This window comes from Flavobacterium riviphilum (assembly GCF_055231795.1).
On sequence record NZ_JBUYSY010000002.1, the window covers coordinates 1 to 115,343 of the forward strand.

103 protein-coding genes (1 of these 103 running past the window's edge) are annotated in these 115,343 nt (G+C 34.6%); 46 read left to right on the forward strand and 57 right to left on the reverse strand.

The features are described 5' to 3' along the window. Window positions 1-81: 81 nt before the first annotated feature. The 6 genes from ACZIX2_RS02690 to ACZIX2_RS02715 all read right to left on the reverse strand — a co-directional run bounded on the left by ACZIX2_RS02690 (window position 82) and on the right by ACZIX2_RS02715 (window position 6,642). Window positions 82-1,116, reverse strand: coding sequence for a M28 family metallopeptidase (locus ACZIX2_RS02690; RefSeq protein ID WP_463338954.1), 1,035 nt, complete (start codon window positions 1,114-1,116; stop codon window positions 82-84). Window positions 1,117-1,128: 12 nt separating this feature from the next. After that, window positions 1,129-1,902: a dienelactone hydrolase family protein gene (locus ACZIX2_RS02695; RefSeq protein ID WP_463338539.1), complete on the reverse strand. Its 774-nt coding sequence runs from the start codon at window positions 1,900-1,902 to the stop codon at window positions 1,129-1,131. Window positions 1,903-1,990: 88 nt separating this feature from the next. Beyond that, window positions 1,991-4,192, reverse strand: a complete 2,202-nt coding sequence (locus tag ACZIX2_RS02700; protein WP_463338540.1) for a penicillin acylase family protein — start codon at window positions 4,190-4,192, stop codon at window positions 1,991-1,993. Between the two features lies 1 nt (window position 4,193). Next, window positions 4,194-5,045, reverse strand: coding sequence for a cyanophycinase (locus tag ACZIX2_RS02705; protein WP_463338541.1), 852 nt, complete (start codon window positions 5,043-5,045; stop codon window positions 4,194-4,196). Window positions 5,046-5,084: 39 nt separating this feature from the next. Beyond that, the gene (locus ACZIX2_RS02710; RefSeq protein ID WP_463338542.1) at window positions 5,085-6,161 is read right to left on the reverse strand and encodes a cyanophycinase; all 1,077 of its coding nucleotides are present in this window, start codon (window positions 6,159-6,161) and stop codon (window positions 5,085-5,087) included. A gap of 28 nt (window positions 6,162-6,189) precedes the next feature. After that, the gene (locus ACZIX2_RS02715) at window positions 6,190-6,642 is read right to left on the reverse strand and encodes an Lrp/AsnC family transcriptional regulator (RefSeq protein WP_463338543.1); all 453 of its coding nucleotides are present in this window, start codon (window positions 6,640-6,642) and stop codon (window positions 6,190-6,192) included. Window positions 6,643-6,884: 242 nt separating this feature from the next. Here ACZIX2_RS02715 and rocD point away from each other — a divergent pair, with 242 nt between their 5' ends. Further along, the gene (rocD, locus tag ACZIX2_RS02720) at window positions 6,885-8,135 is read left to right on the forward strand and encodes an ornithine--oxo-acid transaminase (protein ID WP_463338544.1); all 1,251 of its coding nucleotides are present in this window, start codon (window positions 6,885-6,887) and stop codon (window positions 8,133-8,135) included. 2 nt (window positions 8,136-8,137) lie between these two features. After that, window positions 8,138-9,097 (forward strand): arginase, encoded by a 960-nt coding sequence (locus ACZIX2_RS02725; protein WP_463338545.1) that lies wholly within the window; start codon window positions 8,138-8,140, stop codon window positions 9,095-9,097. 215 nt (window positions 9,098-9,312) lie between these two features. Here the strand turns inward: ACZIX2_RS02725 and ACZIX2_RS02730 are convergent, their stop codons facing one another. From ACZIX2_RS02730 to glf, 4 genes are all read right to left on the reverse strand, one after another. After that, window positions 9,313-10,680, reverse strand: a complete 1,368-nt coding sequence (locus ACZIX2_RS02730) for a RagB/SusD family nutrient uptake outer membrane protein (RefSeq protein WP_463338546.1) — start codon at window positions 10,678-10,680, stop codon at window positions 9,313-9,315. A gap of 11 nt (window positions 10,681-10,691) precedes the next feature. Next, complete coding sequence (locus tag ACZIX2_RS02735) at window positions 10,692-13,631, reverse strand: SusC/RagA family TonB-linked outer membrane protein (RefSeq protein ID WP_463338547.1); 2,940 nt, start codon at window positions 13,629-13,631, stop codon at window positions 10,692-10,694. Between the two features lie 1,067 nt (window positions 13,632-14,698). Beyond that, window positions 14,699-15,463 carry a DUF4422 domain-containing protein gene (locus tag ACZIX2_RS02740; RefSeq protein ID WP_463338548.1) on the reverse strand — a complete coding sequence of 255 codons (765 nt, stop codon included), beginning with the start codon at window positions 15,461-15,463 and terminating at the stop codon, window positions 14,699-14,701. Next, window positions 15,456-16,568: a UDP-galactopyranose mutase gene (glf, locus tag ACZIX2_RS02745; RefSeq protein ID WP_463338549.1), complete on the reverse strand. Its 1,113-nt coding sequence runs from the start codon at window positions 16,566-16,568 to the stop codon at window positions 15,456-15,458. Before glf ends, ACZIX2_RS02740 begins: the two co-directional genes overlap by 8 nt. Window positions 16,569-16,621: 53 nt before the next feature. On the opposite strand from glf, the gene ACZIX2_RS02750 reads away from it, so the two are divergent. Both ACZIX2_RS02750 and ACZIX2_RS02755 read left to right on the forward strand, forming a co-directional pair. Then, window positions 16,622-17,500 (forward strand): hypothetical protein, encoded by an 879-nt coding sequence (locus ACZIX2_RS02750; RefSeq protein WP_463338550.1) that lies wholly within the window; start codon window positions 16,622-16,624, stop codon window positions 17,498-17,500. Between the two features lie 158 nt (window positions 17,501-17,658). After that, window positions 17,659-18,426: a lipopolysaccharide kinase InaA family protein gene (locus ACZIX2_RS02755; protein WP_463338551.1), complete on the forward strand. Its 768-nt coding sequence runs from the start codon at window positions 17,659-17,661 to the stop codon at window positions 18,424-18,426. Here the strand turns inward: ACZIX2_RS02755 and ACZIX2_RS02760 are convergent. Together ACZIX2_RS02760 and ACZIX2_RS02765 are read right to left on the reverse strand one after the other, a co-directional pair. Next, entirely contained in the window at window positions 18,407-19,180 is a 774-nt protein-coding gene (locus tag ACZIX2_RS02760) for a glycosyltransferase family 2 protein (RefSeq protein WP_463338552.1), read from the reverse strand. The genes ACZIX2_RS02755 and ACZIX2_RS02760 overlap by 20 nt on opposite strands. Window positions 19,181-19,192: 12 nt before the next feature. Further along, on the reverse strand, window positions 19,193-20,257 hold the full coding sequence (locus ACZIX2_RS02765; RefSeq protein WP_463338553.1) for a glycosyltransferase family 9 protein: 1,065 nt from the start codon (window positions 20,255-20,257) through the stop codon (window positions 19,193-19,195). 129 nt (window positions 20,258-20,386) lie between these two features. Between ACZIX2_RS02765 and ACZIX2_RS02770 the strand changes: the two genes are divergently transcribed. Beyond that, entirely contained in the window at window positions 20,387-21,136 is a 750-nt protein-coding gene (locus tag ACZIX2_RS02770) for a glycosyltransferase family 2 protein (protein ID WP_463338955.1), read from the forward strand. Between the two features lie 64 nt (window positions 21,137-21,200). Here ACZIX2_RS02770 and ACZIX2_RS02775 read toward each other — a convergent pair whose 3' ends face one another. Continuing rightward, window positions 21,201-22,016 (reverse strand): 2,3,4,5-tetrahydropyridine-2,6-dicarboxylate N-succinyltransferase, encoded by an 816-nt coding sequence (locus tag ACZIX2_RS02775; RefSeq protein ID WP_463338554.1) that lies wholly within the window; start codon window positions 22,014-22,016, stop codon window positions 21,201-21,203. A gap of 247 nt (window positions 22,017-22,263) precedes the next feature. Between ACZIX2_RS02775 and ACZIX2_RS02780 the strand changes: the two genes are divergently transcribed. Beyond that, window positions 22,264-22,887 (forward strand): PAS domain-containing protein, encoded by a 624-nt coding sequence (locus tag ACZIX2_RS02780; RefSeq protein WP_463338555.1) that lies wholly within the window; start codon window positions 22,264-22,266, stop codon window positions 22,885-22,887. Between the two features lie 191 nt (window positions 22,888-23,078). Next, the gene (ruvX, locus tag ACZIX2_RS02785; protein ID WP_463338556.1) at window positions 23,079-23,489 is read left to right on the forward strand and encodes a Holliday junction resolvase RuvX; all 411 of its coding nucleotides are present in this window, start codon (window positions 23,079-23,081) and stop codon (window positions 23,487-23,489) included. Between the two features lie 28 nt (window positions 23,490-23,517). Here ruvX and ACZIX2_RS02790 read toward each other — a convergent pair whose 3' ends face one another. Continuing rightward, on the reverse strand, window positions 23,518-25,755 hold the full coding sequence (locus ACZIX2_RS02790; RefSeq protein WP_463338557.1) for an FUSC family protein: 2,238 nt from the start codon (window positions 25,753-25,755) through the stop codon (window positions 23,518-23,520). A 177-nt stretch (window positions 25,756-25,932) separates the two neighbouring features. On the opposite strand from ACZIX2_RS02790, the gene def reads away from it, so the two are divergent. The 3 genes from def to mazG all read left to right on the forward strand — a co-directional run bounded on the left by def (window position 25,933) and on the right by mazG (window position 27,895). Further along, window positions 25,933-26,520 carry a peptide deformylase gene (gene def / locus ACZIX2_RS02795; RefSeq protein WP_463338558.1) on the forward strand — a complete coding sequence of 196 codons (588 nt, stop codon included), beginning with the start codon at window positions 25,933-25,935 and terminating at the stop codon, window positions 26,518-26,520. A gap of 67 nt (window positions 26,521-26,587) precedes the next feature. Continuing rightward, window positions 26,588-27,031, forward strand: coding sequence for a DUF5606 family protein (locus ACZIX2_RS02800; RefSeq protein ID WP_463338559.1), 444 nt, complete (start codon window positions 26,588-26,590; stop codon window positions 27,029-27,031). Between the two features lie 90 nt (window positions 27,032-27,121). Next, window positions 27,122-27,895: a nucleoside triphosphate pyrophosphohydrolase gene (gene mazG / locus ACZIX2_RS02805; protein ID WP_463338560.1), complete on the forward strand. Its 774-nt coding sequence runs from the start codon at window positions 27,122-27,124 to the stop codon at window positions 27,893-27,895. 12 nt (window positions 27,896-27,907) lie between these two features. Here mazG and ACZIX2_RS02810 read toward each other — a convergent pair whose 3' ends face one another. Then, window positions 27,908-28,588, reverse strand: coding sequence for a Crp/Fnr family transcriptional regulator (locus ACZIX2_RS02810; protein ID WP_463338561.1), 681 nt, complete (start codon window positions 28,586-28,588; stop codon window positions 27,908-27,910). Window positions 28,589-28,696: 108 nt separating this feature from the next. Between ACZIX2_RS02810 and ACZIX2_RS02815 the strand changes: the two genes are divergently transcribed. From ACZIX2_RS02815 to ACZIX2_RS02850, 8 genes are all read left to right on the forward strand, one after another. After that, window positions 28,697-31,078, forward strand: a complete 2,382-nt coding sequence (locus ACZIX2_RS02815; RefSeq protein WP_463338562.1) for a heavy metal translocating P-type ATPase — start codon at window positions 28,697-28,699, stop codon at window positions 31,076-31,078. Window positions 31,079-31,195: 117 nt separating this feature from the next. Then, window positions 31,196-31,378 carry a cbb3-type cytochrome oxidase assembly protein CcoS gene (gene ccoS, locus ACZIX2_RS02820; protein WP_463338563.1) on the forward strand — a complete coding sequence of 61 codons (183 nt, stop codon included), beginning with the start codon at window positions 31,196-31,198 and terminating at the stop codon, window positions 31,376-31,378. 7 nt (window positions 31,379-31,385) lie between these two features. Beyond that, window positions 31,386-33,569, forward strand: a complete 2,184-nt coding sequence (gene ccoN, locus ACZIX2_RS02825) for a cytochrome-c oxidase, cbb3-type subunit I (protein WP_463338564.1) — start codon at window positions 31,386-31,388, stop codon at window positions 33,567-33,569. A gap of 7 nt (window positions 33,570-33,576) precedes the next feature. Next, window positions 33,577-33,756 (forward strand): CcoQ/FixQ family Cbb3-type cytochrome c oxidase assembly chaperone, encoded by a 180-nt coding sequence (locus ACZIX2_RS02830; RefSeq protein ID WP_463338565.1) that lies wholly within the window; start codon window positions 33,577-33,579, stop codon window positions 33,754-33,756. A gap of 19 nt (window positions 33,757-33,775) precedes the next feature. Beyond that, a complete protein-coding gene (locus ACZIX2_RS02835; protein ID WP_463338566.1) occupies window positions 33,776-34,705 on the forward strand; it encodes a cbb3-type cytochrome c oxidase N-terminal domain-containing protein in 930 nt (309 codons plus the stop codon). A gap of 84 nt (window positions 34,706-34,789) precedes the next feature. After that, window positions 34,790-36,208: a cytochrome c oxidase accessory protein CcoG gene (ccoG, locus tag ACZIX2_RS02840; RefSeq protein WP_463338567.1), complete on the forward strand. Its 1,419-nt coding sequence runs from the start codon at window positions 34,790-34,792 to the stop codon at window positions 36,206-36,208. A 35-nt stretch (window positions 36,209-36,243) separates the two neighbouring features. Next, window positions 36,244-36,699, forward strand: coding sequence for a FixH family protein (locus ACZIX2_RS02845; RefSeq protein ID WP_463338568.1), 456 nt, complete (start codon window positions 36,244-36,246; stop codon window positions 36,697-36,699). A 16-nt stretch (window positions 36,700-36,715) separates the two neighbouring features. Then, entirely contained in the window at window positions 36,716-37,417 is a 702-nt protein-coding gene (locus tag ACZIX2_RS02850; protein WP_463338569.1) for a sulfite exporter TauE/SafE family protein, read from the forward strand. A gap of 7 nt (window positions 37,418-37,424) precedes the next feature. Here the strand turns inward: ACZIX2_RS02850 and hemN are convergent, their stop codons facing one another. The 7 genes from hemN to ACZIX2_RS02885 form a co-directional block, all read right to left on the reverse strand. Beyond that, window positions 37,425-38,789 (reverse strand): oxygen-independent coproporphyrinogen III oxidase, encoded by a 1,365-nt coding sequence (hemN, locus tag ACZIX2_RS02855; RefSeq protein ID WP_463338570.1) that lies wholly within the window; start codon window positions 38,787-38,789, stop codon window positions 37,425-37,427. Between the two features lie 156 nt (window positions 38,790-38,945). Continuing rightward, entirely contained in the window at window positions 38,946-40,898 is a 1,953-nt protein-coding gene (locus ACZIX2_RS02860; protein ID WP_463338571.1) for a DUF349 domain-containing protein, read from the reverse strand. A 119-nt stretch (window positions 40,899-41,017) separates the two neighbouring features. Next, window positions 41,018-41,782, reverse strand: a complete 765-nt coding sequence (locus ACZIX2_RS02865; RefSeq protein WP_463338572.1) for a lipid A phosphoethanolamine transferase — start codon at window positions 41,780-41,782, stop codon at window positions 41,018-41,020. A gap of 321 nt (window positions 41,783-42,103) precedes the next feature. After that, window positions 42,104-42,853 (reverse strand): shikimate dehydrogenase family protein, encoded by a 750-nt coding sequence (locus ACZIX2_RS02870; RefSeq protein ID WP_463338573.1) that lies wholly within the window; start codon window positions 42,851-42,853, stop codon window positions 42,104-42,106. A gap of 3 nt (window positions 42,854-42,856) precedes the next feature. Next, entirely contained in the window at window positions 42,857-44,251 is a 1,395-nt protein-coding gene (locus ACZIX2_RS02875; RefSeq protein ID WP_463338574.1) for a tetratricopeptide repeat protein, read from the reverse strand. A 136-nt stretch (window positions 44,252-44,387) separates the two neighbouring features. Continuing rightward, on the reverse strand, window positions 44,388-45,581 hold the full coding sequence (locus ACZIX2_RS02880; RefSeq protein ID WP_463338575.1) for an aspartate aminotransferase family protein: 1,194 nt from the start codon (window positions 45,579-45,581) through the stop codon (window positions 44,388-44,390). 26 nt (window positions 45,582-45,607) lie between these two features. Next, window positions 45,608-47,254 (reverse strand): OstA-like protein, encoded by a 1,647-nt coding sequence (locus ACZIX2_RS02885; protein WP_463338576.1) that lies wholly within the window; start codon window positions 47,252-47,254, stop codon window positions 45,608-45,610. 283 nt (window positions 47,255-47,537) lie between these two features. On the opposite strand from ACZIX2_RS02885, the gene ACZIX2_RS02890 reads away from it, so the two are divergent. Then, window positions 47,538-49,409, forward strand: coding sequence for an alpha-amylase family glycosyl hydrolase (locus tag ACZIX2_RS02890; protein WP_463338577.1), 1,872 nt, complete (start codon window positions 47,538-47,540; stop codon window positions 49,407-49,409). A gap of 175 nt (window positions 49,410-49,584) precedes the next feature. Here ACZIX2_RS02890 and ACZIX2_RS02895 read toward each other — a convergent pair whose 3' ends face one another. From ACZIX2_RS02895 to rsfS, 7 genes are all read right to left on the reverse strand, one after another. After that, a complete protein-coding gene (locus ACZIX2_RS02895; protein WP_463338578.1) occupies window positions 49,585-50,367 on the reverse strand; it encodes a superoxide dismutase in 783 nt (260 codons plus the stop codon). Between the two features lie 3 nt (window positions 50,368-50,370). Further along, a complete protein-coding gene (locus ACZIX2_RS02900) occupies window positions 50,371-50,640 on the reverse strand; it encodes an acyl-CoA-binding protein (RefSeq protein ID WP_463338579.1) in 270 nt (89 codons plus the stop codon). A gap of 6 nt (window positions 50,641-50,646) precedes the next feature. Continuing rightward, window positions 50,647-51,300, reverse strand: coding sequence for a phosphatidylserine decarboxylase family protein (locus ACZIX2_RS02905; protein WP_463338580.1), 654 nt, complete (start codon window positions 51,298-51,300; stop codon window positions 50,647-50,649). Next, window positions 51,290-52,180 carry a phosphatidate cytidylyltransferase gene (locus ACZIX2_RS02910; protein ID WP_463338581.1) on the reverse strand — a complete coding sequence of 297 codons (891 nt, stop codon included), beginning with the start codon at window positions 52,178-52,180 and terminating at the stop codon, window positions 51,290-51,292. The genes ACZIX2_RS02905 and ACZIX2_RS02910 overlap by 11 nt, the downstream gene beginning before the upstream one ends. Window positions 52,181-52,182: 2 nt before the next feature. After that, the gene (locus ACZIX2_RS02915; RefSeq protein WP_463338582.1) at window positions 52,183-52,779 is read right to left on the reverse strand and encodes an LUD domain-containing protein; all 597 of its coding nucleotides are present in this window, start codon (window positions 52,777-52,779) and stop codon (window positions 52,183-52,185) included. Window positions 52,780-52,896: 117 nt separating this feature from the next. Then, window positions 52,897-54,819 (reverse strand): ATP-dependent zinc metalloprotease FtsH, encoded by a 1,923-nt coding sequence (gene ftsH, locus ACZIX2_RS02920; protein WP_463338583.1) that lies wholly within the window; start codon window positions 54,817-54,819, stop codon window positions 52,897-52,899. A gap of 18 nt (window positions 54,820-54,837) precedes the next feature. Beyond that, window positions 54,838-55,209 carry a ribosome silencing factor gene (rsfS, locus tag ACZIX2_RS02925; RefSeq protein WP_463338584.1) on the reverse strand — a complete coding sequence of 124 codons (372 nt, stop codon included), beginning with the start codon at window positions 55,207-55,209 and terminating at the stop codon, window positions 54,838-54,840. Between the two features lie 95 nt (window positions 55,210-55,304). Between rsfS and ACZIX2_RS02930 the strand changes: the two genes are divergently transcribed. Further along, window positions 55,305-56,033, forward strand: a complete 729-nt coding sequence (locus ACZIX2_RS02930; protein WP_463338585.1) for a biotin--[acetyl-CoA-carboxylase] ligase — start codon at window positions 55,305-55,307, stop codon at window positions 56,031-56,033. 39 nt (window positions 56,034-56,072) lie between these two features. Here ACZIX2_RS02930 and ACZIX2_RS02935 read toward each other — a convergent pair whose 3' ends face one another. After that, the gene (locus ACZIX2_RS02935) at window positions 56,073-56,465 is read right to left on the reverse strand and encodes an SRPBCC family protein (RefSeq protein WP_463338586.1); all 393 of its coding nucleotides are present in this window, start codon (window positions 56,463-56,465) and stop codon (window positions 56,073-56,075) included. A gap of 14 nt (window positions 56,466-56,479) precedes the next feature. Next, window positions 56,480-57,127, reverse strand: a complete 648-nt coding sequence (pyrE, locus tag ACZIX2_RS02940; RefSeq protein WP_463338587.1) for an orotate phosphoribosyltransferase — start codon at window positions 57,125-57,127, stop codon at window positions 56,480-56,482. A gap of 7 nt (window positions 57,128-57,134) precedes the next feature. Between pyrE and ACZIX2_RS02945 the strand changes: the two genes are divergently transcribed. After that, on the forward strand, window positions 57,135-57,734 hold the full coding sequence (locus ACZIX2_RS02945; protein ID WP_463338588.1) for an NUDIX hydrolase: 600 nt from the start codon (window positions 57,135-57,137) through the stop codon (window positions 57,732-57,734). Window positions 57,735-57,751: 17 nt separating this feature from the next. Here the strand turns inward: ACZIX2_RS02945 and ACZIX2_RS02950 are convergent, their stop codons facing one another. Continuing rightward, the gene (locus ACZIX2_RS02950) at window positions 57,752-59,479 is read right to left on the reverse strand and encodes a M14 family metallopeptidase (protein WP_463338589.1); all 1,728 of its coding nucleotides are present in this window, start codon (window positions 59,477-59,479) and stop codon (window positions 57,752-57,754) included. A gap of 112 nt (window positions 59,480-59,591) precedes the next feature. On the opposite strand from ACZIX2_RS02950, the gene ACZIX2_RS02955 reads away from it, so the two are divergent. After that, window positions 59,592-60,938: a DEAD/DEAH box helicase gene (locus ACZIX2_RS02955; RefSeq protein WP_463338590.1), complete on the forward strand. Its 1,347-nt coding sequence runs from the start codon at window positions 59,592-59,594 to the stop codon at window positions 60,936-60,938. 122 nt (window positions 60,939-61,060) lie between these two features. Here the strand turns inward: ACZIX2_RS02955 and ACZIX2_RS02960 are convergent, their stop codons facing one another. The 3 genes from ACZIX2_RS02960 to ACZIX2_RS02970 form a co-directional block, all read right to left on the reverse strand. Continuing rightward, a complete protein-coding gene (locus ACZIX2_RS02960) occupies window positions 61,061-61,639 on the reverse strand; it encodes a PhnA domain-containing protein (RefSeq protein WP_463338591.1) in 579 nt (192 codons plus the stop codon). A gap of 70 nt (window positions 61,640-61,709) precedes the next feature. Beyond that, complete coding sequence (gene coaD, locus ACZIX2_RS02965) at window positions 61,710-62,174, reverse strand: pantetheine-phosphate adenylyltransferase (RefSeq protein WP_463338592.1); 465 nt, start codon at window positions 62,172-62,174, stop codon at window positions 61,710-61,712. Between the two features lie 68 nt (window positions 62,175-62,242). Next, entirely contained in the window at window positions 62,243-63,214 is a 972-nt protein-coding gene (locus tag ACZIX2_RS02970) for a D-alanine--D-alanine ligase (protein ID WP_463338593.1), read from the reverse strand. A gap of 128 nt (window positions 63,215-63,342) precedes the next feature. Here ACZIX2_RS02970 and ACZIX2_RS02975 point away from each other — a divergent pair, with 128 nt between their 5' ends. After that, window positions 63,343-63,972 (forward strand): PASTA domain-containing protein, encoded by a 630-nt coding sequence (locus tag ACZIX2_RS02975; protein ID WP_463338594.1) that lies wholly within the window; start codon window positions 63,343-63,345, stop codon window positions 63,970-63,972. Further along, window positions 63,962-64,999, forward strand: a complete 1,038-nt coding sequence (locus ACZIX2_RS02980; RefSeq protein WP_463338595.1) for an RluA family pseudouridine synthase — start codon at window positions 63,962-63,964, stop codon at window positions 64,997-64,999. Before ACZIX2_RS02975 ends, ACZIX2_RS02980 begins: the two co-directional genes overlap by 11 nt. Before the next feature lie 53 nt (window positions 65,000-65,052). On the opposite strand, the gene ACZIX2_RS02985 is transcribed toward ACZIX2_RS02980, so the two are convergent. Both ACZIX2_RS02985 and ACZIX2_RS02990 read right to left on the reverse strand, forming a co-directional pair. Then, window positions 65,053-65,442, reverse strand: a complete 390-nt coding sequence (locus ACZIX2_RS02985) for a DUF1398 domain-containing protein (protein WP_463338596.1) — start codon at window positions 65,440-65,442, stop codon at window positions 65,053-65,055. 9 nt (window positions 65,443-65,451) lie between these two features. Further along, window positions 65,452-65,886 (reverse strand): acyl-CoA thioesterase, encoded by a 435-nt coding sequence (locus ACZIX2_RS02990; protein ID WP_463338597.1) that lies wholly within the window; start codon window positions 65,884-65,886, stop codon window positions 65,452-65,454. A gap of 232 nt (window positions 65,887-66,118) precedes the next feature. Between ACZIX2_RS02990 and ACZIX2_RS02995 the strand changes: the two genes are divergently transcribed. Further along, window positions 66,119-66,676 (forward strand): DUF4494 domain-containing protein, encoded by a 558-nt coding sequence (locus ACZIX2_RS02995; protein ID WP_463338598.1) that lies wholly within the window; start codon window positions 66,119-66,121, stop codon window positions 66,674-66,676. Window positions 66,677-66,756: 80 nt separating this feature from the next. Here the strand turns inward: ACZIX2_RS02995 and ACZIX2_RS03000 are convergent, their stop codons facing one another. The 9 genes from ACZIX2_RS03000 to ACZIX2_RS03040 form a co-directional block, all read right to left on the reverse strand. Continuing rightward, window positions 66,757-67,014 (reverse strand): DUF6952 family protein, encoded by a 258-nt coding sequence (locus tag ACZIX2_RS03000; RefSeq protein WP_159683555.1) that lies wholly within the window; start codon window positions 67,012-67,014, stop codon window positions 66,757-66,759. A 54-nt stretch (window positions 67,015-67,068) separates the two neighbouring features. Continuing rightward, window positions 67,069-67,377: a thioredoxin family protein gene (locus ACZIX2_RS03005; RefSeq protein WP_463338599.1), complete on the reverse strand. Its 309-nt coding sequence runs from the start codon at window positions 67,375-67,377 to the stop codon at window positions 67,069-67,071. Between the two features lie 103 nt (window positions 67,378-67,480). Beyond that, on the reverse strand, window positions 67,481-68,119 hold the full coding sequence (locus tag ACZIX2_RS03010) for a peroxiredoxin (protein WP_463338600.1): 639 nt from the start codon (window positions 68,117-68,119) through the stop codon (window positions 67,481-67,483). Window positions 68,120-68,514: 395 nt separating this feature from the next. After that, complete coding sequence (locus ACZIX2_RS03015) at window positions 68,515-70,110, reverse strand: glycoside hydrolase family 3 protein (protein ID WP_463338601.1); 1,596 nt, start codon at window positions 70,108-70,110, stop codon at window positions 68,515-68,517. Between the two features lie 8 nt (window positions 70,111-70,118). Next, window positions 70,119-71,396 (reverse strand): MFS transporter, encoded by a 1,278-nt coding sequence (locus ACZIX2_RS03020; protein WP_463338602.1) that lies wholly within the window; start codon window positions 71,394-71,396, stop codon window positions 70,119-70,121. Between the two features lie 33 nt (window positions 71,397-71,429). Then, complete coding sequence (locus tag ACZIX2_RS03025) at window positions 71,430-72,974, reverse strand: glycoside hydrolase family 10 protein (protein ID WP_463338603.1); 1,545 nt, start codon at window positions 72,972-72,974, stop codon at window positions 71,430-71,432. A gap of 65 nt (window positions 72,975-73,039) precedes the next feature. Then, window positions 73,040-74,248 (reverse strand): anhydro-N-acetylmuramic acid kinase, encoded by a 1,209-nt coding sequence (locus tag ACZIX2_RS03030; protein ID WP_463338604.1) that lies wholly within the window; start codon window positions 74,246-74,248, stop codon window positions 73,040-73,042. A 263-nt stretch (window positions 74,249-74,511) separates the two neighbouring features. Beyond that, window positions 74,512-75,849: an aminotransferase class III-fold pyridoxal phosphate-dependent enzyme gene (locus tag ACZIX2_RS03035; protein ID WP_463338605.1), complete on the reverse strand. Its 1,338-nt coding sequence runs from the start codon at window positions 75,847-75,849 to the stop codon at window positions 74,512-74,514. Between the two features lie 44 nt (window positions 75,850-75,893). After that, complete coding sequence (locus ACZIX2_RS03040) at window positions 75,894-77,348, reverse strand: CoA-acylating methylmalonate-semialdehyde dehydrogenase (protein ID WP_463338606.1); 1,455 nt, start codon at window positions 77,346-77,348, stop codon at window positions 75,894-75,896. A 203-nt stretch (window positions 77,349-77,551) separates the two neighbouring features. On the opposite strand from ACZIX2_RS03040, the gene ACZIX2_RS03045 reads away from it, so the two are divergent. From ACZIX2_RS03045 to ACZIX2_RS03140, 20 genes are all read left to right on the forward strand, one after another. Next, window positions 77,552-79,072 (forward strand): Na+/H+ antiporter NhaC family protein, encoded by a 1,521-nt coding sequence (locus ACZIX2_RS03045; RefSeq protein ID WP_463338607.1) that lies wholly within the window; start codon window positions 77,552-77,554, stop codon window positions 79,070-79,072. Between the two features lie 22 nt (window positions 79,073-79,094). Then, window positions 79,095-79,757 carry a GNAT family N-acetyltransferase gene (locus ACZIX2_RS03050; protein WP_463338608.1) on the forward strand — a complete coding sequence of 221 codons (663 nt, stop codon included), beginning with the start codon at window positions 79,095-79,097 and terminating at the stop codon, window positions 79,755-79,757. Window positions 79,758-79,778: 21 nt separating this feature from the next. Beyond that, window positions 79,779-81,143, forward strand: coding sequence for a 4-aminobutyrate--2-oxoglutarate transaminase (gene gabT, locus ACZIX2_RS03055; RefSeq protein WP_463338609.1), 1,365 nt, complete (start codon window positions 79,779-79,781; stop codon window positions 81,141-81,143). 238 nt (window positions 81,144-81,381) lie between these two features. After that, window positions 81,382-82,713, forward strand: coding sequence for an agmatine deiminase family protein (locus tag ACZIX2_RS03060; protein WP_463338610.1), 1,332 nt, complete (start codon window positions 81,382-81,384; stop codon window positions 82,711-82,713). Window positions 82,714-82,737: 24 nt separating this feature from the next. Then, on the forward strand, window positions 82,738-83,604 hold the full coding sequence (locus tag ACZIX2_RS03065; protein ID WP_463338611.1) for a carbon-nitrogen hydrolase: 867 nt from the start codon (window positions 82,738-82,740) through the stop codon (window positions 83,602-83,604). A gap of 16 nt (window positions 83,605-83,620) precedes the next feature. After that, window positions 83,621-85,210, forward strand: coding sequence for an amidohydrolase (locus ACZIX2_RS03070; protein ID WP_463338612.1), 1,590 nt, complete (start codon window positions 83,621-83,623; stop codon window positions 85,208-85,210). Window positions 85,211-85,288: 78 nt separating this feature from the next. Then, window positions 85,289-85,777, forward strand: a complete 489-nt coding sequence (locus ACZIX2_RS03075; protein ID WP_463338613.1) for an Lrp/AsnC family transcriptional regulator — start codon at window positions 85,289-85,291, stop codon at window positions 85,775-85,777. After that, window positions 85,770-87,068, forward strand: a complete 1,299-nt coding sequence (locus ACZIX2_RS03080; RefSeq protein ID WP_463338614.1) for an aspartate aminotransferase family protein — start codon at window positions 85,770-85,772, stop codon at window positions 87,066-87,068. Before ACZIX2_RS03075 ends, ACZIX2_RS03080 begins: the two co-directional genes overlap by 8 nt. Before the next feature lie 43 nt (window positions 87,069-87,111). Then, window positions 87,112-88,533: an aldehyde dehydrogenase family protein gene (locus ACZIX2_RS03085; protein ID WP_463338615.1), complete on the forward strand. Its 1,422-nt coding sequence runs from the start codon at window positions 87,112-87,114 to the stop codon at window positions 88,531-88,533. A 42-nt stretch (window positions 88,534-88,575) separates the two neighbouring features. Next, window positions 88,576-89,217 carry a GNAT family N-acetyltransferase gene (locus ACZIX2_RS03090; protein WP_463338616.1) on the forward strand — a complete coding sequence of 214 codons (642 nt, stop codon included), beginning with the start codon at window positions 88,576-88,578 and terminating at the stop codon, window positions 89,215-89,217. A gap of 2 nt (window positions 89,218-89,219) precedes the next feature. After that, complete coding sequence (locus tag ACZIX2_RS03095) at window positions 89,220-92,114, forward strand: aminotransferase class III-fold pyridoxal phosphate-dependent enzyme (protein WP_463338617.1); 2,895 nt, start codon at window positions 89,220-89,222, stop codon at window positions 92,112-92,114. A 56-nt stretch (window positions 92,115-92,170) separates the two neighbouring features. Next, window positions 92,171-93,265, forward strand: coding sequence for an ABC transporter substrate-binding protein (locus ACZIX2_RS03100; protein WP_463338618.1), 1,095 nt, complete (start codon window positions 92,171-92,173; stop codon window positions 93,263-93,265). A gap of 92 nt (window positions 93,266-93,357) precedes the next feature. Beyond that, window positions 93,358-94,203 carry an ABC transporter permease gene (locus tag ACZIX2_RS03105; RefSeq protein WP_463338619.1) on the forward strand — a complete coding sequence of 282 codons (846 nt, stop codon included), beginning with the start codon at window positions 93,358-93,360 and terminating at the stop codon, window positions 94,201-94,203. A gap of 2 nt (window positions 94,204-94,205) precedes the next feature. Continuing rightward, on the forward strand, window positions 94,206-94,979 hold the full coding sequence (locus tag ACZIX2_RS03110; RefSeq protein WP_463338620.1) for an ABC transporter permease: 774 nt from the start codon (window positions 94,206-94,208) through the stop codon (window positions 94,977-94,979). Window positions 94,980-95,037: 58 nt separating this feature from the next. Then, on the forward strand, window positions 95,038-96,072 hold the full coding sequence (locus ACZIX2_RS03115) for an ABC transporter ATP-binding protein (RefSeq protein ID WP_463338621.1): 1,035 nt from the start codon (window positions 95,038-95,040) through the stop codon (window positions 96,070-96,072). A 46-nt stretch (window positions 96,073-96,118) separates the two neighbouring features. Further along, window positions 96,119-97,564, forward strand: a complete 1,446-nt coding sequence (locus ACZIX2_RS03120) for an aldehyde dehydrogenase family protein (protein ID WP_463338622.1) — start codon at window positions 96,119-96,121, stop codon at window positions 97,562-97,564. A gap of 63 nt (window positions 97,565-97,627) precedes the next feature. Further along, window positions 97,628-98,980: an NAD-dependent succinate-semialdehyde dehydrogenase gene (locus ACZIX2_RS03125; protein WP_463338623.1), complete on the forward strand. Its 1,353-nt coding sequence runs from the start codon at window positions 97,628-97,630 to the stop codon at window positions 98,978-98,980. Between the two features lie 92 nt (window positions 98,981-99,072). Then, window positions 99,073-100,740, forward strand: a complete 1,668-nt coding sequence (locus ACZIX2_RS03130) for a flavin monoamine oxidase family protein (RefSeq protein ID WP_463338624.1) — start codon at window positions 99,073-99,075, stop codon at window positions 100,738-100,740. 49 nt (window positions 100,741-100,789) lie between these two features. Then, window positions 100,790-101,644: a hypothetical protein gene (locus ACZIX2_RS03135; RefSeq protein WP_463338625.1), complete on the forward strand. Its 855-nt coding sequence runs from the start codon at window positions 100,790-100,792 to the stop codon at window positions 101,642-101,644. 343 nt (window positions 101,645-101,987) lie between these two features. Further along, entirely contained in the window at window positions 101,988-103,916 is a 1,929-nt protein-coding gene (locus tag ACZIX2_RS03140; protein WP_463338626.1) for an amino acid permease, read from the forward strand. A 69-nt stretch (window positions 103,917-103,985) separates the two neighbouring features. Here ACZIX2_RS03140 and ACZIX2_RS03145 read toward each other — a convergent pair whose 3' ends face one another. From ACZIX2_RS03145 to ACZIX2_RS03160, 4 genes are all read right to left on the reverse strand, one after another. Then, window positions 103,986-105,266 carry a hypothetical protein gene (locus ACZIX2_RS03145; protein WP_463338627.1) on the reverse strand — a complete coding sequence of 427 codons (1,281 nt, stop codon included), beginning with the start codon at window positions 105,264-105,266 and terminating at the stop codon, window positions 103,986-103,988. 251 nt (window positions 105,267-105,517) lie between these two features. Continuing rightward, the gene (locus ACZIX2_RS03150; RefSeq protein WP_463338628.1) at window positions 105,518-106,081 is read right to left on the reverse strand and encodes a YceI family protein; all 564 of its coding nucleotides are present in this window, start codon (window positions 106,079-106,081) and stop codon (window positions 105,518-105,520) included. A gap of 42 nt (window positions 106,082-106,123) precedes the next feature. Next, on the reverse strand, window positions 106,124-106,756 hold the full coding sequence (locus tag ACZIX2_RS03155) for an NAD(P)H-dependent oxidoreductase (protein WP_463338629.1): 633 nt from the start codon (window positions 106,754-106,756) through the stop codon (window positions 106,124-106,126). A gap of 14 nt (window positions 106,757-106,770) precedes the next feature. Then, window positions 106,771-107,226: a MarR family winged helix-turn-helix transcriptional regulator gene (locus ACZIX2_RS03160; RefSeq protein ID WP_463338630.1), complete on the reverse strand. Its 456-nt coding sequence runs from the start codon at window positions 107,224-107,226 to the stop codon at window positions 106,771-106,773. 411 nt (window positions 107,227-107,637) lie between these two features. On the opposite strand from ACZIX2_RS03160, the gene ACZIX2_RS03165 reads away from it, so the two are divergent. Then, window positions 107,638-110,784, forward strand: a complete 3,147-nt coding sequence (locus ACZIX2_RS03165; RefSeq protein ID WP_463338631.1) for a PAS domain S-box protein — start codon at window positions 107,638-107,640, stop codon at window positions 110,782-110,784. On the opposite strand, the gene cydB is transcribed toward ACZIX2_RS03165, so the two are convergent. The 7 genes from cydB to ACZIX2_RS03200 all read right to left on the reverse strand — a co-directional run. After that, complete coding sequence (gene cydB, locus ACZIX2_RS03170; protein ID WP_463338632.1) at window positions 110,781-111,818, reverse strand: cytochrome d ubiquinol oxidase subunit II; 1,038 nt, start codon at window positions 111,816-111,818, stop codon at window positions 110,781-110,783. The genes ACZIX2_RS03165 and cydB overlap by 4 nt on opposite strands. Window positions 111,819-111,833: 15 nt before the next feature. Continuing rightward, window positions 111,834-113,174 carry a cytochrome ubiquinol oxidase subunit I gene (locus ACZIX2_RS03175; protein ID WP_463338633.1) on the reverse strand — a complete coding sequence of 447 codons (1,341 nt, stop codon included), beginning with the start codon at window positions 113,172-113,174 and terminating at the stop codon, window positions 111,834-111,836. Window positions 113,175-113,275: 101 nt separating this feature from the next. Further along, window positions 113,276-113,470, reverse strand: a complete 195-nt coding sequence (locus tag ACZIX2_RS03180; protein WP_463338634.1) for a DUF6132 family protein — start codon at window positions 113,468-113,470, stop codon at window positions 113,276-113,278. Beyond that, window positions 113,467-113,769 (reverse strand): thioredoxin, encoded by a 303-nt coding sequence (trxA, locus tag ACZIX2_RS03185; RefSeq protein WP_463338635.1) that lies wholly within the window; start codon window positions 113,767-113,769, stop codon window positions 113,467-113,469. The genes ACZIX2_RS03180 and trxA overlap by 4 nt, the downstream gene beginning before the upstream one ends. Before the next feature lie 8 nt (window positions 113,770-113,777). Then, window positions 113,778-113,966, reverse strand: coding sequence for a hypothetical protein (locus tag ACZIX2_RS03190; protein ID WP_463338636.1), 189 nt, complete (start codon window positions 113,964-113,966; stop codon window positions 113,778-113,780). 11 nt (window positions 113,967-113,977) lie between these two features. Further along, window positions 113,978-114,808 carry a methyltransferase domain-containing protein gene (locus ACZIX2_RS03195; protein ID WP_463338637.1) on the reverse strand — a complete coding sequence of 277 codons (831 nt, stop codon included), beginning with the start codon at window positions 114,806-114,808 and terminating at the stop codon, window positions 113,978-113,980. A 52-nt stretch (window positions 114,809-114,860) separates the two neighbouring features. After that, window positions 114,861-115,343 carry the 3' end of an MBL fold metallo-hydrolase gene (locus ACZIX2_RS03200; protein WP_463338638.1) on the reverse strand. The gene runs 930 nt beyond the window's last position, so the window shows 483 of its 1,413 coding nt (coding positions 931-1,413); its start codon lies beyond the right edge, outside the window — the gene reads right to left on this strand; it ends in the stop codon at window positions 114,861-114,863.

A 115,343-nucleotide genomic window follows, 5' to 3' on the forward strand; every position in this document is an offset into this window, starting at 1 on the left:
ACAGCAGCGGCATCCTTTGCTTTTTTCCTTTAAAAAAGCAAAGATACAGCGGATGGCGGGACCCAATGCTGGCGAAAAAGCCTATTTTCCCTGCTCCTTAGAATTTAGCTGTTGTGTGGGTTTGTCAACCACAATACGTTCGGGTCTGTTGGCCAATTCCCAAGCCATAGCAAAGGCCAATTGGGTTCTTTTGGTTAGGGCATCAAACTCTATTTTGCTGACTTCGTCAGTTTTTTGATGGTAATCCTCGTGCACGCCATTGAACAAGAACACGGAAGGAATCCCGTATTTGGCAAAATTATAATGGTCCGAACGCTCATAGAAGTGGTTTGGGTCATTCTTGTCGTTGTATTTAAAGTCTAAGTTCATTTGGGTGTATTTTTTATTGGCATTGACCGTGATGTCGTGCAATTGCGAGGAAAGACGGTCGGCACCAATTACATATACATAATTGTTGGTGTTGGGATGGTCATAATCACGTCGGCCAATCATGTCGATGTTGATGTCGGCCACGGTGTTTTTGAGCGGGAACAACGGGTGTTTGGAGTAATAGCGCGAGCCATGTAATCCGTGTTCTTCTCCAGTAACATGTAAAAATAAGAGGGAACGTTTAGGACCCTGTCCGTTTTTCTTAGCGATTTGGAAGGCTTGTGCAATTTCTAATAGCGCTACTGTACCGGAGCCATCGTCATCGGCACCGTTGTATATTTCGCCGTCTTGTATACCAACATGGTCATAGTGAGCCGAGATGACTATAATTTCTTCGGGTTTTTCGCTGCCTTCTATAAATGCCCAGATGTTTTCGGAATCGGGAAGTTTGTCGTAGCTAGTCGACATAAATTGTGAAGGTACTTTTTGATAGTAGTTTTGCGCCCCTTTAGGAAACGGAATTTGATTGTTTTTGTAGTGTTCGATGAGGTACAAACCTGCTTTTTTTTGTCCTTTACTTCCTGTTTCTCTACCTTCCATTTCGTCAGAGGCTACTATAGTAAGGTGTTTTTTGAAGTCTTCGGCAGTAATGCTAGACAGATATTTTTTTACAGGGTCGGGTTTTGTTTTGTTTTGCGAAGTACACGAAAATGTAATTAAGGCAGATAAAATAAGGGCTTTTTGAATCATGGATAGAAGTTATTTTTTTAAAGTTTCGTTTAAGAAAAGTTTTAGGTATTCGAAAGAGCGTTTTGCTGCTTTTTCATTGTAAGCGGCTCCTTTGGAATTGTCGTTTCCTGCGTTTGGATCGGTAAAGGAGTGCACGGCATTGGCATAATATATCATTTGCCAATCGGCTTTGGCATCGCGCATTTCTTGTTGAAAGGCAGCAATTTCATCTTTGGGCACAAAAGGATCATCGGCACCATGACAAACCAAAACTTTAGTCTGAATTGGAGTAGTAGCACGAGTTGCCTCTTTACCTAAACCGCCATGGAATGATACGACTCCTTTGATGTTCAATTGGCCTCGAGCCGCTTCTAAAGCGCCTGTTCCTCCAAAGCAAAAACCAATCACGGCAATATTATCAGGATTGGCACCCGATTGAATGAGTTGTGCCAAGGCTAGGTTGATTCTTTTCTGATACAAGTCGGTGTTCTTTTTGTAATAACCGGCATTTTTACCAGCTTCGGCATTGTCTTTTGGGTAGTTTCCTTCTCCATAAATATCGGCAATAAAGGCGTGATAGCCTAAATTGGCTAGTTCGATGGCGGTTTGTTTGGCATGGGCATCGATGCCTTTCCAAGCGGGAAGGATTAAAACACCAGGTTTTTGGCTGCTTTTTTTCTTGGGTTTAATAGCTAGGCCGTTTAGTTTTTGATTGCCATCTTGATAGGAAACGGCCTTGAGTTGAGCATAACTCGAAAGACAACAAAAGAGGGATGCAAGGAATAGTATTTTGGTGTTTTTCATGAGGTTAGTTTTTTACAGTACGTGCAATATAAATAAAAAAAATACCCTCGTAAAATTTTACGAGGGTATTTTGAACTATAGCATGGTATTATTCACCAGGGTGATAGGTTTTTTCTGCATTTTTTTGAACGTCTTCTTTGTAAAATAAAACGTCTTTGAATTGGGCGTTTTGATACCTTTTGGCTTGATCCATGAAATGCGTTGATTTAGGATCTCCCGAATTTCCTCCAGCTAATAAAGATTTCGCTTTAATTTTTGGGCCAAATTCAACGGCGCAAACAAAGCTGTTGCCGTTGTAACCATAGCGTTTTTTGCTGTTGTTTTGATACGAACTTTTAAAGGCAGGTAAACTTCCCCACAATACCGAAGCGGTACCCATGGCTAAACTTTCTTGGTTGTCGTCATACGTTAAGTCTATGTCTCCCGAAGGGCGTTGAAAACGGTTGATGTCGCCCCACGGAATTTCCCACTTGCCAAATTTGGCTTGCAATTCTTGTGTTACTTCTCGTAATTGTGGCAACATATCCTCAATGCCAGCCGTTTTGGCAAACTCGGTCATGTTTTCAACTTGGTCTTTTTCGCCTTCGTCTATGTAGACTTTTTGCAAAATAGGATTTAATTTGAATGCCCATTCATTGGCAAGCGTTGTGGCAACAGAGGTAGTGTCTGAGTAGTAATTCCAATTTTTCAACACTTGAATGGGAGCTTCCAAATCTTTGAATTTGGGTTCTTGGGCTTTGGCGTCTTTTTCAAAATTGGCAATCAAAGCAGGAAGCAACACTTCGAAAGCGGATAATTTTTGGTTGTAGCCATCTTTTATCAATTCTTCAAGAGTATACTTTTTTTCTTGGCTAAAAATACGAACGGCATTAATTCCTCTAAAATTTTCACCATCAGGGGCCATATAAGGCATATAGTTGGATTCTTTTGGGCTATTATTACCAGCAACTGAATAGGGGGTGGAGTTACAGTTTTGCAGCCATCCGTTACTTGGATTATACAAATGCACGGTTTCGGACACAGGATGTAAGCCTTTCCATTGTGTTTTAGACGTACTTCCGTCAACAACTTTTGCCCAATTGTAGTTTTTGTCGCGAATCGGAATTAAGTTGCCATGCCAATACGCAATATTCCCTTTGTTGTCGGCATACACCGTATTGTTGGACGTATTAGCTTTTAAATCCATCGTTTTTTGATACTCATCAAAGTTTTTGGATTTGGTTCTTGTCCAACTTTGAATTAGACTTTGCATGTTTCTGTTTTTGGATTGTAAACTAATCCATTTTCCGTCGCGCTTAGCCATAATCGGACCGTGAATGGTGAAGTAGGTCTTGATGGTTTTGGAGGTCATTTGTCCTTTGTCCAAATACTTTAGAACGATATTTTTTTCTTTTACGGGTAATAATTTGCCGTCGTATTCAAAGAAGCGTTTTCCTTTTTTCTCTACAATTTTTTCAGCATAGGTATCGGCTACATCTACATTAGAAGACGTATGCATCCAACCACAATTTTCGTTAAAACCTTGGTAAATGAAAAATTGCCCCCATGTTACTGCACCATAGGCGTTCAATCCCTCATTGCTACTGATGTGGATTTCGGGTCTGAAATAAAAAGTAGTGTGTGGATTAATGTACAAAAGTGCATTGCCAGTAACCGATTTGGAAGGCGCAATGGCAAAACCATTAGAACCCGTTTGCACGTTAGGGTCTCTTTGAACATAAGCTACTTTGTCGTTGTTGCCAGAGTAAAAAGCTTTTAGTTCAACTGTGGTTAAATCGGCGGTGCTAATTGCGCCAATACTACCATCGGTCCAAAGCAATGGAAACCAAGGTTCAAAGTGGGTTAATAATAAAGGTTTAACTTGTGGATTTTTATATAAATAATAGTTTATGGCATCGGCATAACTGTTCATTAGTTTTTTGAGCCATGGAGCAGCCTTTTTATATTCTTCTTTAGCTTCTTCGGCATCTATTAGTAATCGGGTTTCCAAATCATTGTACAATACATCAATGCCTTTTACTTCGGCTTGACGACCAAGTTTGTCGATGTAGTTCATTTCTACTCGTTTAAAATCGTCTTCGCATTGCGCATATAACATACCAAAAACGGCATCGGCATCGGTTTTTCCGTATACATGAGCAATACCCCAATTGTCTCTAATAATAGTGACATTTTGAGCTTGCTGCTCCATTCTTTTTAGGTCTTTTGGAGTTAGTTTTTGTGACCAAATTACAGCTATCGTGCACAAATAAAGTAGTGAGGTTACAAAATAACGGTTTTGTATATTCATTTTATTGTAGGTTAAATTGTTGTCCTTCTGTTAATACGCTCATGTTTAACGATGAAATACTAACAAGATTATTTTTAGGTGATTTTGTAATTTTTTTCGGATTTCTGACTACGATTACTTCGCTTTCGCCAACAACTTTCACTTTTTTTCCAGTAACAATTATGGCAGTGCTTTCGTCAATTCCGATACCTACATGATCTGGAAATTCTACTAAGCCTGTGAGTAAACGATTGTATCGACTTCTTTTTAAAAAATGTTGATCAATAATTACATTTTTTACTAATCCCAATCCGGAATCGGTTTCGAGGTTGTCGTATCTTATGTTGTCAAAGGTTTCGGTGTATTTGGTTTCTAGTTTTTGGTTTCCTGTTATCATATTTTGGCACATCACTGCAGCTCCTGCGCTAGTACCAGCAATAGTACTTCCATTTTGATAGGCTTTGTGAATGGCATCATAAATAGGGGTGCCGCGAACAACTCCCATAAAACGGGTTTGATCGCCTCCGCTTATGTAGATGAGTTTGGCTTTTTGAAGCGAATCGGTTAAGACTTTGTTTTGATTTGTGGATTTGTCAAAATTGAACATTAAGATAGGCTGGGAGGTGAGCTGGCTTAATTGTTTTTTGAAATAAAAATAGGCACTATCAGGCTCTTCGCTGGACATGGGAAGTACAGCGATATAATCTTTTGCCTTTAAGTCGGCTACTTTTAATAGCTGATTCATGAGTTGGTCCGAACGTTTTCCTCCGCCAATGATAAATAAGTGACCTTTTGGTGATTGTGCATAAAGTGAGGTGGCGCTACAAAAAAAGTAAGTCAATAGCGTCAAACTGATAAATTTTGAAAATGACATAAGTGTGATTTATATAGGTTAAGTTAGTATGTACAAGGATTAAGATTTTGATAAAACACCATCTATTACATAGAAGTTTTCAAAGTTTCCACCTGAAATTTCTTTCCATTGCGCTAGGTTAAAGCTTCCGTTTCCAGTAGATCCTCCTTCTATGGTATAGGATAGAATGGCTTTTTTATCGTTATTCCATGTTAGTTTTGTGTCTTTTATACAAACTTCTGGTGCTGTTGCAGAGGCCTTTAAAAAATAAGCATATCCTTTGCCGAAAACAGTAGCTAAGCCATTTTCGTTGATACAAACTGCAGTTTCTTCCATCACACCAATTCCTTTTGGTTCTATCCAATTATAGTCTTTAACCAATCTAGCCAAAAAAGTAATGTGTCGTCCTTTTCGATCTGGGTTATTGTAGTGTGTGTCAGTAATAGTATTTTTTAAATAGGGATTGTCTATAAAATCACTTCTACCTAGCGTTAAGTTATTGTTGTATGGGTTGGTTAAAGCTTCTAAAGAAGTAATAGTATTGTTTTCTGCAGTAAAAAATGCTTCACCCATAATGGCACAGCCTGCACTAGTACCCCCAACAGGAACTTTTTTTACTTTGATCAAATAATTAATAGCCTCTTCGATAGGGGTGTTTTTCCAATATCGAACGTAATTGGCTTGGTCACCACCCGCAATAAAAAGCATTTCGGCTTCTTTGATGCGTTCGGCAACTTTTGGGTTGTTGGCCAATTCGGAGTTGTTAATTAAAAGTGTTTCAACAGAATTTACTTGTCGAATTCCATTTTCTTTTACTAAGTCATACAGATATGAATTGTAACCTGTAGATCCAGAGGCCCTAATAATAACTACATCACCACCTTTGGATTTTTCTATCATCCATTTCATGGCGTTATCTACATCCGGTCCTCCGCCCATTAAAACAGTTCCTGCTGTTGTAGTAACAATTACATCAGCGGGATCGCCTATAATTCCAATCGAAGAGGGTACTGGTTGATATACAGGTGGTTGGCTTGAGGGGTCAATGGAAGGATCGCCATTACAACCAAGGAAAGACCAAAATAGGACGATTGAACATCCTAGTTGGGTGTATGATTTGGTAATAGAGGATAGCATGGTTGATTTTTTGGGTTTGGGTTTAGTGTTATAAACTTATGTTACGTTTGAACGCACAACCTAACTCGATGATGGAATCAGTTTTGGCGATACCTGGAATATTGTCTATTTTTTCGTACAATAATTTACGCATGTGTTCATGATTTTTGGCTATCATTTTAATGTATAAAGTATAAGAACCAGTGATGAAATAACACTCAGTAATTTCTGGTATTTGTTGAAGTTCTTCAATAACTCGTTTAGAGTCGGCATCTTTGTTTAGGGTAATTCCAGTAAATGCGCCCCAATCATATCCAATTCTTTTTTCATTGATAACAGGTTTGATGCCGGTTATAATACCTTGTTCAATTAATCTGTTGATACGTTGGTGAACCATTGTATTTGAAATTTTCAAACTAGTGGCGATGGCCGAAAAAGCCATACGACCATCTTTTTCTAATTCCTTAATAATATTGATATCGTACTCGTCTAATACTTCCATTTTTAGTGTTGGTTTTAAGTTAAATTCACTTTTTTTCGGTTTATAAAAATAATTATTTTTATCTCATTTCAAAATGAAAGGGTTATTTTGAGTTCAAAAATATAAAAATGACTTGATTTTACACTTTTTGAAGTAAAAATAAACTTAAATTTTCATATTAAAGTCAAAATAAATTATTTTTTATTGTTTTTTGAAAAAATAGTTTATTTTTGTGTGGTTAAAACTATATAAAGACCAAAAATATGATACAGGAATCTCAAATTATGTCCTCAAAAGCAGCAGAATTAATAGAAAAAGAAGATCAATATGGTGCCCATAATTATCATCCGCTACCTGTAGTTTTAGAACGAGGAGAAGGTGTTTATGTTTGGGATGTGGATGGAAAGCGTTATTTTGACTTTCTTTCAGCTTATTCTGCCGTAAATCAAGGCCATTGTCATCCAAAAATTGTTGGGGCTATGGTGGATCAAGCACAAAAATTGACCTTGACTTCAAGAGCTTTTTACAACGATAAATTAGGAAACTACGAAGAATACATTACCAAATATTTTGGATTTGATAAAGTACTACCTATGAATACTGGTGCCGAAGCGGTAGAAACAGCTTTGAAAATTTGTAGAAAATGGTCCTATGAAGTTAAAGGAGTAGCAGAAAATCAAGCTCAAATTATAGTGTGCGAAAATAACTTTCACGGAAGAACTACTACTATAGTTTCTTTTTCCAACGACGAAACAGCACGTAAAAGTTTTGGCCCATTTACTGAAGGATTTGTCAGAATCCCTTACGATGACATTGACGCTTTGGAGAAAGCATTGCAATCATCACCCAATATTGCTGGATTTTTGGTAGAACCTATTCAAGGAGAAGCGGGTGTTTATGTGCCTTCAGAAGGATACTTGGCCAAAGCCAAAGCGCTTTGTGAAGCACATAATGTATTGTTTATTGCTGATGAAGTGCAAACTGGAATTGCGCGTACAGGACGTTTATTAGCAGTGCATCACGAAAATGTACAACCCGATATTTTAATTTTAGGAAAAGCAATTTCAGGTGGTGTTTATCCCGTTTCTGCGGTGTTGGCAAACAATGAAATCATGAATGTAATCCAACCAGGGCAACACGGTTCTACTTTTGGTGGAAACCCAATAGCAGCAGCAGTTGCAGTAGCCGCTTTGGAAGTAGTTAAAGAAGAAAATCTTGCGGAAAATGCTGAACGTTTGGGTGCGATCTTAAGAAAAGGATTAAATGAAATTGCATCTAGAAATCCCTTAATTGCTTTAGTACGCGGAAAAGGCTTGTTGAATGCGATTGTTATTAATAGTGATGAAGAGTCGGATTTGGCTTGGAATATTTGTTTGAAATTTAGAGATAATGGTTTGTTGGCCAAACCAACACATGGGAACAAAATTCGTTTTGCCCCTCCATTAGTGATTACCGAAGCGGAAATTGCAGAATGTTTGGCTATTATTGAAAAATCTTTAAACGATTTTAAATAGAAATGATGAAGCCAATAAAGTTGATTAAAAATAGATCCGACATCGGAGCTGGAACTCGTGGGTCGGATTTAGGGGTTGATGCAATTGAAATTGCGGCTATTAACTTAGGGAGTGACTATTTCAATCAATATCCTTTTGAAGATGTTAAAACGCATAATGAATCGATCTATGACAAATGCAATAGTACCGTTGCTAAACGAATAGAGCATGTAGTCGAACAATGTGTACGAGTAAACAATGCGATTGAAAAAAACATTACTCAATATTTTCCTATAGTACTTTCAGGAGATCACTCTTCGGCTTTAGGAACGATTAGCGGGATAAAATCGGTTTTTCCTGAGCAAAATGTAGGAGTAGTTTGGATAGATGCTCATGCTGATTTGCATTCTCCTTATACTTCTCCCTCGGGAAACATTCATGGTATGCCTTTGGCTGCGGCTTTGGCAAACGATAATTTAGAGTGTAAGTCTAATGAAGTTAAAGATAATACCCTGAAGTATTGGGAAAAAATGAAGAAAATAGGGTATAAAGGCCCTAAGATTCAACCCGAGAATTTGGTGTATTTTGGTGTTCGCGATACCGAAGAAGCAGAAGATCTTCAAATGGAGCGTTTAGGAATACGCAATTATAAGGTAGATGAAATTAGGTATCGAGGACTTTCTACCTGTGTGGATGAAGCCATAGTGCAATTGTCGCATTGCGAAGTGATTTATATCTCTTTTGATGTAGATTCTATGGATTGTGACTTGGTTTCTTATGGAACGGGAACTCCGGTAGCTAAAGGTTTTGATCAATTTGAAATCATTGCAATAATTGATCAAATAATCAAGACTAAAAAAGTAGTTTGTATTGAAATTGTAGAAGTAAACCCGCTTTTGGATACCAAAGGCAATAAGATGGCCGAAACCGCTTTTCAGGTTTTAGAGGCCATTACTTCCACACTTGTATTACCTATTGAATAGGTGGTTTTAATAGTTTGTTTAGTTAGCCCAGATTTCTTTTGAAGTCTGGGTTTTTTTATGGTAGGGTGGTGGTTTTGGGAGGTAAGGTTATGGCTTGTTTGTAATAGTATTCGGTGAGTTATTCAATAATTAATTCGATGATATGCTGTATTTATACCAAAAAAAACCGCCTCGCAAATGGAGACGGTTTGATTCACTAATTAAAAAATGGAAAATTAATATCCAGGGTTTTGAGTGATTTGTTTGTTGGTATCCATTTCTCTTAATGGAATTGGGAATACTAGCAAATCAGAATTCCAAAGAATTGAAGAGGTTACTGATCCTTTGGTTCTTTTGATGTCGTGGATTCTAAAACCTTCCATTCCTAACTCTAGTTCTCTTTCTCTTAAAATTTGAGCAAGTGTAATAGAGGTAAAAGTTTTAGCAACGGCTCTAGTTCTTAATCTATTGATGTCGTTTAGAGGGGTGTCGCCAACAGTTGTTCCGGCAACAAAATTAGCTTCAGCACGAATCAAATACATTTCAGCTAATCTTATAATTCCAACATCACCAAATTCAGATTTAAATTTAGATGTAAGTCTTCTTCCGTTATCTGGATTTATGTAATTGAAATTACGTCTTTCGTCATTTACATCGTCAAATTTATTTAAATAAGTAGTTCTTATTTCTACGTCACCACCACGACCACCATTGTCTTCAGAGGCATACATATTGTTAGCTTGGTTGTCTCCTGTTTGTTTTGTAATTTGAATGGCAAATATATCTTCAATTTGATTAACATCGTGGTTAAATGCTTCTTTATATGTTGCCATCAATTTTGCTCCACTGTTAGCAATTACATCGTTTGCTGCGTCTCTAGCGGCAGGATAATTTTGCATTTGCAAATAAACTCTTGCTAATAATGCTTTTGCAGCATATTTGTTGGCATAAAATTCATTGTTTGCAGGAAGATCATTGTAAGCTTTATTTAATCCAGAAATAACAACATTGTATACTTCTTCAACTGTACTTCTTTGAGCAGAAAGATCAGTGTTGAAGTTGTAGATTGCTTTATCTCTAATGATTACTCCAAGTTGACTATTGGTTTTACCAGCCTCATATGGTTTAGCAAAAAAACGAACTAAATCAAAGTAAGCTAAAGACTTTAAGAAATTTGCTTCGGCTACCATTCTTGCTTGTTTGGCTGGATCAGAAACTTTATCAATGTTTTCAATAACAATGTTACATGAGTTGATTATTTGATAATTTCTTGCCCAAATTTGTTGAACAATACCATTGTTTACTAGCATTGTTTTATTATACATCTGTCTGAAATCAGCAAAAGTACCTCTCCAGCGTAAATCAGTTGTAGTAGTTGATCCAGTTTGACCCAATAAATCACCAGCTACTAATATTCTACCTCCGTACACATCTCCATTAGCGGCAATGGCATATGTACCTGTTAAAATATCAGAAATTCCTTTTTCAGTACTTAACGCTACGGTGTCGTCTATGCTTTGTCTTGGGTCAAGTTCTAATTCATTTTCACAACTCATTAAAAAAGCTGAGAATAATGTATATATAATTAATTTTTTGATTTTCATTTTGCGTTTTTTTAGAAATTAATGTTTACACCTAAAGCAATTGTTCTTGCTGGTGGAGCAGAATAGAATTCTTCTCCAATTCCAGTGTCATCTCTTCTAGCTTCTGGGTCATAACCAGAATAGTTTGTAAAAGTAAGTAAATTTACCCCAGTTCCATAAAAACGAACACTACTTAAACCTAAGTCTTTAACATATTTACCAGGTAACGTATATCCTATGGTTAAATTTCTTAAACGAATAAAGTCAGATTTATCAAGGAAACGGGTAGAGTGTTGTGTTCCATTTGAGCCATATAATCTAGCTTGAGGTACATCAGTAATATCACCAGGTTTTCTCCAACGTCTTAGTTGGTCAACAGTTTGGTTGTCAAAATAATCAGCTGCTACAGATTGATAAATACCAGCAGAGTTGTAAATGCTAGCACCCCATTCGCCTTGGAATGTGAAATTGATATCAAAACCATTTACATTGATGGTATTAGTAATACCCGCCATTAAAGTTGGGAAAGGATTTCCGGCTATTACTCTTTGTGCTTCACTGTAAACATTAGTCGTTGATCTGTCAATACTTCCGTCGGCATTTTTAGTGTTTTTGTAAAACAATGCATCTCCATTGGCTGGATCTACACCAGCGTATTCTACTAAGTAAAATGATGATACGTTTTCACCAACTCTGTTGATTGTAAATGTATTAATTACATCTTTGTTGTCGTTTGGTAAGGATAAAACTTTTGTGTTGTTTGTTGTTAAGTTAAAACTTGTTGACCATTTGAAGTTTTCGTTGGTGATGTTTTTTGTATTGATAACAAATTCAACCCCTTTACTTTCAATTTTTCCAATGTTTTTATTTACCGAAGTAGCACCTGAACTTAACGCAAGTGGTACACTAAATAATAAACCATCTGTTTGTTTTTTATAGTAGTCAGCTTCGATGTTGATTTTGTCAAAAATACCAATTTCTGCTCCAAAGTCAATTTGAGAAGATTTTTCCCAAGTTAAATCTGGGTTACCTGCTTGTGTAAATGAAATACCTGTTCTTAAGTTGTAAGAGTTGGCACCGAAGAGTTGTCTTGAAGCAAAGTTTCCGATCTCGGCATTTCCTAATTTACCCCAGCTTCCTTTTAATTTTAAGTACGAAATAGTTGCGTTGTCTTTTAAGAAGTCTTCTTCAGTTACAACCCATCCTGCTGATACAGCTGGGAAAGTACCGAATCTGTTGTTTGCTCCAAATCTAGAAGAACCATCTCTACGAATACTTGCTTTGATTAAGTATTTGTTTGCATATGAATAGTTTAAACGTCCAAATTGAGATAGGAAAGTGTAGTCTGTTTCGTTTCCTGAACCTCCATTAACTTCTGCACCTCCATCAACGGTTTGGAAATAATCATTAGGAAAATAAATACTAGTTACATCTTGATATCTTCTGTTGAATTTGTTAAACTCCATACCCACAACTGCATTTATATCATGCTTGTCAGCAAAAGTTTTTTCAAAAGTTAAGTAATTACTAGTAATATAGGTTTCGTTGTTTACTGAGCTAGCAAAAACTTCTCCGTCAGTTGACATAAAAGGAGTGTTTTTTCCATTCCAGTTGTCTTCCGTTTGAGACATTAAATCGTAAGAAAAATCAGTATTAGCTTTTAAGTAAGGTAATATTTTTAATTCTCCATAAACTTTACCTGTCACTCTTCGTACTAATGTTTTCCAAAAAGAATTATCTATAGCTAGTAAGTAGTTAGCGTATAATGTGTTTGGATTTGCTGTACCGTCTGCTAAACGAATAGGAGATAATGGTGATTGAGCAACAGCTTGTAAAGGAGTTGTAAATGCGTTATCATCTTGAACACGATCTATTTTCGCTCTAGAAAAGCTTAAATTCATTCCAGCAGTAAAGCGATCGGATATTTTATGAGAAACATTTGTTCTAGCTGTTATTCTTTGTAAGGCATTACTGTTGATGATACCTTTTGTATCATTATAAGCTCCTGAGAAAAAATACTTTGTGTTAGCATCTCCGCCTGATACTGCAAAATCAGCATCTGTGGTGTATCCATTTTTAAAAGCGGTATCTTGCCAATCAGAATCAACTTCTAATTTTCTCCAATCAGTACCTTGAGCTAAAAAATCAAAGGTATCTTCTGCTTCAGCTGCATCACCAGTACCATTTATAGAAGCTTCTGTAAATAGTTCAACATATTGAGCGGCGTTTAACCATTTTCTTTTATTAGTAGCTTCACTTACTCCTTGAGATAGATTGATAGAAAATGATCCTTTTCCTTCCTTCCCTTTTTTAGTTGTGATGATAACTACTCCATTAGCACCTCTTGCTCCATAAATAGCTGCTGAGGAAGCATCTTTTAAAACATCAATAGATTCAATTTCATTTGAACTTAATGTTAATAATGGGTTAGTAGGGGCGCCATTACTAGATTCGTTTGTAGTAATTAATGGTACTCCATCTAAAACATATAAAGGTTCTTTTCCAGCACTGATACTAGCTGCACCTCTCACACGTACACTTACGCCACCTTCAACCTTACCATTAGTTTGAGTAATTTGAACCCCTGCTAATTTACCTACTAAAGCATTTTGAACGTTAGAAACAGGAATTTGCTGAATGTCTTTAGCTGTCACTCTTGAAATTGCATCGGTAGATTTCTTTTTAGATTGAGTACCATACCCCACAACTACTACATTTTCCAAAAGATTAGAAGCATCTTTTAGTCTTACAGTAACTTTAGATGATGCGTTTACCTCAGTTGTAGACATACCTACAAAACTAATTACCAAAACATCTCCTTGAGAGGCTTTGATAGTAAATACCCCGGAAAAGTCAGTTTGTGTAGAGGTTTTGCTTCCTTTTACCACTACGTTGGCTCCTGGAATTGGAATTCCTGCTTGGTCTGTAACGACCCCATTAACAGTGAGTTCTTGTGCGAATGTTATTTGCATAAACATTGCAAAAAGAAAACACAATAAATGCTTACAATTAATTTTCATGTTAAAAATGATTAAGATTAGTTGCGCCAAATATCATAATATATTGTTAATTAAAAAATTAAATCTGTAATATTTTTAATAATTAACAGTAAAATTGTAAATAATTGTAATATATAAGTAAAACTCAGTATAATTTGTAATAAAATAAGGTAAAAATTGTTTTTATTTTAATGAATGTTGTGATTTTCAAGTCGAAAACGATGTATATTTACTTTTTCAATGATGTTTTTAGAATATTTTTCATTTAAAATCACTAAAATTAAGTTAAATTAATGTTTTTTGGTAAAGCTTGTAGTTTGTAGTTTATGAATTTTTTAATTTATGTATGCTTTATAAAATCACTGAGTTCTTTTTTGCGTCTGTTTATAGTATTGAATTTGAATAGGTTTTATGCTATTAGAATATAGTATAATCTTGTTGTGCTGTTTAAAGTACATTTGAATTTAACTTTGCAAAATTTAGAGATGCGATAATGAATGTGGGCAATGAATTTTTTTAACAAGTTTTAAACTTGGTATCAAACATTTTATACTAAAGGAAGAATATTGTATTTAATTTATGATTTTTTTTAAGGTAAACACCTTTTGATGTAAAAAAGCAAGTACATTAAGTAGTATATGTATGACGATTAATGTTTTGCTTATTGTATTTTAGTGAGAATCCTTTGTTTCTATTTAGCAATATTGTAAAGTATTTTAGTGGGTTGGGATACTTAACATTGAATTACTTGTTTTATTTTAGGACAACGATAAGTTTTTTATTAAAATAATCGATTGATATTCAATGTGTTATTTTAAGATGTTAAAATATTTAGTGCAATTACAATAATAGTTGTCATTTAATTGAAGACTATTATTGTAATTGCATTCTTTCATAGCATATAAAAGAATCTAATTAGTAATTTAAATTATTAATTTCATCAAGTTATGATTTTCAGATGATATAAAACAACTGTTTAATTTTTATAGCTAATTTTTTCACAAATAAGCTTTTGAAATGAAATGCCGTAATGATATTGTTTAAAGATCTGTAATCTTGTAGCTTGGTATTCCTTTAATTTTTAATTGATTATGATAGACATAAAGATTGATGAGTCTTTCAGATATAAATCCAAATACTCTTGCTTGATAAGGATCTTTAGGAATGGTTATTTTTGATTCTAGTTCGAAAAGTATTGAAAACAACCATTCATGATATTCATCAAATAATTGTTTTCGGCAAATTAACATGTTGCCCATGTGAAATTTGGTTCCTTCGTCTAAAAATAGTTTAACGCTATCAGTGTAACTTGGGTATTTGTCAATTATTATTTTTTTTGTCAATTCCCAATCCTCAGGTCTGTGATCATTACAATAATTTTGGCTTAAAGAGTCTTTTTTGAATTCATATGGCCTAACTAATATGATATCATAATTACTAAGTATAGATGTGATTTTCTTATTTACAGCATCTGATGAACTAGTAAAGGTGTTTGTTTGTTTAAATTTTGAAAGACTTATTTTTTTCTGAGCTGAAGGCTTTAAGTTGTAAAATGGATTAAAGAAATTAAAGTATCTTCTGTAATGACAAATACCCACAATTTCTGCCTCTTTATAATTTTTCCAAATCCAATAAGCTGCGGTTAATTCGCAAAAATTATTGTTTTTGTTAGAAATGTTTTTTAAAGTATTGTCTCTTAAAATGTTGTCTTCTATATTGTCTCTATTTCCAACCTGAATTGGTATAAGAATGTCATTTGCTAAAATTGGACTTTTTTCGTGTGTAACAATAAATACTTTAGTCATTATTAAGTTCTATTTTTGATTTGTGTAAAGCGGAAGCAATTACCTGATGCATGTCGTAATACCTATATTCAGCTAACCTTCCTCCGAAAATTACGTTTTTCTCTTGAAGTGAAAGTTTTTTGTATGCTTCAAAAAGAGATTGATTTTGGTAATCGTTAATTGGATAAAAAGGTTCGTCTCCAGGATTCCATTCTTGTGGATATTCTTTTGTTATTACTGTTTTAGGTTGATTTCCAAATTCGAAATGTTTATGTTCTATAATACGTGTATAATCGTAGTTGGAATCATTAAAATTTACAACAGCATTACCTTGAAAATTTTTAAGGTCTAGAGTTTCATTTTCAAAACGTAAGGATCGGTATTTTAAAACGCCCAATTGGAAATCATAGTACTCATCTATTTTTCCAGTAAACACAATTTTAGAAGCAATATTATTATAATATTCTTTCTCTTTAAAATAGTCTACATTGGTTTTACATTCAATACCTTCTAATAAACCATCAATCAATTTGTTATAACCACCAATTGGAATTCCTTGGTATTTGTCATTAAAATAATTATTATCAAAAGTAAATCTAACAGGTAATCTTTTAATAATGAAGGCAGGAAGTTCTGATGCTTTTCTGCCCCATTGTTTTTCAGTATATTCCTTGATAAAGTTTTCATAAATATCTTTACCGACCAATGATAGTGCTTGCTCTTCTAGATTTTTAGGTTCTTTTACCCCATAGGTTTCGATTTGCTCATCAATTTTTGCTTGTGCTTCAGTGGGTGTTTTAGTACCCCACAATTGATAAAAAGTATTCATATTAAAGGGTAAGTTGTATAACTTCCCTTTGCTTAAAGCTAGTGGGGCATTGATGTAATTATTAAATTCTACAAATTGATTGACATAGTCCCACAAATTTTTATCATTTGTATGAAAGATGTGAGCGCCATATTTATGGACGTTAATATCTTCAATCTTTTCACAGTAGATGTTTCCGCCTAAATGATTCCTTTTGTCAATAACTAAGCATTTTTTACCTACTTTATGTGCTTCGTGAGCAAAAACACTTCCAAAGAGACCTGCGCCTACTATTAGATAATCATATTTCTTTTTCATGGGGCAAAATTAGATATTAAATCCTAAATTGCACCACTTTTAATTTGATAAAAATGGCAGGAAAGATACAAACAGGCTACCTTGTTTCGTACGATTATGAATTATTGCAAACCTCACTTCCAACCGTATATTTTGAGTCTGATGAAGTTTTTATAGCTATAGATAAAAATAGAAAAACATGGAATGGTGGAAGTTTTAGTATTAACGATTCCTTTTTTGATTGGATCAAGGCTTTTGATGTAGATAATAAAATAGTTATTTACGAAGATGATTTTTATGTTCCCGAGTTGACAACAATGGAATGTGAAATCAGAGAAAGAAAAATGCTTGCAGAGAAAATGGGTGTCGGAAATTGGATTATTCAGGTTGATTGTGATGAGTATTTTGTTGATTTTAAAAAGTTTGTTTCAGATCTTAGAAAATATGATTCTTATTTAATTACTCCAGATAAAAATCCAATCCAAATATGTGCATATTGGGTCATGCTTTACAAGTATACTGATAACGGTATTTTGTATGTTGATAAACCTTTAAAAGCAATTTTTGCTACCAATTTTCCAAATTATAAAAATGGAAGAAGAACTAAAGAACGTCAGATCTATACCGATAATATTGTCCTACATGAATCATTGTCAAGAACAGAGGACGAGCTACGATTTAAATTAGAAAATTGGGGGCATAATATTGATGTAGACAAAGGTTTTTTGGAAAAATGGATAGCTGTTGATGAAAATAATTATAAAGAATATAAGGATTTTTACTATTTGCAAGCTAAAAAATGGAAGAGCTTAGGTTTTTTTTCAACTAAGAATATTTCTCAAATAAAAGAGATTATTGAGAATGAAAAAAGATTAAAAGTATCAAACTGGTATATACATACTAAAAATTTTAGACAATGGGTAAAATACTTGGTGAAGAAAAAGAAAAAGTAGGATATGATTGGTTGTTACTAAATTATAAAGCTATTTTTGCTTTTTTCAATTTGTAGCGTTCGTAATGAGTAAAGTAGCATTTTTTGATTGTTTTCATATAAAAAGTTACTGATTTTCAATGGATGTTAAATTAAGTATTAGCAAAGAAATTCTATTCAATGATATCAAAATTTAAATTTTCACCAGCAGTAAAATGTTCCTCAGATATTCTGACGAGTATTAAAAATTTTAGTACCTCTGGTCAGTTGTTTGGAAATGGAGATCGAAATAAAATTAAATTATTTGATTTGAATGGTAAGACGATCAATATTAAGTCATTCAAAATTCCAAATCTAATTAATAAAATAGCATATAAATTTTTTAGAAAGTCAAAAGCACGACGTTCTTATGAATATGCCACAATTCTACAAGAGAAAGGTATTGGTACTCCACAACCTTTAGCTTTTTTAGAGAATTTTAATATTTTTGGATTACGAGATAGTTATTATGTTAGTGAACATTTAGATGCAGATTTAACGTATAGAGAATTAGTTGAAATTCCAGATTATCCCGATCACGATAAAATATTGAGACAATTTACTCGATTTAGCTATGAGCTTCATCAAAAAGGAATAGAGTTTCTGGACCATTCTCCGGGAAATACATTGATTAAAAAAAGCGACAATGGAAATTATGAATTCTTTTTGGTTGATTTAAACCGAATGGAATTTCATGACTCTATGTCATTTGAAATGCGAATGAAAAACCTATGTCGTTTGACTCCTGTAAAAGAAATGGTGGCAGTGATGAGCAACGAATATTCAAAATTGTATTCAGAATCTGAAGAAAAAACTTTTGAGACATTATGGAAATACACTGCTGATTTTCAAGATAAATTTTATAGAAAAAAACGTATAAAAAAGATACTCAAATTCTGGAAAAAGTAATTCGACGTATTTCTTTGTATCTAATAAAAACACTGTAAGCATTAAGATAGCATATTGTAATCCCTTTTAGTCCATCTAAAAAACCAAGTCTAATTAAAAATTGATATAAAAAAGTATAGGTAGGATGAAAAACCATTTTAAGGTATGATGGTTTTTGTCCTTTTTTTATCTTTTCTTTAGCTTTTAGAACGCCATAGTTGAACATTTTCAACTTGTAATCTTTATAAGAAATATATGAAAAATGGATGATTTTGTGTTTTAAAGTACTAATCTTACCGTTCACAATTAGTTTTTCATGTACAATTCTATCCTCGTTGTATCTGCATTTTGATTTTTTAAAGAGTCTGAAAATTTTGTCAGTTTGCCATCCACTAAAATGTAATTTTTTATTTTTGAACATAAAAGTTCTGTAAATCAAATAGGCGTTAGCGGAGTTTTTGTCCTCTATTGTTTTGAGTATTTCAGATTTTAAACTTGGAGTCAATTTTTCATCTGCATCAATAAATAAAATCCAATCGTTTTTGGCTTGATCTAAAGCAAAATTTCTTTGAGAAGTATAATTGATGAATTCGTTTTGAATTAGCTTGACGTTGTTAAATGTGTTAATAATTTCAACTGTTTTGTCTTTACTGAAAGAATCGATTACAATAATTTCGTCTGCAAAGTCAATGTTTTCAAGTAGTGATTTAATATGGTGTTCTTCATTTAGTGTAATAATAAGAACGGATAAATTAGGCTTTTTACTAGTACTCATCTGCACTATTTTTCAATTTTTATACTCTTTAAAATAGGTTGCTAATTTTTCTAGCATAAGATCTAATGGATACTCAGCGTAATATTCAAAAGTACGATCTTTGATTTGTTGCTCTGTAAACTGTTGGTATATTTCTGGTTTAAGGTCTTTTAGGTGAATAGATACATTTTTGGCTTCATTTTCAAATAGTTGCCAAGTTTCTTTTCTTACAGAAGGGGTAAATATTGAAAAAGTGGGGATATCAAGTGCTTTTGCCATATTAACTGCACCACCTTCGTTCCCAATTAACATTTCACATTGAGAGAGAAGTGCCAAAAACTTACGTAGCTCCGTAGCGTATAACTCCAATTTTATGTGTTTTTTTGTTTCATCGCTACAATAATTATAGACTTCTAATGCTAGGTTTTTTTGAAATGGAACATAATTAAAAATTATTGTGCCTTTGGTTTTTGCAACAGTGAAATCTATAATTTTTGCCATTCCTTCAAATGGATATGTTTTATAGGTTTCACTACCTAAAATTCCAAACATGATTAATGGTTTGTCACTTTCTATTTGATAGCTTTTTATAAGTTTTTTAGCGTTATTGATTTCGGAATCTTTCAAGAAGATTTTTGGCTTTACATTTGTAATCTTTTCTGAAATAAAAGGCTTTAAAAGCATTAGTCGATTTTCAATAGCTAATCCATATTCAGATTCTACGGCATCTAGACGCTCGTAAGTGTAGTTGTAGATTGCTTTTGTGTACCATTTGCGATAAGAAACTTTGTATTTAGCACCTGAAAATAAGGTGATTAAATTGGTTTCCAACTTAGAGTAGACATCTATTACGGCATCATATTTATTTCTTCGTATTTTAAAAATAAACTTAAATAGAGAAGGAGTTGATTTTCTAATTTTGTTTGATAATGGTATAATATTGTCAATGTTTGGATTTCCTTTTAATACATCAACCGAATTTGGGTAGCACATATAATCAATTACAGCATCTGGAAATGTAGTTTTTAAATTGTTGCAGATTATTGTACTGGTTAAGACGTCTCCAATTCTTTTTTGTTGTATGACTAATATTTTCATTTGACTAGTGTTCTTTTTAATGGGCGAAATTACAAACTATTTTATAAAGTCAGCAACTGTAAAATATGATTCAGGGAAAACTAAAGTAAAAATGTTTTACTTTTGCGATTTTATAAATTTGATTTTGTGATGGAAATTAGTGGTCTGGTTATTACTTTTAATGAGGAAAAAAATATAGGGAAGTGTATTGATGCTTTATTAAAAGTTTGTAATGAAGTAATTGTTGTAGACTCTTTTAGTAACGATCGTACTGTAGAAATTGCGAAACAAAAAGGAGCAATTGTTATTCAACAAAGCTTTTTAGGAGATGGTCCTCAACGTACTCATGGTCTTCCATATTGCAAAAACGATTGGATTTTAAATTTAGATGCAGATGAGTTTCTTGATAAAGATGCTGAGCAATTTATATTAAATAAAAAATATCTGGAAGGAAATTATGATGCTTTTAGTTTTAGAGTAAAAAACTTTCTTGCAGATAAGTTGATTAACTTTTCGGGATGGTATCCAGATCATAAAGTTCGTTTCTTTAACAAAAAAACAGCTCATCCGTCTGATTCTAAAGTGCATCAAAAAATTGTAACTACAAATGAGAAAAAAGTAGCAGTACATATTTTACACTACGGATGGGATTCTTTAGATCAAATTATTGCTAAAAAAAATCAATATTCTGGTTGGCATGCACAACAATTATATGATCAGGGTAAAAGAATCAATACTTTTAAACCCGTTATAAATGGTCTGGTAGCCTTTATTCGTTGTTATTTTTTTAAGAAAGGTTTTATTAATGGCTTAGACGGATTGTCGATTGCAATGATTCAAGGTTTTTTCTCTTATATGAAATACGCCAAGCTTTTAAAACTACAAAAAAAGTATAAATAAAAAAATTCCAAATTCCTTTTGAAGTCAATTGGAATTTGGAATTTCAGTGTTTTTTGTATTGTAATTAAACCGCTACATCATATTCGCGAAGCGCGTTGTTTAATGACGTTTTTAAATCGGTAGACGGTTTACGTGTTCCAATGATTAGTGCACAAGGAACTTGGTATTCTCCTGCGGCAAATTTTTTGGTATAACTTCCAGGGATAACTACTGAACGTGCCGGTACATGCCCTTTCATTTCTATAGGCTCTTCCCCTGTCACATCGATAATTTTAGTGGAAGCAGTCAAACATACATTTGCACCAAGAACAGCTTCTTTACCAACATGTACGCCTTCTACAACAATACAACGAGAACCTATAAAAGCACCGTCTTCAATGATTACTGGAGCGGCTTGCAATGGCTCTAGAACTCCACCAATACCAACACCACCACTTAAATGAACATCTTTCCCGATTTGTGCACAGCTTCCCACTGTTGCCCAAGTGTCTACCATGGTACCTGCATCAACATAAGCACCAATGTTTACATAACTTGGCATCATAATAACTCCACTTGAAATGTAGGAACCATAACGTGCCGATGCTCCAGGAACTACGCGTACTCCTTTTTCTGCGTAATCACGTTTGAGTTCCATTTTATCATGGTACTCAAAAATACCTGCTTCCCAAGTTTCCATTTTTTGAATAGGGAAGTACATCACTACCGCTTTTTTAACCCATTCGTTAACTTGCCATTTATCTCCTACCGGTTCAGCTACTCTAAGTGTACCCGCATCAAGCAAAGCAATAACTTCTCTAATGGCGTTTGTAGTTTTTTCTTCTTGTAACAAGGCTCTGTTTTCCCAAGCCTGCTCTATTATTAGTTGTAATTCGTTCATGTGAAATATTTTTGGCAAAGATAGTTCGATTTTTTTTATTTTGGAATTAGACCCCAGTTATGTCACATTATGGGTGGCTTTTGTGAAAATTATTTGCTTTGAATTTTGTAAAAAGTAAATGATTTCTGTGTTTTTTTAATAAAATGATAAATATCATTTTTTTGATTCTTTTGGGTTTTTAGTTTTGGCCGCGCTAAAAAAAACTTAAAAAATATTTAATTTTAATATAAAAAGTAAATTTTCTATTATGAATTCTAATCAAAAAATCGAAAAACCAGAAATTATTGATAAAGAAGTAGTGTGGGATAAAACCCAGACAATTATGAGTAAAACAGATCATCGTGGGATCATTGAGTATGCAAATGAAGTATTTGTTGATGTTTGTGGTTATGAAGATTATGAACTTATGGGGCAGCCACATAGTATCGTTAGGCATCCCGATATGCCTAAAGTTCTTTTTAAATTGTTATGGGAAAATCTTAAGGAAGGAAACAATTTTCATGCTGTTGTTAAAAATTTAGCAAAATCAGGAAGGTACTATTGGGTGGTTACCGATTTTGAAGTTACTAAAAATGAAGCTGGAGAAATTGTAAATTATTTTGGAAGAAGAAGATCCGTGCCCACTTCAATTATCGCAGAACATATTGAACCTTTGTATAAAAAATTACTTCAAATTGAAAAAGTTAGTGGAGTAGAGTATAGCGAAAAGTATTTGATTGGTTTTCTAGAAGAAAAAAAATGTACGTATGTTGAGTATATCACAAATCTTTTTGCAGAGTATAATAAATCAAATGAACAAGAACAAAACTTAGTGCTAGAAAGCACTGCTGTGGCTGAGAAAAGTTTTTTTAGAAGATTCTTTTTTGGTTAATATAAACCTAATGTTTATAGTATCGATTATTCTATCGCTTTGATATACCCTGTAAATTGTTATTTTAAAAGGTGAAAGAATAGTGTTTTATGGTATTTAGAACAAGCCTTTAAGATGAGATTTAAGGTCTCAGATTTTAGGCTTTTTTATTTGTAGAATAGATTGATTAAATTTGCAAAATATATAATATTATGCCAAGAATTCTAGCCATAGATTACGGACAAAAACGTACCGGTATAGCAGTTACCGATGAATTGCAAATTATTGCTTCGGGATTAATTACAATTCCTTCTGCGAGTACCATCGATTTTTTGAAAGATTATTTTTCAAAGGAAAAAGTTGAAGCAGTAGTTATTGGGGAGCCTAAACAAATGAATGGAGAGCCTTCTCAAAGTGCTTCAATTATTAAAGGTTTTGTGACGCACTTTTCCAATCATTTTCCTGAGATGAAAGTTATTCGTGTGGATGAGCGTTTTACTTCTAAAATGGCTTTTCAAACCATGATTGATAGTGGATTGAAGAAAAAACAACGACAAAACAAAGCCCTTATTGACGAAATTTCGGCTACCATTTTACTACAAGACTATTTGAACAGAAAGTGATATTTTAGTAATTTCACCCATATAGTTTTTATACTTCTTCTTTTTTGACTAGAATTTGAGTGTTTTTAAGGATGCTCTCTGAAAGATTGATTAATCCTTCTAATTGTTCGATAATCAAATGAGCTTCTTGCATTTTTCCTTTGTCTGTTGTACTGTCCAAGGTGTTTTTTTCGGTAATTTCTCTGATTTTGATTTGCATTAAATCCGAAAAACCTTTGTTTTTATCCATAGACGAAATAGGTTGGGCTTGTTGGGTAAATTCTGGATTTAATGCAATAATTGCTTGTTCTAAATTGTTTATAACTGAAAGGGTTACAATATTGAATGCAGAAGATGCAGCTGTAGTAGTATGAGATTGAATATAGGTGCCCATAGAAGCTATTGATGAGAGTAGAGTGTGATTTAAAACGGTCAGTTTGTAAACTTGTGTTATTTGAATTTGTTTTGATTTTGGTTCTTGTTTCATACGTTGAAACGAAGCCATCAGATTTCCAATTTCGATGAAAGCATTTTTTCTAGCAATTTTGTAAACGATAGGGACAGGTCCTTTTTTATTATAATAGTTGGCAATTTCTTTGAGGTAGTTACGGTTGGCAAAAATGGCTTTCTCAATGTATTTTGGGGTGTTTATGAATTCCCAATTAGGCCAAATAAAATGATTGAATACGAAGGCTAAGCCTACTCCAACAGCTGTGTCAATTATACGATATTCGATAATATTAGTGCTGTTTGGTGTAAGTATACTGTATAAAAACACGACATACATAGTTACAAACGTGGCGCTAGTTTTATAGCTTACATTGGTAAATGACATCCCCAAGAGTAGGCATACAATAGCCATAAGGCTCAGTACTAGGTTGTCTTTTGCTACGTACAAAAAGCCAAAAGCAATGCAACCTCCAAGTACAGTGCCAAATATTCTTTGGAAAGATCGCTCCTTAGTAAGGCCATAGCCGGGTCGCATGATGACAATTATAGTCAATAAAATCCAAAACACATTTTGAAATGGTAATATAGAAGCGATAAAAAAGCCAAAGAGTAATGTTGTCGTTATTCGAATAGAATGCCTAAAAATGGAGGAGGAAAAACTTAAATTATTGATAAAAGTTGAAATAGGATAATATTGAGGGGTTAGAAATTTTTCTAAATCTTTACGGTTAATTACAATTTCTTCTTCGTTTATTTTTAAATTGAATGCGCGTTCAATCGACTTGATTTTTTTGACTTGGTTTTCACCATAATCAAGCATCGTTGTCAGCATCATGACACCTTCTTTTGCTTTTTCTGCACCTATTTTCTTTTCATAGGTTGTAATGGCATTTTCAAATTGTTTTAAATCTTCTAATAGTGAATGTTTGGAGCGATACCGCGTACTTCTGGCAATGTTCTTACTTAATTGTTTCAAGGTTTTTTTTAAATTGACAGCCAAATTGGTGTAACTCTTGATTACATATGGGTGTTCATCAAATTTTTCATGAAGCGTTTTATGGTCAAAAGCGGTAGATAGTGCCAATTCTAAAATCTCAACCAAATTGACAAATACGATTAGAAGTTTTCGGTTTTGTCCAGAATCTGATGAACTAGATTGATTGTCTATAAGTAGGTTTCGGATAGTTTCATGCAAGTGATTTATTTCAATTTGAAGGGCCAATTGCTTTTCGGTTATGCTTTGTTTGTTGGCATCAATTTTCCATAAATCAGCTCTAAGTTTTAGATATTTTGCAGTCAAATTAATACAAAATGCTAAATGTAATTCTAAAGTGCGATAGGGGGTCGAAAAATAAAAAATCAGGGAAACCAACAAATAAAATAATCCACCAGAAAAAATAAAAATGGCATACAACAAAATGTCCCATCCAGAGTGCCAATGCGAAATGGCCAAGCAAGCAGATAATAAACAAGAAAACGAAACCGCAGTGGCTCGTTGTCCATAGACAGAAATCATTGAAAAGAGAAAAATCAAAATCCCAAATAAGGGATAAAAAAACAGGTCCAATAAATGAATAAGATTGACCAGAACATTAGCTAGTGCTACCAAAAGCGCCGTGATGACAATGCCTTTGATTTTGTGTTTCAAACTGCTGGGGATATCACTTGGATACGTAAAAAAAGCTCCAAGTGCTATGGCAAAACCTATTTCAAAATGGCCAAAATAGGAAAGTAATAGAACGGGGAAAACAGTAGCTAAAGTTACTTTTAAAGCGTTTGTGAAATGGAGGCTATTGGCAAAGTTTTTGATTTTTTCTAGCATACTGAAATTTTCCATACAAAGGTAAGAATTGACGGTTTCATAATTATTAAAAGCTAGACAGAAATCGCTAACTTTTAGTTAAAATAAACTTATTCCAGTTTAAGAATTCGGCATTGTTGAATTTTTATTATTTTTGCCATCCCGTTACTCAAGGACAAACCTTTTGTGGGTTAAATTTAATGCTATCGAAAAATGATTTTACCAATTATAGGGTATGGTGATCCTGTTTTAAGAAAAGTTGGAGAAGAAGTAACTCCAGATTATCCTAATCTTAAAGAAGTAATTGCAAACATGTATGAAACAATGTACAATGCTTCAGGTGTAGGTTTGGCAGCAGAACAAGTGGGCTTGTCTTTGCGTTTGTTTGTGGTTGACACTACCCCCTTTGGTGAGGATGAGGATTTAGAAAGTTCGACTCAAAATAAGTTAAAGGGGTTTAAAAAAACGTTTATCAATGCCCGAATTATAAAAGAAGAAGGCGAAGAATGGGCGTTTAATGAAGGTTGTTTGAGTATTCCTGACGTACGTGAAGATGTATATCGAAAACCTATTGTAACATTGGAATATTGCGAAGAAGACTTTGTGATGAAAACAGAAGTTTTTGATGGTTTGATTGCAAGAGTCATTCAGCATGAATACGATCATATTGAAGGGGTTTTGTTTACAGATAGAATTTCTTCATTACGAAAAAGATTGATTCAAAAGAAACTTAAAAATATTACCGAAGGGAAAACATTTCAAGACTATCGAATGAAGTTTTTTGCTAAAAAAGGTAGGTAATTAGTTGGGGTACTTTATAGTATGCTGTGTGCAAAAAAAATGAATTACAAAAAATAAAATTAATACAATGAATTTAGAAAAAATATTAGCAATATCAGGAAAACCAGGGTTATTTGCTTTAAAAGTTCAAACACGTACTGGATTTGTGGCCGAGTCATTACTTGACGGTAAAAAAGTGACAGTGAGTTTAAAAAGCAATGTGAGTTTGTTGACTGAAATTTCTGTATACACTTACGATGCTGAAAAACCTTTAGCTGAAGTATTGGGTAATATCGCCAAAAAAGAAAATTACGGTAAAACTATCTCTCATAAAGAAGACAATGCGACACTTTTGGCTTACTTTAGAGAAGTGTTGCCTGAGTTTGATGAAGAAAGAGTGTATGCTTCTGATATTAAAAAAATATTAAATTGGTACAATATGCTACAAGAAAGAGGTTTAATTACAGCCGAATCTTCAGCAACTACCGAAGCAAAAGCTGAAGAGGTAGATGTGGAAAGCAATGCCAAATAAGCTTTTGTAGCAACAAAAAAATCAAACATGAATATATCCTGTTAAGTCTATTTCTTGACAGGATTTTTTATTTTTACATAAAACATCAGTATGAATACAAGAGCACAACAATTAGCCGCTTTCGATCGTTTGTTGACCATTATGGATGAATTACGAGAACAATGCCCGTGGGATAAGAAACAAACCATGCAATCCTTACGGCATCTGACAATAGAAGAAACCTATGAGTTGGGCGATGCCATTTTGGATAATGATTTAAATGAAGTTAAAAAAGAATTAGGTGATTTGTTGCTTCATTTGGTTTTTTATGCCAAAATTGGAAGTGAAACGCAAGATTTTGATATTGCTGATGTTTGTAATGAAATTTGTGAAAAGCTAATACATCGTCATCCTCATATTTATAGCGATGTAAAAGTAGAAGACGAGGAAGAGGTAAAACGCAATTGGGAAAAACTCAAATTAAAAGAAGGTAAAACCTCTGTTTTGGAAGGTGTGCCCAAAAGCTTGCCTGCTTTAGTAAAAGCAAGTAGGATTCAAGATAAAGTAAAAGGAGTAGGGTTTGATTGGGAGGAGCCTCATCAAGTTTGGGAAAAAGTACAAGAAGAATTACAAGAACTTCAGGAGGAAGTGGCTTTGGGGGATCTATCTAAAATGGAAGCCGAGTTTGGTGATGTGTTGTTCTCTTTGATTAATTATGCTCGTTTTCTCAAAATTAATCCCGAAGATGCATTAGAACAAACCAATAAAAAATTTATTAAACGGTTTCAATATTTAGAAAGCAAAGCCAATGAATTGGGTAAATCTCTTGCTGATATGACCTTGGCAGAAATGGATGTATTTTGGAATGAAGCCAAAAAATTATAAAGTTAATTATAATTATTCGGCAACTTTTTTTAGTTTGTTCAAATCTTTAATCGCTATTTTTTTGCCTATTAATTCAATCAAACCTGTTTTGTTGAATTCTGATAAAATTCGAATACAACTTTCTGTTGCTGTACCAATCATACCGGCCAATTCTTCTCTTGATAATTGAATTTTTAAGGTGTTGTCGGTATTTTTTCCAAATGTTTCTTGAAGGTAAATTAAGGTTTCTGCAAGACGGTTTTTTACAGTTTTTTGCGCCATTGACACCACATGCATGTCTGATTCTTTTAAATCTTCACAAACGGTTTTCATCATATTTAAAGAAAACTGATTGTTTTTGTTGAAAAAATTTAAAATTTCAGTTTTAGGGATAAAACAAACTTCCATGTCCTCAATGGCTATAGCTGTAAGATTTGCTGGTTCATCGCTCACCATAGAGCGTTGTCCTAAAAGTTCACCTGATTTTACTAGTTTAACGATTTGTTCCTTACCATTTGTACTTAACTTGGTAAGTTTACAAAAACCATCTTTTATACAATAAACGCCATTTATGGATTCTCCTTCTTCAAAAAGAGGCTCTCCTTTTTTAATGGTGTAGGAAGATTTACAACTTGCAACTTTAATTAATTCGTCTTTTGTTAATGCTTTTAAAGAACTAAATTCACGGACAATACACTGCTCACATTTGCTCATATGCAACTGAAATATTTTTTGGCAAAGTAAATGATTTTATGACAAAAATCATATTTTTAGCATGACCAATTTCTAATATTTGCGATTCTTTAACAAGTACTTTTTATTATGGCAGAGGAAAACTGTTTTCATTGTGGAATTAACATTGAAAACGAACAAGAGATACAGTATGATAGCAAATTATTCTGCTGTAATGGATGCAAAACAGTTTATGAGATTTTTAGTGCGAATGACCTTTCTTGTTACTATGATTTTGAGCAATCACCTGGAGCGACTCCATTAGATATTACTGGAAAATACGATTTTTTGGACAATGCGACTATCGTATCGAAATTGCTCGATTTTCAAGAAGAGGGTACCGAAATTGTAACACTCAGCATTCCCCATATACACTGTAGTTCTTGTATTTGGATCTTAGAAAATCTTCAAAGACTTCAATCTGGTATTCATGTTTCAAAAGTGAATTTTCCTGAAAAAACGGTACGTATAAATTATACTCCCAAGCAGGTTACACTCAAGGAGGTTGTTCACTTGTTGAGTGCAATTGGGTATGAACCTTATATCAGTTTGGAAAATTACGAAACTGGTAAGGAAAAGATAGATCGTAGTTTGACGTATAAATTAGGTGTAGCTTTTTTTAGTTTTGGAAACATCATGTTGTTGTCTTTTCCAGAGTATTTTGAAGTGCAAGAATATTGGTTAGATCAATATCGTGGTTTTTTTAGATGGTTAATTTTTGCGCTGTCACTGCCTAGTTTTTTCTATTCGGCTAGCGGCTATTATATTTCGGCCTATAAAAGCATTCGTTCAAAAATGCTCAATATCGATATTCCCATTGCCTTAGGAATAGTTGTTATGTTCATTAGAAGTACTTTTGATATTGTAATGGATTACGGCTCTGGTTTTTTTGATAGTCTTTGTGGTTTGATTTTTTTCATGTTATTAGGTAAAATGTTTCAAATCAAAACCTATAGTTTTTTGAGTTTTGAAAGGGATTTTAAATCTTATTTTCCTATTGCCATTACTAAAATAAATGCTGATTTTTCAGAAGAAAGTATCCCGGTGTATGATATTCAAAAAGGAGATCGATTGTTGATTCGCAATCAAGAATTGATTCCAGTTGATGGTATCTTAATAAGTTCAAATGCAGAGATTGATTATAGTTTTGTTACAGGTGAGGCAGTGCCAATTGTGAAAAAATCTGGAGATAAAGTCTTTGCAGGTGGTAAACAAATTGGGAAAGTGATTGAAATGGAGGTCTTGCATTCGGTTTCTCAAAGTTACTTAACTCAACTATGGAGTAACGAAGTCTTTCAAAAAGATGTAGAGCAAAAACACAAGACCATTACCGATACTATTTCGCGATATTTTACTCCGGTGTTGTTATTGATTGCATTTGCAGGTTTCGGATATTGGATTTTCTTTGATGCCAATACCGCTTTTAATGTTTTTACAGCGGTTTTAATTGTAGCGTGTCCTTGTGCATTGGCACTTACAGCTCCATTTACAACGGGTAATGTTCTTCGAATCATGGGAAAACAAAAGTTTTATCTAAAAAATGCCATTGTAATTGAGCAATTAGCCAAAGTTGACACCCTAGTTTTTGATAAGACGGGAACCATTACAACTAATAAAAAATCCAACATTGAATATCAAGGTGTGCCTTTGCAAGAGGACCAAAAAATCATGCTGAAAAGTGTGTTGAGGGCTTCAAACCATCCGTTAAGCAGAATGTTGTATGATTATTTTGTAGGAGTAAAATTAGAAAGTGTTTCGAGTTTTGAAGAAGTTCCGGGAAAAGGAATCCTTGCTACTCTTAATGGTGTGAAAATTCAAATTGGTTCAGCTTCCTTTATTGGTGTAGGTCATCAAGAGGATTTGCAACAAACGGTAGTGCACTTTGCAATTGATGAAGTGTATTATGGGAAATTTGTTTTTAACAATGAGTATCGTATAGGACTTGAAAATGTATTTCGATCGTTAGGAGAAAAATATGATATCACCATTTTGTCTGGAGATAATGAAGGTGAACAACCAGTGTTGGAAAAGATATTGCCAGACGGAGTACGTTTTGTATTCAATCAAAAGCCAGATCAAAAACTAGCTTTTATTAAGCAGTTACAAGATCAAGGTAAAAATGTATTGATGGTGGGTGATGGGTTAAACGATGCTGGAGCTTTGGCACAAAGTAATGTTGGAATTTCGATTTCGGAAAATGTCAATGTTTTTTCGCCGGCTTGCGATGCCATTTTAGACGCAAATGAATTTTATAAAATACCTTATTTCCTTCAGTTGTCTAAAGATGCAATCAAAACTATAAAAATGAGCTTTGCTTTATCGTTATTATACAATGTAGTTGGGCTTTCCTTTGCCATTACTGGAAACTTACGTCCTTTGGTGGCGGCTATTATTATGCCCTTGAGTACCATTACGATAGTGAGTTTTGTTACGGTAATGAGTAATTATTATGCGGCAAAAAAAAGTAATTAATCAGTAGAGAAATGTGAATTTTTTTGCATATTTTTAACAAAAATAGATTAAATATGACAAAAGTCATATTTTGAAAAAAACCTTACAACTATTTTTGTTCCACCTAAAACGATTGAAATGAGTGTTATTTATTTGTTAATTTCTATCAGTATATTCGTGGCAATTGGCTTTTTTGTTGCTTTTGTTATAGCAGTGAGAACAGGTCAATATGATGATGATTATACACCATCTGTACGGATGCTTTTTGATGATGAATTGACTGCTAAAAAAAAGAAAACAACTATAAAAAAAGAAAACTAAATTAATTATGGAGATGCAACAATTTTATTACGACAACAAAATTGTAAAGAAGTTCATTTACGCAACCATCCTTTTTGGAGTTGTGGGAATGCTTGTTGGCCTTATATTGGCTTTTATGTTTCTTTTTCCTAATGTGACCGATGGGATTTCATGGTTAAGTTTTGGAAGATTGAGACCTTTACACACTAACGCTGTAATTTTTGCCTTTGTAGGAAATGCCATGTTTGCGGGGGTATATTATTCCCTTCAACGTTTACTAAAAGCAAGAATGTTTAGCGATTTTTTAAGCAATCTTAATTTCTGGGGATGGCAATTAATTATTGTTGCTGCAGCTATATCCTTGCCATTAGGCTATACTTCCTCAAAAGAATATGCCGAATTAGAATGGCCAATTGATATTGCCATTGCATTGATTTGGGTGGTTTTTGGAATCAACATGATTGGTACCATGTTAAAACGAAGAGAGCGCCATTTGTATGTAGCAATCTGGTTTTATATTGCCACATTTATAACAGTAGCAGTACTTCATATTTTTAATAGTTTGGAATTGCCTATTTCGGCTATGAAAAGTTACTCGGTTTACGCAGGTGTTCAAGATGCGTTAGTGCAATGGTGGTATGGACACAATGCGGTAGCGTTTTTCTTAACTACACCGTTCTTAGGTTTGATGTACTATTTTGTGCCTAAAGTAGCTAATAGACCTGTGTACTCTTATCGTTTGTCGATTATTCACTTTTGGTCGCTGATTTTCTTATACATTTGGGCTGGCCCACACCATTTGTTGTATTCTGCACTGCCTACTTGGGCACAAAATTTAGGTGTAGTTTTCTCCGTGATGTTGATTGCTCCATCTTGGGGAGGGATGATCAATGGATTGTTAACCTTGAGAGGGGTTTGGGACAAAGTTAGAGTTGAGCCTGTTTTGAAATTCTTCGTAGTGGCAATGACAGGTTACGGTATGGCAACTTTTGAAGGACCGATGTTGTCTTTGAAAAATGTTAACGCTATTGCACACTATACCGATTGGATTATTGCACACGTTCACGTAGGTGCCTTGGCATGGAACGGATTTATGTCTTTTGGTATTATTTATTGGTTAATTCCAAGAATGTCAAAAGGTACTTTATACTCTACTAAATTGGCTAATTTCCACTTTTGGATTGGAACTTTAGGAATTATTCTTTATGCTTTGCCTATGTATGTAGCTGGGTTCTTACAAGCTTCTATGTGGAAACAATTTAACCCTGACGGAACCTTAACATATGGGAACTTCTTAGAAACAGTAACTCAAATTATACCAATGTATTGGATGAGAGCTGTGGGGGGTACTTTATACTTGGTTGGGATGTTGGTGTTGGTTTATAACATCGTTCAAACAGTTAGAAATAGTGAACCTATTGAAGATGAATTGGCAGAAGCACCAGCTTTAAAACAAATTAGTGAGAAACGTTTTAAAGGTGAGAAATACCACACTTGGTTAGAAAGAAGGCCAATTCAAATGGCTATTTTGGCAACAATCGCAATATTAATTGGAGGAATTATTCAAATTGTGCCTACCATTATGGTTAAATCGAATATTCCAACTATTGCTAGTGTAAAACCATATTCTCCATTGGAATTAGAAGGACGTGATTTATACATTCGTGAAGGATGTGTAAGCTGTCACTCTCAATCAGTTCGACCATTTAGAAGCGAAGTAGAGCGTTATGGACCTCAAGCTAAAGCGGGTGAATTTGTTTACGATCATCCATTCCTGTGGGGATCAAAACGTACAGGACCTGATTTGCAACGTGTGGGACAAAAATACAATGATAACTGGCATTTTAACCACTTCTGGAATCCACAAAGTATTTCTGCAGGTTCAATTATGCCAAGCTACAAATGGCTTTTTGATAACAAAGCTATGGATGTATCTATGTTAGAAAAGAAAATGAAAGCTATGGTGTCTTTAGGAGTGCCTTATACTGAAGAGCAAATTACAAATGGACAAAAGGAATTGAGAGCTCAAGCAATTAAAATTGAAGAAAGCTTGAAAAATGACCCAGACTTTGTGAAAAGTTACGAAGAAAGCAAAAAGAAAGCCGAAGCGAGAGGAGAAAAATTCGTTCCAATGAATGAAAGAGAAATTGTGGCTTTAATTGCATACATGCAACGTTTGGGAACCGATATCAAAGTAAAGGATACTAAATAAGAAAGTTATGTTTGAACAAATTAAACACAATATGGAAACTATAGCTGGTGTGGCTATTTATCCAGTTCTTTCGTTGTTGATTTTCTTTTTCTTCTTTGTTGGTTTAGCTTTTTGGGTGTTTTCTTATAAAAAAGAAACGATACAAGAAATAAGTAATATTCCTCTTGAAGATAATCCTATCGTATAATTTAAAGTGTAATATAAATATGAAAAAATTAATTCCAGTATATGTAAGGGTGCCTCTTATTTTCTTTGCAGTATTAGGCGCAATGGAGTATTTCATCGATTCTGGAGATCGTCCGGCTTTTATCAAATACCCAATGGTTTCCGTGTTTCTTTTTGTATTCTTGTTTTTATTAATTGCTATAGAAATTACAATTAAAGCTATTGATGCGGTTTCTTATAGTTTATTAACTCAAGAACAAAAAGACCAGCTTGAGGCTAAATCTTTAGCAGGTAATGAAAACGATTGGTATAGCGATTTAATGAAAAAACTCACAAAGTCAACTCCAATTGAAAAAGAAGGCGAATTGCTTCTAGATCATGATTATGATGGTATTCGTGAGTTAGATAATAGCTTGCCGCCTTGGTGGGTGTACTTATTTTATGCTTGTATTGCTTTTGCGGCGGTTTATTTAATTCGTTACGAAATTTTAGGTGCGCCAGATCAAGAAATGGAACTAAAGGCCGAAATTGAGAAGGCAAAAATTGAAGTGGCTGAGTATATGAAAACTGCGCCCGACTTGATGGATGAAAAATCAGTTACTTTGTTGACTGATCCAGCTGAATTAGCATTAGGAAAAGAAATTTTTACAACCAATTGTGTAGCTTGTCACCGTGCTGATGGAGGAGGACAGATAGGTCCTAACTTAACCGATGAACATTGGATTTTGGGTGGTGGAATTAAAAATATATTTCACACCATTACTAATGGTGGACGAGATGGAAAAGGGATGATTGCTTGGAAAGGTACTTTGAAACCTAAAGAGATTCAAAAAGTTGCCAGTTATATCATTTCTTTACAAGGAAGTAATCCAAAAGATGCAAAAGCTGCCGAAGGTGAGGTATGGAAAGAGGAAGCTGCTCCCAAAGAAGGGCAACCGGCATCAGGAACTGTTTCGGAAGCAACAAAATAAATATTAGATTGAAAGTGATTTTTTCTGTGTCAAAGTGTTTTGCTTTGACACAGTTGTTTTAAAACCATCCTAATTATTAAAATCATGGCTAATTTACCCGACGAATCGTTTCGTGATAGTATTGCTACCATAGACGAAAAAGGAAAAAGAAAGTTTATTTATCCGAAGAAACCTTCTGGGAAATTGTATGAGTATCGCAAGTGGGTAAGTTATTTTTTACTGACTTTACTTTTTGCGAGTCCGTTTATTACCATTAACGGAAATCAATTTCTAATGTTCAATGTATTGGAGCGACGTTTCAATATTTTTAGCTTCCCTTTTTGGCCACAAGATTTTTATCTTTTTGTCCTATTTATGATAGTAGGAGTGGTGTTTGTCATTTTATTTACGGTCATTTTTGGTAGGATATTTTGTGGATGGATTTGTCCACAAACCATTTTTCTCGAGATGGTATTTAGAAGAATTGAATACTGGATCGAAGGGGATCGTGGAGCGCAAATTCGTTTGCAAAAACAAAGTTGGGATAGCGAAAAGATTCGGAAAAAAACTTTGAAGTGGTTGTTGTTCATGATTATTTCTTTCTTGATAGCTAATGTTTTTTTGGCGTATTTAATTGGAAGTAATCAATTGTTTCAAATGATTAAAGAAGGACCAGCCAATCACGTAAGTACTTTAATTTCGTTACTAATTTTTACTGCAGTGTTTTATTTTGTCTTTGCTTGGTTTAGAGAACAAGTATGTATTATTGCTTGTCCTTACGGAAGATTACAAGGGGTGCTTTTGGACGATAAATCTATAAATGTAGCCTATGATTTTGTCCGTGGTGAAAAAGAATTGGGTAGGGCAAAATTTAATAAACAAGAAAATAGAGCTGAATCTGGTAAAGGCGATTGTATCGATTGCAAACAGTGTGTACATGTGTGTCCAACCGGAATTGATATCCGTAATGGAACTCAATTAGAATGTATTAATTGTACAGCTTGTATTGATGAGTGTGATTCGATAATGGAAAGTGTTGGATTGCCTAAAGGGCTTATTCGATACGCTTCTGAGAACGAAATAGAAAAAAAGGAACCGTTTCGTTTTACAGCCAGAATGAAAGGATATAGTGCAGTTTTATTAATCTTAGTAGGATTGCTATCGGGGTTGTTGTTTTTAAGAGCCGAAATTGAAACCACAATTTTGCGATTGCCAGGGCAATTGTTTCAGCATAAAGGCAACAATATAAGTAATGTTTATACCTATAAAATTATCAATAAATCAAACAAAGAAATTCAAAATGTACACTTTGAATTAGTTGGAATTAAAGGGACACTGAATGTAGTGGGTAAGTCGAGTTTGTCTGTGCCAAAAGGAGGAATGACTAGCGGTACTTTGTTTGTTGAAATCAATAAATATTTACTCGAAAGTGATAAAACGTCTATTCAAATTCAAGTCTTCGAAGGTGAAAAATTAATTCAAACTAAAACGACCAATTTCTTAGGTCCAAGAAGTTTTGATTAATTTTGGTTTAATTAAGTAAAAAAAAAATAATAAAAATGAAATTAAAATTCAATTGGGGTACATCTATAGTAATTGCATTTGCACTTTTTATCACCTTTATTTTGTATTTTGTGATTAAAGTACAATCCGATTCAAAATATGATAATGATTTAGTGGTTGAAGAGTATTATAAGCACGATATTCATTATCAGGATGAAATGGTAAGAGTTCAAAATGCTTTAGCATTGAAAAATAAGCCCATCATTTCTCAATTAAAAAATGAAGTGACCATCACTTTTTCAAAAGAATTTTTACCCTCAAAAATTAAAGGTACTGTTGCATTTTACAGAGCTTCTAATAAAAAGTTTGACTTCAATGTGCCTTTAGTGTTGAAGGATTCTGTATTGCGAATTGGAAAACAAAAGTTAGTTCCTGGTCATTGGGAAATCAATATGGAGTGGCAATACGAAGGAAAAGCTTTTTTGACCAAGGAAAGTCTATATATTCAATAGTTAAAGAGTTTTTATCATGCTTTATACAGCTTTTTTGTTTGGATTGTTAAGTAGTTTTCATTGTATTGGAATGTGTGGACCAATCGCTTTGGTTTTACCAGTCAATCATAGCAATGCTAGTCAAAAAGTATTGCAAATTTTAACCTATCATTTGGGAAGGTTGTTGGCGTATAGCACTATAGGGTTGCTTTTTGGGCTTCTAGGTAAAGGGTTTTTTCTTGCAGGACTACAACAAAAGATTTCCATTTTTGTAGGAATCATGATGATTTTAATTGTTATTATTCCAGAAAAAAAAGCAGCTCAATTTAATTTTTCGAAACCCATTTTTAGAGGACTTTCTTTTTTGAAACAAAAGATGGGAGCACAGTTTAAGAATAAGTCCTATCGATCAATCTTTACTATTGGAGTGCTCAATGGGTTTTTACCTTGTGGAATGGTTTACGTGGCTTTGTTTGGAGCTATGGCGATGCAAAGCCCTCAATATGGGGTGTTTTATATGTTTTTGTTTGGATTAGGAACCGTGCCAATGATGAGTATGATAGTGTATATTAATGGGATATTAACTCATGCTGTACGTAGTAAAATACAAAAGATTATCCCTATTGTGGCTATTTGTATAGGAGTCTTGTTTGTGCTAAGAGGTCTTGGATTGGGTATACCTTACATCTCTCCAAAAACAACAAGTTTATTTGTACAACAGTCTCCTAATTGTCATTAAGGGTATATTAAACTGTCAAAGAGAAAAGTGCTGTTTCAGGCGCTTTTCTTTTTAGTAACAAGTCAAAAGCCATACAGATATTGCGTATAAATGGTTTGCCTTCTTCTAAAACTGTAATTTTTTGATCATCAATAATAATTAAACCATCTTTTTGCATTTCTTTTAGTTGTAAAAGTACTTCAGGTACTTCTGTAAAATACAGCTTTTCATCATTCCAAGAGGTTTCGAAATGACACATCAAATTCAATATATGTTGTCTTATAATAAGATCTTCGTTAGTTAGGATATGACCTCTAATTATGGGTAATTCGTTGTTTTGTATGCAATCGTAATATTCTTCAATTGTTTTTACGTTTTGCGCAAAACTATACCAACTATCGCTGATAGATGATACTCCTAAACCAATCATGACTTGGGTTTTGGAGGAGCTATACCCCATAAAGTTTCGGTGTAACTTTTTCTGTGTAAACGATTGGTATAAGCTGTCTTCTTCTAAGGCAAAATGGTCCATTCCAATTTCATGATAACCGTTTTTGCTTAATAATGCTTTACCAACCTCGTACAATTCACGTTTTTCCATGTCTTTTGGGATGTCACTTTCTTTAAAACCTCTTTGTCCGTTTCCTTTTATCCACGGCACATGAGCATAACTGTAAAATGCCAAACGGTCCGGATGTAGCGATTTGGTTTTTTCGATAGTGTCAATTACATCATCTAATTTTTGAAAAGGCAAACCAAAAATGATATCATGGCCAATGGAGGTATAACCAATTTCTTTGGCCCAGAAAGTTACCTTGGCAACATTATGAAAAGATTGAATACGATGAATAGCCTGCTGTACTTTTTCTGAATAATCTTGTACCCCAAAACTAACTCTTCTGAAGCCTAAATTATAGAGTGCTTGAAGTTGTGCTTTGGTCGTGTTGTTAGGATGTCCTTCAAAACTAAACTCATATTTTTTTGCTTTTACAGCAGTTTTAAAAATACCTTTGATAAGTTTTTCTAGTTGTTCAATTGAAAAAAACGTTGGAGTTCCTCCACCTAAATGTATTTCTTTGATGATTGGTGTACTTTCTAGTATCTTACAGTAAATCGACCATTCCTTCAGTAAAGCTTCTATATAGGGAACTTCAACTGAATGGTTCTTGGTGATTCTTTTGTTGCATCCGCAGAAAGTACATAGACTTTCGCAAAAAGGCAGATGAATATAAAGGCTAATTCCTTCTTTATCATTACTTTCAACAAAGGAGCGTTTTAGTGTTTCTATCCATAAGTCTTTTGAAAAATGCATTTCATTCCAATACGGTACAGTGGGATAACTAGTGTATCTAGGTCCTGGTACGTTGTATTTTTGAATTAGATTATTTTTCATAGTAACTTAGTTTTGACTACAAAAATATCTTTAAAACGGTCTTAATAAAATGATAATTATCATAATTGTTAAAATATATGCGAATAATATAATTTTATTAAGTGAAAAAGGAAGGAATAAAAAAAACCTCAATTTGAATTGAGGTTTTTTTGACTATTATTCTATTTGCATATTGCGAAGTTGGTGTAATTTTTCTTTCCAAACTTCCAAATTTTCTTTGTGTAATGCAATGTTTTTTCGAACTTCCAAAACAATGGAGTTTTCTTTTTTGGCATTTTTAGTATTAGTAAAAAATTGGATGTTGTTCTCTAATTGGAAAATTTCATTTTGTACTTCTTCAATTTTACGCATTAAAAAGATTTTCTCATTATCTATCTTTCTAATGTCGTTACTCTCGGATAAACTTTCCATTCGATTAGAAAAACGCATCATCTCTGATTCTTTTTTGCTAAGGCTTAGCTTTTCAAAAAGGGCATCAAGGATTTTATTGAATTTTCCTTCGATATGACGTCTTGAAAATGGTACTTTACCGTAGCTTTTCCAGTTTTCAATATGCTTTTTGATGGCGTCTAAATCAGTTTTATGATCCCCAACTAATTGGAATTTTTTTAGTTCTTCTAGATAGGCTTTTTTGTTTTCAAAAGCTGTTATCTCTTCACTATTTTCAACACTGCGATGTTCTTTTAGCTTGTCAAAATAATGATTGCAGGCTTCTTTGAATTCATTCCATATCTTGTCTGAATATTTTCTAGGAACATGACCAATTTGTTTCCATTCTTCCTGAATTTGCTTCATAATTGGGGTTGTGTTGGCAAAATCCTCACTTTCTTGCAATTCTTTTGCTTTGGCAACCAAAGCCAATTTTTTATTCAAATTTTCTGTTTGGTCTTTTTTGATATCCTTGTAAAAAGAGTTTTTAAAATTATTGAAATCTCTTACTGCTGCTTTGAATGCTGCCCATGTAGCTTCATTGATGTCTGCTGGTACTTTTCCGGCTGTAAAAAAAGCATTTCGTAATTGTTCTACTTTTTCAATTTGGAGCAACCATTGTTGGTGCGAATGCACTTTTTCTGTAGCTAAAAATTCGATTTTTGCAATAATCTCTTTTTTATTAGCAAGATTTACTAGTTCTTGTTCTCTTTGTTTTTCAAAAAGTTTTTCACGTTTGTCGTGCATTTGTTTGGTGAGTTCACTGAACTGAGTCCAAATTGCTTCGCGATTTTCTCTAGAAACAGGGCCAATATCCTCTTTCCAAATGCGATGCAAGTCTTGAAGTTCTCGAAATGCTTTGTTGATATCTTCTTCTTGTAGTAACTCTTCAACTCGAGCAATTATTTTTTGTTTTGATTCGAGGTTATGTTTAAAATCGATATCTCTTGCTTCTCGATCAAGGTGCAAATAATCGTAAAAATTTTCTACATGAAAATGAAAATTATTCCAAACATGGTTGTATTTGTCCTTCGGGATAGGGCCTGCATTTTTCCATCGTTCTCTTAAATCATTAAATTGTTTTAAGGTGTCCTTGATATTAGCTTGAGGGTCAATTAAGTTTTTAAGTTCCTCAACTAGTGCTAATCGGTTTTCAAGATTGGCTTGCAAACTATTTTGTAGTGATTTAAAATGGCTGTTTTTGTTAGATTTATAAGTGTTGTAAATCTGATCAAACTTGTTTTTCAAGGGGAAGTGGTATTCAAAACTTTCATTCGGATCGGTATTTTCGGCTTGAAATTCCTCTCTTTTCTCTTCCAACATGTGGTGGTATTTGGTCAGAAATGTCTTTTTTATTTCTTCGACATGGTCCTTAATAGACATTACTTTTTCATTAGTAACTAACTTTTGTAGTTCGTTAACTAATTGGTCCATTTCCATTACTTCGTAGTCTAGCATCGGAATGGAGTGACGTTCTTTTAAGGTTTCGTCCTCGCTTTCTTCGGCGTTGCTACTTGTTATGGCATCCAAAATGGACTGATTGTCATTAGAACCTGTCATTGGTGTAGCTTCTGTAGATGCTGAATGGGTAGCTGTTTCATTAGAAACAATGGCGTTGTTTGTTTCTGAAAGGGTTCCTCCGTCTGCATCATGCAGGTTATCGTGCTTTTCTTCTAACATTTGATGAAATGTTTAAGGTTAATTTTTAGTTTGCGAAAGTTACTAAAGGATTGTCATACTGCAAAATTTTTCCTTATTTAATCGGGCTTTTTTATTAAAAATTTATTGGATTACAGGGGTTAAAACAAAATAATCATTCCTACTTCCATTCCATAGTTGTAAAATTTTTCACCACCAAAGGCGATGCTTGGGTGTAAATAAAACAAGGCGTCGGGTGTTATCTTTCGGCCATACTCTACAAATGAACTGTTTTGAAATCCATTCAACGTAATATTGTATCGAAAGGTCATATTGCCACTGATCCAATTTTTCCCAAACCTATAAGTCAATATGTTATCATAAGCTACCGTTCGAATTGCATCTCTGTTGTTTGAACCAGCAACACTGTGTTGGTATTCAATATCAGTGATAAATAAAAAATTCTTGTGATCTCCAATGAGTGTGCCGTAGTATATCGCTGGCGCTACAATCCATTTTCCTAACCCAAAACTTGGAGAATGAGCAGAAGGAATTACGACTCTTACTCTTGTAGAAATTCCGTTTCTTTCAGTCAAAAAAGGAATGAAGGAACCTGAAAAAGATACGTCTCCTAATGCTGTTGAATTTACCGAATTTGAATTGGTTGAGATTAACGGTACATCCAATCTAATATTCCAAGCTCTTGATCCCATCGGTTTTAAAATTCTCAAATTTGTCGTGTTGAAGGAACCATTATTTCTATCTAAATATTCATTGTAAAGTAATATGGTTTCTTTAAAAAAAGTAAAACGAGGTTCTGTAAAAGGATTTGGTTGATTTCTTATGTCATTCTTTTTTTGAGCTTGAATTCCAATCGAACATAATAGCATCGTTATAGTTATTAATTGGTAAAGCTTGTTTTTCATAGGAAATACTACTTAAAATTTACTGACAATATATGTTGCTCCGTATTGAATGTGTAATGCTAAATTCTCATGGATTTTGTAAAAAATCATTAAATAAAATGTTGATAGGCAAGGTTTCTATAGCTAATTTAGTTAAAAAAATAGAAAAGAAAAAGGATTAACATGCGTTACACATGATTAATCCTTTAAATTGTAAGTTTTTATTAAAAGTATCGGTAACTTCAAACGAGTATACTAGTGAAGTTTGAGATGGTTTAATTGATGAAAACTAGTCTCATTTCTGCAATTAAAGTCAATACTTATTTGAAATTAACAAATGAGTTATTTATTCCATATTTTCCAAGCTTTTTCGGCTTGTAATATCAACATTTCTAAACCATTTTTGATTGTTGCTCCTCTTTTTTTCGCTTTTTTCAAGAAAACAGTTTCAGCAGGATTGTATATTAAATCGTAGGCTATGTGTTTTTCGGTAAAAAACTCATAAGGAATATCTGGAAATTGATCCAAATTAGGGCTTGTTCCTAATGGAGTACAGTTGATTACGATGGTGTGATTTTCAAAAATGGTAGCATTGAGTAAATTGTATCGAATGGTTTTCTCTTTATTTTCTCTTGATACAAAAGTGTAGACAATTCCTAATTCATCTAAGGCATAAGCCACTGCTTTGGCAGCACCACCGGTACCTAAAATTAAGGCTTTGGTATGATGTGGTTGTAAGAGGGGTTCTAGCGATTTTTTAAAGCCATAATAGTCCGTATTGTACCCTTTTAAGTGTCCTTTTTTGGTGAATTTTATAGTATTTACAGCGCCTATATCTTTAGCTTTCTTTGATAATTTATCTAGAAACGGAAGAACAGCTTCTTTGTAAGGAATAGTGACATTTAGTCCTTTAATATCAGGATTGTTTTTGATGAGCTCAGTAAAATGATTGATATGAGGAATGTCAAAGTTTTCATATGAGTAGCCTTCAAAAACGGAATCGTTGAATTTTTCGGTAAAATGACCTTTTGAAAAAGAATAGCTAATGTTACGTCCTAATAAACCAAAACGCATCTTGAGGGAGTCAATCATTTTTTATTTGCTAAATTTAGATAAACAGTTTTCTACTACTTTTCGATCACGCAAGCCTGGAAATAAATTTTCAAACAAATTGAAGTTGGAAAAATTCAATTGTAATGCATTATTCAAGTGGATTTTAGCCTTGATTTCTTCTTGGATCATCAAATACAAACCCGCTAGTCGGTATTCGATTTCGTTTTCTTCAGGGAAAAATTCAGCCGCTTGCAATAAGGTTTGTATGGCAGTATCAAATTCGCCTAAAAATTGTAAAATATCAACCCAAAAGAGCCAAGTGTCTAATTGATAATCTCCGTATTCTACGGCTTTTCTATACCCGTATTCTGCCTCTTCAAAAAAATTCATTTGTTTGTTTATTGAAGCATAGCGTTTCCAATACAAACGATTTTGATGATCTATGGCTAAGGCTTTGTTGACAAAAAACAGCGCTTTTTGGTAATTTTTTTGACGTACATAAAAATCAGTTATTGCAATCCATCCTTTGTCTAGTAAGGGGTCTTCATGTACTGTTCTATTAAAGAATTTAAGAGCTAAAACGTTATTACCAAGTTTTTCATAGCATTTTCCAATGCGTAATAAAGCATAAGAAGTAGCGTCCTCTAATTCTATGGTTCGAGTGTAGCTTATAATAGCTTCTTCGTATTTTTTTAATCTTTCTAGCGCTTTGGCTTTTTCCATAAACGCTCCAACAAATTGTTCGTCAATTAAAGTAGCGTAATCAAAAGCGCGTATAGCATTTTCGTATTCTTTAACGCTGTAATGCAATCGGCCGATTTGATGCCAAGCTATTTCGCTATATGGATTTCTGTCAATATATTGATTTAAAAAGGTTATAGCTTCTTGGATTTGATCTAAAAATTCAAAACAATAAATTACATTATACAAGGCAGATTGGTCTTCTATGTCTTGTTCTAAACAAAGGATGAAGTTTTCCTTGGCTAGTTCGAAATTGTCCATAAAAAGGTATTCCATACCAATAAGGTTGTAAACATCTGCGAAATCGTCGGTATATTGTAATGCAATTTTAAGTTGTTCTACTGCTTTTTCGTGTTGGTCTCTCTTGGACCAAATATTGGCTCTTTGAATATAGATTTCTTCATTGGTTGGCTCAATAGCATACAACTCATGGAGCATTTTTTCGGCTACGTCCAATTTGTCTTCAAAAATTAGCATCTCCACTTGAACTAATTTTAAACCGGTTGATTTGGGATGTTGTTCAAGTGCTAATTTTAAAGCTTTTTTGGCAAGGTTAGATTTGCCCATGTCTAGGTAATGAAGTATTATTTCTTCAAATTCCTCCGAGTCAAAAAAGAATACCTTGTTGGTTTTCAACATTGACTCAAATTTGGATAATGACAAGCTATAGTCTTCTTCTTCGTTACTTAGTTGCATACTTTAATATTATTTGAATTGGGCCTAATAAAATTAGGAAATCGAATTTGCCGTCTATACCTTTTACAGATTTGTTGTGAACAAAATAATTAACAAGTGAATTGTTTGTACTGAAAAGTGATACTATTGATTATAATCAAACTTGTTTTCTGGATACAATTTCATCCATTACTTGTAATATTATCGCACAACCTTCTTTAATTTCTGCTTCAGAGATGGTTAAAGGAGGTGTGATTCTTATGGCACAACCTTCAAAAAGTAACCAAAACAAAATTAATCCACGTTCTTGGCAGGTTAGAATTACTTCATTAGTAATATCAGCATGATCTGTCATGGCTGCCAGCATTAATCCTTTTCCACGAATTTCTTTTATCAAAGGATGTACCAAAAGACGCCGAAATAGTTTTTCTTTTTCTAAAACATCACTCATTATTGAAGTCTCAGTAACTTCTTGCAAGGTGGCGAGGCTCGCTGCCGCAATGACAGGATGTCCGCCAAAGGTAGTAATATGGCCTAGTTTTGGATCATGTGTTAGTAAGTCCATCATTTCGGGCGAGGCTGTAAATGCGCCAACCGGCATACCACCGCCCATTCCTTTTCCCATAACGACAATGTCTGGTATTACATCGTAATTTTGAAAACCAAACAATTTACCGGTTCGCCCAAATCCGGGTTGAATTTCATCAACAATCATCATAGCACCCACCTCGGTACAGCGTTTTCTTACTTTTTGGAGAAAATTGTTTTCTGGTTCTATAAAACCAGCTCCACCTTGAATGGTTTCTAGAATAATTCCTGCTGTTTTGGTAGTGATTTTGTCTAGATCTTTCTCGTTGTTAAAAGTGATAAAATCAACATCTGGAATCAATGGTCGAAAAACTCTTTTGCGTTCTTCAAATCCCATCACACTCATAGAACCCATGGTGTTTCCGTGATAGGCATTGTGGCAAGAAATTAGTTGACTTCTGCCAGTTGTTCTTCGGGCCAATTTTAAAGCCCCTTCGATGGCTTCGGTTCCAGAATTTACTAAATAGGTTTTTTTTAAAGGCTCTGGTAGATGTGTTGCCAAAAGTTTACAAAAAGCAACCGATGGACTTTGAGAATACTCTCCATACACCATCACATGCGAATACTTATCCAATTGGTTTTTAATGGCATCGTTTACTCTTTTGTTTTGATGCCCCAATGTACAAGCAGATACACCGGCAACAAAATCTAAGTATTTTTTGTTGTTCGTGTCATAAATATATGACCCGATAGCATGAGAAACTTCCATACCTAAAGGGTGTGGTGATGTTTGAGCTTGGTATTTGATAAAATCTGAATTCATAATTGGTGTACTAAGTGGCTTAGTAATTATTTTTTAGCATTTCCTTTTTGCTTTTTTTTGTCGTAAAGCAAAGTTTCTTTTCTCGGTTTAATTGGAAGTTTTGCTTTGTCTTTGGCAAGCTTTGTTTGCTGTGCTATTTTTTCGTTATCTGCATTTTCTTCTGGAGGAAAAATATCATCTTTGGATTGGATTCTTTCGTCGCCACGCCAATTTAAACCTCTAAATTTCCGAGCGTTTTCAGGTAAATCTTTGTCAGGGAATAGATCTCCGTCTACATCTGTAAAAAATGTAATGGTTTCTATTTTATTATCATCAAACAGGATATTGATTTTACTGCTCTTGTTTTTGTTGATTCCAATCAGTTCATTGTCTTTGTCATTTCTCATGTAGTAAATGACTTCGGTGTTTTTGATGATATCTACATTACTTAATTTTCCATGTTTAAATTTTCCAAACAAATTTTGTCCTTTTACTTGGTTGAAACCTGTTCCTACGGTGTCTTTTGAAACAATAAACGTGTTGTTTAACACTTTTAAAGAATCAAGTTTTTCGGTTTGAGGGTTGCCAATTAAGTGCATAACATCACCCGTTATTTGATTTTCACCACTCCATAGTATAGGATTACCAATAAGTTGGGTGAGTGCTGTTTTGGTACTCGAATGGATAGAATCGCATTTGCCACTCATGTCGGATTTGAAAAAGCGAACATTATGAAACGCTCTGATAATTCGGTTGCCTTCTTTTCCAGTCAACATCAGTTTTTTTCCGTGTATGTAAACTGAATCATTTTCCACGAAATTGATTGCAACCGCTCTTTTGGTGACAAACATGGAATCTTTTTTCTTGTAAATTTCTGCGTAATGTCCTTTTACAATTCCTCGATTAATGGAATCGGTTATTTTTACATTTCGTGTGGCTGAAGCAAACTCCTTATTTCTGTCATAATAGATACTATCACCTTTTATAATCCGGTCGTCGTATTTTATATAAGATTTATTCAATAAGTGGGCAAGATTCCTTTTGGTATCATAAAAACCCTTTTCGGTATATATAAAATTGGTTTTGCTAGTGATTGTTGATGGTCCTAGGAGGTAGGAATGTCCAGAATTGCTGTAATAATCCAAATGGTTGGATTTGATAGTGTATGTTGGATTTGTAATGGTTACTGCAGTTAGAAATTGAAATTTCTTTTGTTTTACAAAGTAACGTCCCGATTTGCTTTTGAGGGTGTTTTCTTTGTTTATAATGGTCCCATTAGTGTTGTAAAAAACTTCTTGGGTATTTCTGTCAAAGTTGATGGTGTCGGTGGCCAAAGTTGCATCTGGTGAACTCATCACAGCATCTCCTGTGGCGAACGCTTTTTTTACGTTTCCACTGTATTCCGCATATTTACTGTTTAAGAAAAGAGTGTCGCCTTGTACCAGTTGAACATTTCCAAAAGCTTTAATGTAATTTTCTTTTTGAAAGTAATAGGCTTTATTACAAGTCATTATTACTCCATCATGACTCATCCTAACATTGCCACTAAGTAATGCAGCATCTGGGTTTTCTAATTGATTGACTGTAAAAAAATCAGATTGTTCAATTACTATTTTTTTAGGAGTCTGTGCCAAGAGGTGAGGAGTAATGCTAATTATCAAACAAAAACGGATAATAAATACTAGTTTCTTCAATGGGAAAAATTTTTGTCAAATTTATGAAAATCCTACATAGATTAGGATTATTCTACTTTATTTGTATTTGTTAAAATTAGTGTTAACAATTTTGTATGTCAATAGTAAAAATTACTAACAATTCTGCAAACTCATACGTTGTAGTTGTTTGTTTGAGTAGGTGATTCATGATAAAGACTTGTTAATGACATAATAAAAAAGGGTTTTTTTTGTAAATTTATCAAATTCATACACTTTCAATACTTGATTTTTATTAACTATTGGATTCGATAAATTTTTAACTATGATAAAAAAAATAACCCTAATTGTAAGTGTTTGTACACTTATATTTGTTGTCGGATGTAAATCAAAAGACATTAAAATGAATGCTGAGAAAAAAGAAGTAACTAGTCCTAGCAAAAAAGTAGTATACCAAGTATTTACTAGACTTTTTGGAAATACAAATACTACCAACAAGCCTTGGGGCACCATTGAAGAAAATGGGGTAGGTAAGTTTAATGATTTTACTGATAAGGCGTTAAGCGAAATAAAAGATTTGGGTGTAACCCATATTTGGTATACAGGTGTGCCTCATCATGCTTTAGTTAGAGATTATACAGCATACGGTATTTCTAATGACGACCCCGATGTAGTAAAAGGAAGAGCAGGTTCACCTTATGCGGTAAAAGATTATTACAATGTGAATCCCGATTTAGCTGTTAATCCGGCAAATAGACTGCAAGAATTTGAAGCGTTAATTGCTAGAACTCACAAAGCTGGTATGGCTGTAATTATTGATATTGTACCTAATCATATCGCTAGAAAATACGAAGGAAAAACCAATCCAAAAGGAGTGAAAGATTTTGGAGCTGATGACGATGTAACAGTTGAATACAAACGAGATAATAATTTTTATTACATTCCCAATACTGCATTTCAGGTTCCCGATGCGCCAAAACCTCTGAATGGAGAAGATCATCCTTTGTCTGATGGCAAATTTGATGAGTTTCCGGCAAAATGGACAGGAAATGGTTCTCGTTTGGCCAAACCTGATAAGAATGATTGGTACGAAACGGTAAAAGTAAATTATGGTATTCGTCCTGATGGAGGGAAAGATTTTCCTGAACTACCAGCTGGTTTTGATAAAAAAGATTACAAAGAGCATTTTGCATTTTGGGCTGATAAAGAAGTGCCTAATTCGTGGAAAAAGTTTAAAGATATCGCTTTGTATTGGATAGGTAAGGGAGTAGATGGCTTCCGTTATGATATGGCGGAAATGGTGCCTTATGAATTTTGGAGTTATATGAACTCGGCTATAAAAATGGCGAAACCCAATTCCTTTCTAATGGCAGAAGTATACAATCCTAAAGAATACAGAAATTATATTCATTTAGGAAAAATGGATTATTTGTATGATAAAGTAGAAACATACGATAAATTGAAAGATATTATTCAAGGGCGATCTTGGCCGGATGAACTTTCAGGAATTCAGTATAACATGATGGATATTGAGCACCATATGTTACACTTTTTGGATAATCATGACGAACAACGATTGGCAAGTCCTGAGTTTGCTAGAACCCCAGAAAGAGGTAAGCCATTAATGGTTGTTTCTACTACGTTAAGCACTTCGCCAACCATGATTTATTTTGGGCAAGAGGTTGGAGAACCAGGTAAAGAAGATGCGGGTTTTGGAACGCATTCTAGAACATCTATTTTTGATTATATCGGAGTGCCTCATCATCAGCGTTGGATGAATAATGGTAAATTCGATGGTGGTCAATTATCTTCGAGTGAAAAAGAATTACGAGATTTTTATAAAAGAATATTGAATTTTTCATTAAAAAGTTCAGCCTTAATGGGAGCTTATCAAGAAATTCAAGGGGCTAATAGAAATATTGTTCAAGGGTATGATAAAGATTTGTACACCTTTGCTCGTTGGTCGGAAACTGAAAAGTTATTGATTGTAGCTAATTTTTCTTCCGAAGTTTCTAGTGCATATGAAATGCGCATCCCAGCTGATTTGCTTCAAAAATGGAATGTAAAAGACGGAACCTATACACTTGTAGATCAATTGTATGGTCAATTTAAAACAGAATTGAAAGTGACAAATGGCGAAGGTAGAGCACAAATAAACATTGCTCCATCAGAATCATATATTTTAAAGCTTCAATAGCTATTTGTTTTCCGAGATTACAACAATGCACACCTCAAATGGCTTTTTGCTGTTTGGGGTGTTTTTTTATAGAGTAAATAGAATCTAATTGTAAGAATGGATAAACAGGATACTCTAGAAAACAAATCGCCTAATCCAGATTGGGTTAGGCGATTTGTTTTTATAGAAGATAAGGCTATTTTTTCTTAAAAGTAGCTTTGTAATTTTCGTTGACTACGTTCCAATTGATGATATCGAAAAAAGCATCAATGTAGTTTTTTCTTTTGTATTGATAGTCTAAATAATAAGCGTGTTCCCATAAATCTAAATTAAGTATAGGAGTTCCTCTATACCCTACAACAGGAACATTGGGCATGAGTGGATTGTCATGGTTTTGCGTTGTCGTAATTTGAAGTTTGCCTTCTCGGTCTACTACTAACCATATCCACCCCGATCCTACAAATTTTGAAGCTGTATTCTTAAATTGAGTGGTAAAGTTTTCAAAAGAACCAAAGTCTTGAATGATCTTACCTGAAAGTGTGTCTTTTGGTACGCCACCTCCTTTGGGTTGTATTTCTTTCCAGAAAAGGCTGTGGTTGTAATACGCTCCAGCATTATTTCGTAAGTCGGGATTGTTGATGTCAAGCTGCTTGATGACTTCTTCAATAGTTAAATTTTCTAATGGTGTGTCTTTGAGTGCTTTGTTTAAGTTATTGGTATAAGATAAATAGTGTTTGGAAAAATGCATTTCCATTGCTAATGAAGAAATTGAAGGGGCCAAAGCATCATATTTGTATGGGATAGGTTCAATTTGAAAAGAACCATCATCTGCTTTAACATCTTCAGGATTACCAATAGATATTTTTTCTTCTTTGGCAGGTAAGGGGACTTCAACTACTTCAACTAACTCCTTTTTTTGACAACTGAACAAGAATAATGAGCATAAAATTGGAGTAGCTAATACAAAATGAGTTTTCATAAATTAGCTGTTTTTTAAAATTTCATTAACTGTTTTTATGTAACATTTTTTGGCTTCTTTTTGCGATAAATGGCTAATTTGCATCCAAGCATTGGTTTTAAAAGCATCTCTTAGATCATAATTAGCTTTGGGGTTATAACTAGAAGTGCCAAAAGTAGCTTGTTTGTAATAAGCATACAACCGCAACATCACATCCTGTGGTAAAGGTTGTGACATGTTCGAAGCACGATCAAAAGCTTCTTGAAATTGTATTTCTAATTCCTCTTCGGTCATTCATTTTTAGGCTTTGGTTGCAATTATGGTTTTGTTTCCAACTGCTTTTTGGTTCAAAGTAACCTGAATAGGGGTACCCAAAGGTAAAAATAAATCAACTCTCGAACCAAATTTAATAAATCCAGCATCGGTTCCTTGAATTACTTGCATGCCTTCTTGAGCATAATTTACAATGCGTTTTGCTAAAGCTCCAGCAATTTGGCGATATAAAACTTCTCCAAACGTTTCGTTTTCGATTACTATAGTCGTACGTTCGTTTTCCTCACTTGCTTTTGGATGCCAAGCTACTAGAAATTTTCCTGGATGATATTTGCTGAATTTTACAAGCCCACTTAAACCATATCGAGTGACATGAACATTTATTGGCGACATAAAAATGGAAACTTGAATACGGTTGTCCTTAAAATATTCACCTTCGTATACTTCTTCAATAACCACAACTTTCCCGTCAACTGGGGCTAAAATGTGATTTTCGTTCAAAATTGCAGTACGTTTTGGGTTTCTAAAAAACTGCAAAATAATTAATAAGAAGACTAACATAGCAATTTGTATGCTCATTTTTATCCAATTGGTTGCAATTAAATAATCTGAAAGCAACAAAACAACAGCTGTGATAGTAGTACTTATTAAAATACTCGGGGTTCCTTCTTTATGAAACATAATTTAAAATTTGGTAAAATAAAAATATGATTGGTGCTACAAATATAGCACTATCTAATCGATCTAGAATGCCTCCGTGACCCGGCATGATGTTTCCGCTATCTTTTACACCAGCTATTCTTTTGAATTTTGATTCAATTAAATCGCCAATAGTGCCAATAATCCCAACGATTAAAGCAATTGTTACCCAAATTAAGATGGATGTTTTGCTGAATTCTGGTTTGGGTTCAATATAGAGTTTTGAAATTAAAAACCCTGCAAAACAAGCAAATGCGATACCGCCAAGAAATCCTTCGATGGTTTTTTTAGGAGAAATTTTTTCGAACAATTTGTGTTTTCCTATCGATTTTCCAACCAAATAGGCAAAAGTGTCATTGGTCCAAATCAATATGAATAACCCGATGATAATTTTGGGATTATAGTCATTGATTCCAAAAGATATTTTTGTGATGAAAACAAACGGTAATGTAATGTAACCTAATAAGTACAAATATTTCGAAGAAGTACTTATCTTATCGACTGAATCATAAAATAAAAAAATGATACACTTTAACGATATTACTAACGTTATGGCTAATAAAATTAGATCTAAAACTTGAATGTTTAGATTGAATTCTAAATCAGTATTTAAAATGTGATTGATTTGCGCTAAAGTTTGAGCTTTGTAATGACTCAATAAAGTTATTGAAGTGTAAATAATACAACTCATGAGCATAGGGAAAAATGCTTTGAATTGAATTAAACCACAAAATTCAAATGTTGTTATTAATAAAAATACTCCAAAGAGAATAAAAAAACTTTCAGTAGAATATAAGATTGAGGCAATTAATAAAAAAATATAAACTGCTCCAGATAAGGATCGTTTTAGCGTTTCATTCATTATTATAAATCCTCAAGAAGTAATAGATATAAATTTTTGGCAGCACTTCCGTATTGTGTGAAATCCTCTTCTTGTGCTTTTTCAAAATATTTAATAGTCGTAATGTTGCTTGGATATTCTTTTTGGTATTTCTTTTTAATGGCACTTAATACTTCGCTTCTTCCTGGAATAATTTGACTTGTCTTGGCAATTATTACCATGTTTACAGGAAGTTCATCAGGTTTTCTTTGTTTGATTTGGTTCGAAGAAAAGGAAATTGAACCTTCGTCAGAAATTAAATTTTCGCAACTTGCTAATAAAAACTTTGGTTTTTGAGTATTTTCAAAAATAATATTGTTTTCACTAAGCATGGGGAATAAGTGTGGTTCGAAACAAATAGCTTCACTCTCAAACCAATCATTTTCTTCTAAAATGTTTTCAAATTGCTCTTTGAGTTCACTTAATGATTCACAATACAAGAACTTACCTCCATTTCGTTTGAAATTAAAGATAAATTGTTCATCTACAGGAATGTTTTGTTCAAATAAAGGCCGACTAGAATTGTTATCTTCATCTGAATTTTCTTGACTAGAACCAAAAAGTTTTTTGAAAAGATTCATATTAAGGTGACGCTACTTTGTTTTACAGTTGAATTCGGTCAAAGATAAAAAAATCTTAATTCAAAATTAGATTTTGAATTAAGATTTTATTAAAAGGTTCTTAAGTTGAAAAAAAAACTAGGCTACAACTTCTTCAGAATTGTGATCAAATTGTCTTTTACCGAAAATATTTTCTAAATCGTCTTTAAAAATTACTTCTTTTTCAATTAGAATGTCGGCCAATTGATTGAGCTTTTCCTTGTTTTCTTCTAAGATTTTTATTGCTCTTTGGTATTGTCCTTCAATTAATTCGGATATTTCGGCATCAATAATTTTTGCGGTTTCGTCTGAGTAGGGTTTAGAAAAACTATACTCGCTTTGACCAGAAGAATCATAATACGTTACATTTCCAATTTTATCATTTAAACCGTAAATAGTAACCATTGCTCTAGCTTGTCGGGTTACTTTTTCTAAATCGCTCAAAGCACCTGTTGAAATTTTGTCAAATGTTACTTTTTCAGCAGCACGACCTCCCATAGTGGCACACATTTCGTCTAGCATTTGATCTGTTCTAACGATTTGTCTTTCTTCTGGTAAGTACCATGCAGCTCCTAAGCTTTGTCCTCGCGGAACAATGGTAACTTTTATTAGAGGTGCAGCATGTTCTAACATCCAACTTACAGTAGCGTGTCCGGCTTCGTGTATGGCAATGGCACGTTTTTCTTCTGGCGTAATGATTTTGTTTTTCTTTTCTAGACCACCAATGATACGATCGACTGCATCTAAAAAGTCTTGTCTGCCTACTGCTGTTTTGTTGTTTCTTGCTGCAATTAGTGCGGCTTCATTACAAACATTTGCAATATCTGCTCCAGAGAAACCTGGGGTTTGTTTGGCAAGGAAATCCAAGTCAAGACCTTCTTCTTTTTTAATTGGAGCCAAATGAACGGCAAAAATTTCGGCACGTTCTCTAATATCTGGTAAATCAACAAAGATTTGTCGGTCAAAACGTCCTGCACGCATTAATGCTTTGTCTAACACATCTGCACGGTTGGTTGCGGCTAAAACAATTACATTGGAGTTGGATCCAAACCCGTCCATTTCGGTTAAAAGCTGATTTAGTGTATTCTCACGTTCATCGTTTCCACCTGACATGTTGCTTTTTCCACGAGCACGTCCAACAGCATCGATCTCATCAATAAAGATAATGGCTGGTGCTTTTTCTTTGGCTTGCTTAAATAAATCTCGAACACGAGAAGCTCCAACACCTACAAACATTTCCACAAAATCAGATCCTGATAAGGAGAAAAACGGCACTTGTGCTTCGCCGGCAACAGCTTTTGCTAGTAATGTTTTACCTGTTCCTGGAGGGCCTACTAGTAAGGCTCCTTTTGGGATTTTACCTCCTAAATTGGTGTATTTTTCAGGGTTTTTCAAGAATTCAACGATTTCTTGAATTTCTTCTTTTGCTCCTTCTAAACCAGCCACATCTTTAAATGTGGTTTTGATGTCTGTTTTTTCGTCAAATAATTTTGCCTTAGATTTTCCAATGTTGAATATTTGACCGCCACCTCCTGCGCCTCCAGACATTTTACGCATGATAAAAATCCATACTCCTATTATAATGATAATTGGGAGTAAACTAATAAGAATATCAGACCAATTGTTTTTTTGAAGAAAGTTGAAATCTTTTAATTTACCTTCTTTAACTGCTTTCTCTAATTTAGTTTGAAAAATTTGATCATTTCCAATTTCTAGAGTGTAGTGTGGCCCTTTGTTGGGACGATCAAAAACATCTTTGGCTACTTTTTCATGAGTCTTTTCTTTGAGGGCAGCTGCATTCAAAAAAACTTCTGCTTCTGATTTGTTGTAAACAATAACTTTTTCAATTTGACCTTTCTCCAAATAATCATTGAATTTTGAAGAGGTTAATTGAGAAGCTTCTTGAAGGCTAGATCCACCCGTAGCAAAATTAATTAAAAGAAAAATGATTAATATCGCCGCGTAAATTAACCAGGGACTTATTTTAAAGTTATTAGAATTTGGATTGTTTTCTTTAGCCATATTATTTGTTTGGTTTTTTTAGTATTTGTTTTCTATGGTAGTTATTTTGGCATCTCCCCAAAGGCTTTCGATATTATAGTATTCTCGAATGTGTTTTTGAAATACATGAACAACAATGTTTACATAATCCATCAATACCCATTCGGCATTATCAGTTCCTTCCACATGCCAGGGTTTGTCTTTTAATTCTTTGGAAACTGTTTTTTGAATAGAATTTACAATAGCATTCACTTGCGTATTCGAAGTTCCATTGCAAATTACAAAATAGTCACAAACAGCGGTATCAATGTCTCTTAAGTCAAGAATATCAATATCATTCCCTTTTACTTCTTCAATTCCTTTTATGATGTTTGCTAGTAGCACATCATTATTAATAGTCTTTTTCGCCATGAATAAATTTTGTATAAGTTTGTAAAGTTACCATTTTTTGTGATTATTTTTGAACCTTAACATAATATTAAATTATGTTGTATAAAAAATAGTTTATGAAGTTAATCAAACTCGATGCCATAGATTCAACTAATGATTTTCTTAAAGCCATTTCTAATGATTCGAATACCCCAAATTTCACGGTTGTGACTGCTGAAGAACAAACCAAAGGGAAAGGACAAATGGGTCAAAAATGGGTTTCTGAAAAAGGTAAAAACCTTATAGCTAGTGCGTTGGTGAAGGGGTTTGTTTCGGATATTCGTTTTTTATTTCACCTAAATGTAGTGTTTTCTTTAGCTGTTGTAGAAGTTTTAGAAAACTATAAAGTTCCTGATTTATCTATCAAATGGCCAAACGACATTATGTCATACAATAAGAAAATTGGTGGAATATTGATTGAAAACAGTATTAAAAGTAATAGTACAATAGATTCTGTAGTCGGGTTAGGTTTAAACGTCAATCAACTAAATTTTGAGAATTTGCCTCGAGCCTCATCGATGGCTGTATTATGTGGGTGCGAATATGACAAAGAATTACTATTGTTTGATATAGTAGAGAAATTTAAAGAAAAAATTGTGCATTGGCAGGAAAATGCCAATGAGTTTTGGTCTGATTATACAAATTTGCTTTTCAAAAGAGGTATTCCAACTCCTTTTGTAACTCAAAACCAAAAGCCTTTTATGGGGATAATTCTTGGTGTCTCTCAAATTGGTAAATTGCTAGTGCTTTTAGAGGATGACACTACGATTGAATATGATGTAAAAGATGTTCAAATGTTATACTAAAAAAAAAGACACTTTATAGTAAGTGTCTTTTTTTGTGTATTACAATTTTGTCATGTTTGTTGCCAAGGTTTCGATGAATTTGCTGATAGGGCCTTTAATCATCATGGCCATCATTGGGTTGAATTCACCTTCGAAATCTAATTTTACTTCGCTAGAAGTGGCAGATGTTTCGTTGATATTTGCTGCTAAAGTAAAAGGAAGTTTGTCGCTTGCAGCGCCCAATATCACTTTATTGGGAGCAATTTTTTCTTTCATCTTTAATTTGATTTCAGGCATTCCTTTTAAGCCAAAAATAAAAGCATCATCTCCAATTATTTCAAATTTTGCGATTGAATCAGGCATCAATTTTTCAAAATTTTTGACGTCTGATAATAATTCATAGAGTTCTTGTGCTGATTTTGACACACTAACTTTAGGGCTTTCTAAATTCATTTTATCGGTTTAAATTATTTTGATACCCCCCAAGTAGAAGGTGAGGCATTCCATTCTCTTAATGTACTTTCTTCTTTTTCGGTGATGTATTGTTTAGCTACGGCTAGGTTGAGTAGATTTTGGTAATTACTCAAGGTGTACAAGTCTAGATTCGCTTTTTTGAAGTTTTCTTCGGCAACATCAAATCCATAAGTAAAAATGGCAGCCATACCTTTTACAACGGCACCTGCTTCTTTCAAAGCTTCATAGGCTTGTAAACTACTTCCGCCTGTACTAATCAGGTCTTCTACTATTACTACATTTTGTCCTTTTTGTAAAAAACCTTCAATTTGATTTTGTCTACCATGCTTTTTAGGCTCGGGTCTTACGTATACAAAAGGAAGTCCCATGCTTTCAGCTACAAGCATTCCAATACCAATAGCCCCCGTTGCAACACCTGCAATAACATCGGGTTTTCCAAATTGTTTTTCAATGTGTTTAGAAAATTGATCTCTCACATAATTTCTTATCACTGGAAATGAAAGAATTAGGCGATTATCACAATAAATAGGAGATTTCCAGCCAGAAGCCCATGTAAAAGGATTTCCGGGATTCAATTTAATTGCATTTATTTGCAAAAGCAATTCGGCTGTTTTTTCGGCAGTTTCTTTATTAAAAATCATAATACAAATGTATAAAGTTTTTGTAAACGACAAACCACTTTTTTTGACAAATCAGCTTTCAAAGGAAACTGATTTTGAGTTGTTTCTCTTGGAAAGTATTGATGTAGAGAGAATTATTGTTAAAATGTTTCAGAATAAAATTCAAAAGGCTTATCTGTATCATCCAGATGAGCGTGAAATAATGAAAACATTAAAATCTAAAATTCCGGTTTGCAAAGCTGGGGGAGGCTTGGTTTACAATAAAAAAGGGGAGGTTTTGTTTATTTTTAGAAATGGAAAATGGGATTTACCCAAAGGTGGTATCGAAAAAGGAGAAGATATTGAGGTGACCGCTATGCGAGAGGTGCAAGAAGAGACAGGAGTAAATAAATTGTCAATTTCTAAAAAATTGCAGAAAACGTACCATGTCTTTAAAAGGAATGGGAAATATAAATTAAAGGTTACTCATTGGTTTGAAATGCAGTCAAAGTTTGAGGGCATTCCTCAAGGACAACTAGAGGAAGGAATTGAAAAAGTAGCTTGGTTAAATCCCGAACAAATCAAAGAAGCCTTGACGAACTCGTATGAAAACATTAAATTATTGTTTGAAGAAGAAAAGCTCCTATAGAAGGAGCTTTTTTGTTGTTATAAAATCCTATAAATAGGGTAATTAAGGTGTGCTTTTTCATAATATGGCGAATGATTATATATCCAATCTAATTGTGCTTCAGGATTTTTATTGAAAGCAGCATCTTTTGTTTTCAAAGCTTCAAATTCGGATTTAAGTGTCGCGTTTTCTTTTAGTAGTTGAGCCGCAGTATCTTCAAAAACATATTCAGAATAGCCTTCTTTTTGTTGTAATAGCGTATCAAAGAAATTCCAATTGAAAAAGGAATCGACGCCCTCGGGTTCAAGGGTTTCTAATAGGTATTTTACCCCTTTTTGCTGGGTAGAGATTAAAAAATCTCCTTTTCTGAAGGCAACTTTTTCAGTCGTAGCTTTTACCGTGGTATTTCTGTGTAAATAATGCCCTTCGTAAGCATTAGCTGTGGTTTTAAAATCGGCAATGCGATAGCGTTCTACAGTAATTAGAGTGTCGTTTGCTATAGCTTTCATGTTGATTCCGTTGTGTTTTAATAAATCAACAACTGGCCAGAAGCCTTGTGGAATAACATAATACTTTGGAATTTCAATTTCTCTGACGGCTTTGAATTCTTTGATGAAAGGAACATCTTTTTTGTATGGTTTTGTTCGATCATAAAATAAACGATTGCCGGTGGTTGCATCGCTTTTTTTGTAACTTGCTTCAAAGCCTAAAAACGGGATAGTGGTTTTTTTTGTGGTATCCAATTCCCATTTGATAGCATATTTTTTGTTGGGTGCGTATTGTGCTTCATTCTCAACGCGAAGCCTTTTGATTTTTTGATAATTAGCATCCGTATAATCGATGGCTGAACGCATGTATTCATAAGTTACTTTTACTCTATCGGCATAATTTTTTAACATATGTGTTTCAACAACAAAACCTAAAGTGTTGAATAATGATGTATACCCAGTTGCATAACGTGGACTTTCAAAAAACTGACTAAATCCTTTATCGGGTGTGTCGGAAAAAGTATTGACATAGGGAGTGCTTTCTATTTTCTTTTTAAGTAAATCATCTACGATATTTGGCATCATTTCTTCGTTTAGAAAATTTCCCAAGACAGTTCCTAGTTTGTTGTGTTGGGTCATGATGTAGGTCAATTTATATTGATAATCGGCGCCATTGCTCACGTGATTGTCAATAAAAACATCAGGATTTGTCAAACGGAAAACTTCAATAAAACTTTTAGTGTTTTTGGTGTCTGATTTTATGAAATCGCGATTCAAATCATAGTTTCTGGCATTGCCTCTAAAACCATATTCTTCGGGACCGTTTTGATTAGCACGCGAACTTGAATTTCGGTTCAAGGCTCCGCCAATATTGTAAATAGGAATACATACCAAAACAGTGTTTTTGGGTGCTTTTATTTTACCTAAGGCCAAGTCACGATACAATTGCATGCTGGCATCAATACCGTCTGGTTCTCCTGCGTGAATGCCATTATTGAGTAATACAACCGCTTTATTGGTATTTATTTTTTTAAAATCAAACTCTTTTTCAGGATTGAAAATGACAATGTGTAAAGGTTTGCCGCTATCGGTTAAACCCATTTCTATGATTTTGATAGTTGCGAAATCATTGGCTAAAAGTTGGTAATATCGAATGGTTTCTTCGTAAGTAGCCGATTGGTTTCCATTTCCTTTTTCGAAAAAAGTATCGTATTTGCTGTTTTTTTGGGCCAAAATAGAAAATGAAAGTAGTAAAAGTAGGCTGGTAATAAACTTCATGTTTTTGTGTTTTGAGGAAAAATCAAATATACTTATTTCTATTTTATTTCGATTATTGCTTTGCCAACTGCTGAAAATAGGCACAGCCAACTATTTTAATTACTTTTGCAACATGAATATACCGCACAATTTTAAACCGATTCTTGATAGCTTTGGGATTTCAAACCTTAACGAAATGCAAGAAGTGTCGCATGATGCGATAATTAATGAAAACAATGTCTTGTTACTTTCGCCTACGGGATCAGGAAAAACATTGGCTTTTTTATTGCCTATTTTTGAGCTGTTGCAACCTGAAATTCTTTCGGTACAATGTTTAATCTTAGTTCCCTCACGTGAATTGGGTTTGCAAATTGAACAAGTTTGGAAAAAAATGAGCACAGGTTACAAAGTAAATGTGTGCTATGGAGGGCATTCTATTGACACCGAGATTAAAAATTTAAGTAATCCACCAGCTGTTTTAATTGGAACGCCAGGAAGAATTGCTGATCATATTGATAGAGGAACTTTTCGTTTGGACAAAATTCAGACGCTCGTTTTGGATGAATTTGATAAGTCCTTGCAACTCGGGTTTCATGAACAGATGTCTTTTGTGATAGGTAAATTGTCAAAACTTAATAAGCGTGTGTTGGTTTCGGCTACTTCTGGCATTGAGATTCCTAAATATACTCGAGTGGTCAATCCTTTGGTTTTGGATTTTATTCCAGAAGCCCAAGAGGAGAATAATCTTTCGTTACAAATGGTTATTTCTAAGGATAAAGATAAATTGATGACTTTGTTTCAATTGATTTGTTCTTTGAAATCTGAAGCCGCAATTGTTTTTTGTAACCATCGAGATGCTGCTGAGCGTATTAGTGATACCCTGAATGAAAAAGGGATTTATTCGACTTATTATCATGGTGGTATGGATCAGGAAGAACGAGAACGTGCTCTGATTCAGTTTAGAAACGGAAGTATGAGTTACTTAATCACTACCGATTTGGCTGCTCGCGGATTGGATATTCCGGAAATGAAACATGTAATTCATTATCATTTGCCTTTGAAGGAGGAAGAATTTACGCATAGAAACGGTAGAACTGCGCGTATGTTGGCTTCAGGAACCGCTTATGTCATAGTAAATGAAAGCGAAAAAAAACTAGATTATATGGATTATTCTATGCCTGTTTTAGAGTTAAGTTCAAATAGTACATTGCCAAAACCGCCCCAATTTCAAACTATTTACATTAGTGGGGGTAAAAAAAATAAACTCAATAAGATTGATATTGTTGGGTTCTTTTCTCAAAAAGGGAAGTTAGAAAAAGGTGATTTGGGATTAATTGAAGTGAAAGATTTTATCTCTTTTGCGGCTGTAAAATACAACAAAGTGAAGGATTTACTTCGCTTAGTGAAAGATGAAAAAATGAAAGGAAAGAAATTCAAAATTGAAGTAGCTAGAAAAGTAATCAAAAAAGTGGAGGAGTAGTGCTTTGTATCCAGATTTTGGAGATCATTTAAATGGTATAAAAAAAATCGTTAACACATTTAGGTTAACGATTTTTTTATTTGTGTCAATCACTGATCACGCTATAGTAAGACCACTGACGATTAAATTTTCTTTACATATTGCGTAATGATTACGATTTGTTGTCCATCTACTTTACCTTCAATGTACTCAGCATTTTCATGATCTAAGCGAATGTTTCTAACGGCGGTGCCTTGTTTGGCTACCATACTTGAGCCTTTTACTTTCAAATCTTTTATCAATACAACAGAGTCTCCGTGTTCCAAAATAACGCCATTACTGTCTCTATGGATGATTTTATTTTCATCATCTTCGCCTTCACCTGTAGCTTGAGCCCATGCTAAGGTGTCTTCGTCAAGATACATCATGTCCAATAAATCTTTTGGCCAACCAGCCGCTCTCATTCTGCTGAGCATTCTCCAAGCCACTACTTGCACTGGGATGTGCTCACTCCACATACAATCGTTTAAGCATCTCCAGTGGTTCAAATCTTCATTTCCTGGATTTTCAATTTGATCAATACAAGTAGTACATGCCAAGATGTTCTCGTCTAGACCTCCTTTTTGGGTAGGTAAAACGGTATATGTTTTTAAATTTTCTTCGGCGCCACAAAGTTCGCATTTGCCCCCGCTACGTTTGTTTAATTCTCTATCTAGACTCATTTTTCTGGTTTAAAGTTACAAAAGTACAATTTTGCAAGTAACGATAGTTTTTTTTGAGGCTTGTTATAATTTATTTATGAAGTTTTACTCTTACGGCATCTGGGACTAGCATTTCATATTCTCCGTGGTTTCGAATGACATCACGCACAATACTCGAACTAATATAAGAGGTGCGAGCTGCAGTTAATAAAAACACGGTTTCGATTTTGGAAAGTCGTCGATTGGTATGTGCAATGGCTTTTTCGAACTCAAAATCCGCAGGATTTCGTAAACCTCTAAGGATAAAACTAGCGTTGAGTTTTTGGCACAAATCAATGGTTAAGCCTTCGTAGGTGATTACAGAAATCTTGGGTTCATTTATAAAAGTCTCTTCGATGAAACGTTTTCTTTCATCGAGAGAAAACATGTATTTTTTTTCAGCATTGACCCCAATAGCAATTACAATTTCATCAAAGAGTGAGATGCCTCTTTTGATAATATCTTCATGTCCTAAAGTGATAGGGTCGAAGGATCCAGGAAATATGGCTTTTTTCATTTGTTTTAAGTTTAAAGATGCTAAGCAACTAAGTAATCTGTTGCTCTGTATCTTGGTGGCTTAGCTGCTTAATTTAGTGCCAGCTCTATAGCGTTAGAGAATAAATCTTCTAAAGAAATTCCAGCAGCATTGGCTTGTTGTGGAAGTAAACTCTCGGTGGTTAAACCCGGAATTGTGTTCATTTCTAGCATGTGTGGTTCGTCATCAACTATTATGAATTCGCTACGTGAAAATCCTTTCATTTTCAATACTTGATAGGCACGTTTGGCAATTTCGCCAACTTTTAGCGTCATTTCTTCGGAAAGACGAGCAGGGGTGATTTCTTGCGATTTGCCTTCGTATTTAGCTTCATAATCAAAGAAATCATTTTCAGAAACAATTTCAGTGATAGGTAAAACAGTAATTTTTCCTTGGTAATTGATTACACCAACAGACACTTCGGTACCATCTAAGAAACTTTCAATAATGATTTCGTTGTCTTCTTTATACGCAATTTCGATAGCGATAGGCAATTCGGCTTCGGTTTTGACTTTCGAAATCCCAAAACTAGAACCTGCTTTGTTGGGTTTTACAAAACAAGGCAATCCTACTTTGGCAACAATTTCTTTTGTGTTAATCAAGTCGCCTTTGTTAAGGTAATACGAAGCAGCCGTTTTAATGCCATAAGGTTTTAAAGTAGAGAGTAAATCTCTCTTGTTAAAAGTTAAGGCAGCTTGGTAATAATCGCATGCAGTTTGAGGAATTTGCAACAATTCAAAATAAGCTTGCATAAGTCCATCTTCTCCAGGAGAACCATGAATGGCATTGAAAACACAGTCGAATTGAATTTTTGTTCCATTGACCGTTACAGAAAAGTCGTTTTTATCGATTGGAAATTCAGTATCATTTTCATCTACGTACACCCATTTTTCTTTAAAAATATGGATGCGGTATGGGTTGTATTTGGTTTTGTCTAGCGTTTTATACACTACGTTTCCGCTGATTAAGGAGATTTTGTATTCGCTAGAATATCCACCCATGATAATGGCAATGTTTTTCATTTTAAAAGTTTAGTCGGTTAATTGGGTTTTTGTTTAATCAACAGAATCGATCAAACGGATTCAAAACAAAATTATCATTTTTTTTGAAACGAAATACCTTTATCTTTGTGCTTCTTAAAATTTAAAATATGAGTTTACGTAAGTATCTTACCAGTGGTGTGTTTTTTGGACAGCTATTTATTGCCTTGGGTATTATTGTTGCTATTGCCTACTTTTTTATGCATTGGTTAACCTATACCACAGATCATGGGCATGAAATCGCCGTTCCTAATTTAGCTAAGCTTACCGAAGATCAAGTAGAAGAAAAATTAGATGATTTGGATCTAGATTATGTGCTATTGGATAGTGTAGATTATAGAGATGATTACCCGAAATTTAGTGTGGTAGAACAAGATCCTTTGCCAGGAACTAAAGTAAAAGTAGGTAGAAAAGTATATATAAAAATTAATGCTTCAGGATTCTCATCCATTAAATTGCCCAATTTAATTGAGAAAACATATAGAGAAGCAGTGCCCACTTTAAAAGCATTAGGACTAGAACTTGGAACTGTTACCTATATTCCAAATATGGCCAAAGATATGGTTTTGGAAATGCGTTTTAAAGGCAGAAATATGAAAGCGGGCGATCGCGTTTTAAAATCATCTAAAATTGACTTGGTTTTAGGAGATGGAAAAGGGAGTTATGAAGAAGATCAACTTAATGATACCTTGCAGGTACCTGCAGTAGAAGAAACAGAAACGATTGCTGATGAACAATAATGAAGAGCCTTTAGAAATAGAAGATGAGTTGTTTGAGCATTATCGATTTGAAGTCCCCAAAGGACAAGCTTTTTTACGAATCGATAAGTATTTGATGAATTTGATTCAAAATGCTACGCGAAATAAAATTCAAAATGCGGCTAATGATGGAAATATCTTTGTAAATGATATACCTGTCAAATCCAATTACAAAGTAAAACCTTTTGATGTGATAACAGTTATGTTGTCGCATCCTCCTTATGAAAATCATATTCTTCCAGAAGATATTCCGTTGAATATCGTTTATGAAGATGATGCTTTGTTGTTAATTAATAAGGAGCCTGGGATGGTAGTACATCCTGGTCATGGCAACTACACAGGTACCATGGTGAATGCTTTGGCTCATCATTTTGATAATTTACCTATGAACAGTAGTGAGCGTCCGGGATTAGTACATCGAATAGATAAAGACACCTCGGGACTTTTGGTGGTTGCAAAAACCGAAGCCGCTATGACTCATTTGGCCAAACAATTTGAAGCCAAAACAACCGAACGCGAATATGTTGCATTGGTTTGGGGTAATGTTGTTGCTGATAGCGGAACTATAGAAGGAAATTTAGCCAGACATTTAAAAGATCGTATGCAAATGGCTGTTTTTGATGATCCCGAAATTGGAAAACCAGCTATAACTCATTATAAAGTGTTGGAGCGTTTTGGCTATGTTACTTTGATCTCTTGCCAACTTGAAACCGGACGTACTCATCAAATTAGAGCGCACATGAAACACATTGGCCATCCGTTGTTTAATGATGAACGTTATGGAGGGCATTTGATTTTAAAAGGTACAACGTTTACAAAATACAAGCAATTTATCGAAAATTGTTTTAAAGCTCTGCCGAGACAAGCTTTGCATGCTAAAACCTTAGGTTTTGTACATCCAACAACTGGTGAAATGATGCGTTTTGATACTGAAATCCCCGCTGATTTCCAGGATTGTATCGAAAGATGGCGCAATTATTGTAAAACCCATGTTACCGAAGAAGAATAAAAAAAAGGACTTGCATAGAATATGACAAGTCCTTTTTTGTATAAGAGTGTTAATTAAATTGGAATTTTCTCAATGAGTATACTATTTTGATTGGAGTCGAAATAGGTACAGGTTTTCTCAATAAGGTTTACGGCCCAACGTGCAATTCCGCATTGACTCGCTTGTTTGCAAAAAGTTAAGTAATCGCTTTGCCCTTCTTGATGTCTCCATAAGAATTCAATAAACAATTCTTTGTTGACAAAAGGGTTGATTTCAATTGGAGTGTAGGTTTCTGTAGCACTTGCTCTAAAATTGTCTACGCCAAAATATTCTACATGCCCGTCCGATACAAAAGTATCATAGCCTTGTACGCCTAATGCAATTAATTCTTGAATATAATTTGGAAAATCAGCACCAGATTTCACTTTGGCATGTGCTGCTTTAATTTGTTGTATCGTGAACATATTTTGATGTTAAAGTGAACTAAAATCAGTTGTTTTTGGAAAGGAATTTAGAGCGTTAACCACAATATCAGGCATAGGTTCAGCTAGTTTACGCAGTTTAGTATCCATCCAGGCGCCTTCAACAGTAATTACAGCGCATAATATATCCTCTCGGTAAAATTCGTGTACAATGGTGTAACGTGAAGCATCAGGTTTCATCCTAGCAATTTTGGTATGCATGACAATTGTATCTGAAAAATGGATTTCTCTTTTAAAAACACATTCTTCTCGGAATAAGACCGGTCCAATATGGGCTTTTTTCAATACCTTAAGAGATAGTCCTAGTTCTTCTAAAATTTCAACACGATGTTGTGCCCCAAAATCGTAATACACACTGTGACGCATATGAAAATTAGGATCCAAATCTGACCATCTAAAAGATAGTGTTTTTGTAATAGTTGGCATTTTGATTGAAATTAAAATTGGATGACAAATTTACAAATAAAGTTTTGTTTTATTCGAGTAGGAGAATAATCAAATAAAGTGTTTTATAAAACAATATTGAAATTGGATTTTTGTAATAAATCTTTAGAATTTGATTGAGGGGTTTTAGAGGTAAAATTGTGAATATCTATTTTAAAATTGTCTAGTTTGTTCTGCATTTAAAAGTATCTTTGGCTCCCTAAAAAAAATCAAGATGAGCACAATTTGGTACGAATGCAAAATAAAGTACAGAAAAACCGATGAAACTGGTGGACAAAAGATTACCACCGAACCTTATTTGGTAGATGCCTTATCCTACACAGAGGCTGAAAAACGAATCAATGAAGAAATGGCAGCTTACATTAGTGAAGAGTTCAAAATTACCAACATAAAAGTGGGGAACTATGCCGAGATTCATCCTTTTGAAAATGCTGATCGTTGGTTCAAAAGTAAAGTGTCTTTGTTGGCTTTTGATGAAGAAAGTGGTAAAGAGCGCAAGACCAATATGTATCTTTTAGTCCAAGCCAATGATGTAAAAGAGGCGTATGATAATACTACAATTGCTATGAAAAATACCATGGGCGAGTATACTATTCCAGCTATTTCTGAATCTCCTATTGTGGATGTTTTTCCTTATTTTAGTGGGGAAGAAGATGAAGTAGAGGCGCTAGAACGTTTTAATACTCTTAAAGCATCTACAGCACCAAAGTACGATACAGATACCTACGAAGCCGAAGCCTTAAAAGCGGAACTACTTGAAGAAATGGAATAATTTTTTCCTAATTTTATATAATCAAAAAGCCTGCAAAGACAACGTTTTTGCAGGCTTTTTGATATTGTATAAAACAGAACCTATTTATCGATTGATCCCAAGACACGTTTCATAAACGTATTCAAAGCTTCTTTCTTATCAGTGCCCGTTTTCACCATTTTATGTACTTCCAAAGCACCATACATATTCGAAATTAATTCGCCTATCACATCCAACTCTTCGTCTTTCAAAGAAGGAACTTCTGTAAGCGCTTCTAAAACTTCTATAGTTTCAATGATGTAATCTTGATCGTTTTCTTCTATAAATTGAGTCAGGTGTTTGATAACAGGTAATTTCATTGGAATAAATGTATATAGATTGGAAATAATTGTAAGTGGGAGTTACTCGTTTTCTTAAGCGATTTCTTTTACTAAATCGGCTAAAACTTCTGCTTTGTTCGTCTGTGTTTCGTTAACTAATTTTCCTCCAACAAACGTAGCAAAAGTGGGTAGGTTACTCACATTGGCTAACTTTCTAGATTCGGGTGAATTTTCGGCATCTACCAAAACAAACGTAATGTTTTCGTTTTCAGTAGCCATTTTTTTGAATTTTGGTTTCATAATTCTGCAATTACCACACCAAGAAGCCGAATATTGAACCACTACTTTTTCGTTTTGGGCTACCAAAGTCCCTAGCGTATCTTCGTTTAATTCGATTAACATAATTTAAATTTTAAAATTCAATTTTTAAAATCCCAAATTCCAATTTTTGATAGTGCTAAACGAATTACATTGGAATTTGGAATTTAAAATCTGGAACTTGTTATTAGTTTAAGCTTAAGTATTCAGCAGTACTTTTTCTGTCAGCAGTCATTGCTTCTTTACCAGCTTCCCAGTTAGCAGGACAAACTTCACCTTTTACTTGAATGTGCGTGTAAGCATCTACCAAACGTAAATATTCGTTTACGTTACGACCTAATGGCATATCGTTTACGCTTTCGTGGAAAATTTTACCTGTTTCATCAATCAAATAAGTAGCTCTGTAAGGTACATTTGATCCTTCGATGATTACTGAATCAGTTTCTTCGCTGTAGCTAGTAGATTCGATATCTAAAATACCAAGAATGTTAGCCAAGTTTCTGTTAGTATCAGCCAAGATTGGATACGTTACTCCCTCGATACCACCATTGTTTTTTGGTGTGTTCAACCAAGCAAAGTGTACTTCGTTAGTATCGCAAGAAGCACCAATTACGATTGTATTTCTTTTTTCAAATTCTGGTAAAGCGGCTTGAAAAGCGTGTAATTCTGTTGGACATACAAAAGTGAAATCTTTTGGGTACCAGAACAACAATACTTTTTTGTTGTTGTTTACTGCTTCTTCAAAAATGTTGATTTTCAAATTATCTCCCATTTCAGAGATAGCATCAACCGCAATACTTGGAAATTTTTTACCTACTAATGACATAGAATTATTATTTAAGATTTTGTTATTTTTTCTTTTGCAAAGATAAGCACAGTGTTTGGGGATCACTAAAGATTTTAATTATAATTCATTATTTGGTCATAAACTTTGATTATTGTTTATTTAAATTGTTGATTTTAACGAAAACGTTGTATTATTTTTAAAACTACTGAAAATCAAATACTTATGAAAATTATTGGGAAGACTGTGAAAATTAAGTGCCTTTCTTTTTTTAATTTTATTTAACTAAATTTTTACTATTGAAGTTCTAGGTTCTAAATTTTTATTAGAGTGTTCGATTGATTTTCTTTGAATAGTTTTGTTTGAGGAAGTTTTTATGTAAAAACCCTAAAGAGGTAAACTTTAGGGTTTTATATTTTAGGTTTATTCAAATCTTCTTATTGATAGATTATTTTAACCGGAAGGTTGCCCTCGTAGGGTAAATTTGCAGTTATTTTTTGAGCGGCTACTTCTTGAAATTCTTTTAAATCTTGATAAGCCACTACCAATGCTTTTGAATTTAGAATAGTAGGTAGTACTTGTAAAGCATATGGATTACCAAATAAATGGAAGATTACTTTTTTGCTTCCAACGCTATTTTCTAGCCATTGGATAATATGATCTTCAATTTCAAAATTCGCTAAAGGTTTTGCTTTTGGAACAAATAAAGCAATTACCAAAGTATCATACTTTTCGATTTCGGTCAATTTGTCATTGAAACTTGTATCATTTAATGCAATTGAAAACGAATCACCCTTTATATCATTTTTAAGTGCATTTAAAAAGGGATTGTCAATTGGGCGATAGATACTGATTTTCGCTACCGATTCACTCTGATTAATGAATGTTTTTATGGATTCCTTAGTGTCATTTTTGATGAGAGTGATTGCTTTTTCGGCACATTTTCGATTGAGTTGTTGTGTCGTATCCCAGTCAAAATGAGGTGCAGCATCGGAAGTAGTATCAAATAAACCAGCTTTTTGTTTGTACTTCAAAATCCTTTGATAACTAGCTTCTATTCTTTCTGGTTGGGCATTTTTCAGGATGGCTTCAATACCTTCGGGTACGTTTTCGGCAAAGCAAAGCACGTCATTTCCTGCATTAAATGCTTCCCATTCCAACTGTCCTTTGGTTTCGTAAAGTTTTGAAACACTATGCATGTTCAACGCATCCGAAATAATTAAACCTTGATAACCCAGTTTTTGGCGAAGTAAACCTTCTATGACCACTTTTGATAAAGTAGCCGATGTATTTTGTCCATCATTTAGTGAGGGTACGGCCAAATGTCCTATCATAATAGAATCCACATCGTTTTCTATGCCTTTGATAAAAGGAACCAATTCGTGTTCCATTAAATCATCTAAAGTTTCTTTCAATACGGGCAATCCCAGATGCGAATCTACATTGGTGTTGCCGTGACCAGGAAAATGTTTGAGGCATCCTAAAACACCTACTTCCGACATACCGTTTAAATATTCTACGGCAAGCGAAGCTACTTTGTCTTTATTTTCACCAAATGAGCGATATCCAATTACAGGATTGTTAGGATCAGTATTGATATCGGCTAAGGGGGATAAATTGTAATGGATGCCCGCAGCTTTTAGATCCAACCCAATTTGTTTTCCAATTTCATATACCAATTCTTTATCGGCTGTTGGAATAGCTCCAAGTGTAATGGCATATGGATATTGAGGTGTTTTTTCAACACGCATGGCCAAGCCCCATTCGGCATCAATACTCATTAACAAAGGGGTTTGGGCTGCTTTTTGATAACGAATGATTAAGGCTTTTAAACGTTCAAAGCTGTTATCGTTGAATTCAATTTTTTTATTGCTTTCGTAATTCGTTGCCGCACTAGCTCGACTGTGGAAAAAGGTTAGTCCACCAATGTTGTACTCTCTTATTAATTTTTCAGTGGCCTGAATGTTTTCTTCAGTATCATTGATGAAAACTGCTGGGAAAAAGAATTGTCCAATTTTTTGTACTGTAGTCATGAGAAATATTATTTATTTTCTGTTGATTTTTTTCCAAAATCGTATGGGAAAATTAAAAATCGAGATAAAATAATTCCAGGTATGGTGGCAATAAATACCCAAACAAAGAAATTACCATAGCCTAAGTATTCTTGAATATACCCACTAGCCATACCAGGAAGCATCATCCCTAAGGCCATAAAACCAGTGGCTAATGAGTAATGAGAAGTTTTGGAAGCGCCTTCGGCAACAAAGATTAAAAACATCATGAATGCTGCAAATCCAAAACCATAGCCAAACTGCTCAATAACTACTGCCAAATAGATATAAAGTTGAGAGCTTGGATGGAAATAGGCCAATAAGACGAATCCTAAAATAGGTAAATGCATCGTGAGGATCATCGGGAGCATCCATTTTCCTAAACCATCTTTAGAGATGACAATTCCTCCGATGATTCCTCCAATCACCAAAGCGGCTACTCCAAACGTACCATAGATAATTCCAACATCTTCGGTGCTTAATCCCATGCCTCCTTTAGCAACGTCATCTACTAAAAAAGGAGCAAGCATTTTCATCAATTGTGCTTCGCCTAAGCGATACACTAAGATGAATGTTAGAATCAATCCTATTTGTTTTTTTTGGAAAAAAGAAATGAAAACTTCTGTAAAACTTGTTTTTTGTTCTTTATCAATAGTATTGGTAGTTGTTGATTCTTCAGAGTTTGGTGTCATGAAAAAGTTGTAAATGGTAATAAATATCATAACCAATGCAACAATAATCATAGTCCATGACCATGCTTTGCTATTGTCTCCAAATTTATTTTCCAAAAAGCCTCCCAACACCACGATAACACCATTGGCAGTTAACATGGATAGTCGGTAAAAGGTACTGCGTATGCCTAAGAAAAAAGATTGTTGGTCTTTGCTTAGTGCTAATAAATAAAATCCATCAATGGCCACGTCATTGGAAGCAGAGGCAAAAGCAGCTACCCAAAATAAAGCCAAACTCAAAAAGAAAAAATGATTGGTGGGGATTGAAAATCCTACAATTAAAAATGCGATGGCAATCAGCAATTGCATGGCCAAAAACCATTTGCGTTTTGTACTGTATAAGTCGATAAAGGGGCTCCAAAGTGGTTTAACTACCCAAGGGAGGTATAGTAAACTGGTGTATACACCAATATCTTCGTTGCTAATGCCTAGACTTTTGTACATTAATACCGAAACAGTAATGATAATTGCATAAGGAAAACCTGAAGCAAAGTTTAATAATGGTATCCAATACCATGGGTTTTTTTCAGAATTCATTTTTGGTGGGTTAATAGATGTAAAGATGATAGTTTAATTTTCTTGATTTTCTGGTAAGTCAACTATAGTTTCCTTGCTTTCATTACCATTACGATCAATAAAGGTTATGGCAGAGACTTTGTTTTTGTGAAGGTCTTTTTTCGGAATTTTAAAATAGATGATGTTCGCTTTTGGATCAATAAACTGTTTTTTGATGATTTGGCTAGGGTCTTCTAAATTGATTTTGGAAGCTTTTTTAGCACCATAAACCATTACAAAACGAACTTTAGTATTTAGTGGGTTTTGTAGGGTAAAGGCATAATTTTCAGCATCATCCTCTTCTTCAATGGTGTTGACAACAGGTGTGTCAACTACCACGTTTTTTAATCGGGGTGCTACAGGGGCAAGGGCGGGGTATTTGTATTGTTCGTTTTGCAACAATCTTGTAACTTCCTTGTTATTGTCTACAAATGCTTTGGCACTGAAATAAACATTACCATGTGCTTTGGGATTGGCTCGTGTTAAATCTATCTGATTTGGAATTTCCTTTGGATTGTTCCATTTTTTATCAGAATCTGCTTTGATTTTATACGAAGCATTACCCATGTACAAATTCACATCATGCGAGTTCTCAGACCACCATTGCAATAGCTTGGCATACGAAACTACCTTATGATCAATACTCCAATACAATTGAGGAACAAGGTAATCGATCCATTTATTATTCATCCAAAGGATTGGATCGGCAAATAGATCATCATAATTGGTTTGTCCAGAATTGGTATCAGATCCTTTGGGGTCTTTGGATTTGTTACGCCATACTCCAAAAGGGCTTATGCCAAATTGAACCCAAGGTTTTTTCTCTTTTATTAGTTCGTGTATTTTTTTGACAAAAGAAGTAATGTTGTATCTTCTCCAATCGTCTAAAGTTAATCCGTTTCCGAATTTTTTAAACGATGCAGCATCGTTAAATTCTTCGCCAGGAATTCTATAAGGATAAAAATAATCATCACAATGTATAGCGTCTACATCGTAATTTTCAACTACTTCCTCAAATATTTTTAACAAATGTTCTTGTACTTCCGGCAACGCAGGGTCATAATAATAGCGGGTCCCGTATTTTATCATCCATTCGGGATGTTTGTTTACATCATGATCTGGACTTAATTGTTCTTTATTTAAGTCAAAAGTGGCTCTATACGGATTTAACCAAGCGTGAAATTCAAAACCTCTCTCATGCGCTTCTTGAATCATCCATTCCAAGGTGTCAAAATAAGGTTCAGGTGCTTTACCTTCTTTTCCGGTCAAGAATCTTGACCAAGGGGCCAATTTGGAAGGGTAAAAAGCATCGCCTACACTTCGAATTTGCACAATAACAGCATTGAAGTTAAGTTTTTGGTAAGCATCAAGTGTGGCCAAATAGTCTTTTTTTTGTTTTTCCACTTCATCTTTGCCACTTTTTGGCCAGTCAATATTAACTACTGTGGCAATCCAGACTCCTCTAAATTCTTGTTTAGGATAAAATTCTTTTTCTTGAGAAAAACTAAGGCAAGATGATAGGAATAGGATGAAAAGAAGAGAAAGTGATTGTTTTGTCATTTGATTTTGGATTTTAAAGCTCCCAAAAATAGGTTTTTAAAGGGATTTTTACTAAAAATGTTGGGTTAATTTGGGAAAGAAATTTTTCCCATACGAATCATCGGAATTTTACTTTGTTTGGCAGAATAATTCACGTGACCTGCAACGGTTTCATTAGCCAAAAGAGCAAACAAAATAGCTTCTTTGGCATCGCTATCAATCCCTAAGCTTGCGGTAGCCTTAAGGTCGAAAGGGAGTATTTCTTTGAGATGTTGCATCAATAAGGGGTTGTGTAATCCTCCGCCCGAAATATAGATTTTGGTTGAGGTATCCATGATGTCTCTTTCTTGGCAAACTTTTACAATAGCCTCAGCAATAGTTTCTGCTGTGAATCTAGTTAGAGTGGCCAGCACATCAGGAATCGAGAGAGAGGATAACTTGGTGGCTTCAATAGCTTTTTCTAAGTACTCTTTACTAAAAAGTTCAGGTCCGGTACTTTTAGGAAAAGGGGCCTCAAAAAAAGAATTGGATTTTAATTCATGTAATAAGGGGGTGTTGATTTTTCCTGAGCTAGCTATTTCTGCATCTTTATCATAACTTAGTTCCGGATAATGCAATCGCGTATAATAATCAATTAAGGTGTTGCCTGTTCCTGTATCGGTCACAAATACATTTTCGAAATCACCAGATTTTGGTAGTAAAGTGAAATTTGAAATACCGCCAATATTGAGTAAGATCCGGTTTTCTTCAGTAGAACCAAACAAGAAATAATCACCATATACGGCCAATGGTGCGCCTTCGCCACCGCCAGCTATGTGTTTTTGTCTAAAGTCCGAAACGGTTATACAACCTGTAGTGACAGCCAGGTGATCGCCATCGCCAATTTGTAAGGTAGCATTGGGGAATTTTTCTATTTGATGTAATATTTTTGGCGCATGCATCACGGTTTGCCCATGAGAAGCAATTAAATCTACTTCACTTACAGGGATGTTCCATTTTTTTAAACAATCCAATACCATATTGCCATGGAGTAGGGCAATCCATTCGTTTAAGATGGCCAAGTGTTGGAAATCAATGGTTTTTTGGGCAAAAACTTTTCTGATTTCTGTTTTAATTTCTTCCGAATATGATACGGTTTCGAATTGTAGTAGGGTAACTTTCGTCTCTAATCCAGCATTTGAAATCTTGCAATAAGCGATATCTAGTCCGTCTAATGAGGTCCCAGACATTAAACCGATTATGCATCGATTTTTTTTCTGGGCTATTTCAAATAATTTATTGATATTGGGGTTCATTATTAAAAAAAATTATTTAATTCAAAAATAATGTAAAAATAGGTAGGTAAGGTATTTTTTTTAATTAAAATGTTTCAATGATTTTTAAGGAAATGAACTGATATGGAATAACGTATCTCACAAATCGATAAAGGTATTCTAAATTTGTGTCAGTTCTTGAAAAAGTATGACACAAAAAAAACAGTTCTTAGTTTTGTAAGAACTGTTTTAATGAGTTTGGGCGAAATGTAATCTTTAAGCGAGGTATTTTATTATAAAAATCTTTAATCTTCTAAATATGAATCGGCAATTTCTAACGCTTGAGATATAATAGCAAGTCCCTCATCTATTTCGGATTCCGTGATGCACAAAGGTGGAGCGATAAAAATATATCCCCATCTTACGAAGGTGTATAATCCAGCCGATCTAAGTTTTGCTGCAATTAGATTGGTTACCTTTAAATCGTCTCCAGAAGCATTATATGGAGCAATTAATTCGCCACTTTTTTTGTTTTTTAGCACGTCTAAACAGCCCAATAAGCCTGTGTTTCTAAATTCTCCCATGCTGGGATGTTTTTGGCGTAGTTCGTTTATGTTTTGTTCTAAATAGAGGCTTTTTTGACGAGTGTTTTCTATTAAGTTGTCATCTTCGTATATCTTGATCACAGCCAAAGCAGCAGCTAAAGCCACGGGATGCGCATTGTAGGTTAGGCCAACCATCATGGGGGTATTTTCGAATTTTTGTGCAATTTTATCCGAAACCATAAGACAGCCAAGAGGAAGATAAGAGGCAGTTAGTCCTTTTGCCATACACACCATATCGGGAATAATATCGTGGTTTTCAAATCCAAACCATTTGCCTGTTCTACCAAAACCCGACATCACTTCGTCGGCTATGAATAAGATTCCGTATTTTTCGCACAATGCTTTGATACCTTTAAGATAGCCTTTTGGATAATGAAGGCAACCAGAGGAACCGCTTTCTCCTTCAAAAATAAATGCAGCAATGTTAGATTTACCTTCAAAATGGATGATGCGTTCTACGTATTCTAAGCTTAGTTGAAGTTTGGTGGCTTCGTCTAAATTTTTCATGCCAAAAAAATGATACGGATCATCAATATGAATGGCGTTGGGCATTTGTTGGCTATCATTGGCTAATTTTCTTGGATCTCCACCCACCGACATTCCGCCGATAGAACCACCGTGAAAGGCACGATATCTTCCTATGATTTTGTGTCTTCCAGTGTAAAGGCGTGCAAGCTTGATGGCGTTATCAACCGATGAGGTGCCGCAAAGTGTAAAAAAAGCTTTGTTCAAATCGCCAGGGCAAATCTCGGCTAGTTTTTTGGCTAATTTAGCTCTGATTTCTGTAGTACAACTTGGGGTTACAAAGCTTACTTTTTCCATTTGTTCTACAACAGCTTTGGTAACTCTTTGATCCCCATGTCCAATATTTACCGACATTAAACCAGAGGAGAAGTCGATAATTTTATTGCCATCATAATCGTATAGATAGACCCCTTTGGCTTTTTCAATGGCAATTGGGTTGAGGTTGCTTTGTGCAGACCACGAAAACAAACTGTATTGTTTGCTGTCGTTAATTATTTGTTCTTTTGTTAACATGGTATTGCTAATAGATTTTGATACATACTAGGTTTTTTTGTTGACTAACTCATCCAATTGATGCCTGCTTCAGGATTCCATTTGGTTGTAGTTTTCTTTTCTTTAGTAAAAAATGATATGGCGCTTTTTCCAGTAATATCACCAGATCCAAAGCGAGATTCATTCCATCCGCCAAAACCAAAAGGTTCTCTTGGAACCGGAACGCCAATGTTTACGCCACACATACCAGCGGAAGCATTTTCGGTTACATAATTGGCATAACCCCCATTTTGTGTGAATACTGAACAGGCGTTACCATAAGGATTGTTGTTTTCTATGGCAAGTGCTTCATCAATTGTGTTCACTCTGATAATGGCAAGAACGGGACCGAAAATTTCTTCTTGTGCCACTTTCATGTCGGCAGTTACATGGTCAATTATAGTTGGACCTACATAATAGCCGTTTTCTTTGCCTGTAACTATGGTGTTTCTTCCGTCTAAAATGATTTTAGCTCCTTGTTGTTCCGCCTCAGTAATGTAGTTTTCAATTCTTTCTTTGGCAGCTTTGGAAATGACAGCGCCTAAGGTTGTGCCACATTGAACTTTTTGCGCTTCAGCTACAAGTTTATCGAGAATGGCATCGCATTTTCCAACGGCAATTAGCGTAGCGGCTGCCATACATCTTTGGCCAGCGCACCCGCTCATGGATGCAACTATATTGGATGCGGCCATATCAGGATGTGCATCTGGTAATAATAGGATGTGATTTTTGGCACCACCTAAAGCAAGTACTTGTTTTAAGTTTTGACTGGCTCTTTGGAATACAATTTTAGCTACTCTGGTAGAGCCAACAAAGGTAAGTGCCGTGATTTCTGGGTGGTCACAAAGGGCTTCTACTGTACTTTGTGTTCCGTTGATGATATTGAATAATCCATCGGGTAAACCGGCTTGTTTGAGTAACCTCGCAGTATATTGACTGCTTACAGGTACAGCTTCTGAGGGTTTCAAAATAAATGCATTCCCAAGTGCTAATGCGTTTACTATGGTCCAATGCGGTACCATTGTCGGGAAGTTAAAGGGTACTATAGAAGCAACAATGCCCACAGGTACCCTTGTAGAAGAGCAATATACCCCTTTGCTCACTTCCATGTTTTCACCGTTTACAAATTGAGGTAATGAACAAGCAAACTCAGTAAGTTCAATGGCTTTGTCAATCTCGGCTTTAGCTTCGCTGTGTATTTTACCGTTTTCACGGTGAATGATTTCGGTTAACTCATCAATATTTTGTTCTAAAAGTTGTTTGTATTTATAGAATACTTGAGCTCGTTCTTTTAACGTAACTTTTTGCCATTTTTTTTGAGCCAATTTAGCGTGTTCAATAATAGCATTTAAATCTTCTTTGGTAGATTCTTTAAAAGTAGTAAGTAGGCTTCCGTCTAAAGGGGAGAATACATTGTGAGTAATGTTGGAACTTGCCGAAACAAATTCGCCGTTGCTGAAATTTTTTACTTCTTGATACATTGGTTTTTTGGTTTGTTATTTTTTCAAAAATACAAAAATACTTAAAATATTAAAATATTTTTTTGATAAATTAAAATATATTGTTAGATTTACAAAATAAACTCATAGAGGTTAATTTATTTACAAGATGGGTTTTTGTGTATAACACGATAAATTGTAACTAACCAAACCATTTATATTAACTTAAACCACATTTACAAAGAATGAAATCCATTTCAATTATCATTGGGGTAGCTTTATTGTTTTTAGCTAGCTTGTTTTATTTTAACGATTCCTATGCGTTGGTACCCGCATTTGTTGTTCTCGGTATTGCTATCATTTCAAGAAAGGCCTTGGAGCCACTTATTATAGGTTGTGCAGTAGGTTTTGGACTTTTGACAAAAGTTGGAGGTTCGAAGGAGTATTTTCCAGAGGGAGAAGGGTTGATCTTTCCTTTAAACATGTTTGATGGAATGTTTTCTTCTATCGCTAGAGATGCGCATGATCAAGGATTAATATGGGTCATCTTGGTCTGTATTCTTTATGGTGCTTTTGTACAATTGTTAAGTGCCTCTGGAGGAATTAAAGCTGTAGCTGCCTATTCACAAAAGCACGTAACCACTAAAAAAGGTTCCTTGATTATGGCTTATTTTTTAAGTTTTTTCTTCTTTTTAGATGATTATTTGAGTGCCTTGTCTGTGGGGAATACCATGCGTCCTATTACGGATAAATTTGGGGTGTCTAGAGAAAAATTAGCTTTAGTATTAAGTTTTGTTTGTGTGCCTTTTACTATCATTTTCCCTATTTCAACTTGGACTATTTTTTATGGTTCTCAACTAGTTAATGTGAAAGGGCTAGTTGGGGCTGATGGAAAACCTTATGATGGAGCAATTGAGGCTTTTGTAAATACGATTCCGTATAATTTTTCAGCTTGGATTTCTTTGATTTTAGGAGCATTAGTGGTTTTTCACTTGGTGCCTGATTTGAAATTAATTCGTCAAGCCGAAAGCGAAGTGGTTATACCAGAGGTAAATTTGGAGTTGCCAAGAAAAAATGGTAAGAAAGGAAAATTAAGTTATTTTATTCTTCCTTTGAGTGTCTTGGTTTGGTGTACCATTTTCCCTTATCCTTGGGATATGGAGTATTGGGGATCCTTAGATTTTTCGACTCAAACAATTTTTGGTAGCATCGATGCATTGCGAGGAATTGTAACCGCGGTAGTGTTTACCTATTGTTACTTCCTGATTTTTAAGGTTAATAAATTTAATAAAATTTCTAAAAACTTTGTCATAGGGCTAGAAACGATCACTTTTGTGTTAACCGTTTTAGGATTCACTTACTTGTTGAAAGATGTGCAAAATGCCCTAGGATTTAATGAATTTGTAGCTGAGAATTTACAAGGAATTTCATGGTTGAATGGTGCAACCTTACCAGTTATTGTATTTGGCTTAGTTGCATGGATTTGTTGGGCAACAGGGTCTAACTGGGGTATTTATGCCATTTTAGTACCAACTACAGCCTTGTTGTCCCAAAAACTTGGAGCTGATTTTTGGTTAACACAGGGAGCATTGGCATCGGGTACCGTTTGGGGAGCTGCCGCTTGTTTCTTTTCGGATAATAGAGTGCTTACTGCACAGTCTTGTAAAGTAGATATGATGAAACACGGAATTTCTCAATTCCCATATCAATTAATTATTTTTTCAATTTCTATAGTAATGTATTTAGTAGCAGGATTTGTATTGTAATTAATTATAAAAAGTGAGTGTCATGATTTGTAAGTCAATACATAACAATGAATTTGTTATTCGAAATGCCACTGTGGACGATGCTTTAGCCATGGAATATGTGCAATCTCGATGCTATCCTACATTACATCCTTCTGAAATTTTGACTCAAGAACATTTTGCTAATCATGTTAAAGTTTTTCCAGAGGGACAGTTAGTGATAGAAAAAGAGGGCGAAATTATTGCCTCTGCAAGCACATTTAGATGCAATTTCCCGGAACATGATAGTACTTTTTTGGAAGAAACGGATAATCTATGGATAACCAACGTACAAATTCCGGATGGCGATTGGATGTATGGTATAGACATGGGCGTTTTACCAGAATATAGAGGAATAGGACTATCGAGAGAATTGTATCAAGCCCGTCATGAAATCTGTAAACAATTAGGTCTTAAAGGACAAATCATTGCTGGAATGACAATTGGTTTTGGCAATTTTAAAGATAAGATGACCATAGAGGAGTATTGCTATGCTTTGGAAATTAGAAAATACAACGATCCAACCATAACGCCTCAAATGAAAGCAGGGTTTAGATGGATTAGGCCAATGTATAATTACATCAATGATCCTCAATCAGGATATGCAAGTATCTTAATGTATTATCCAGTTGACGAAAATTTTAAGCTAAAAATTAAAGAACAATAAAAAAAAAAAAAAATAGAAACAATGGGAAATCAAATAAAAAAAGTAACCGAAATTCCTGGTCCAAAAAGTAAGGAAATTTTAGCAAGAAGAGCTGCTGCACTTCCTGCAGGTCTTGGAAAGTCTACAGAAGTGGTTGTTGAAAAAGCCGAAGGCGCACTAGTTTGGGATGTTGATGGCAATCAACTGGTTGATTTTGCTGGCGGTATTGGTATGGTCAATTTAGGCCACAGACCACAAGTAGTTATTGATGCAGTAAAAGCGCAATTGGATAGCTATATCCATCCTGGAGCCTTGGTAACTACTTTTGAACCCTACTTAGAATTTGCTGAATTACTAAATGCATTAACTCCAGGTAGTTTTCCTAAAAAAACTTTGTTGGCCAATTCAGGGTCCGAAGCCGTAGAAAATGCCGTAGCAATTGCTAGATATTATACAAAAAGACCAGCGGTTATTTGTTTTGAAGGGGCTTACCATGGAAGAACGATGTTGACTTTGAGCTTAACAAGTAAGTATGGTTTGTTTAAGAAAGGTTTTGGAAGTTATGCACAAGACATTTATAGATTTCATTCTCCTAATGTGTATAGAAAACCAGATAGCATGACAGAAGAAGAATACATTGATTTTTGTATTGAGCGTTTTGATCAAAATCTTATATCGCATGTAGATCCTTCGGCTGTTGCAGCCATTATCATAGAGCCAGTTCAAGGGGAAGGAGGGTTTATACCGGTACCTAAAAAATTCTTAGAAAAAATACGTCAAGTGTGCGATGATCATGGTATTGTTTTTATTGCAGACGAAGTTCAAGCTGGAGCAGGACGCACCGGAAAATTTCTTTCTATAGAACATTCAGGGGTAGTACCAGATATAGTTACCATGGCCAAATCTATTGGTTCTGGTTTGCCAATTTCAGCCATTACTGGTAAAGCAGAAATTATGGATGCACCCCATTTAGGTGGAATTGGAGGAACGTATAGTGGAAGCCCTATTGCTGTTGCTGGAGCATTGGCAACAGTAAAAGAAATTGCAAAACCAGAGTTTTTAAATAGAGCAACACATGTTGGGAAGATCATTACGGATCGCATTAATGCCATGAAAGAAAAGTTTCCTGCAATTGCTGAAGTTAGAGGATTAGGAGCAATGTTGGTAGTTGAATTCGTAAAAGATAGAAGTACTAAAGAACCCGATATGGATTTTGCAATGTCGGTAATTAAGAAGGCCGTAGCCAATGGCGTAATATTAATTAGAGCCGGTCTGTATACCAACTGCATTCGATTTTTGCCTCCAATTGTAATTACAGACGAACAATTACATGAAGGTTTAGATGTTATAGAAAATGCCATACAAGAAGTAATGCACGAAAGAGCGTTGACTGAAGCAACCATCTAGGGTTTGAAAAAACCGATTGCCCTGCAATAGAATTACAGTACAAAATTGTGGGGCAATTTATTGAAATACAAATGAATTTGACACTTTTGAATGGAGCATTCGTCTTTACTAATAAGTTTGCCTTTGCCTTTGAAAATATAGCTTCACAATAAAAGAAAGTGAAGTAAACCCCAATGAAGAATTTTGAAAAAAACCAAATTCCATCAATTGAACATTGAAAAATAATAATTGTCTACTTATGAAAAAAATACCTATAATTCTATTATTGTTTATTGCTTTTGGATGGGTTTCTTGTAAGAAAGAAACGGCGTCCAATATTGAAAAAGAAACTATTTCAGGAGTTCGTTTTCCAGCTGAATTTGAACCTCAAGAATCGGTTTGGATGGGATGGCCCACCTACGAAAATAAAGCCGGTTGGTCCGTAGAAGAGTTGCATGTTCAAATTTGGGCAGCACTCGCTCCAAATGTTTATTTAGATATTGCCGTAAATCCAGATAATCCAGAAAAAGGATATGTTTACGAGGATCAAATCAAAAGGATAAAAGCTTTAATGGACAAATACAAGGTGCCAGCTCATAAAGTTAGGTTTCATAAAATAGCACACGATGATGTTTGGTGGCGAGATATGGGACCAATTTTTGTAGTAAACGCAAAAAAACAACTCGAAATTGCCGATTTTTCATTCAATGGTTGGGGATACGAAGCAAATGATTCTGAATATTCTCTAGCTGAAGAAAAGATTGATGAAAATGTTGCAAAAGAGGCTAAGATCAAAGTAAATTCTTCTGCTATGATTAGTGAGGGTGGAAACCGTGAATTTAATGGCAAAGGAACTATGATAGTAGTAGAAGCTGTTGAAAAGCAAAGAAATCCTAAAATGACAAAAGCGCAAATGCAAGCAGAATACAAGCGATTGTTAGGGGTTACTAACGTTATTTGGATTCCTTACGGTCGCTATGATGATGATTTAACTTTCAAATCAAAGTTACCAAACGAAAAAGGTGTCAAAGAAATTTACACCGTTATCACCACTGGTGGACATATAGACGAACATACTCGTTTTGCCAATGCCAACACGATTTTGTACACTTCAATATCAGCAGAGGAAGCTCAAAAGGATCCCATAGCAGCTGAAAACAAACGTCGAATGGATGCTAATTTACAGGTTTTGAAAAAAGCAAAAGATCAAGATGGTAAACCCTTCGTATTAGTACCAATGCCATCTGCACCTGCCATTTACGAAACCTTGCAACCAGGCGATGGGGTTTATGATTACTTAGCCTCGAATGATAGTGTAATGAAACAAAACCCAATTCCAACAGGAAAACCTATCAAAGTAATTTTGGCTTCAAGTTATTTGAATTTCTTAATCTCAAACAAAGTGGTGGTGGCCCAAAAATTTTGGAAACCCGGTGCGCCAGCTCATTGGAAAGAATTAGATAGTAAGGCTCAAAGTATTTTACAAAAAGCTTTTCCAGATCGCAAAATAATCACTCTAGATCCTCGAGCTATTAATATTGGTGGTGGTGGTATTCATTGCAATACACAACAAAAACCCTTACTCAATTAATTAATCTTTTAAATCGATTTGTAAATGAAATCTAATGTTACTGTTGCGTTGATACAATCGGCTTGTGTTGAAAACGTAGAAAAAAACATACAAAAAAGTTTGAATAGTGTGCGCGAAGCTGCACAAAACGGAGCGCAAATTGTTTGTCTGCAAGAATTATTTAATACACTCTATATCGGTCAGGATGTAGAAGTTTCTTATTATGATTATGCCGAAGTACTACCTGGACCTACTTCGGATCGATTTGGGGCGCTTGCCAAAGAACTAGGCATTGTTGTTATAGTGCCAATGTATGAATATGTGCGCCCTGGAGTTTACTTTAATAGTGTTGTAGTGTATGATGCTGATGGTGCGTACTTAGGGAAGTATCGTAAAAATCATATACCCGATGGCCCGCAATATCTTGAGAAGTACTATTTCACTCCTGGAAATACAGGCTATCCTATTTTCAATACTCAGTTTGGTAAAATTGCAGTTGGAATTTGTTGGGACGAATGGTTTCCAGAGGTAGCTAGAATTTTTGCCTTACAAGGAGCTCAAATTATTTTTTATCCCTCAGCAATTGGATCAGAACCCGATCAGCCTGAATTTAGTACAGCTCATGCTTGGGAAAAAGTAATAAGTGCTCACGGTATTTGTAATTCCACTTTTATTGCAGCGGTGAATCGTGTGGGAACGGAACAGGGCAAAAATTCTGAAATGACGTTTTACGGCTCCAGTTTTGTAAGTAATCCATTGGGCGAAATAATTGCCAAAGGTGGAAGCGAAGAACAAATTGTGTATGCTACTATTGATTATAGTCAATGTAAAAAAGCGGCCGATTTGTTACAATTTCATCGAGATAGACGAGTAGATACCTACGCTCCTTTGTTGCAAATGGTTATTGAATAATATTTTAACTCCAAAAATGAAAAATACACTTTTATACAATGCTCAAATTTACACACTAGATAAAAAAAATAGTGTGGCAAATGCTATGATAATAGGTGAGGATGGCAAAATTGTAGCTATTGGAAAAGAAAAAAAAGTGCGAGCTGAGTGGCATTCTTTTGAAAAAGAAATTGATTTAGAAGGCCAAACTATTGTCCCAGGATTGAACGATGCTCATATTCATGTGTGGAAAATTGGACATTTACGTACGTTTATGTTGGATGTGAGAGGGGTAACCTCTATTGTTGAGTTCAAACAACTATTGAAAGAATTTGCAACCAAAAATCCAAAGGCCAAATGGATAATGGCCCGTGGTATTAATGAAATGGTAGTAGAGGAAAACCGTTTGCCTACCAAAGAAGATTTAGATGAAGTCGTAAATGATAGGCCCGTTTTTGTCATAAGAACTTGTGCGCATATTGGTATTGCTAATTCTAAAGCAATCGAAATTGCAGGAGTAAATGAAGCAACTCCAGTACCTTTTGGAGGCGAAATACGCAAAAATGAGGACGGAAGTTTACAAGGGATTTTTACCGAAAGGGCTTTGGGTTTGATAATGAATGCTATTCCTTCCTTTACTTTCGAAGAATATAAAGCCATGATTCTCGAAGCGCATCAGTATTTATTGAGTCTCGGAATAACAAGCGCTACAGATCCTGCCGCCAATGAGGAATTGCTTCAAGCTTACATTCAACTTGATAAAGAAGGATTGTTAAAAGTGCGAATGAATGTATTTCCATTGCGTATTCCTGATGGTAGCGATGAGGTGCAAATTCTTCCCGAACCCTACGAATCTGATTTTTTACAAATCAAAACTGTAAAGTTTTTTTCTGATGGGGGATTGAGTTCGGCTACAGCGGCATTAAATGTTGCTTACAAAAATACCGATAACTACAAGGGAGTGCTTAGATTGGATTATGACCGATTTTATCACACCGCAAAAGAAGCTGTAGAAAGAGGTTTTTCTGTAGCTACCCATGCTATTGGACACATGGCTATCGATTTAACATTGAAAGTGTATAGCGATTTATTTGCCATTAATTCCAAATTAAGACATAGAATTGAGCATGTAGGTTTTTTGTCTGAAAGTAATATTCAAGATTTTAAAAGGATGAATATGACAGCGGCCATGCAACCGGTTTTTATTTATGAGTTGGCCAATAATTTCGAAAAAACTTTGCCTGATTTTTTACTAGAGGAAGTTTATCCTTGTAAAACAGTATTGGATAATGGCATCAATTTGGCTTTGTCAACGGATGGTCCTGTAGTAAAAGAAATAAATCCATGGGTGAATATGCAAACGGCAGTAACTAGAACTTCTAAAGATGGATTTACCATTGGTCCTAACCAAAAAATCACCTTTAATCAAGCGCTGTTTGCTTATACACAAGGCAGTGCAATAGCAGATAATTTGGAAGCGACAAAAGGAAGCTTAGAAGTAAACAAGGTTGCCGATTTTATTGTTTTGGATGCAGATCCATATACACTAGAGGATGTGTCAGCTGTTCAAACTAGGCAAACATGGGTAAAGGGTAAGTTGTTTTTTGAAAAACCTTTAAATTTGTAAAAAAAAGTAAATTGAAATTATATTTTTGTAAAAAAATTAATTTATATTTTAAAATAACTAAATAATACAAAAGAAACAATGGGAAGTATACTTGATGATGATTTAGATTTTCAGATTTTGACATTGCTCCAAAAAGACGGAAGAATGTCTTTTACAGAAATTTCAAAAGAGATAAATGTTGCTGTAAGTACCATTAGACACCGGTTTATCAATTTAGTAGAAGATGGTACTTTGAAAATTATTGGCCGTGTAGATCCTAATAAGATTGGTTTAAATGCATATGCGAGTGTTTTAATTTCAGTAAAACCTAAATCGCATCTTACGCAAGTTTTAGAAGAATTGACAAAGCTGCCAGAAATTAGTTTTCTCGCTTCGGTTTCTGGAAATTATGATATCGAAGCCAACATTATGTGTCGAGATATGGATCATCTCAATGAATTATTAGGACAAAAAATCCACGTTTTAGATGGTGTTTTTGATACTAAAACCAATATGTATATGAAAATATACAAATTTGCCCAACCCGATTTAGAATTAGCAAAATTATCAAGCAAACCAAATGAATAATACAGATAAATTATACGAAAGAAGAAAAAAGAGTGTGCCAAATGCTTTAGGGATTTTTAATCCATCAAGTATTCAATCTGCCAAAGGGGCTCTAATTATTGATGCTGATGGCAACGAATTAATAGACTTTGCAGGAGGTATTGGAGTGAATAATGCAGGACATGGCGTACCCGAAATTATAAAAGCCATTCAAAAACAAGCAGATAAATTCATACACGCTTCCTTTAATGTGTCGGTCTATGAACAATACTTGGATTTGACAGAAAAATTATGCGAACTGTTGCCACATGGCGAGGCTACCAAAGCAATGCTTACATTGTCTGGAGCTGAATCGGTAGAGAATGCTATCAAAATTGCAAGAGCGGTAACCGGAAAAGCAGGTATTGTGTGTTTTGACGGTTCTTTTCATGGACGTACTATGATGGCCATGACATTGACTTCAAATGTAAAATACAAAGAAGGTGCTGGACCTTATGCTCCTGAAGTGTATAGGATAGAATATCCTTATTACAAGCCAAGTATGTCTTCTAGAATGACACAAGAAGAGTTTGATGATTTGATGATAATGAAGCTGCATAAAACCTTTTCTTCTACCGTTTCAGCAACACAAACGGCAGCAATTATTCTGGAATTAGTACAAGGTGAAGGCGGATTTACCGTAGCCTCAAAAAAATATGTACAATACCTCCGAAAATTTTGTACCGATAACAACATCCTCTTGATTTTTGATGAGGTGCAGTCTGGTTTTGGTCGTACCGGAAAATGGGCAGCCTATGAGCATTATGATGTGGTTCCTGATTTATCTACTTGGGCAAAATCAATGGGAGGTGGAATGCCTATTGGTGCTGTTATTGGAAAACAAGAGATTATGGATAAAATTAAACCAGGACTAATAGGAGGTACGTATTTGGGAGGGCCTTTGAGTTGTGTGGCTTCCTTGGCTAGTATCAATTACATGCAAAAAAATGACATCAATACTGCTGCCGAAAGAGTGGGAAAAAAGGTGAAAGAAAAGTTCTTACACTGGCAAAGTTTGTATCCAACAAAAATTACCGATGTTCGAGGTTTAGGTGCTATGTTGGCTATTGAATTTACGGATCCCATTACAGGTATGCCGGATGGTTCTTCAACAAAAGCTATTGTGGATAAGTGTCTTCAAAAAGGGGTAATTGTTATTACTTCGGGTACTTATTCTAATTGCATACGTATTCTTAGCCCATTATTTATCGAAGAAGAAATTTTAGATCGTGGGTTGGCTATTTTGGAAGAGTCAATACAAGAGGTTTTATAAAGCAAGTTTGACTTTAGTAATCTATTAAATATCCCGTAAATTAATGAAAAAACTATATATAAATGGCCAATGGCAGGACGCTTTGGCTGGTACTACTTGGGATTTGCAAAGTCCTTCAACCGAAGCTGTCTTGGAAAAAGTACCCTACGGGAATCAAGAGGACTGTAGCTTAGCTATAGACGCAGCAGCTATAGCTTTTGACGAGTGGAAACGATCAACACCATACTTTCGTGCTGAGTTTTTAAAAAAAACAGCCGAATATATCCGCAAGAATTGTGAAGCTTTTGCCATCGAAACAGCTCTAGAAACTGGGAAGCCAATGCTAGAAGGTAGAGGAGAATGGCAAGTAGCTGCCAATTTGTTCGAATGGTATGCCGAAGAAGGTAAACGAAGTTATGGTAAAGTGATTCCGACCAATAGAATTGATAAACGTTCAATGGTTATTTTTCAACCAATTGGTGTAGTTGGAGTGATTACCGCTTGGAATTTCCCGGCTTACAATCCTGCAAGATCTGTAGCAGCAGCATTGGCTGCAGGTTGTACCGTTGTTTTGAGAGGGTCGGAGTATACCCCTTTGTCTAGTTTCAATTTAGCCCTAGCCTTGCATGAATCTGGAATTCCAAAGGGAGTTTTCAATCTTATCAATACTGAACCCGTGAGTAGTGGTTTGGAAATGATAGAAAACAAGAAGGTTAAGAAAATTAGTTTTACAGGAAGTACCCGCGTAGGAAAGATATTGATGGATGGCGCTTCCAAAACAGCTACTAAACTTTCGTTGGAATTGGGAGGAAATGCCCCAGTTATAATTGACAAAGATGTAGATGTAGCCGCCGTAGCTCATCAAGCGGTTGTTGCCAAATTGCGCAATTGTGGTCAAGTATGTGTTGCGCCTCAACGATTCTATGTTCATGAAAGTATTTTTGAACAATTTATGTCGGTAGCCAAAGCCGATATGGAACTTTTGAAAACCGGAGTCAATGGTGGAGCGGTCGATTTTGTAGGGCCTCTTATTAATAAAACGCAACAAAACCATGTTGTGTCCTTGCTTGATCAAGCCCAAAAAGAAGGCGCTGTTATTCATGTAGGTGGTAAGAAAACTGAAAAAGGCTTCTTTGTTCAACCTGCATTGGTCGAAGCAAAACAAACACATTCTTTTATTAAAACAGAGGTTTTTGGCCCCGTTATGATTGTGATTCCGTTTACCAATCAAATGGAAGTGATACAATGGGCTAATGAAACCGAGTACGGTTTGGCTTCTTATGTATTTACCAATCATGTAAAGAATGCTAATGTTTATGCTGAAAATTTAGAGTTTGGCATGGTCGGTATTAATGAATGGGCTGCTCATGGAACTGAACTGCCTTTTGTAGGCATAAAAAGTAGCGGTATTGGTCACGAATCAGGTGCCGAAGGGTTGAAAGAATATTTAGAAATGAAGTTAATAAGTTACGGTAATATGTGCTAAAATCATTTTTAGTAGTTACTAAAGGTTCAAAAATTGAATTCCATGAAAAAAGAAATATTAGGTAAATATATATTGCAAACGCCATTGCCTGAACACGCCAAGCAGCAAGCGGAATTACAAAAAATTGTGTTTCCGACACTATCTGACGAAGAGTTGATTACAGAAGAGAAGTATAAAAAACATTTGGAAATCTTTCCAGAAGGACAATTCATTGTACTGGATGGGGATAAAGTTGTAGCATCTTGTACGACTTTGAGGCAAAATTATCACAAAGGACACCATACTTTTTTAGAGATTTCAGATAATTTATGGATTGGGACACACGATCCTCAGGCCGATTGGATTTATGGTTTAGATGTATCTGTTCATCCTGAATATCAAGGTAAAGGTATTGGTAGAGAAATTTATAATGCACGTCAAGAAGTGGCCAAAGCATTAGGATGTAAGGGGCAAATGACCGCTGGAATGCCCATTGGTTATGATAAAGTTAGGTATCAAATGTCTATTGCAGAATACTGTGACAAGTTGATAAAAGGAGAAATTATTGATCCTACAGTTACCGCGCAAACCAAATGTGGCTTTATTTTGGTAGAACCTTTGTTTGATTATTTAGACGATCCTCGTAGCGGCAATTGTTCGGTTTTGATGTATTGGCCGTTAGACCCTAAAACAACTTTAGCATAACTATGAATACGGTTGCCATTTGTCCCTCTTTTACAGAAAGAGAAGCATTAGATAGTATTCAAGAATATTGGAATATTTCTGGTAAATCTCGTCCACTTGATAGCTATCTAGATCAAAATTTTTTGATTACTAAGGATAATGGCGAAAAATTTGTTTTAAAAATAGCCAACGAAGATACGCCTTCAGATTGGATTGATCTTCAAAACAAAGTCTTGCAGCATCTAGCCTCAGATACCATTCCTTCAATTGTATTGACTTCCTCAGGTGAGTCAATGTTGTTTATTCAAAATCATTGGTGGCGTGTTTTACAATTTTTAGAGGGCAATATGCTTTCTAATGAGGTGTATCGTTCACCAAAATTATTGGAGAATATTGGTTCTTTTGCGGGACAACTTACTCGAAAAATGGCAAGTTTTTCTCATGAAGCAGCTCAAAGAACACTGCAATGGGACTTACAGCAAGCTCCATCTTTAATCAAAGAATGGAAATGTTATGTGAAAGAAAAAGAGATCGCTGATAAACTAGATCAAGTTTTACAGCTATGGGATGCTAATGCAGCAACAATTCAACAGTTGCGAAAAAGTGTTATTCATGCCGATTTGACTCGATTTAATTTATTAGTGGATGCATTTAGTGAAAAGATCAATGGATTAATTGATTTTGGAGACGTTTGTTTTTCTTGGACAGTGGGTGAACTAGCAGTATTGCTGTTAGAATCTGTAATGACTGGGAGCCACTATCCGTTGAATGAAGCAGCATTAGTATTGGCATCGTATCACAAAGTTTTTCCATTACAAGATATTGAAATCAAAAGTTTGTATCATTTGATTTTGTTGCGATCGGCATTGATTGTTTGTGCATCTGCAAGGCAACTTTCTTTGGAGCCCAACAATGTTTATATTCAAAAACAAGCTGTTGAAGATCAAAAAATGTTTCTAACCATCGGTATTGAAAAGGAAAAGTTGGCTACCACACTATTTCTTAATGCTTGTGAATATTGCACAACCAAAACATCAAATCCTTTTTTGAGCAATCAAAAACCATACATTTTTAAAGATCATCATAATTTAAAGCGTATTGATATTCGGCCTGATGCTGCTATATTTAACGATGGTGCTTGGTTACAGGCAGAACAAGTGGAACAAAATATTGCCAATGAGTTAATTGACGGTTTCGGTTATGCCCCTTTCAAAAGCACGATAATTGTACCCCATCAGGAGGGCATTATAGAGTCGGAAACAATTGCTTTGGGACTATTTTTATTTGCGCCCGAAAACACTAAAGTTGTTGCTCCATTAGATTTAGTTTTCGTAAATAAGGATCAAGTAAAATCGGTTTTCAAATCTCAAGAAGGTACGATTTGTATTTATGGGATTGATCATGAGCTTTTTATAGGGCAGCAATTAGAAAGAGGGAATGATTTAGGGTGTGTGACGAATAAAAAGATAGTATCGGGTTTTCCAAGTGGTATCTATTTACAAATGGATGATTCGCTTACTGCGCCTTTGTTTTGTAAACCAAGCGAATTGCAAGGATGGGAGCTTTTAGTGAAGGACCCTTCATCATTGATAGGCCTACCTTCAGAAATTCAATTGGATAACGTTGCTTCATTAGCAGAACGTAGGGCTAAAAATATACAACAGGCTCAAGAGTATTATTACCAAAATCCAATGAACCTTGTTCGGGGGTGGAAACAGTATCTCATAGATAGTAATGGTCAAGTATATCTTGATTTGATTAATAACGTAGCTCATATTGGTCATAGTCATCCAAAAGTGGCTCAAGCGGCTACCTCACAATTACAATTGCTGAATACCAATGCTAGATTTTTGTATGAAGACAATGTGGTTTATGCAGAGCATTTACTGTCTTTATTTTCAGACGATTTGCAAGTTGTGTTTTTTACTTGTACCGGGAGCGAAGCTAATGATTTAGCCTTACGATTGGCTCGGTCTTATACCAATCAACAAGATGTAATAGTAATAGATGGTGAATATCATGGTAATACTACTGCAGTGGATGAAATTAGTACTTGCCTGATGGATAATCCGACAGCCTCCAAAAGTAAAAGAACCTATACCCATCCCTTGATTCAGCCGAATACTTTTAGGGGAAAGTATACAGATACTACCGTGGATGTTGCAATGAAGTATGCTCAAGATGTGCATCATAAAATTGCCGAAATTCAATCCAAAGGTCGAGGGGTTGCGGCTTTTATATCCGAATCATTATTAGGATCTGGAGGAGGAGTAGAATTGCCTAAAGGATATTTGAAAGAAGTATACCGAGCAGTACATAATGCGGGAGGGGTTTGTATAGCCGATGAGGTTCAAATAGGATTTGGTCGTATGGGAAGCCATTTTTGGGGCTTTGAAAAAGAAGGTGTGCGTCCAGATATAGTTACTTTGGGCAAACCTATGGGGAATGGGTATCCAATCTCTGCAGTTGTAACAACTAAAGCAATTGCTGCGGCTTATCAAAAAAAATATACCTATTTCAATACCTATGCCGGAAGCCCTGTAGCTTGCCAAGTGGCAAATTCTGTTTTAGATACTATAGTTTCTGAAAAACTTCAAGAAAATGCGGCTTTAGTTGGCGAATTTTTGAAAAAGGAGTTAATCCAATTGATTGCAGCGTTTGACTGTGTGGGAGCGGTATATGGACATGCCATGTATTTAGGAGTTGATTTGGTTATAAATAAACAAAGCCGAAAACCAGATCCCATCAAAGCTATGAAGGTATGCGAAGCCATGAAGCAAAGGGGATTTATTATTTATCCAACGGGTGATTATTATAATATTTTGAAAATTAAACCACCATTGTGTTTTACTAAAGAAAATGCAATGAATTTTATACAGCATTTAAGAAAAGTCCTTTTTCATATAGAAAACGGATAACATTTTAATAACCAATTTTTTAATTATTTTTTATTAACCAAACCAATTTAAACCAAATGAAAAAAATTGCATTATCATGTTTAGTAATGATAGGCTTGATGTCTAGTTGTACTAAGAAAAAAGAAGAGGTGTCCAATGAATTAGATTTGAATGCTTTAAAAGGTTCTACGTTAAATATTTTAGCATGGGAAGGCTATGCAGACGCTTCCTTTACAAAGGCTTTTGAAGAAAAGTATGGAGTGACGGTAAAAGGCACGTATTTTGGTTCTTCAGACGAATTAGTATCTAAATTACAAAGTGGTGGAGGGGAGAGCTACGATATTATTACCCCTTCTTCAGATGTGGCAGGCTATATCGTTGAATCTGGATTAGTGGAGCCTATTGATACTGAAAAATTATCAGCGTGGAAATCCCTTTCATCGGTATTAAAAGACATGAAAGATGTTCAAAAAGAGGGAAAAGTATATGGTATGCCTTTTACTTGGGGGCCTGATTATCTTGTTTATGATGCCGATGTTATAAAAGAAGCTCCAACATCATGGAATGTTTTCTTAAGCCCTGAAAATAAAGGAAAAGTGGCGCTGTATGATGATATTTCTTCAATTTATTTAGCCGCACAAATGTTGGGGTATGATAAAAAAGATCCTTCTGTTTTATATAATTTAACGGAAGAACAATTAGCAGCTTGTAAAGCCAAATTGGTCGAAATGAAACCACAAGTTCGTAAAAACTGGACCTCTGCCGGTGAATTGGATAACCTTTTTAAAAACAAAGAAATTGTTGTAGCCGTGGGTTGGCCAATGACTCCAGCCAATTTGAATAAACAAGGGATGAACATCAAATCGGTTGTTCCTAAAGAAGGGGCTACAGGATGGATAGACCGTTTGATGATAGTGAAAGACGCCAAAAACAAACAATTAGCACAATTGTGGCTAGAATATGTTTCGCAACCAAGTGTGATGGCTCAAATCGCTGAGTTTACTCAATATTATGTGGCTAATCCGGAATCTAATGCCTTATTGAAACCGGAAACTCAAAAATTAATGGATGTAGCCAGTATGGATCAAATGTTTAAAACTTTGAATTTCTGGCAACCTGTGAAAAACAGAAAACGTTACAACGAAATTTGGAACGAAGTTAAAAATCAATAAGAAAATAGAAAATGGCCCGCAAGGGAGATGTACCATTGTGGGTCATTGTTTGATTTTAACCTTTCTTGAATCATTTATCCTTAATTTTTTGAATGAAAAATAATAATAAATATTTATTACTATTTCCATTATTGCTATGGTTATTGTTATTCTTGGTGTTGCCTTATCTTTATATTCTAACGCAGAGTGTATTAGCTACAGATGATTTTGGAAAAGTAATTGTTGATTTTAATCTTGATTCTTATTTCAAGATTTTCACTAATCCGCTGTATTACGAAACTCTTTTTAGAACTTTTTGGTATGCTATCCTTGTTGCAATTTCATGTGTTGTATTAAGTTTACCTGTAGCATATTTCATTGCATTTAAAGTAAAAAATAATAAATCATTCTATTACACATTAATCGTATTGCCTTTTTGGATGTCCTATATCGTTCGTGCTTATGCATGGAAAATTATTTTAGGGCAAGAAGGAATTTTGAATACATCGCTACTCAACATGGGAATCATAGATGAACCGTTACGTTTTGTTTTGTATTCCGACTTTTCAGTGATTTTATGTTTGATATATATTTTTTTGCCATTTGTGTGTATTCCTATTTATACCGCATTTGAACACATCTCCAAATCCTTACTAGAAGCAAGTCAAGATTTAGGGGCCAATTCATGGAAAACCTTTTGGAAAGTGATTTTTCCACTGGTTTTACCCGGTGTAATTTCTGGAGGTACTTTAGCCTTGGTTTTAACCTTAGGGGACTTTTTGGCAGCCACGCTTTTAGGAGGGCCCAACACCTTGTTTATATCCAGTATCGTTCAGAATTTATTTGGAACTTCCAATGATAAACCTTTGGGGTCAGCAGTTGGAGTAGTATTGTTAATTCTGGTTTTTATTTTGCTCGAATTCTCATCGAGGTATGAGAAAAAACATCAAACACACTAGTCATGAAAAAAGTTAAATCCTTTATAGTTTCATTTTCAGCTTTCTCCGTGCTATGGTTTTTGTATTTCCCAATTATTATAATTGTTTGGTTTTCGTTTAATAAAGACTCTGTAAGTGCGTTTCCGATTCAAGAGTATTCTTTGCATTGGTATGCCAAATTATTCGAAAATGAATCTATGATTGCTGCGGTAAAAATAAGCTTCTTGATTGCGATAGTAAGTACAATTTTAGCTTTAATAATAGGTGTTCCCTCGGCTTATGCCTTGCATAAATACAATTATTGGGGCAAAGAATTCTTGCTTAAAATTATTTTGTTGCCAATTACTTTACCAGGAATTGTAACCGGTGTAGCCATGTTGAGTTTTTTTCCACTTTTGGGAATTTCTCTTTCATTAAATGCGGTTTTAATTGGACATACTACTTTTTTAATTGCAATAATGATTACTCAGTTATTAGCTCGATTCAAAAAATTAGATCCTTATTTGGAATATGCCGCTTTTGATTTGGGAGCCAACCCGATAGAAGCTTTTTTTAAAGTGATTCTTCCTAATATCAAAACGACCATAATAGGTGCGGTATTACTTTCATTAGTGCTTTCTATGGACGAAATTCCAGTGACGTTCTTTTTAATTTCTAGAGAAAATACACTTCCTATTGAAATCTATGGTATGATGAGAAGAGGTATAACACCAGAGGTAAATGCAGTGGCAAGTTTGGTGTTTTTGATATCATCGATAGCCATTTTTATTTCATTAAAATTCAATAAGGATAATTAAACAAAATCTTTAATGTAGGTATCGCATCATTGCTATCGATCAACAAATAACAATGCAAATGAATAAGTTAGAATTAAAAAGTATAAATAAATATTTTGGTGATGCTCTGATCGTAAATCAATTGGATTTACAGATTGAAGCAGGAGAGTTTTTAACCATACTTGGGCCGAGTGGATGTGGAAAAACGACAACTCTGCGAATGATAGCTGGTTTTGAAACCCCAAATACGGGACAAATAGTACTTAATGGGCAAGATATTACCCAATTGCCACCCTATAAAAGAAATGTAAATACGGTTTTTCAAAACTATGCATTATTTCCCCATTTAAATGTTTATGAAAATATTGCCTTTGGGTTACGTCAAAAAAAGATGTCTAAAATAGCTATAGAAAAACGGGTCGACCAAATGCTGGAATTGGTTCAAATGCAAGCTTTTAAAACAAGAAAACCTTTTGAAATGTCGGGAGGTCAACAACAAAGAGTTGCCATCGCTAGAGCAATTGCCCCAGATCCCGATATTTTACTTTTAGACGAGCCTCTAGGAGCTTTGGATCTTAAACTAAGAAAGCAAATGCAGTTTGAACTCAAATCATTGCATAGCGAATTGAAGAAGACGTTTATTTATGTGACTCATGATCAAGAAGAAGCGCTTACCATGTCGGATCGTATTGCTGTGATGAACCATGGCGTGATTGAGCAATTATCAGATAGTCAATCGCTTTACAATTTGCCTTCAACCAAGTTTGTAGCAGGGTTTATCGGTGAGGCCAACTTGCTTTCTGTAGCGATTGAAAATCAAGATTCCTTTTCGTTTGATGGGGTAACTTTTGGGTTTGAACATTCCATTAAAAAGAAAAAAGGGGTGCTATTTGTTAGGCCGGAAAATGTTTCTTTTGAGAAAAAATCCAACATCGCTATTGAAGCTATAATTAAAGATATCATTTTTGTTGGAAATCACCGCAAATACAAACTGCTTACCTCTTCTGGTCAAGAAATAATTAAAACAGAAGATGCTTCTATTGCTTTGTCAAAACAAATAGGTCAATTGGTGACGGTGTATTTCTCAAAACAGCTCATTCAACTTTATGAGTAACCCAACCAGTACAATTATTGAAAATTTAAAAAAAAAATCGCTTATTATGTATAAAATGTATATAAATGGAGAATTTGTAGATTCTCTTTCTCAAAATACTAGAGAGATTATAAACCCAGCCACCAAAGCAGTTATTACTCATGTTCCCGACGCTACAGTAGCTGATGTAAATAAAGCGGTAGAAGCCGCCAGAGTGGCCTTTGATGGTGAGGAATGGCAAAGCAAAACTGCTCAAGACCGACAAAGAATTTTGTTTGCCATCGCATCAAAAATTCGCGAAAACTTTGAAACTTTTGTAAAACTTGAAGTGGAGAATAATGGAAAACCTATTCGCGAAGCTGAGTTTGATATAGACGATGCAGCCTCTTGTTTTGAGTTTTATGCCGGCTTGGCCACCAAGATTCACGGAGAAACAATGAGTGTACCGGGCAATTCATTTAGTTATGTAACCCGTGAGGCAATTGGAGTATGTGCACAAATCATTCCTTGGAACTTTCCTTTCTTGATGTGTGCTTGGAAATTGGCTCCCGCGATTGCCGCAGGAAATACTGTCGTCCTAAAACCTTCAGAAATTACTCCAATAACAGCCCTATATTTAGCTCAAGTAATTGCCGATTTAGATATTCCGAAAGGGGTAATAAACATTATTACGGGCGATGGTGCAATTGCAGGAAACGCTTTAATTAGTAATTCTAAAATTGATAAAATTGCATTTACAGGAGGAACTGCTACAGGGAAAAATATTGCGAAAATTGCAGCTGAAAACTTGAAAAAAGTAACCTTAGAATTGGGAGGAAAAAACCCTGTTATCATTTTTGATGATGCTAAAATGGATTTGGCCATAGATTGGGGATTGTTTGCTGCTTTTGCTAATAGTGGGCAAGTCTGTACGGCAGGTTCACGCATTTTGATTCATGAAGCTATTTATGATGATTATGTAGCAAAATTTATTGCAAGCGCACAAAAAATCATTGTGGGTGATGGAAGTGATGTGGCTACTACAATGGGACCTGTTGTTTCGCAATCTCATTTCAATAAAATTAAATCATACATCGAAGTGGGGAAAACCGAAGCCACTTTAGCTTTTGGAGGGAATACCAATGACGAAAAAGGGTATTTTATTGAACCAACGGTGTTTGTAGATGTTGATCCAAGTATGCGAATTGCAAGAGAAGAAATTTTTGGACCAGTAGTAGCACTCATGAAATTTTCTACTGAAGAAGAAGCTATTGCCATCGCCAATGATAGCGAATATGGTTTGGGATATGGTTTGTTTACCCAAGATGTAACGCGTGTTCATCGCTTCATGCCAAAAGTTAAAGCAGGTATTGGATGGGTAAATTTCTACCATCCCACTTTTAATGAAATGCCATGGGGAGGCTATAAACAATCGGGAACCGGACGAGAATTAGGGCTTTATGGCATCGAAAATTACCTCGAAGTGAAACAAGTAAATATCAATTTAGATACAGACCCTGTAGGTTGGTACTAAATCAAGCACAATGCTACTGTCAATACAATCAACTTTACTCATACATTAATTATACAGAATCTTATGATATTCAAGTCTATCAATCCTTTTACGCGAGAAATTATTGCAGAACATGAAGTGTTGTCCAATGCGCAATTGAACGACAAACTCAATGTTGCCGAAAAAGCTTTTAAAAGTTGGAAGGTTACTTCTTTTCAAGAAAGGGCTGACAAAATGAAAAAACTAGCGACTATCCTTCGTGACCATAAAGAATCATTGGGATTACTCATAACTAATGAGATGGGTAAAATTCTATCAGAAAGCATTGCCGAGGTAGAAAAATCAGCTGCAAATTGTGATTTCTACGCCGAAAATGCCGAGAACATGTTGGCAGATCATTCTTATACTACTCCTTTTGTAAGTAAATCCGTTTATGATCCTATGGGAGCAGTATTTGCTATCATGCCATGGAATTATCCTTTTTGGCAAGTGTTACGCTATGCAGCACCCGCAATTATGGGAGGTAATGTTACTTTGTTAAAACACGCCCCTAATGTGGTTGGTTGTGCCAAAGCCATTGAAAATGCATTTTTAGAAGCGGGGTTCCCAGTTGGCGTTTTTCAACAAATTAGTATCGATGTGCCACAAGTAGAGTCCGTTATTGCTGCCGATATTGTTTCGGGGATTACGTTAACAGGAAGCGAAATGGCAGGGTCATCTGTGGCTGCATTGGCAGGTAAACACATTAAAAAGTCTGTTTTAGAATTAGGCGGATCCGATGCTTTTATCGTTCTTGATGATGCCAATCTTGATAAAGCTGCTACGGTTGCAACACAATCTAGAATGTTGAATGCAGGTCAAGCTTGCATTTGTGCCAAGCGTTTTATTGTAACAGAAAAAGTGGCCGATGCGTTTGTGGACTTGTTTGCGCAAAAAGTCAACGCTTTGCAGCAAGGAAATCCCTTGCAAAATGGAATACATATGGGACCATTGGCACGCTTAGATTTAGCTGAAAAGTTAAGCGACCAATTGGCGAAATCCCTTCAACAAGGAGCAAAAATGGTACAAGGTGGAGAACGTGAAGCTTGTAATTTTCAACCCACTCTAATTGACTTTGTCGATGCTCAAAATATTGCTTTTCAGGAAGAAACTTTCGGTCCTTTAGCCACTGTAATTAGAGCCAAAGATGAAAGGGATGCCATTGCTATTGCAAATCAGCATCGTTATGGTTTAGCGGCAGCCATCTGGACAGAAGACAGGGAAAGAGCCTATACCTTGGCTAGAAAAATTGAGGCTGGAAATGTGTTTGTAAATTCTTTAGTGCGTTCCGATTCTAGAATTCCTTTTGGAGGGATAAAAAAATCTGGGTATGGAAGGGAATTGTCAGAAATCGGCATCAAAGAATTTATGAATATGAAATCTGTCATCATCGAATAAATAGGAGGGTAGTTTCCCGATTTCACTTGCTTTTTAGAATATCAAATTAAAACAAATTAGGACTCAATTTTATTCATTCAAACTCAATAATTATGAGAAAACCAAAATCAACTATCTTAAAAAAGATTGTTTTTAATATAAAATTAGCTCAGTTTTCTAATGAGAATCCTGAAATTGAAATAGATAAAATTGTGGAATTTGGTAAGGCAGACCCTTACAGTCGCAGAAAATTTGTTTCTGATGTAGCAAAATTTGGGTTACTTTCTGGAGTAATCGGTTCAACAGTTTTGGCTTGTAAAAAAGAAGAAGAAACTCCCCAAAATAAAAATACTCCAGATACAAATCAATCACGTTTAAAAGAAGCTAAAATAGTAATTGTTGGTGCTGGAATAGCCGGGTTAAATGCAGCATATCAACTTAAAAAAATGGGTGCAAATCCAATCCTTTATGAAGGGAGTCATCGTTTAGGTGGAAGAATACTTACACATAAAGGTGATGCATTACAAATGGGAATTCATCCAGAATTTGGTGGAGATTTTATCGACTCTAATCATGCTGATATTTTGTCATTAGTAAAAGAATTTGATTTAGAGTTGACCGATATGTATCAAGAATCTCATGAGGCAAAGTTAAAACATGAAACGTTCTTTTTTGATAATCGACATCTTTCGGAGGAGGAAATAATAAAAGAGTTTAAAAAAATTGCATCAAAATTAAGCAAAGATGCAGAAAGCCTTGGAGAGGATTATGATACAAAAGAAGCTTTACTTCTTGATAAAATGTCTTTAGAACAATATATATCGTCATTAAGTTGCGCCAATTGGCTTAAAGAGATTTTGACGGCGGCATACCTTGCAGAATTTGGCTTAGACACATCCGAGCAGTCCGCAATTAATTTATTAGACATGATTGATACCGATACGAGTGAAGGTTTTAAGATCTTTGGCGAGAGTGATGAGAAATACAGAATAAAAGGTGGAAATTCTTTACTTATAGAGACTTTAGCAAGTAAAATGCAAGACGCAATTCATATGAATGCTATGCTTACTGCTATTGGTCAAAAGGATCGTAAGTACCTTCTAACTTTTAATCAAAATGAGATTGTTGAGGCAGACTATGTGGTATTGGCATTGCCATTTACTATGTTAAGAAAAGTCAAAATGGATTTACCAAATTTGAGTCAAGCCAAGAAAGAAGCAATTCAAGAGTTGGGTTATGGTCAGAACAATAAATTGTTTTTAGGATTTGAAAATAGACCTTGGAGAGATGGTAAGAATAAATTTTATGGATATTTATTTCATAAAGATATTCATGATGGTTGGGATTCTAGTGCGGTCAAAAGTATTTCGAGTAACAAAGGCGTTTATTGTTGTTTTTTTGGAGGGAAAGACTCTATTCATTTATCACGAGTAGCCATTAATAATCCATATGCCCCAAAAAGCCATGTTTGGAAAACCGATTTGCCTCAAAAAGAAATAAATAAATATTTAACAGAATTAAATATAGTTTTTCCAGGCTCCAAAGAAAAATACAACGGCAAGCATGTATTTGCTTGTTGGTCTTCCTACCCTTTTGTACAGGCAAGTTATACTTGCCCTAAACCTGGACAATGGAACGGGGCAATGCTTCACATAAGTGAGCCAATAGGGGATATTTATTTTGCAGGAGAGCATTGTAGTGTAGATTTTCAAGGATACATGAATGGAGCGGTCGAGACTGGCAGATTAGCTGCTGAGGCTATATATAAAAAGATAAAATAATTAATTTAAATAACTAACTAACCAACTATTAACTTTAAAAACCAAAAAAATGAAAAAAATTATTGTATTTGCTATGATTGCTTTATCAAGCATAACCTACGCACAGACTGTTGCTCCAGATTCAACTGCTACTTCTGATGAATCGATTAAAGGTACATGGGATTTGAACTTAGATCTGGCGGCAAGATATATCTGGCGTGGTCAATCTTGGGGAGGCAATTTTCCAGTAGCGCAACTTTATGGGAATTATAATATAACCGAAAAGTTATCGGCTGGATTTTGGACAACACATAATTTTAGAAAAGAATATTACGATATCAATGGTACAACCAAAGGCTATCAGGAATTGGATATTGTTTTAAATTATACTCTATCCGATTTTTTAACAGTGTCTTTACAAGATTATTATTGGCCTTCCACAAACCATCAAGAAGGGGTGTCGAATGATTTTTTCAACTTCGGGAATAATGGTTCTCAATCTGTCGATATGATGTTGATGTTTGACTTTTCGGAGTATGAGTTTCCTCTTTGGTTTACAAGTAGTACATTAGTAGCTGGAAATGATTACCGATATAGAGATGATAATGATACAAAAGGTAAGCAAAATTTTACTACCTATATGGAAGTAGGCTACAGCTTTGAAGCGCCTCTAGGATTTGGTGTAGCTCCTGTAGTTGGAGCGGTATTGAACAACAAAGCACAATACTATACTTATGGAGATTATGACAAGCCTTCTTTTGTGAATTTGGGTTGTAAACTAACCAAAGAGATTAAATTGACTGAACATCTTACTATGCCAATTTGGTTGAATTATACCTTCAATGCCGCAAGAGCAAAAGAAAATTTAGAACCCTTTGGTTCTCATCTTTTGGTGGCAGGTGCTACTTTTACATTGACCAATTAAAATGACCTAAGGCTGATTTTTGATTTTTGATTTTTTCGGTATTTTCAGTAATAAAAGTTTTACTTTATAAAATCCTTGATTTAGGAGTAAATGGTTATTGTAAAATTCAAAAATTAATTTAACTAATTTTATTTGTTTAAATTTCATATTTATGAATATATTTGACTTTTTAATATTACAAAATGAATTAATTTGTTTTTTGTATAATTGAAAAAAAATAAATTTTTTTATTTATGTATTAGTTTTAAGTTAACTAAAAAAGGTCTAAAAATCAAAAATCAGCAATTATTGCATTTATTTGCAAAAAAAACACCAAATTTCTCATTTCGATAAAATTCATAAAATGGCATTAAAAGGTTTATTTAGAAAGAAAACAGTTCAGGAAATTTTAAAACAAGTAGAAAAAAACAATTCAGACGGTCATGATGCTTTAGGAAAACACTTAACCGCAAGAGATTTGACCGCATTTGGTATTGCTGCAATTGTTGGGGCGGGTATTTTTAGTACTATCGGACAAGCAAGTTCCGATGGAGGGCCAGCAGTTATATTCTTGTTTATGTTTACTGCTATTGCTTGTAGTTTTGCAGCTTTTGCTTATGCTGAGTTTGCCTCAATGGTACCTGTTTCTGGAAGTGCTTATACTTATTCTTATGTTGCCTTTGGCGAAATTATTGCTTGGATTATTGGATGGGCATTGATTATGGAATATGCAGTAGGGAATATCACGGTTGCTATTTCTTGGAGTGATTATTTTACAGGTCTATTGGAAAGTGGAGGGATTACATTGCCTCAATGGGTGCAAATGGATTATCTAACCGCTTCTAAAGGTTATACAGAAGCAACGGCTTTAATGCAAGGCGGGAAATCGTTTGACAATATTCCTGTTACTATACAAGAAGCTTATACCGCTTGGACCACTGCACCAACGCTTGGAGGTTTTCATTTTGTGGCCGACTTACCAGCATTATTAATTATTGTGTTGATAACCGCTTTGGTTTATCGCGGAATGAAAGAGTCTCGAAACGCCAGTAATTTGATGGTTGCTGTAAAGGTTTGTGTGGTATTATTAGTAATAGCTGTAGGGATTTTTTATGTAGACACGGCCAATTGGTCTCCGTTTGCGCCTAACGGAATCACAGGGGTGTTAAAAGGAGTGTCTGCTGTTTTCTTTGCCTATATTGGTTTTGACGCCATTTCAACTACAGCCGAAGAATGCAAAGATCCGCAACGCGATTTGCCAAAAGGTATGATGTGGGCCATTATTTTATGTACCTTATTATATATTGCCATTGCCTTGGTTTTAACTGGAATGGTAAGTTACAATCAACTCAATGTTGGAGATCCATTGGCTTTTGTATTTGAAAAATTAAATTTAAAATGGTTGTCAGGGATTATTGCTGTTTCGGCAGTAGTGGCCATGGCAAGTGTATTATTGGTTTTTCAAATGGGGCAACCTCGTATTTGGATGAGTATGAGTCGAGACGGATTATTGCCTAAGAAGTTCTCAAAAGTACACCCTAAATTTAAAACCCCTTCTTTTGCTACCATAGTGACAGGTTTCGTAGTAGCTGTTCCTGCTTTGTTCTTGAATTTGACTATGGTAACAGATTTGTGTAGTATTGGGACACTCTTTGCCTTTGTTTTGGTGTGTGCTGGAGTATTGATTTTACAAAATCAACCCGATATTCCTAGAGGAAAGTTTAAAACTCCGTATATCAATTCCAAATACATTATGCCTTTGTTGTTGATTGTAGGACTTTTTATTGCTTTTGGTTTTAACAAGCAAAAAACAATGGATTTTTTAACCAACACTACTCAAATTAATGAACCAGCTGCAATTGTTACTTCTTTGAACGAAAAACAAGCCATGGAGGTTAAAACGTATTTGTTGGAAAAAGAAGGTATAAAAGACGAAGGAGCGTCTATTGATTTAGAAGAGCTTTTAAGCAAGCATTATGAAGATGAGGCACAATATGAAGCTATAATTTCTCAAATGCCTGTATCGGATGCAATCAAATACGAAAGTGGCTTTGATTTATTCAAACACAAAATACCAATGTGGATTTTCTTGTTTTCTTTGATTGGCTTGACTGTTTGGGCTTACAAACAAAATTTATCCTTGATACCTTTGTTAGGATTAATCTGTTGTTTGTATATGATGGCAGAGTTAAGCGTTTGGAATTGGATTTATTTCAGTGTTTGGTTGTTGATAGGTCTCGTTATCTACTTTAATTTTAGCTATAAAAACAGTAAACTGAATCAACAAGTTTAGTACTACGAATAACAATTTTAAACCCCAAAAAGATTTTTTCCTTTTTTGGGTTTTTTAGTTGTAAAGAATTTATTTAGAAATGGCAACGCTAATTTTTTCTTTCAATTTAAAATCAGGATTGATTTTTATCTGAGTGGAATTGAACAAGTTTGAAAGCGGAATGTTGGTAAATTCTAATCCCATGACATTGGGGTCGGGCCAATATTTTAATTTGTCATTAAAGTTGGAATCTTCACTTTTCAATCCCCCAATACAATTGTTGATGATATTGTTTTGAAGGGTGATTTTCGCAAGATTCTCTGGTAAGAGGCCAATTTTGTTTGACATTAATAAAAAGGGTTCAAAGCCCGAAACAACACTGTTTTTAAGGCTAAATTGTGTGTTTTCTTTTATATAAATGGCTTCTCTTACTAGACCTTGATTGTTTTCTTCAAGATTGACCAAAGTAATGTTTTGAGCTTGTATGACAGACAGTTTTTTTGTTGTGTCATAATTGTCGATTTTGTCGTATGAATCCATTTCAAAACAACGAGAGCCAGCAGCATCAGAAGAAAAAGGATGACGCAGAGCGATACTGTTGCTAATATGGGCTTGTACCCCTTGCGTAAAATCAAAATCATCGTCGGTGGTACGGTAGGAAATAAGATGATCCATTGTTAAATCTCCTCCATAACACTCGAAAGAGTCATCGTTTGAAAAACTAATTTGAATGTAACTTAATGTTGTTTTTTTTCCAACTCCCGCTAGCGATAAACCGTTAAGTTCTTTGAGTGCATTCAGTTTTCTGCCTGCGTACTCTATGCGGACGTATTTTAGGATTCCCGAATTACTTTCGGTATTGGATCCACCATAAGAACATTTGGAAGCATCTAAATTAAAATCTAGTAAGGCTTGTCCGTTAATACCTGCTTTGTTGATAGGGGCCTCTCCTAGTAAAAGTATTCCGCCCCAATCACCAGGTTTTCTAACTGTTGGTATTTTATTGGAAGTAAATACAATTGGGTTTTTTTCGTTGCCTTCGGCTATGATTTTGGCTCCTTTTGTTATCACAAGTGTGCCACAGGTTACTTCATCTCCTCTGATAATCGTACCGGGATCAATACTTAATGTGGCATTGTTGATGACATAAACAGTACCTTCTAGCAAATACGTTTTTGTGTTGCTTAAATGGGTGTCTTTGTCAATATATCCCGAGAGGATTTGATTGGGCACTTGATAATCAGTGGTAGCGGGTTTGAAATTTGTCCAATTGTCCATCCAATTTGATGGGCCATATATTCCTTTTGGTGCTTGAGCAGCTAAAGAAAAGGTATTCAAAATTAAAATGACAAGAATTGCTTTTAGTTTCATTTTTTGAATTGTTTTACTAAAAAATAATTTAGTGGTTAAACATTTCAAAAGTAGGAGGGGAATATTAAAACAAGACGCAAAAAAAGTTAAGGATTTATTATTAAATTGTACTGAATAGATCCAAATTGCTTATTTTGTTTACGTTATGTTAAACCCTTGAGTTGAGGTAAAAGTAGCCAGCTATTATTTGTATAAAAAAAATAGAGGCTGTCCATTGCTGAACAGCCTCTATTCGAAATTTTTGTCTAAAATTAGAATTTCAAACTCACTTTCAATTCAAATTCGTCATAGATTGCTTTGTCACCAATGCTTTCAAAAAATGATTTTGAACCGTATTTGATATCGTATTTAGTACGATCAATATTAAACGCTGTTGTAGCTGTGTTGCCATTAACAGTGATATCAAAAGTAACAGGCTTAGTAATTCCTTTGATAGTTAAGTCTGCAGTTACAGTATAAACATCTTTAGATTTGGCACCAATATTTTTGAAAACTAAAGTAGCAGTTGGAAATTTTGCAGTTCCAAAAAAGTCATCATTTTTCAAGTGACCATTTAATTTTCCTTGGTATTCACCTTTTAAGTCAGTAGCCGTTAGAGAGTTCATATCTACTGTAAAAGAACCACCTTTTAAGGCTTTTCCTTTAAATACTAAAGCTCCTTCTTTGAAATTAACAGTACCGTTGTGTTGACCTGTTACTTTTTTTCCTACCCATTCGATAGTACTTGCAGCAACATCAATTTTTTTGGTTTGTGCAGCTACTGATAATGAAGCAAATGCTACTAAAGCTAAAGCGATTGTTTTTAAATTTTTCATAATTAAATTGGTTTTTAAATTATTATTTGAGTTGTTATTAATTTACAAGGTTACGAATAAATCTTCATTTGATTTTCTAACTTTTATATAATGTTGGGTTTCGTCTTCTTCGTGACGATACCCTACTGCGGCAATCACAGCTGCATTTAAATTCATTTTGTCTAAACCTAAAATGGCATTGAACTGTGCAGGATCAAAACCTTCCATAGGAGTGGCGTCAATTTTCAATTCGGCTGCTGCGTTAAGTAAGTTTGCCAATGCTAAATAGGTTTGCTTGGCAGTCCAAACTTGTTTGGCATCTTCAGCTAAATTTGAAAGTGAACCTTTCATGAAATCACCATAACCATTAAGTGTACCTTCTGGAAGATTACGGGTTTGTTCAGCGTTTTTCAAATAACCTTCGATATCTTCGTTGCCCACTGTAGTTTGATTAGCAAAAACAAACAAATGCGATGCTTCTGTAATTTGCGTTTGTCCCCAAGCTGCTGGTTGCAATTTTGCTCTTAATTCAGGATTATCTACAATAAATACTTTGTACAATTGTAATCCATAAGACGAAGAACTCAATCGGATGGCTTCTTTTAAAGTAGCTAAATCTTCATTGGAGATTTTTTTTGTGGCGTCAAACTTTTTGGTTGCATATCTCCACTTTTGATGGTCTAAAAACGTATTCATTTTTTTGTCTGTATTTATTTAGTTCTATATTTTTCTAATAAGTAGTTAAGTTGTTTTAATTCTTCGAAAGTTAAATTGTTGGCAAAAGTTGTTTCATGTTCTTGTACTAATGGTTCTAATTGCTCTAATACTTTAATACCTTTTTCAGTGATCATAACTTCTATTTTTCTTCGGTTTTCTGGACAAACATTTCGAGTCACATAACCTTTTAATAAAAGTTTGTCTACTAATCGAGTCGTATTACTGGTTTTGGCTAACATGCGTTCTTGAATGTCGCACATATTGGCTGGTGCACCTTTTTGTCCTTTAAGAATTCGTAAGACATTATATTGTTCGCCCGAAATTTCATAGGGCTTAATAATTTCATTAAACTGTTCTGTAATTACAATTTGAGTGTACATCACATTCAAAACGGCACGGGTAGTTTCTCTATAATCGATAGTGCTTTTTAATACAGTTTCTATTTTCATGTTTGTAACAACTAAATTTGTAGGTACAAATGTAGTGTAAATTTTTAATGTATATACAAATATTGTAATTTTAACATTTGTATAGTGTAAAAAAAGCTATGATGGTCTAAATCATAGCTTTTATCTTATTGTTTTGAGGTGACACTTTAATCTTTCACGCCAAGTTTGGTTAAGATGCTTTCTATTAAAAAATATTTGGAAATAGATAATTGAAAAATGTAGAGTTTTGAATGGAATACTATTGAGCTTTTGGGTTGTAATACAGAATGTTAAAATGGTTAACTTATTATTTTTTATGATAAAAATGTATATATTCGTATTATTTTGTTAATTTAACAAAATGAAAATTGTTTAAAAATAAGATTTTTATTCAACACTTGCATATTCAATTCTAGAATAAAAATATGTAGTATGGAAACCCAAAGTAATACAAATGAATCCGAAAATGCAGTTCAAGCACTTGGATTGCTTTTACATAACGGTCTTAATACTATTATACAAAGTAGTGGTGATTTGTATTGTGTTTTATCTTCAAATGGAATTTTTAATTATATCAGTAATACATTCGAAAGTTTAGGGTATGATCTTCATTTACTCTTTGAAAGTTCCTTCTTTAATTTAATTTCCAATTTCCAACATTCAAAAGTTGAAGAGTGTTTGGGTAAAGCTAAAAGCGAAAAAGAGACTAAAAGTATAGTATTGAAGATGCTAAAGCAAACAGGTGGTTTTCATTACTATCAATGGCGTTTTTCATGGGATGCAACAGCAAATGTTTTCTGTGGAATTGCATTTGACATAAATGAATTTCAAATAATAAAAGAACAATTTGAGTCCACTCAAGAGTTACTCATAGAAGGGCAAAAAATTGCCAAAACGGGTAGTTATACTTTTCATTTAGATACTCAAGCCATGGTTTGGTCTGATGAGCTATATGTTATTTTTGAAATTGATAAAGCAACTCCTAACTTGTACCAAGAGTATTTGTTTCGTCTAGCATTTGCAGACCATGCATTGATACAAACTAAAATTGATCAAATTATAGAAAGCCGACACCCTTTTGAAATAGAACATCGAATTTATTTGCCAGATCATCGAATAAAATGGATTTATGGTACAGCAATTCCTATTATCGATCAAAATAATCAAGTAAAAGGCATAAAGGGAGTAGCTCAAGATATTACTCAAAAAAAAGAAAGGGAATTACAAAAGAAAAGAAAACAAAAAATAGACAAAGAAATTGAACTGCGTCAGCTTGAAGAAAAAAGCAATGCCAAGTTTAGGAATTATGTACAGAATGCTCCAGATGGTGTGTTTGTAACTGATGAGAAGGGACGTTTTATAGAAGTAAATCCTGCAGCTTCCAAGATTACTGGTTTTTCAAAAACAGAATTATTGTCTATGTCGGTAAATGATTTTTCAGATCCAGATACTCCCGAATTATTTTATCAAACCATTCAGAATATCAAAAATCATGGAAATGTAAAGTGTGATATGAAATTTGTTCACAAGAACAAAAGTGTCCGATGGTGGTCCCTTGAAGGAGTAAAGCTTTCAAAAGATTCTTATTTAGGTTTTGTCAAAGATATTACCGATAGAAAAAAAATAGAAAAAGAGATTATTGAAAGTGAGGAGCGATATAGAGTATTAGTAAATCAAATGATTGATGCTATTGTTATCTCTACAGTAGGAGGTCGCATTATTAGTGTCAATGAAAATGCCAGCTTATTGACAGGATATTCTGAAAGCGAATTGTTATCCAAATCAATTTTCGATTTTGTAGATGATGACGAATTACTTTTTAGACCCTTTCAGTTCGAAAAATTAAAAAAAGGTCTTGCTGTAAATTCCGAAAGGGAAATCATACTTAAAAACAACACTTTTCTCCATGTTGAATTAAGTTCAAAACTACTCTATGATGGAAATGTTTTGACCATTGCAAGAGATATCACGGAACGAAAAGCTGCCGAAGAATTGTTGATTGAAAATGATAAATTTTTAAATGAAACTCAACAAATTGCCAATATTGGGACTTATAGCATAATTTTAGAAAAAGATTTTTGGTCCCGTTCCAAACTTTTGGATACTATTTTTGGTATCAAGTCTACGGATGTTTTAAATTCAAGTTTGTGGTTATCTATAGTGCATCCAGATCATAGAGATATGATGTATAACTATGTTTCAGAAGATGTTTTGACTAAAGGAGAACCTTTTGATAAAATGTATAAAATCATTCGCCAAAATGATAACGAGACACGATGGGTACACGGAAAAGGATCTTTGAAGTTCGATGATAAAGGTAATCCATTTTCTCTTGTAGGGACAATAAGAGATGTAACCGAAATAAAATTATTGGAATATGAGTTAACTAAGGCTAAAGAAAAAGCAGAAGAAGCAAATCAGGCAAAATCTGAATTTTTAGCCAATATGAGTCATGAAATTCGGACACCATTAAACGGTATTATTGGTTTTTCAGATTTGTTGTCCGCCACAGCACTTGATAAGAATCAAACCGAATACTTGTCAATTATAAACTCATCTGCTGCGACGTTGTTAAATATTATCAATAACATTCTTGATTTTTCCAAGATTGAAGCCAGAAAATTAGAACTTAATATCGAGAAAGTTGATTTGTTCGAATTAGTCCATCAGAGTATTCACTTGTTTAAATTTCAAGTGAAGCAAAAGAATATAGAATTACAAGTAAACATTGATAATACAGTTCCAAAGTTTGTATGGGCCGATTCACTTCGTCTGAAGCAAGTTTTGATTAATTTAATTAATAATGCTATTAAATTTACCTCAAGAGGTATTGTTCAACTCCAACTTAACGTATTGCAAAGTAGAGAAAGTCAATTTTTCTTGATTCGATTTACAGTCAAAGACAATGGAATTGGGATTAAAGCTGAAAATCAGATGAAAATTTTCCAATCTTTTGTTCAAGAAGATGCCACTACTTCAAGACAATTTGGAGGTACAGGTTTAGGCTTAACGATTTCAAATCAATTATTAGGATTAATGAATAGTGAATTAAAGTTAAAAAGTAAACCGGGTGTAGGAAGTACATTCTTTTTTGATATTGAATTAGAAAAAGCTTTACCTTCAGAAAAAGTATTGCATACTTCGGCTGATAAGAAAAAATCCAACCCTGTTTTGTCTACTATTGACTGTAGTATTTTAATTGCCGACGATAATTTGGTCAATCGTTATCTAGCTGTTACTCTAGTAAAGAGATTGTTGCCTAACGCTTTAGTTATGGAAGTACAAAATGGAGAAGAAGCCATACAACTTGCACAAAAAAATGCCTTCTGTATGATATTTATGGATATTCAAATGCCTATTATCAATGGGTACGAGGCGGCTACCGCGATTAGAAAAATAAATAAATATCAATCAGTACCAATTATTGCTTTGACCGCTGGAATTTTGAATGGTGATAAAGAAAAGTGTTTAGCTATCGGAATGAATGATTACTTGTCTAAACCTATTTTAGTGAATGATTTAGAACAAATTATACTTAAATGGTTAATTGAGCCTTCAAAAGCAAAATCTTTTAATTAATAGCTGGTATCATCTAATTTTACTTTTCCATTGAACGTTTTGTACAAAAAGAAAAAATAAGCTGCTAGCAATGGGGCACCAATAGCTACTATGGTCAGCATTATTCCTAATGATTTTTGTGAAGAAGCCGCATTGTAAATTGTGATACTATATTCTGGGTTAATTGTCGATATGAGTAGGGTAGGGTACAAATGTAATGCTACCAATATCAACAACAACGACATGGTAATAGATGAAAATACTAAGGCTTTCATGTACAACTTTTTTGATACTAATCGTGGTACATTGGCCACAGCCAAAAAGGAGAAAACCGGAACAGTGAAATAAATCGGATTAGCTCGGAAATTTTCAGTAACACCTGGGATAAATATCAAGGTGTAAAGAGAAGTGATGCCAAAACAAACAATAAAGAAAATCATTCCTTTTCGTAGTAAAAATGTCAATCTTTTATGCAAAGTACCTTCTGTTTTGAGCAGCAAATAAATTGCTCCTTGTGTCATAAAAAGTGACAATGTAGTAAATCCTACCATGATGGCATATGGATTTAAAAACGAGAAAAAGATTCCTCCTTGATAAGTGTAATTGGGTCCGATTGGAAAACCTTGCAAGATGTTTCCTAAAACTACGCCCAATAAAAAAGCAATCATGATACATGATGTACTATAGATAATGTCCCAGGTTTTTCGCCACCAAAGCATTTCTTCGGCGCTTCTAAATTTGATTCCTGCAGCACGAAGTACATTAAAAAATAAAAAAATCATAAATGGAACATACATTGCCGAAAGCATAGTGGCATACATTACCGGAAAACCTGCAAATAACGCTCCTCCTCCGATAACTAACCATACTTGATTGGCATCCCAAACAGGACCAATAGCATTAATTGCGATCCTACGACTAATGTCTTTCCTAAAAAATAAGTGCCAGGCACCAGCTCCAAAATCAAATCCTTCTAAGATGGCATATCCTGAAAAGAGTAACCCAATAACTAAATACCAAAGTGTAGGATAGTCAATACCAAAAATAGTTTCCATTTAATTGTTTTTTTTCTAGTTTAATACTGCATCAGAGAGTTCGTAAGGGCCTTGTTTTATTTTTTTGTTTACCGAATAAATAAACAATGCCAATAGTAAAGAATATACAAGGGTGAATAATACTAAAGAAAATACGATTTGATTAGCAGATACTTCTTGAGAAAAGGCTTCGCTAGTTCGCAATTGACCGTATACAACCCAAGGTTGTCTGCCCATTTCGGCGGCAAACCACCCAACTTGATTGGCAATTTGTGGAAGTAGTACCGAATAGGAAAAGATAGCCAAAAGCCATTTGGTTTCAAATAGTTTTCCTTTAAACCAAAGGATGCAGGCATAAAATGTCAGTAGAATTAAAAACATTCCTATGGCAACCATGATATGATAAAATTGAAAAACAGCGTTAACTTGACCAGGACGATCCTTTTCATCAAATGAATTTAACCCTTTGATAGGAGTTTGAAAGTCTTGATGTACAAGAAAAGACAGCCCTCCTGGAATTTTAATACCCGAAACGGTTTGGTCTTTTTTGTTGACCCAACCCACTAGGTATAAATCAGCAGGTGCATTAGCTTCAAAATGGCCTTCCATGGCGGCTAATTTTGCAGGTTGGTTAACCGCAACTCCATCGGCAGAACTGTGTCCAGACAACAATTGTGAAAATGAAAAAACTGTTGCCACAGCCAAAGCAATAGGAAAGGCTTTCTTGGAAATTGCTTCAAATCGCCCACGTCTTAAGTAATAGGCGTGTACGCTTAATACCATAAAGGCACCAGCTAAAAAAGCTCCTTGCCAAGTATGTATGAGCCTGTCAATGCTTGAAGGATTGAAAACCATAGCCCAAAAATCAGTAACTTCTGCTCTTGCATGCATGCCTTCGCCTACGATATGATAGCCTGCTGGTGTTTGTTGCCATGAATTGGCTACAACAATCCAAACTGCAGAAAACATCGATCCTAGAAATACTCCGATAGCCGATACTAAATGAACCCATGGTTTTACTCGGTTCCAACCAAAAAGTAAAACTCCTAAAAAGGTGCTTTCTAAACCAAATGCAAATAAACCTTCAGCGGCTAAAGCACTTCCGAAAATATCACCAACGTAACGAGAATAAACCGCCCAATTGGTACCAAATTCAAATTCCATGATGATACCTGTGGCTACCCCAATTCCAAATGTTAAGGCGAAAATTTTAATCCAAAAACGAGTTAGAATTTCGTACTCTTTGTTTTTAGTTTTAATATATAGACTTTCGAAAAGTACGATTAGAAGCCCAATTCCAATACTAAGGGGAGGGTAGATATAGTGAAAAGCAACGGTAAAGGCAAACTGAATTCTTGCTAATATTTCAACATCCATCTTTTGAGTTTTTAATAACGCAAAGGTAAATCAGAATGAAGAAAAATCCGTGATTTTTTAAAGATTACTAAGAAAAATTTAAGAAAACGTTTGAAAAGTAGTTATTTTGTTTGTTTTTTCTCAAATAAGCTTCCAATTAAGCCTCCAATAAGTCCTCCGTATAAGGTGCTGTTTAATGGTTTTGAGGTGATGGCACAGCCACCTGAGGTACATCCTACGGAAGTGTAGTACCAATATCCTGCGAGTAATCCTAATCCAATTCCAATACCTGTTACAATAATTCCTTGTTTACTCATGAGTGGCTTTTTTCTAGTATTATTTTGATTAATTCATCTTTGTTGACTACCCCTGATTGTCTCCATAGTTGTTTTCCTTTTTGGAATAAAATCATTGTAGGTACCCCTCGAACTTGAAATTGTGAGGCAATGGATTGGTTTTTGTCTACATCAATTTTAATAATTGTCACACGTTCGCCTAGTGATTCTTTAACTTGTTTTAAAATGGGTGCCAACATTTGGCATGGACCACACCAAGTAGCAAAAAAATCTACTAATACGGGTTGGTCTGCTTGTATAAGTGCTTGAAAGGATTTCATCGTATTGATTATTTTTTAGGAATCGTACAGCCATTAGAGCCACATCCCCAGTTAAACAATGCTTGTAGTAAAAAAAAGGCTCCAAAAAGAAGGAAAAACCATTCTCTTGTTGCATAGGCTTCGCCAAAAAGGAAAAGTGCAAAAGCTAATCGAATCCAGCGCATCAAATGCCAATTGGTAAATACTATTGTTTTCAAGGTAAGTTGTATTAAATTTTAGTAATGGTGTAATGAGATTCGTATGCTAATACTTCCTGTAGCTGAATTAAGGATATTTCTTGGGTGCTAATCAAAAGTAAATCGGAAAAATTGCTATTGATTTGTGCCGAAAGAACCCCTGGTAATTCAAGTAATTTTTTGGATACGGTCTGTACACAATTGGAACAAGTAATTCCGGTTAGGCCATACAAATTCACCACAATCTCTTTTTTCTTTATGAAATTAAAAAACAATTCTGAATGCATTCTTGGTAAAACCGAATTGGTACACTCTTCCATTTTTTCGATTTCAAATGCATCAGAAAATAAGGATTGGTATTCTATTGTACTACCACCAAAAGGAGGATTGACATCAAAATGGCGATTGAATAGCAGCCCCGATAGTTTTCCATTTTCGGCTAATAATTGATGCATTTTCCATACATATCGTTGTCTCATAAATGGAGGTAATGCACAGAAAAAAGTTTGTTCAATAATCAAATCATACGCCCCTTCATGCTCAAAAAAATCGCCTTGAATAACTTTAATCTCAGGGTTGTTTATGAATTTTTTTTGTAAATTTTCAATCAGGGTGGGTGCAATATCAATAAGAGTAACATTGCTAAATCCTTTGGCTAAAAGGTATTCTGCTTCGTACGTATTGCCACAACCAGGAATCAAAATCGCAAGGGATTGGTCTGTCAAGCCATCAATTAGCGATTGTATGGGTGGTGAAATTGTGCCTAAATCCCAACCTATAGTATTCGATTCATATTGTTTATCCCAATAGGAGGCATCAAGTGAAGTATCACATTGTTTTACGCAACATTGAATGTCTTTCATTTGTAATGGTTTGAATTTGATGTATAAAAAAGTTTTGTTTTGAAAGTGTTTTTTATAACACTCTACTTTGACAAACAAAATCAGTTCTTGGTAAGTCGGTTTTTGCAATTGCATTAAATCCTCCTTCAATTTCAGTAAAATTTCTGTATCCTCTTGCTTGAAGGATAGAAGCCGCAATCATACTACGGTAACCACCTGCACAATGCATGTAAAAATGTTGCTTTGGATTTATAGTTTCTATCCATTCGTTTATAGCAGCAAGGGGTTTATTGAAGGCGTCAACTATGTGTTCGGCACGGTATTCACTTTCTTTTCTCACATCGATTACGATGTCTTTGGAGATATCAATTTTTTGTTCAAATTCTTTTGGCGTAATACGGTGAATGGTGTCAATTTCTTTTTTAGCATCTAACCAGGTATCAAATCCTCCTGCTAGATGACCTAGTATTTTATCAAATCCAACTCGGCTTAATCGGGTAACCGTTTCTTCTTCAAGACCTTTTTCGGTTACTAATAGTAGCGGCTGATTCACATC

What these genes read in the sequence shown, in the direction of transcription:
- trxA (WP_463338635.1), bottom strand. Translation starts at nt 113,769, where the DNA reads ATGAAATCCTTTCAAGCACTTATACAAGCAGACCAACCCGTATTAGTA.
- ACZIX2_RS03035 (WP_463338605.1), bottom strand. Translation starts at nt 75,849, where the DNA reads ATGTTAACAAAAGAACAAATAATTAACGACAGCAAACAATACAGTTTG.
- ACZIX2_RS02900 (WP_463338579.1), bottom strand. Translation starts at nt 50,640, where the DNA reads ATGACCGAAGAGGAATTAGAAATACAATTTCAAGAAGCTTTTGATCGT.
- ACZIX2_RS03095 (WP_463338617.1), top strand. Translation starts at nt 89,220, where the DNA reads ATGAATACGGTTGCCATTTGTCCCTCTTTTACAGAAAGAGAAGCATTA.
- ACZIX2_RS02695 (WP_463338539.1), bottom strand. Translation starts at nt 1,902, where the DNA reads ATGAAAAACACCAAAATACTATTCCTTGCATCCCTCTTTTGTTGTCTT.
- ACZIX2_RS02850 (WP_463338569.1), top strand. Translation starts at nt 36,716, where the DNA reads ATGCTTTATACAGCTTTTTTGTTTGGATTGTTAAGTAGTTTTCATTGT.
- ACZIX2_RS02700 (WP_463338540.1), bottom strand. Translation starts at nt 4,192, where the DNA reads ATGAATATACAAAACCGTTATTTTGTAACCTCACTACTTTATTTGTGC.
- ACZIX2_RS03025 (WP_463338603.1), bottom strand. Translation starts at nt 72,974, where the DNA reads ATGACAAAACAATCACTTTCTCTTCTTTTCATCCTATTCCTATCATCT.
- ACZIX2_RS02905 (WP_463338580.1), bottom strand. Translation starts at nt 51,300, where the DNA reads ATGTTTCATAAAGAAGGAACCCCGAGTATTTTAATAAGTACTACTATC.
- ACZIX2_RS03075 (WP_463338613.1), top strand. Translation starts at nt 85,289, where the DNA reads ATGGGAAGTATACTTGATGATGATTTAGATTTTCAGATTTTGACATTG.
- ACZIX2_RS03105 (WP_463338619.1), top strand. Translation starts at nt 93,358, where the DNA reads ATGAAAAATAATAATAAATATTTATTACTATTTCCATTATTGCTATGG.
- ACZIX2_RS02980 (WP_463338595.1), top strand. Translation starts at nt 63,962, where the DNA reads ATGAACAATAATGAAGAGCCTTTAGAAATAGAAGATGAGTTGTTTGAG.
- ACZIX2_RS03065 (WP_463338611.1), top strand. Translation starts at nt 82,738, where the DNA reads ATGAAATCTAATGTTACTGTTGCGTTGATACAATCGGCTTGTGTTGAA.
- ACZIX2_RS02775 (WP_463338554.1), bottom strand. Translation starts at nt 22,016, where the DNA reads ATGAACGAATTACAACTAATAATAGAGCAGGCTTGGGAAAACAGAGCC.
- ACZIX2_RS02705 (WP_463338541.1), bottom strand. Translation starts at nt 5,045, where the DNA reads ATGTCATTTTCAAAATTTATCAGTTTGACGCTATTGACTTACTTTTTT.
- ACZIX2_RS02880 (WP_463338575.1), bottom strand. Translation starts at nt 45,581, where the DNA reads ATGAATTCAGATTTTATCAAATACCAAGCTCAAACATCACCACACCCT.
- rocD (WP_463338544.1), top strand. Translation starts at nt 6,885, where the DNA reads ATGATACAGGAATCTCAAATTATGTCCTCAAAAGCAGCAGAATTAATA.
- ACZIX2_RS02800 (WP_463338559.1), top strand. Translation starts at nt 26,588, where the DNA reads ATGAATTTAGAAAAAATATTAGCAATATCAGGAAAACCAGGGTTATTT.
- mazG (WP_463338560.1), top strand. Translation starts at nt 27,122, where the DNA reads ATGAATACAAGAGCACAACAATTAGCCGCTTTCGATCGTTTGTTGACC.
- coaD (WP_463338592.1), bottom strand. Translation starts at nt 62,174, where the DNA reads ATGAAAAAAGCCATATTTCCTGGATCCTTCGACCCTATCACTTTAGGA.
- ACZIX2_RS03085 (WP_463338615.1), top strand. Translation starts at nt 87,112, where the DNA reads ATGAAAAAACTATATATAAATGGCCAATGGCAGGACGCTTTGGCTGGT.
- ACZIX2_RS03150 (WP_463338628.1), bottom strand. Translation starts at nt 106,081, where the DNA reads ATGAAAAATTTAAAAACAATCGCTTTAGCTTTAGTAGCATTTGCTTCA.
- ACZIX2_RS03090 (WP_463338616.1), top strand. Translation starts at nt 88,576, where the DNA reads ATGAAAAAAGAAATATTAGGTAAATATATATTGCAAACGCCATTGCCT.
- ACZIX2_RS02915 (WP_463338582.1), bottom strand. Translation starts at nt 52,779, where the DNA reads ATGAATCTTTTCAAAAAACTTTTTGGTTCTAGTCAAGAAAATTCAGAT.
- ACZIX2_RS03020 (WP_463338602.1), bottom strand. Translation starts at nt 71,396, where the DNA reads ATGAATTCTGAAAAAAACCCATGGTATTGGATACCATTATTAAACTTT.
- ruvX (WP_463338556.1), top strand. Translation starts at nt 23,079, where the DNA reads ATGCCAAGAATTCTAGCCATAGATTACGGACAAAAACGTACCGGTATA.
- ACZIX2_RS02750 (WP_463338550.1), top strand. Translation starts at nt 16,622, where the DNA reads ATGGCAGGAAAGATACAAACAGGCTACCTTGTTTCGTACGATTATGAA.
- hemN (WP_463338570.1), bottom strand. Translation starts at nt 38,789, where the DNA reads ATGAAAAATAATCTAATTCAAAAATACAACGTACCAGGACCTAGATAC.
- ACZIX2_RS02895 (WP_463338578.1), bottom strand. Translation starts at nt 50,367, where the DNA reads ATGAAAACTCATTTTGTATTAGCTACTCCAATTTTATGCTCATTATTC.
- ACZIX2_RS02890 (WP_463338577.1), top strand. Translation starts at nt 47,538, where the DNA reads ATGATAAAAAAAATAACCCTAATTGTAAGTGTTTGTACACTTATATTT.
- ACZIX2_RS02960 (WP_463338591.1), bottom strand. Translation starts at nt 61,639, where the DNA reads ATGAGTCTAGATAGAGAATTAAACAAACGTAGCGGGGGCAAATGCGAA.
- ACZIX2_RS02735 (WP_463338547.1), bottom strand. Translation starts at nt 13,631, where the DNA reads ATGCAAATAACATTCGCACAAGAACTCACTGTTAATGGGGTCGTTACA.
- ACZIX2_RS03015 (WP_463338601.1), bottom strand. Translation starts at nt 70,110, where the DNA reads ATGACTACAGTACAAAAAATTGGACAATTCTTTTTCCCAGCAGTTTTC.
- ACZIX2_RS02955 (WP_463338590.1), top strand. Translation starts at nt 59,592, where the DNA reads ATGAATATACCGCACAATTTTAAACCGATTCTTGATAGCTTTGGGATT.
- ACZIX2_RS02780 (WP_463338555.1), top strand. Translation starts at nt 22,264, where the DNA reads ATGAATTCTAATCAAAAAATCGAAAAACCAGAAATTATTGATAAAGAA.
- ACZIX2_RS02935 (WP_463338586.1), bottom strand. Translation starts at nt 56,465, where the DNA reads ATGAATTTAGAAAGCCCTAAAGTTAGTGTGTCAAAATCAGCACAAGAA.
- ACZIX2_RS02870 (WP_463338573.1), bottom strand. Translation starts at nt 42,853, where the DNA reads ATGATTGACTCCCTCAAGATGCGTTTTGGTTTATTAGGACGTAACATT.
- ACZIX2_RS03115 (WP_463338621.1), top strand. Translation starts at nt 95,038, where the DNA reads ATGAATAAGTTAGAATTAAAAAGTATAAATAAATATTTTGGTGATGCT.
- ccoN (WP_463338564.1), top strand. Translation starts at nt 31,386, where the DNA reads ATGGAGATGCAACAATTTTATTACGACAACAAAATTGTAAAGAAGTTC.
- ACZIX2_RS03030 (WP_463338604.1), bottom strand. Translation starts at nt 74,248, where the DNA reads ATGAACCCCAATATCAATAAATTATTTGAAATAGCCCAGAAAAAAAAT.
- ACZIX2_RS03040 (WP_463338606.1), bottom strand. Translation starts at nt 77,348, where the DNA reads ATGTATCAAGAAGTAAAAAATTTCAGCAACGGCGAATTTGTTTCGGCA.
- ACZIX2_RS02910 (WP_463338581.1), bottom strand. Translation starts at nt 52,180, where the DNA reads ATGAATGAAACGCTAAAACGATCCTTATCTGGAGCAGTTTATATTTTT.
- ccoS (WP_463338563.1), top strand. Translation starts at nt 31,196, where the DNA reads ATGAGTGTTATTTATTTGTTAATTTCTATCAGTATATTCGTGGCAATT.
- cydB (WP_463338632.1), bottom strand. Translation starts at nt 111,818, where the DNA reads ATGGAAACTATTTTTGGTATTGACTATCCTACACTTTGGTATTTAGTT.
- ACZIX2_RS03145 (WP_463338627.1), bottom strand. Translation starts at nt 105,266, where the DNA reads ATGAAACTAAAAGCAATTCTTGTCATTTTAATTTTGAATACCTTTTCT.
- ACZIX2_RS03005 (WP_463338599.1), bottom strand. Translation starts at nt 67,377, where the DNA reads ATGTTAATCGAATTAAACGAAGATACGCTAGGGACTTTGGTAGCCCAA.
- ACZIX2_RS02755 (WP_463338551.1), top strand. Translation starts at nt 17,659, where the DNA reads ATGATATCAAAATTTAAATTTTCACCAGCAGTAAAATGTTCCTCAGAT.
- ACZIX2_RS02995 (WP_463338598.1), top strand. Translation starts at nt 66,119, where the DNA reads ATGAGCACAATTTGGTACGAATGCAAAATAAAGTACAGAAAAACCGAT.
- ACZIX2_RS02725 (WP_463338545.1), top strand. Translation starts at nt 8,138, where the DNA reads ATGATGAAGCCAATAAAGTTGATTAAAAATAGATCCGACATCGGAGCT.
- ccoG (WP_463338567.1), top strand. Translation starts at nt 34,790, where the DNA reads ATGGCTAATTTACCCGACGAATCGTTTCGTGATAGTATTGCTACCATA.
- ACZIX2_RS03165 (WP_463338631.1), top strand. Translation starts at nt 107,638, where the DNA reads ATGGAAACCCAAAGTAATACAAATGAATCCGAAAATGCAGTTCAAGCA.
- ACZIX2_RS02715 (WP_463338543.1), bottom strand. Translation starts at nt 6,642, where the DNA reads ATGGAAGTATTAGACGAGTACGATATCAATATTATTAAGGAATTAGAA.
- ACZIX2_RS03120 (WP_463338622.1), top strand. Translation starts at nt 96,119, where the DNA reads ATGTATAAAATGTATATAAATGGAGAATTTGTAGATTCTCTTTCTCAA.
- ACZIX2_RS02810 (WP_463338561.1), bottom strand. Translation starts at nt 28,588, where the DNA reads ATGAGCAAATGTGAGCAGTGTATTGTCCGTGAATTTAGTTCTTTAAAA.
- ACZIX2_RS02945 (WP_463338588.1), top strand. Translation starts at nt 57,135, where the DNA reads ATGTATAAAGTTTTTGTAAACGACAAACCACTTTTTTTGACAAATCAG.
- ACZIX2_RS03110 (WP_463338620.1), top strand. Translation starts at nt 94,206, where the DNA reads ATGAAAAAAGTTAAATCCTTTATAGTTTCATTTTCAGCTTTCTCCGTG.
- ACZIX2_RS03010 (WP_463338600.1), bottom strand. Translation starts at nt 68,119, where the DNA reads ATGTCATTAGTAGGTAAAAAATTTCCAAGTATTGCGGTTGATGCTATC.
- ACZIX2_RS02740 (WP_463338548.1), bottom strand. Translation starts at nt 15,463, where the DNA reads ATGACTAAAGTATTTATTGTTACACACGAAAAAAGTCCAATTTTAGCA.
- ACZIX2_RS03155 (WP_463338629.1), bottom strand. Translation starts at nt 106,756, where the DNA reads ATGAATACGTTTTTAGACCATCAAAAGTGGAGATATGCAACCAAAAAG.
- ACZIX2_RS02710 (WP_463338542.1), bottom strand. Translation starts at nt 6,161, where the DNA reads ATGCTATCCTCTATTACCAAATCATACACCCAACTAGGATGTTCAATC.
- ACZIX2_RS02990 (WP_463338597.1), bottom strand. Translation starts at nt 65,886, where the DNA reads ATGCCAACTATTACAAAAACACTATCTTTTAGATGGTCAGATTTGGAT.
- ACZIX2_RS02950 (WP_463338589.1), bottom strand. Translation starts at nt 59,479, where the DNA reads ATGAAGTTTATTACCAGCCTACTTTTACTACTTTCATTTTCTATTTTG.
- ACZIX2_RS02765 (WP_463338553.1), bottom strand. Translation starts at nt 20,257, where the DNA reads ATGAAAATATTAGTCATACAACAAAAAAGAATTGGAGACGTCTTAACC.
- ACZIX2_RS03180 (WP_463338634.1), bottom strand. Translation starts at nt 113,470, where the DNA reads ATGAGTAAACAAGGAATTATTGTAACAGGTATTGGAATTGGATTAGGA.
- ACZIX2_RS03060 (WP_463338610.1), top strand. Translation starts at nt 81,382, where the DNA reads ATGAAAAAAATACCTATAATTCTATTATTGTTTATTGCTTTTGGATGG.
- ACZIX2_RS02815 (WP_463338562.1), top strand. Translation starts at nt 28,697, where the DNA reads ATGGCAGAGGAAAACTGTTTTCATTGTGGAATTAACATTGAAAACGAA.
- ACZIX2_RS02845 (WP_463338568.1), top strand. Translation starts at nt 36,244, where the DNA reads ATGAAATTAAAATTCAATTGGGGTACATCTATAGTAATTGCATTTGCA.
- gabT (WP_463338609.1), top strand. Translation starts at nt 79,779, where the DNA reads ATGGGAAATCAAATAAAAAAAGTAACCGAAATTCCTGGTCCAAAAAGT.
- ACZIX2_RS02835 (WP_463338566.1), top strand. Translation starts at nt 33,776, where the DNA reads ATGAAAAAATTAATTCCAGTATATGTAAGGGTGCCTCTTATTTTCTTT.
- ACZIX2_RS03000 (WP_159683555.1), bottom strand. Translation starts at nt 67,014, where the DNA reads ATGAAATTACCTGTTATCAAACACCTGACTCAATTTATAGAAGAAAAC.
- ACZIX2_RS03125 (WP_463338623.1), top strand. Translation starts at nt 97,628, where the DNA reads ATGATATTCAAGTCTATCAATCCTTTTACGCGAGAAATTATTGCAGAA.
- ACZIX2_RS03070 (WP_463338612.1), top strand. Translation starts at nt 83,621, where the DNA reads ATGAAAAATACACTTTTATACAATGCTCAAATTTACACACTAGATAAA.
- ACZIX2_RS03160 (WP_463338630.1), bottom strand. Translation starts at nt 107,226, where the DNA reads ATGAAAATAGAAACTGTATTAAAAAGCACTATCGATTATAGAGAAACT.
- ACZIX2_RS02970 (WP_463338593.1), bottom strand. Translation starts at nt 63,214, where the DNA reads ATGAAAAACATTGCCATTATCATGGGTGGATATTCTAGCGAATACAAA.
- ACZIX2_RS02975 (WP_463338594.1), top strand. Translation starts at nt 63,343, where the DNA reads ATGAGTTTACGTAAGTATCTTACCAGTGGTGTGTTTTTTGGACAGCTA.
- rsfS (WP_463338584.1), bottom strand. Translation starts at nt 55,209, where the DNA reads ATGGCGAAAAAGACTATTAATAATGATGTGCTACTAGCAAACATCATA.
- pyrE (WP_463338587.1), bottom strand. Translation starts at nt 57,127, where the DNA reads ATGATTTTTAATAAAGAAACTGCCGAAAAAACAGCCGAATTGCTTTTG.
- ACZIX2_RS03045 (WP_463338607.1), top strand. Translation starts at nt 77,552, where the DNA reads ATGAAATCCATTTCAATTATCATTGGGGTAGCTTTATTGTTTTTAGCT.
- def (WP_463338558.1), top strand. Translation starts at nt 25,933, where the DNA reads ATGATTTTACCAATTATAGGGTATGGTGATCCTGTTTTAAGAAAAGTT.
- ACZIX2_RS02875 (WP_463338574.1), bottom strand. Translation starts at nt 44,251, where the DNA reads ATGCAACTAAGTAACGAAGAAGAAGACTATAGCTTGTCATTATCCAAA.
- ACZIX2_RS02930 (WP_463338585.1), top strand. Translation starts at nt 55,305, where the DNA reads ATGAAGTTAATCAAACTCGATGCCATAGATTCAACTAATGATTTTCTT.
- ACZIX2_RS02770 (WP_463338955.1), top strand. Translation starts at nt 20,387, where the DNA reads ATGGAAATTAGTGGTCTGGTTATTACTTTTAATGAGGAAAAAAATATA.
- ACZIX2_RS03130 (WP_463338624.1), top strand. Translation starts at nt 99,073, where the DNA reads ATGAGAAAACCAAAATCAACTATCTTAAAAAAGATTGTTTTTAATATA.
- ACZIX2_RS03100 (WP_463338618.1), top strand. Translation starts at nt 92,171, where the DNA reads ATGAAAAAAATTGCATTATCATGTTTAGTAATGATAGGCTTGATGTCT.
- ACZIX2_RS03050 (WP_463338608.1), top strand. Translation starts at nt 79,095, where the DNA reads ATGATTTGTAAGTCAATACATAACAATGAATTTGTTATTCGAAATGCC.
- ACZIX2_RS02760 (WP_463338552.1), bottom strand. Translation starts at nt 19,180, where the DNA reads ATGAGTACTAGTAAAAAGCCTAATTTATCCGTTCTTATTATTACACTA.
- ACZIX2_RS02830 (WP_463338565.1), top strand. Translation starts at nt 33,577, where the DNA reads ATGTTTGAACAAATTAAACACAATATGGAAACTATAGCTGGTGTGGCT.
- ACZIX2_RS02790 (WP_463338557.1), bottom strand. Translation starts at nt 25,755, where the DNA reads ATGGAAAATTTCAGTATGCTAGAAAAAATCAAAAACTTTGCCAATAGC.
- ACZIX2_RS03135 (WP_463338625.1), top strand. Translation starts at nt 100,790, where the DNA reads ATGAAAAAAATTATTGTATTTGCTATGATTGCTTTATCAAGCATAACC.
- ACZIX2_RS03140 (WP_463338626.1), top strand. Translation starts at nt 101,988, where the DNA reads ATGGCATTAAAAGGTTTATTTAGAAAGAAAACAGTTCAGGAAATTTTA.
- ACZIX2_RS02865 (WP_463338572.1), bottom strand. Translation starts at nt 41,782, where the DNA reads ATGAAAAACAAGCTTTACCAATTAATAACTATAACGATGCTATTATGT.
- ftsH (WP_463338583.1), bottom strand. Translation starts at nt 54,819, where the DNA reads ATGGCTAAAGAAAACAATCCAAATTCTAATAACTTTAAAATAAGTCCC.
- ACZIX2_RS03080 (WP_463338614.1), top strand. Translation starts at nt 85,770, where the DNA reads ATGAATAATACAGATAAATTATACGAAAGAAGAAAAAAGAGTGTGCCA.
- ACZIX2_RS03175 (WP_463338633.1), bottom strand. Translation starts at nt 113,174, where the DNA reads ATGGATGTTGAAATATTAGCAAGAATTCAGTTTGCCTTTACCGTTGCT.
- ACZIX2_RS03195 (WP_463338637.1), bottom strand. Translation starts at nt 114,808, where the DNA reads ATGAAAGACATTCAATGTTGCGTAAAACAATGTGATACTTCACTTGAT.
- ACZIX2_RS02860 (WP_463338571.1), bottom strand. Translation starts at nt 40,898, where the DNA reads ATGTTAGAAGAAAAGCACGATAACCTGCATGATGCAGACGGAGGAACC.
- ACZIX2_RS02985 (WP_463338596.1), bottom strand. Translation starts at nt 65,442, where the DNA reads ATGTTCACGATACAACAAATTAAAGCAGCACATGCCAAAGTGAAATCT.
- ACZIX2_RS02730 (WP_463338546.1), bottom strand. Translation starts at nt 10,680, where the DNA reads ATGAAAATCAAAAAATTAATTATATATACATTATTCTCAGCTTTTTTA.
- glf (WP_463338549.1), bottom strand. Translation starts at nt 16,568, where the DNA reads ATGAAAAAGAAATATGATTATCTAATAGTAGGCGCAGGTCTCTTTGGA.